We start from the raw sequence: 115,343 nt of genomic DNA on the forward strand, positions 1-115,343 counted from the left end.
AAATGGGTGCAGGTCGAGGATGGCGCCGTCGCCGGATTCGGCACTTGGCCGACCGGTGAGCTGTTCTCGGTGCTTGCTGCGCACTCGATCCTGCGCCATTCGCTGGGCGAGCATCCGGCTCCGGTGGCGGTGGACAGTCCGTTCTTCCGGCAATGGTGCGAACGGGCGCTTGGCGAGGGCGGCGATGTCACTTCGAAACTGTTTGCCATCCGCGCCGCCGGGCTCCTGCAGGACCTGAAGTCGGAGGATGCCGCGGCCTGCCTGTCCGGCCTGCTGATCGGCGGCGAAATCGCTTCGGCCAGGCGCCGTCATGGCGCCGGGGCAGCATCCCGCCGTCATGGCGCCGGGGCAGCATCCGTCGTGCTGATTGCCTCGGGCGCGCTTGCCGTGCTCTACCAGGCAGCACTTGGCCTTGCCGGGCTTGAGGTGCGCGCCGTCGACGCCGACGAAGCCGTGCGCGCCGGCCTCATCGAAGCCGCGCGCGAAAACGGCATGATCGCCAGAACCGGAGCCTTGGCATGACCGAGACCGCAGCCTTTCCAAAACTCAAGCGCGGGCTGGTCGCCATCCTGCGCGGCCTGAAACCGGCTGAAGCCATCGCCATGGGCCAGGCCCTGTTCGACGCCGGCATCGAGGCGATCGAGGTGCCGCTCAACTCGCCGCAGCCATTCTCGTCGATCGCCAGGATTGTCCAGGTGCTGCCGAAAACGGCTCTGGTCGGCGCCGGCACGGTGCTGACGCCGGCCGATGTCGACGGGCTGCACAAGGCCGGCGGGCGGCTGCTGGTCAGCCCCAACATCGATGCCGAGGTGATGGCGCGCGCGATGCATTACGGCATGGTCACCATGCCCGGCGTCTTCACGCCCACCGAGGCCTTCCAGGCGATCCGGCTGGGGGCTTCGGCGTTGAAATTCTTCCCGGCGAGCGTGCTGGGGGCCTCAGGCATTTCCGCGATCCGGGCGGTGCTGCCGGCGCAGACGCTGGTCGGCGCCGTCGGCGGCGTTTCGGAAAAGGACTTTGCCGGCTACAAGGCTGTCGGCGTGACGGTCTTCGGCCTCGGCTCCAGCCTGTTCAAGCCGGGCATGAGCGTCGACGAGGTGGCGGTGCGTGCGCACGCCGCGGTCGCGGCCTGGGACGCAGTGTTCGGAGACGCATGATGAGCGAAGCGATCGTTTCGGTTTTTTCCGATCACGTCTGCCAGCTCGGCGAAGGCCCGAGCTACGATCCTGCCACCGACACGCTGTTCTGGTTCGACATCCTCAATGGCCAATTGCTGGAAAAGCATCTGTCCGGCGGCGCGACCATCGTCCACCAGCTTGGCCAGATGGCCAGCGCCATCGCCATCATCGACGACAAGCACCAGCTGATCGCCACCGAAACCGGCCTTCATGTCCGCGACGTCGCGACCGGCAAGCTGACGCTGCACACGCCCGTCGAGGCCGACAATCCAGTCACCCGCTCGAACGATTCGCGCGTCCATCCCTGCGGCGCCTTGTGGATGGGCACGATGGGCAAGGGCGAGGAAAAGGGTGCCGGCTCCATCTACTGGTTTTTCAAGGGCGAGCTGCGCCGCCTGTTCTCGGACATCACCGTCACCAATTCGATCTGTTTTTCGCAAGATGGCGCGCTCGCCTATTACACCGACACCTCGACCGGGCTGCTGATGCGGGTCGCCTGCGATCCGGCCACCGGCCTGCCTGCCGGCGAGCCGAAGATCTTCGTCGATCACCGCTCGGCCAAGGGCTATATCGACGGTTCGGTGCTCGACCGCGACGGCATCCTGTGGAACGCCTGCTGGGGCGGCAGCGTCGTCGAGGCTTATGGTCCCGACGGCAAGCTTGTCCGCACGGTCGCCATGCCGGTGAACCAGCCCTCCTGCCCGGCCTTCGTCGGCAAGAACGCCGACCGGCTCGCGGTCACCTCCGCCTGGTCGGGCAAGAGCGAGAAGCAGCGGCTGCTGGACCTGCAGGGCGGCATGACCTTCCTGCTCGATATTCCCGTCAACGGCCGTTTCGAGCCGCGCGTTCTGATCGCCTGAGCAAGGCCCGGCGATCGGGCGTTTGATTTCTACTATCACCCAGGCGTCCGGCCCGGGTCGGTTTCGCGAAAGCCGTTTGCGACTGAAGTGCGATGGTGGGCGATCCTACCGCCGGGAAGCGTCCGTCCTATGTCTAGCACCAAGCCCAGGCTGATCCTTGTCCACGAGCCGGAAAAGGCCTGCTTCGACCGCCTCGTCGCCGATGGCCATGCGAGCGAGCGCGCCGCCGAAATCGCTTCCTACCTGGCGCAGTCGACGGACCTTGGCCAGGAATTCGATGCGCTGGACGAGGCCTGCCGGGTGCGCGGCCTGTCCTTCACGCCGGTGGTGCTCGACGATGCCGCGCATGTGCTTGCCGGCGAGGATCCCGCCACGACGCTGGTCTGGACGCTGACCGACGGCATCGCCTATTTCCGTGGGGGCGCCGCCCCCGCTTTGGCGAGGCTGGGCGGGTTCAAGACGATCGGTGCCGACGATGCCCTGTTCGCGCTCTGCCAGGACAAGTTCCGCTCCGGCGCCGTGCTTGGCGCGTTGGGCCTGCCGGTGCCGCAGGCCGGTCTTGCGCGCAATGGCCAATGGCTGGTCGAGCCGCCGGCTTCCGCCGCCGGCTGGTTCGTCAAGCCCAACCGGCTCGGCGCCAAGATCGGCATCTGGCCGGATTCGCGCAGCAGCGATCTCGGCCACGCGCTGGAGCTTAGTCGGCGTGTTTTCGCCGCCTATCGCGACGATGTCGTGGTCCAGCCCTATGTCGCCGGCCGCAACGTGCGCGCCTCCTTCCTTGGGCTGACGCCGGAAGCTGGCGTCGAGGCGCTGGGCATCGCCTTTGTCGATTCAGGCGCCGATTTCCAGACCATGGCCGACAGCCTGGCGCTCTATGGCGAAACCGGCGCGGCGGCGAAGGCGGCGGGGCTCTATGCCGAACCGGAACTCGTTGCCGTTGCCGACGTCCAGCCGGCGGCCGACGCCGGGATCCGTGCGATCGCCGGGCGGCTGATGAGCGGGCTCGGCCTGCGCGACGTGTTTTCCGTCGACCTGCGGGTCGAGGCCGACGACACGCTCCACCTGATCGAATTCGAGGTCTGCCCCGGCCTGCCCTGCTTCGATTTCCGCGCCTATTGCCGGTCGCAATGGGGCCTGGGTCTTGCCGATGCCATGGCCGAAGCCGCTGCCAGCCGGCTGGCCAGTTAGTGTCTCGGCGCATGAGTTTGACGATCGCTTGGATTGACAGATCTCATGCATTGGCGATTGGCAGAAACATCCATCGCTTCGTCATCCACGGGCGGAGCAAAGAGCGAAGCGACGCAGTGCAGACCGAGGATCCATGCCGCGACTTCAAGGCGACACTGCGGTGCAGAATTCTGCTCCGTAGCGCTCACGACTATGGTCCCGGCCTGGATCCCAGGGTCTCCGCGACGGAGCTTTGCTCCTGCTTCGCCCAGGGATGACGAAGTTTAGAGGCTTCGGCCAATATCGAATGTCAGTGATTACACCGCTGAAAAGACCGATGAAAGTCTTGCCGCCGACAGGCCTCTCCTGTGCGGCGCTGGTGGTTTACTCGGGCTCGACCGTCGATTGCCCGATGGGTCGCGCGCCGGCCATGTAGCGGATGTTGTCGAACGGCTCCGGCCGCTTGTCGGCCAGGCTCCACAGCTGCCGGCTGGTGCCCGGCAGATCGCCCAGATAGACGTGCAGGGCTCCGGAGCGGGTGCTGCCTGTATTGGCGACCGAGTGAATGGTGCTGGAAGACATGTGCACCAGCGCCGGCGCTGAAAAGTCCTGCCGCTCGGGCTCATCGACCCGGTCGCCGGCGAGCGGGTAGATGAAGTTGGTCTCGCCACCCCAATAGATGCCGACCAGCGCATCCATCAAATGGTTGTGCGGCGGATACTGCACGCCGGGCGAAAGCGTGATGTGGTAGATCGTCAGCCTGGGGCTCGCGTGCAGCAACAGCTCGTCATCGTCCTCTTCGTGAACGAGCCGGCCGAGTGCGTGGAAGCGCTTGGTGTAGTCGCCGAGCACGGCCTTGACCTGACCGAAGGGATCGGCACCTGCCGCCGCGTTGACGATATCGCTGATGGCGGGGTAGAGAGGAGAGTCGGCGGATAGAGGCATTCTACAGCTCCTGTCTGAGATGCTCAGAAACAATAGCTAAGATGGCCAATTCGAGTCAATGCCGACGCGACGCGAGAAAAGCATGAAGTCGACCAAAGCCAAGCCACCTAAATCGATCGCACCGCCAAGCGGGACAACCGCGCCGTCGACGGCGGATTTGCTGCGCAGCGAGCAGGCCTACGAGCAGTTGAAGAGCGACATCGTCGCTTGCGTCCTGTCGCCCGGCGAAGCGCTGACCGAGAAACAGATCGAGGCCCGCTACGGGATCAAGAAGGCGACGATCCGTTCCGCACTCGCCCGCCTCATGCAGGAAGGTCTGGTCAGGAGCGAGCCGCGCCGGGGCTACGTCATCACCACTCTGACCTTGCGCGACGTCAACGAGATCTTCGACGTCCGAGGCCTCGTCGAACCGGAAGTGTTCAGGGTCGCCACCATGGGGATCACCGGGCGGGGGCTGGACGAGATCCGGCTGGCGGCGAGAAAGGTGCTGAAGCCCGAGACGCTGCGCAGCCCGGTTGCCTTCCTCGCCGCCGACCGCGCCTTTCGCCTGGCGATCGCCGAACTGTCCGGCAATTTGCGGCTGGCGCTGCTGCTCAGCCAAATCCTCGACCAGTCGGAACGAGCGCTCCATCTCGGCTTCAAGTCGCGCGATTTCATGCCGCTGATCATCGAACAGCAGAAGCAGTTGCTGCAGGCTTGCGAGAAGAGCGACGTCCCCGGCATCGTCAAGCTTGCCCGTTCGCACTGCCTTGCCCTCAAGCACCAGCTGATCGGGGCCTTGCTCGGCGGGCCAAAGCTACGGGAAGCGAACCTGCAGGACTTCGTCTGAACGTCAGCTTCTGCTTCGCGACGCCCTCAGGCCCCTTCGACCAGCACGATCTCGCCGTCGGCGACCTTCTGGCGGATGGCGACCGCGCGCTGGTATTCCGGCGAGTGATAACAGTCGTGTGCGGCCGCCAGCGATTCGAACTCTATGATGACGTTGCGAGCGCGGCCCGGCCCTTCGGCAAGCTCATGCGCCCCGCCACGCGCCAGGAATTTCGCCCCGAACCGCTCGAAGGCGGGTTTGGCGGCGGCGACATAGTCCTTGTAGCCTTCGGCGTCACGCACATCGACGCGGGCGATCCAATATCCCTTGGGCATTCGTCTACTCCCTGCTTCTTGTGTCTACGCCGAGCGCATCTCTTCCAGAATGGCTTCCGCCGCCGCCCGCCTGTCGTTTGCCGCGACGATTGGCCTGCCGACGACGAGATGGCTGGAGCCATTGCGGATCGCCTGCGCCGGCGTCACGACGCGCTTCTGATCGCCATGCTCGCTGCCCGCCGGCCGTATTCCCGGCGTCACCACCGCCATGTTGGGCCCGACGATGCGGCGCACCGCTTCAGCCTCTTCGGCCGAGCAGACGACGCCGCCCATGCCGGCATGCAGCGCCTGTTCGGCGCGCCTGAGCACCAATGTGTGCGGGTCGTATTCATAGCCGGCGTCGATCACGTCCTGCTCGTCCATCGAGGTCAGCACGCTGACGGCGAGCAGGCAAAGGTCACTGCCGCGTGCCGCTTCCACTGCCGCCTGCATCGCCTTGGGATAGGCGTGGATGGTCAGCATGGTCATGCCCATCTTGACGATGTTCTCGACACCCTTGGCCACCGTGTGGTCGATGTCGAGCAGCTTCATGTCGAGGAAGACTTTTGCCCCGCCGCTGGCCAGCTCCCTGGCGAAGTCGAGCCCGCCGGCGAAGGCCAGTTGATAGCCGATCTTGTAGAAGGAGACGACGCCGTCCAGCTCACGCACCGCCTGTTCGGCTTCCCTCACCGTCGGCACGTCGAGGCCGACGATCAGTCTTTCCTGAATAGACTTGGGCTGCATGGTCTGAGCCGGCATGGATACGGTCACGCCTCGATCCGGGTGGACAGCAGGCGCGAGGTTTCGATCAGCGTGCGGCATAGATGCTCCATCGATGTGTGCAGTCTTTCGTCACGGAAATGGCCGTCCTCGCCGAAGGCGTCGCCGCCCTCCGGCACCGAGCATTCCGGCGTCACCACCTCCATCTGGCAGCGCACCAATACGGCGCGCAGATGGTTGATGCAGCGGATGCCGGCAAAATGACCGTTGGAGGACGAGCATAGGCCGACAACCTTGCCGGCAAGCGGCCTGACCGGCCGGTTATGGTCCCTGCGTACGCGGCTCACCCAGTCGATCGTGTTCTTGAGCAGCGGCGGGATGGAGCCGTTATATTCCGGCGTGGCGATCAGGAGCCCGTCATGCGCGATGATCAGGCGGCCGAGTTTGACGGCATTTTCGGGAACGCCCTTTTCCTTCTCCAGATCTTCGTCGAGGATCGGCAGGGGATAGTCGCCGAGCGAGATGCGCGTCACTTCGGCGCCCTGCACCGCAAGTTCCTTCTGAGCCACGTCGGCGGTCCTGCCGCTATAGGCGCCGCCGCGCACCGAGCCGGCGAAGACGAGGATTTTCGGGATCACGGCCATTGCTTCGCAAAGGGGGTAGGCAGTGAGGAATAGGCAGTAGGAGATGAGCAATTCCTGACTATTCCCTACTGCCTATTCCCCTATCCTTCCCTTCGGTAAATCCACAGCTGCGTCGGCGGGATGTTGCGGAAGATGAAATCGAAATGCTTGACCGTGTAGTCGCCGCGCCCGGCCGGGATCGGCGACATCGGGCCGTAGGTCAGCTGCACGATCGGGCGGCCCGCCGGGATGCGGTCGAGCAGGCTTTCGATATAGGCGATGCGCTGGGCGACCGGGAAGTTGAGCAACGGCACGCCCGAAACGACGGAATCGAAGATCATCCCGCTCCTCTCGCCAAGCGTGGCGTTGAGGTTGAAGGCGTCACCCTCGATGACGTTGACCCCGGGATAGAGCTGGCGCAAATGGCGCACGAAATCGGTGGAATATTCGACCGCGTAGAGGTTTTCGGGCCGCACGCCCTGGGCGAGGATGGCGCGGGTGATGACGCCGGTGCCTGGGCCGACTTCGAGCACCGGCAGGCCGGACTTGGGATTGACGATCGAGGCCATCTTGCGGGCGGTGATCGAACTGGTCGGAACGATCGAGCCGACTGTCTTCGGCTTGTCGATCCAGCCCTTGAAGAATTTGAGCTCGTCGTCGAACTTTTCGGCCAGCGCCTTCCGCAGTCCGGGACCACGTGTCATGCAAGCTCTCCTCAGCGCTTCCCCCGCAAGCTACTTAACACCTGAGCGGCGCAAGGCAAGGCGCCGCAACACGCATGGCGTGGATAAGATAGCTTTTGTCGCCTATCAACGCTCGCCGAAAGACTCGAAGAAATCCTTCATGCGGGCAAAAAAGCCGCTCGATTGGGGCGAATTGTCTTGCGAGGAGAGTTGTTCGAACTCCTCCAGCAGTTCGCGCTGGCGGCGCGACAGGTTCTGCGGCGTCTCGACCGCGGTCTGGATGTAGAGGTCGCCGACATTGGGCTGGCGCAGCACTGGCATGCCCTTGCCCTTGAGGCGGAACTGGCGTCCGTTCTGGGTGCCTTCCGGCACCTTCACCTTGGTCTGCGTGCCGTCCAGCGTCGTCACTTCGAAGGAACCGCCAAGGGCGGCGGTCGTCATCGAGATCGGCACCTTGCAGTAGAGATCGGCGCCGTCGCGCTGGAAGAACTCGTGCGGCTTCACCGCCAGGAAGATATAGAGGTCGCCGGACGGCCCGCCGCGCAAGCCGGCCTCGCCCTCATTGGCAAGGCGGATACGGGTGCCGTCCTCGATGCCGGCCGGGATGTTGACCGACAGCGACCGTTCTTCGGTGACGCGGCCCTGGCCGGCGCATTTCGGGCACGGATCCTTGATCGTCTGGCCGCGGCCCTGGCATTGCGGGCAAGTGCGTTCGATCGAGAAGAAGCCTTGCGTGGCGCGCACCTTGCCGTGGCCGTTGCACATCGAGCAGGTGACGGGCTGGGTGCCCGGCTTGGCGCCGCTGCCGGAGCATTCCGAACACGAGATCGAGGCCGGCACGCGGATCTGCGCCGTCTTTCCCGCGAAGGCTTCTTCCAGCGAGATTTCCATGTTGTAGCGCAGGTCGGCGCCGCGCTCGCGGCCACCCGACGAGCGGCGCTGGCGGCCGCCCATCATGTCGCCGAAAATGTCTTCGAAGATATCGGCGAAACCGCCGGCGCCAAAGCCTTGCGCCCCGCCATTCATGCCGCCCTGTTCGAAGGCGGCGTGGCCGAAGCGGTCGTAGGCCGCGCGCTTCTGCGGGTCCTTCAGCGTCTCGTAGGCTTCGTTGATTTCCTTGAACTTGTGCTCGCAGGAATGATCGCCTGGATTGCGGTCGGGATGGAACTGCATGGCGAGCTTGCGAAAAGCGCTCTTGAGCTCCTTCTCGTCGGCGCCTTTCTGGACGCCCAGCGTTTCGTAGAAATCAGCTTTCATTTTTTCCCGCAGTCCGGATATTCAACGTCTTGAGGCATATATTGCGTCGTTTGCCGGCACGTTGCCTCGATTTAGGAGCGGTGCTGCCCGGATGCTAGGGCCGGCGTGCGCCTGTCCGGGTTTTTCTGTCATTTTTTCAGCAGGGCCCCGCACTTTTTCAGCGAGGGTTGCAAAAAAGCCCGGCTTGGCGCCGGGCTTTCCGCATTATCTTGCCGTCAGGCGGCTCAGGCCGACTTCTTCTTGTCGTCGTCTTCATCGATTTCCTCGAAATCGGCATCGACCACGTCACTGTCCTTGGCGGCATCCGCCTTGGCGTCGGCTTCCGCGGCTTCTTTCTGCGAGGCCTCGTACATGGCCTGGCCAAGCTTCATCGAAGCCTCGGCGAGCACCTGGCTCTTGGCCTCGATGTCGGCCGCATCGTCGCCCTCGGCAGCGGTCTTCAGTGCCGCGATCGCATCCGATATCGCCGTGCGCTCGGCTTCCGAGACCTTGTCGCCATATTCCTTCAGCGACTTCTCGGAAGAATGCACCAGCGCCTCGGCCTGATTGCGGGCCTCGACCACGGCGCGACGCTTCTTGTCGGCATCGGCATTGGCCTCGGCGTCCTTCACCATCTTCTCGATGTCGGCGTCAGAAAGGCCACCCGAGGCCTGGATGCGGATCTGGTGCTCCTTGCCGGTGCCCTTGTCCTTGGCCGAAACGTTGACGATGCCGTTGGCGTCGATGTCGAAGGTGACCTCGATCTGCGGCACGCCGCGCGGGGCCGGCGGAATGCCGACCAGGTCGAACTGGCCGAGCGGCTTGTTGTCGGCGGCCATTTCACGCTCACCCTGGAAGACGCGGATGGTGACGGCCGACTGCGAATCCTCGGCGGTCGAGAACACCTGGCTCTTCTTGGTCGGGATCGTCGTGTTGCGTTCGATCAGCCGCGTGAACACGCCACCCAGCGTCTCGATGCCGAGCGACAGCGGCGTCACGTCGAGCAAGAGCACGTCCTTGACGTCGCCCTGCAGCACGCCGGCCTGGATGGCGGCGCCCAAGGCGACGACCTCGTCCGGGTTGACGCCCTTGTGCGGCTCCTTGCCGAAGAACTGCTTCACGATCTCCTGGATCTTGGGCATGCGGGTCATGCCGCCGACCAGGACCACTTCGTCGATCTCGCCAGCCTTCAGGCCGGCATCCTTGAGCGCCGCCTTGCAGGGCTCGATGGTGCGCTGGACGAGATCCTCGACCAGGCTTTCGAACTTGGCGCGGGTCAGCTTCAGCGTCAGGTGCTTCGGGCCGGTCGCGTCGGCGGTGATGAAGGGCAGGTTGATTTCGGTCTGCGTTGTCGACGACAGCTCGATCTTGGCCTTTTCAGCCGCTTCCTTGAGGCGCTGCAGGGCAAGCTTGTCGTTCTTCAGGTCGATGCCCTGTTCCTTCTTGAACTCGGCCGCCAGATATTCGACCAGCCGCATGTCGAAGTCCTCGCCGCCGAGGAAGGTGTCGCCGTTGGTCGACTTCACCTCGAACACGCCGTCGCCGATTTCGAGCACCGAAATGTCGAACGTGCCGCCGCCAAGGTCATAGACGGCAATGGTCTTGCCTTCCTTCTTGTCGAGGCCGTAGGCAAGTGCCGCGGCCGTCGGCTCGTTGATGATGCGCAGCACTTCGAGGCCGGCGATCTTGCCGGCGTCCTTGGTGGCCTGGCGCTGGGCGTCGTTGAAATAGGCCGGAACGGTGATGACCGCCTTCTCGACCTTCTCGCCGAGATAGGCTTCCGCCGTTTCCTTCATCTTCTGCAGGATCATGGCCGAGATCTGGCTGGGCGACTGCTTCTTGCCGCCGGCCTCGACCCAGGCATCGCCATTGTCGCCCTTGACGATCTTGTAGGGGACAAGCTTCTTGTCCTTCTCCGTCACCGGATCGTCGTAGCGGCGGCCGATCAGGCGCTTGACCGCGAAGATGGTGTTTTCTGGATTGGTGACCGCCTGGCGCTTGGCCGGCTGGCCGACCAGACGTTCGCCGTCGCCCGAGATGGCGACGATGGAGGGCGTCGTGCGCGCGCCTTCCGCATTCTCGATTACCTTCGGCTCCTTGCCATCCATGATGGCGATGCAGGAGTTGGTGGTGCCGAGATCGATACCGATTACTTTTGCCATTTTTCTAGTCTCTCCGCTAAGCAGGCTCTCAGGACCCGGTAAGGCGTTCCGACGAAAGCCCCTGTTCACAAGAAATTCCGTTCCGGCAACCGGCATTCCGGCGTCGAACGGCTTGGCGCGTATATAAGAACAGGCAGCATCGCGCGCAAGCATTCTGCGCAACGCTTCCACGATCGTCGCAGGCGGAGGCAAAACGATCGCCCTGGCCGGCCGGGAGCGGACACGGGCGCGCTGCCCTGTCGAAGGCCGCCGGGCCGAGGTCGCGCGCCAACCGCCGATCAACCCCGGCCGAGCCGGGCTCCCCGGTTGCCGCGGGGTTCAACCGCGCACGAATTCAATCAGCGCTTCGACCATGCGGTCGTTGAATTCCTGGCGGAATCGGTTCTTCTTCAGCCATTCCGGGTTGGAGCCGACCGTCTTGTTGGCGTCGACGACGATGCCCTTGCCGTCGACAATGAAATAGTCGATCGCGCCGAAATCGAGACGCAGCCGCTCCCTGACCGCCCTCACCTCGGGCGGAACGGCGCCGCCGATCTCATTGCTGATGATCTCCGATCCCTTGCAGAGAACGTCGTTATAGGTCTGCCGCATGTTCACTTCGGCACCGAGAAGGAACATGTAGCGGTGCTTGACGATCGGCAGGTCGAGGCTGTCGAAGGCGAATTTTTCGACCATCAGGCGCTCGTCCCCCCAGGCCTCGGGCGGAACCTGCGCCAAAGTGTCGTAGACGCGGTAGCGGGGGCACAGCCGTTCCTTGTACCCGGGATCGGCGGTTTTGCGGACGAAATGCATCGCCCGCGTCCATCCGTTGCGATACTGCCGCCAGCGCAGTTCGGGCCGGCCCCTGCTGTTGAGAACGGTCTTGACGATGACCGGGCCGGAATGGCCGTCGCCGGCACCGATCCTGAGCGATGAATAGAGCTGCCGGTGGATGGACAGGGCATGGCCGTTGATGGTGCGCGCGTAGCGTCGGGCGATGTCGTGGTAAAGGTGTGGCACATCGGTCAGGTCGATGTGCAGCAGCGCCGCCGGCGCCAGATGCTCCCGCGCCGGACGATCGAGCACGCGCACCGTCATCCCTGCCTGCTCCAGGCGCGGCAGCAGCGACTGGATGGAATACTCCTCTCCCGAACGAAAATTGCCCAGGCTCTCCACATAGACATCGAGATCGGCGACATCGAGACCGGCTCGCATGGCTATGCCGCTACTCGCTGATGTCGACATTCGAGAAGTCGTGATGGTCGAACGGGTCCATGACGTAACCCTGGACCCGTTCGCGCATCGGTATCGACACCACGGAATGGGCAATGACCACCCATGGCGTCTGTTCCCGGAATATCCCCTGTGCCTGCGCATAAAGCTTCATGCGGGCATCGGGGTCGACGATCCCGGCTGCCTGCCGGAGCAGATCGTCGAAGGCAGGAAAACACCAGTTGGCGCGGTTGGTGGCGCCGACACCGGCGCAGCCGAGCGGCACCGAGAGGAAATTGTCGGGGTCGCCATTGTCGCCGGTGAAACCGAACAGCATGGCGCCATCGCGGTCGACCGGTTTGGAGCGGGCAAGATATTCGGCCCATTCATAGGTGACGATATCCACGGTGACGCCGATCCGCGCCAGGTCCGACTGGATCATCTCCGCCATGCGCTGGGCATTGGGATTGTACGGGCGCTGCACCGGCATCGCCCAGACCTTCATGTGCAGATCCTTGATGCCGGCGTCAGTCAATGCCTGCCTGGCGGCATCGGGATCGAAAACAGGATCTGGCGTGGTCTTGTCATAGGCCCAGGAGGTCGGCGGCAGCGGATTGCGCGCGATGTCACCGGTGCCCCGGAAGACGACGTCGACAAGCGCCTTCCTGTCGATTGCCATGTCGATCGCCTTTCTGACCCTTGGATCGTCGAACGGCTTCTGCAACGTGTTGAAGGCGAGGTATCCGGTGTTCAGTCCTTCCTGCTGCATGACCTTGATGCCGGGCGCCGTCTTGATCGCCGCCAGATCGGCGGGATTGGGATAGGGCATGACATCGCACTCGCCGGCACGCAGCTTCTCCAGCCGGACGCTGGCATCGGTGGTGATGGCGAAGATGAGGTCGTCGATCCTCGGCCGGCCGCGCCAATAATCGGGATTGGCCTTGTAGCGGATGACCGCATCCTGCTGGTAGTCGACAAGCTGGAACGGACCCGTGCCGACCGGTTTTGTCGCCAGGTCGAGCGGCCGCTTTTCAGCCAGCAGCCTGTCGGCATATTCCCTGGAAACAACAGAGGCAAAGTCCATCGCCAGATTGGCAAGCATCGGCGCATGAGGCGCCTTGAGCGTCATGACGACGGTGTAGTTGTCGAGCTTGCGCCAACTGGCGACGAGGCGCGGCATGCCCATGCCGTCGAAATAGCCATAGGGGCGGCTGGCATAGTTATGGAACGGGTTCTGCGCGTCTGCCTGGCGCTCGAAGGTGAACAGCACGTCGTCGGCATTGAAATCGCGGCTTGGCGTGAAGCCATCGACGGTATGAAACTTCACGCCGTGCCTGAGGTGGAAGGTGTAGGTGAGGCTGTCGTCCGAGATCTCCCATTTCTCGGCCAGGCCGGGACGCACCTTGGTGGTGCCGGGTTCGAACTCGACAATGCGGTTGTAGAGCGCCGTGGCGGAGGCGTCACGGGTACCGGAAGCGAGAGCCGGGTCGAACGTGTCCGGACTGGCCTCCGTGCAATAGACCAAGGTTTTGGCCATCGAACCATGAACTGGCAACGCGAAAAGTGAAAGCGTCGCCAGGAGCAGAACAGAGCGCTTGCTTGTCATGATGCCCCCCAAGGCGTGCCCAAAGGGCTGCGCGGATGCTATCAGAAGACGGCAGCGCCGGTAAGCCGGCCCGCCGACGATGAACCTTTCCGCTTCCGCCCGCGACTGATGTCCAGGCGCCGCATGGTGCGGCCCGGAAAGGAAGCCCTCCATGACCAGCAACCCCGAGGCTCCGAGGTCCGCGGGAACAACAGGAGCTCGGCGTGACCACCGCCTTCGGGATGGGGTCGATGCGCTGGGCTTCCCGCTGATTCCGTTGACCCAGCGTAAGAGCGGTAGTAACGTAACCGTGAGGAAAGCAGACAATTCGATCAGGGAAAAACGTGCCGGACCACCGCGCCTTGCCCTGATTTGCGCGGCAACGCCGGATGTTTCTCCCGTGGCTAACGGGGGTAGCTTCATGTCTCGCGTCCGCGGCACGCGCGTGTCTTCTTTGACATATTCTCGTGAGGGCCGTTTGCGCCGCGCCGTCCACGCAGGCGGCTTGCTGGCGCTGGCGCTCGGCGCGGGCCTGTGGCTTGGCGGTGCCGCAAAGGCGCAGGAAACCCAGATCATCTATCCCGGTTCGATGGCGGTTACCGGATTTTCCGGCACCATCATTCCGAATTTCGACCCCCCTGATTCCGAAAAAGGGGGCCTGCCGCCCGGCGTCGATCCCGTCGACGAAACCTTCATCGACACCACGCGCGCCACCTTGCGCGTGTTCGACGTTTCGCATCTCGGCGGGCCGGCCTCGGGCCAGCTCGTCTTCACGCCGCCGCCTTTCGAGGTGACATCAGGCCAGATCGGCCAGGTGTTCGGCCTCACCTATGATGACGGCGTGCGCGATGGCGTCCCGTCGGGCATTCCGAACCTCTATGCCGGCGCCAGCTCGCTGCACGGCATCCGCATCGTCACGCCCGATACCGACGAGGACGGCAGGCCGGAGCGGCAGCGCCGCGGCATGGCGGGCGCCACCTTCATGGAGGGCCAGTTCGGCACCGAGAACGGCGGCGGGCCGGGCACCGTCTGGAAGATCGACGGCATCACCGGCCAGGTCGCCAAATTCGCCGACATCGACACCAACAGCGGTCCCGGCATCGGCAATCTCACCTTCGATCCGATCCACCGCCAGTTCTTCGCTTCCGACCTCGACACCGGCCTCGTCCATCGCATCGACGCCGGCGGCAGACTGATCGACACCTTCGACCATGGTGTTGCAGGGCGCCCGGCGCACGGGCTGGCTCCCGCCGCCGACGATGGCGCGGTGATGGACATCCAAGGTGCCGCCTTCGACAGCGAAGATCCCGAAACCTGGGGTTACACGCAGGACGAACGCCGCGTCTGGGCCGTCTCCTATCATGGCGGCCGGCTCTATTACTCGGTTGGAGAAAAGGCAGAAATCTGGTCGGTGGGCATTGCCCGCGACGGCAGCTTCGCCGGCGACCCGCGCTGGGAACTGACGGTCATGGCCGACAAGGACTACGCCGTCACCGACATCGCCTTCGATAACAGCGGCTTCATGTACCTGGCCCAGCGCGGCCCGGTCGAAAACCGATACGATTACAGCCAGTTCGCCGATTCCGGCAAGGGCGAGGTCATCCGTTACTGGCGTGAAAACCCCGACGATCCGGAGACGGAATCGGTCTGGGTGGAAGCGCCGCAGGAATATGCGGTCGGTTTCCCGCAGGCCAACCGGCAATCGGCCGGCGGCCTCGACCTGCAATATGGCTACGACGCCGACGGCAATCTCGACACCTCGGTCTGCACCCAGACGCTGGTCAACACCGGCGACAAATTGCGCGACAATCCGGCTCTTGCCGAGAAACTCGCCGCCGGCGGACCGCTCGCCGTGCACGGCGTGCAGATCACGCCCAAGGAACTGGTCAAGCCGGCCAATGTGCCGCCCTTCGGCTCCTGGTTCGTCGACTTCGACGGCTATTTCGAAGACCCCGAGGTGGAAGGCCATGTCGGCGACGTCGCCGTCTGGCACCCCTGCGAGGGTCGCGCCGGCTATTATGAGGAAATCCCGGGCGGCTACCTGCCCCCCTTCTATCCGCCGGACTTCCCACCGCCCGGCAATCTGCCTCCCTGCCTCGATGTCGAGGACGTGCGGTATTTCTGCACGCCGCGCGGGCTCGAGGCCGATCTCTACCTCCATGACCATGCCGGCTTCGGCGGCGATTCGATCAAGGCCCAATCCAGGACGCCAGGCGTCGGGGTGACATCACTCCAGTCGCACGCGCCGGGCAAGCCGTACACGATCGACATCACCGGCCATTATCCGGGCGACAGAGTGGATGTCGGGCTTTGCTTCTACAGGCAATCCGACAAGGACAAGGGTGGCTACTACCCTTGCTGCAAGATGACCTTGCCGCTCCGTACCCCAGCCGTCAGCTGCGAACGTTGAGGAGGGGAAGATGAACATTCTTGCCCCGTCCTCACCCGCGACCCCTCAAAAAACCGTCATGGAGACGATCATGAAACCCCTGTCACTCGCCAGGCGCGGTGCGCGCTGGCTGATGGCGGCCGGTATCGCGGTCGCCGCCCTGACCCCGCTGCACAGCCTTGCGGAAGACTCCGCCCCGATCACCCCGGAGTTGAGGCTCGACCTCGACAATTCGCGCATCATCAACCCGCGGCCGGACCGGATCGTGCCCTTCTTCACCAAGACGGGCACGCAAAGAGGCTGCGACTATGTCGTCTATTCGCTGAACTTCGGGTTGCGCGGCGATCCGCAGGGCTTTGCCGATCCAGGTCTCGAGGCCAGGCTCAACAAGCTCAGGATCGAGTTCAAGGACCAGCTCCCGCACGGCCTTGCCGTCGTCAATGTCAACGTCTCCGGCGACGGCACGGATTCCTCCGGCGGACCGCTGCCGGGCGCCACGATCAGCAATTCGGCGGGTCCCAACGACACGGCGACGGTTTCCGATTTCCGGTTTTCCGCCTCCGACCTCGACGGCTCGGGCGCGCCGAATGAACGCGTCATCACCTTCAAGATCACCGCCAAGATCGACCATGCGGCGTTTCCCTCGCCGACCATCGTCGACAACCAGGGTCTGATCAAGGTGACCAACGGAACCGGCACCGGGACCATCATCCCGTCGCAGGATCCGGGCAAACCCGACGACGGCGACTATAAGACCGGCGCCAAGACGTCGATCAAGATCGATCTCACCAAATGCAACCCGCCACCGCCACCTCCCGGCAAGGAATGCTTCAAGGTCGAACGCGGCACGGTCGATTGCGTGCCAGGCGGCGGCGCCTTCATCTACCACATGCCGGTAGGCTCGGAGATGGGCGGCAAGTGGGTCCAGGTCTCGACGACCACCCCAGGCATCACCATCATTCCCGATACGCAACTGGTGCCGGCGGGGGGCGGGGTGCTCAACTGGAAGATCGTCGGCGCATCGCCCGGCGACGTCATCCACCTCATCGTCACCGGCATCGAAACCTATGCCGGCCCGAAGGAGGGTTGGGGGCTGTGCTGCACGCAGACCATCGACATCGTCATTCCGCGTGACCAGAAGTGCCCGCCTAGGGATAAGGAGCCGGACCTCAAGGTCGAGAAACGCGCCGACGTGACCCGTTGCACGATGGGCGGCGGCTGCGACTTCACCATCAGGGTCACCAATGTCGGCACCGCGCCCTATAACGGCAAGATCGTGCTCGACGAGGTGACGCTGCCGGCCGGTTCGACGCTGAGTTCAGGGCCCAATCCGCCCTGGGTCTGCGTACCCGGCACCACCCCGATGATTTGCACCCATCCGGTGACCACGCTCAATCCGGGCGCCTCCGTCGATCTCAAGCTCGGCTTCAAGCCGGCTGGAGGCTGGCAAGGCAGCAGCTTGCGCAACTGCGCCACCTACAATTATGGCGCCAGCGGCAAGCCGCTGTTCGGCAGCCAGTCGAACGACCGTGGCTGCGCCTCGATCCCGATCTGCCGCCGTGGCGATCGCGACCGCGACTGCCAGCCGCCGGTGGAGAAGAAGGTCGACCTGATCCTGAAGAAGCGTGCCCGCGTCCCGGTCTGCACGGCCGACGGCATCTGCTACTTCGTGATCGACATCATCAACAACGGCAGCGCCACCTACAATGGACCGCTGACGGTCATCGACAACTACCCAGGCGGCGCGCCGGCCTCCTCGACCTTCGGGCCGAGCCCGCCCTGGACATGCGGACCGAACGGTCCTGGCCAGTTCCGCTGCGACAATGCAGGCATCTCGCTGCCTCCGGGCGCCTCGACGCCGATCGTCGTCAAGGCGGTGATGCCGGCCGGCTACCAGTCGGACACGGTCGAGAACTGCGCGGCGGTAAAGCCCATCCCCGGTGAGGTCGACCTCACCAACAACAGGGCCTGCGCCAAGGAACGCTTCCGTCATCCCAATGGCGGCAAGCCGACCCTGCGCATCACCAAGGTCTGCAATGGCTCGCTCGCCGGTGCCGCGTTCGTCTCTTGCCGCATCACCGTCATCAGCCTTGGCACCGCTGCCCCCACCGGTCCGGTGCGGGTCAACGATGCCGCCATGCTGGTGGCCGGCGGTGCACCCGTCCAGATCCAGACCGTCACTCCAGACGGCGCGGAATGGGCATGCGGACCGGTGCCTGCCAGTGCGCTGTCCTGCAAGATTCCCGGTGCCGTCATGACACCCGGAACCAGCCGCCACTTCGACGTGACGGTCTCGGCGAATGGCGAGTTCGAGAACTGCGCGCGCGGCTCCTACGGGCCGGCGCCCGGCGACGACGTCGTCTATCCGATCGGCCAGGCCTGCGCCAAGGGCGGCGGCTCTTCGACCATCCGCGTCGAAAAGACCGGCGACCGCGAATGCAGGCTCGGCCAGCCCTGCTCGTTCGACATAACCATATCAAATGATGGGACGAGCCCCTTCTCCGGTCCGGTCCGCATCGGTGATGCGATTGGCGTGGAAGGCCTCGGCCGGCTGAACGGTGTCGAGATCACCTCGATCGATCCGCCTTTCGGCTGTTCGCCCGAGCCGGCAACCTTGCCGCTGTCCTGCATCGCCAACCTGTCGCTCGGCGCTGGTGAAAGCCGGTCGCATCATGTCACCGTGGTCATTCCCGACGACGGCCGCCTGGCCAACCTGCAGGGCGACGTCAACGGCCAGAACTGCGTCGGCGTGCTCTCTCCCGACACGCGGGTGCAAGGCGGCGGCGACGTCTTGTCCAAGGATGCGGCCAATGCGCAGGGCGATCGCGGCAAGGCCTATGCGTGCCACCCCTTCATCATCACGCATGAGGTGAAGAAGGAGTGCTCGCCGGGCTTCGTCATGAACGATGCGGGCCGCTGCGTCTGCCCGGAAGGCACCACCTTCCGCAACGGCCAGTGCACCGGCGGCGGCACCAACGTTCTGCCGACGCCACCGCCGCCGAAGCGCTGCGTGCTGCTCGAAGGCCAGATCCGCACCGAGGACGGGCGTTGCGTCTGCCCGCGCGGCACGGCGCTCGAGAACGGAAAATGCGTCAGGACCGACAAGCCCGAGCAGTGCACCATCCGTGGCCAGGTCCACGACGCGGACGGCGACTGTGTCTGCCCGAGAGGAACCGAAGTGCGCAATGGCGCCTGCCGTCCGATCCGGCCGAAGCCCGAGCAGTGCACCATCCGTGGCCAGGTCCACGACGCCAATGGCGACTGCGTCTGCCCGAGAGGAACCGAAGTGCGCAACGGTGCCTGCCGTCCGGTCCGGCCGGAGCCCGAGCAGTGCACCATCCGTGGCCAGGTCCACGACGCCGATGGCGACTGTGTCTGCCCGAGAGGAACCGAAGTGCGCAACGGTGCCTGCCGTCCGATCCGGCCGGAGCCCGAGCAGTGCACCATCCGTGGCCAGGTCCACGACGCCGACGGCAATTGCGTCTGCCCGCGGGGTACCGAGGTGCAAGGCAATGCCTGCCGGCGCAAGCAGCCGCAGTTGGAGCAGTGCGACATCCGCGGCCAGGTCCACAACAAGCGCGGCGAGTGCGTCTGTCCGCGAGGGACTGAGGTGATCGACGGTGCATGCCGCAAGCCCAGGCAACAGACGGAATGCGCTCCGGGCTCGCAGATGATCGATGGCCAATGCCAGCCGATCATCAGGCGGCGCTGCCCGGAAGGCACGATCGGGCGGTATCCGAACTGCCGGCCGATACGCGGGCAGCCGTCGCTGGAGCTCAACCCGGGACTGCTCCTGCAGCAGGTGCTGCCACGGCTTAGGCCGCAGACCGAACAGCAGCAGGATCCGGCTGCAAACAGGATCCTGAAACTCCAGCAGCAATAACCATCTGCTCGATGCCAGACGAAAAACCCGCCGGAGCGATCCGGCGGGTTTTTCGTCACGGCGCCGGGCAGCGGAAATTGGCCGCAACGCCGCAACGCCACCCGAGCCTGTGGAGCCGCCGTGCCGGCACCCTCGACAAGTCGTCCGCCGCGCATTAGGCAGTCGATCCAGGGTGACCGGCATGAAGGCGCCCGGAAAGGCCGCGAGATGAGCAAAAAGACCTTGATCGCACCTTCGGTGCTGGCTTCGGACTTTTCCAAGCTTGGCGACGAGGTCGAGGCCGTCGTGGCTGCCGGCGCCGACTGGATCCATCTCGATGTCATGGATGGCCATTTCGTCCCCAACATCACCTTCGGCCCGCCGGTCATCAAGGCGATCCGCAACCGCACCAAGGCCTTCTTCGACTGCCATCTGATGATCGCGCCGGCCGATCCCTATCTCGCCGCCTTCGCCGAAGCCGGCTGCGATGGCATGACGGTGCACGCCGAGGCCGGGCCGCATCTCGACCGCTCGCTGCAGACCATCAGGAACCTCGGCAAGAAAGCCGGCGTCTCGCTCAACCCGGCGACGCCGGAAAGCGCTGTCGAATACGTGCTCGACCGGCTCGACCTGATCCTGATCATGACCGTCAATCCGGGTTTCGGCGGTCAGGCCTTCATTCCAGGGATCGTCGACAAGGTGAGACGGGTCAAGGCGCTGATCGGCGATCGGCCGATCCGCATCGAGATCGACGGCGGCGTTTCGGCTGAAACCGCCCCCCTGGTCACCGCTGCCGGCGCCGACGTGCTGGTCGCCGGCGCCGCCATCTTCAAGGGCGGCAGCGTCGAGGCCTACCGTGCCAATATCGAGGCGATCCGGACGGCGGCCGACAAGGCCGCCGGCTAAGTACGGCGCGATCATCCGCTTCCAATTGCCAAAGGCCGGCTAAGGATTTGTGCGGATGCCTCTCCGGGTCCGGCACGGCCGAATCAGCCTCGCCAAGGCCGCTTGATAGCGGCGCGTGTTTCGTTGTCTTTGCGCGCGACAGAAAAGATGCTCGCACAAGCACAGAGGAACAGATGATCCTGCGTGCATACAAAACATGTTAAGCTTCCACTGGTTGTAGCGGCGTGAAAATCCGCGCGAGCCGGCGGCGGATCAGCGTATATTTCTTTGTTCTAAGGTACGATAATGCGATCTTCTGCTTGAGCGCCCGAAGGTAGGCGTTATAGGATACATGTACGGAGAGGGACTGTTTCCGGACTCGAATTGCCCAAATTAAGAACTGGGGACAAAGGAGTCGTCTTTTGACCTACGGAGCTGCCAATCTGAACGACGACGGCACAGGATCCAAAAGCACGCTTGCCAGTACGGTATATCATCAGCTGCGCGATGATCTTCTCGGCGGCGCTCTCGAAACTGAAAGCAAGCTGCGGGTCGAGTGGGTTGTTTCCAAGTATGGCGCCGGCGCCTCTCCGGTTCGCGAAGCCCTCAACCGCCTTGCCTCCGAAGGGCTTCTTGGCCGCCACGACCAGCGCGGCTTCTTCATCATGCCGGTCACCGCGATGGAGCTCGAGGAGCTGACGCGCACCCGCTGCTGGCTCGAGGAACGCGCTCTTCGCGAATCCATTGCCCACCGCACCGCCGAATGGGAAGAACAGCTGGTGCTGGCGCTGCATCGCCTGGGGCGCGCGTCACGGCTCTCGCCGCCTGATCTCCCGTCGATCAATCCGGATTGGGAGAAATTGCACCGCACCTTCCATCGGGTGCTGATCTCGGCCTGCCGGTCGCACTGGCTGGTGGGTTTCTGCGACCAGCTTTCCGATCACGCTTATCGCTATCGGCAAATGGCCAGGGACGGCGAAGGCATCCAGCGCGACGATTTCGCCGAACACCGGCTGATCGCCGAATGCGCGCTGGACGGCAATGCCGACGGTGCCGTCCAGGCACTGATCGATCACTACCAGCTGACCGCTTCCATGTGCATGGAGCGCTTCAAGCAGAACGAAACGGCCGCCGCCCCGGCCGAACGCGCCCGACGCTAGCGACGCCTCGATCGTCGGGCTATCGCCGATCATTCCAATCATTCGCGACCGACGTTGCGGGCTGGATCGCCGTTTGCGGTCTTGACGGCACGGCCAGGAAACGCGAACGCTTCGCCGCCGACGCATGCGGCCAGAAGCGTGTGCCCGGCGCCGCCATTGCCGTCACCGCAGGAAGACTTCATGAGCAATCATCTGTTCGATGCGTTCCGGTCCCGGATGCCGGCGCCCGGGCGTCTGTTGATGGAAACCGACGATGGCCGCTCGCTCACCTATGGCGACATGCTGGCGCGGTCGGGACAGCTCGCGCATGCGCTGCTGCAACTGGGTGTCGAGCCCGGCGATCGGGTGGCCGGGCAGGTCGAGAAGAGCCCGGAGGCGGTCCTGCTCTATCTCGCCTGCGTGCGCGCCGGTGCCGTCTTCCTGCCGCTCAACACCGCCTACACGCTGACCGAACTTGGCTATTTCTTCGACGACGCGGCACCTCGGGTCATCGTCTGCGATCCGGCAAGGGCTGCGGATGTCGCTGCGATGGTCGAGCCGTCCAGCGCCGTCGTGGTCACGCTCGACCGCAACGGCCAGGGATCGCTGGCGGACCAGGCATCGCGGCAATCGTCCGACTTCCATGATGTCGAGCGGGGCGGGGACGATCTTGCCGCGATCCTCTACACGTCGGGAACGACCGGCCGCTCGAAAGGCGCCATGCTCAGCCACGAGAATCTGGCCTCGAACGCGCGGGTGCTGGTCGATCAATGGCGCTTCACGACGGACGATGTGCTGATCCACGCGCTGCCGATCTTCCACACCCATGGCCTGTTCGTCGCCACCAACGTCGTCCTGATGGCCGGCGCCTCGATGCTGTTCGAACAGAAATTCGACGCGGGCCGCATCGTCTCGCTGCTGCCGCGCGCAACAGTGCTGATGGGTGTGCCGACCTTCTACGTACGCCTGCTGCAGCAGGATGGCCTAGACCGCGAGGCGACGAAGACAATCCGCCTGTTCGTGTCGGGTTCGGCGCCGCTGCTGGCCGAGACGCACAGGGCCTGGCGCGAGCGCACCAGCCACGCCATCCTCGAACGCTACGGCATGACCGAAACCAACATGAACACGTCGAACCCGTATGAGGGCGAACGGCGCGCCGGCACCGTCGGTTTCCCCTTGCCCGGCGTGTCGCTGCGCATCGCCGATCCCGACAGCGGCAGGACGCTGGCACAAAGCGAGGTCGGCATGATCGAGGTGAAGGGTCCAAACGTGTTCGGCGGCTACTGGCGCATGCCGGAAAAGACCAAGGCGGAATTCCGTGCCGACGGCTTCTTCATCACAGGCGATCTCGGCATGATCGACGCGGACGGCTATGTCCACATTGTCGGCCGGGGCAAGGACCTGATCATTTCAGGCGGCTACAACGTCTATCCGAAGGAACTCGAAAGCGAGATCGATGCGCTCGACGGGGTCTTGGAAAGCGCCGTCATCGGCGTCGCTCATCCGGATTTCGGCGAAGGCGTCACCGCGGTCGTCGTGCGGGCGCCGGCATCGCGGATCACCGGCGCCGAAATCCTCCGCGCCATCGCCGGTCGCGTGGCGAAGTACAAGCATCCGAAGCAGGTGATCTTCGTCGACGAACTGCCGCGCAACACGATGGGCAAGGTCCAGAAGAATCTTCTGCGCGATGCCTACAAGGATCTCTACGCGTCCTGATCAGGCCAGGCCTTTTTGGGAGACATGGGTGAACCGCTCTAACCACGGTTGGAAGCGCCGGAGCCGGAGCCCCACAAGGCACGCTTCAGCAAGCTGCGTTTGCGCTTGCGCGGGACGAGGTCGATATCGCTGACGAGCTTGGCGCCGCCCTCACGCCTTTCCAGGGTGATCTTGCGGCTGTGGAAGGCTTCGAGCTCCGCGCGATGCGCCACGCTGATGATGGTGACATCAGGCAGTTCGCGGATCACCGTCATCATCATCGTGTCCTGGCTCGTCTCGTCGAGCGCCGAGGTCGCTTCATCCAGCACCACGATATCGGGGCGATGCAGCAGCAGGCGCGCGAAGGCGAGGCGCTGCTTTTCGCCACCCGACAACGTCTGGTCCCATGGCGCCTCTTCCTTGATCCTGTCGGTGAGATAGCCGAGCCCCACCTTGTCGAGGGCAGCCTTGATCTGCTTGATCGTCCACTTGTCCGCCGCCGCGGGATAGGCGACCGCGCGGCGAAGCGTGCCGGTGGGGATGTAGGGGCGTTGCGGCAGCATGAACAGGCGCCTGCCGGCGTGGAAATTGACGTTGCCGCCGCCCCATGGCCACAGGCCCGCAACGGCCCGCACCAAGGTGGACTTGCCCGAGCCGGATTCGCCGGCCACCAGCACCCGCTCGCCCGGTTCGATTTCGACCTTCGTTTCCTTGACCACGGAGGAGCCGTCGTCGAGCGTCACGGAGAGATTGTCGAGGCTGAGCATCGCGCCGTCTTCGGTCTCGCCATGCTTGATGCGTCCCAGCTCGTCGCTCTGCTCGGCGCGCTCGAGCCCATCGAGCGACATCATCAGCGAGGCGATGCGGCGTGCGGAGGCGTTCCAGTCGGCAAGACGTGGATAATTGTCGACCAGCCATCCGAAGGCGCCCTGCACGATGGCGAAGGCCGAGGCCGCCTGCATGACCTGGCCGAGCGACATCGAGCCTTCGAGGAATTTTGGCGCGCACAGCAGCACCGGCACGACCGGCGCGAACAGGCTCGAGCCCTGCGAGACCAGTGCCGTGCGCATATGCTGTCCGGTCAGTTGTGCCCATCGCTTCAGCACGCCGGCAAAGGTCCTGTCGATGCCGCTGCGCTCCTCCTCCTCGCCGCCGAGCAAGGCAATGCTCTCGCCGTTTTCGCGCACGCGGGTCAGCACGTAGCGGAACTCGGCTTCCGACTGGTTCTTTTCCTCGGACAGCCGGACGAAATCGCGGCCGATGATGACCATCGAGGTGGAGGTGATCGCGGCATAGATCACGGCCGTGATGACGAGGAAACCGGGCACGGTGAAGGTCGAGCCTCCCAATGTGAAGCTCAAGGCTCCGCCGATCGTCCACAGCACCACGATGAAGGTCGAGGCCGACAGCGTGGCGATGATCACGCCGGAGATGAAATCGACGGGCGACTCGGTGGCGATCCGCAGATCCTCGGTGAGGCGGGCTTCGGGGTTCGAATGGTCGCCCGCGACGAGATTCAACTGATAGTAGCGGCCATTGGTAAGCCAGCGCGCTATGACCGACGTCGTGAGCCAGGATCGCCAGCGGCGCTGCATCGTCATGCGCAGATAGACCTGCGCGATGACAAGGCTCGCGCTTCCGGCAACGAGCGGCAGGAATATGGCGCTGAGCACATAGACGGTGTGGACGTTGCGTTGCTCGATCGCGTCGAAGAACGCGCGGTTCCAGACGTTGATCCCGTATTGGAAGCCGACATTGATGACGATCAGGATCAACAGCCCGATTGTAAGCGGCCAGGCGAGCTTGTCGCCCTGCCGCCCCCAATAGCCGCGCCCGCTGATCCAGAAGCGCCGCAGCAGGTATTTCTTGCGCGCCTGCTCGGCCTCTTCTGGCGTTAGCTGCGGATCGGGTTCGATAGCTTCCGGTGGCGGCCCCGCCTGACCGTCGACCTCCGGCGCCGCGTCGGCGGGCGTTGGCTTTTCTTCGCGCGGCTTCTCTTCGCCAGGGGTCTGGTCACGCGGCCCTTGCGGCCGCGACTTTCCTCGACGCGGCTTAGGATTGCCGCGCGGTCTGATGCCGTCGGCCGGTGTCGATTTGGGTTTCGACTCGGACATACGTTCCGACAACGGACTCAAAATCAAAAGGTTTCATGACCTCTGTTCGGGATGCCAAGCTTCCAACGGCACCGGTCATTCCGGGTACAGCAGCGCGACGACATGATCGGCGATCGCCAGGCTTGCCGTCAGGCCGGGGCTCTCTATGCCGAACAGGTTGACGATCCGGCCGAGGCCATGGTCGGCAGGCCCCTGGATCATGAAGTCGGCCGCCGGCTGGCCGGGACCCGACAGTTTCGGCCTGATGCCGGCATAGGCCGGTTGCAGGGCGTCATCGCCGAGGTCGGGCCAATAGCGGCGGATCGCTTCGTAGAAGACGGCGCTCCGGCCTGGATCGATCGTGTAGTCCACATGGTCGATCCATTCGACATCAGGCCCAAAGCGCGCACTGCCGCCAAGATCGTGTGTCAGGTGGACACCGAGGCCGCCTTCGACCGGAACCGGGTAGATCAGCCGCGAAAACGGCGACCGGCCTGGAAGCGCGAAATAATTTCCGCGTGCCAGCCACTGCCGGGGGATGAGGCTTTGCGGTAACCCCTCGATCCGGCCGGCCATGGCCTGCGCGTCGAGGCCCGCGGCGTTGACGAAGGCGCGGGCCTCCAAAGCGAAGGTCTCGCCATCGGCATCGCGCGTGTCGACACGGATCCCGCCTGCGCCGATCGTCGCGCCGGCCACGCAGGTGAGGAAAGCGAAGGTCGCGCCGGCCGCCTCGGCGTCGCCGCGCAGCGACAGCATCAAGGCATGGCTGTCGATAATGCCGGTCGACGGCGACAGCAGCGCACCTCCGCATGTCAGCGCCGGCTCCAGGCTTTCGGCTTCGCCGCGCGTCAAAAGCTCGAGGTCCTCGACCCCGCAGCGGCGCGCATTGGCCTGGATCGTCCGCAACCCGTCCATCTGCCCTGGCTCGCTGGCGACGATCAGCTTGCCGGTCCGCGCATGGCCGACGCCGTGCTCGGCGCAGTACGCGTAGAGGAGTCGGCTGCCTTCGACGCAGAGCCGGGCCTTGAGGCTGCCCGGCGCATAATGGAGCCCGGCATGGATGACCTCGGAATTGCGCGAACTGGTGACGGTGCCGATCGCATCGGCCTGCTCGATGACCACCACCTCGCGGCCCGACAAGGCAAGCGCCCTGGCGACGGCAAGCCCGACGACGCCTGCTCCGGCGACAACACAGTCGATTGCCTGCATGGGCCCGCTTTCAGGATTATGCGCCGGCTGAAAAAACCTTGTCGCCGCCGATCCAGACGCTTCCTATGCCGAGATCGTCCGACAGCGCAACGATATCCGCCGCCGTGCCGTTGGCAAGGCGGCCAAGCCGGTGCGACTGGCCGATCGCCTGTGCCGGATAGAGCGAGGCCATACGCAAGGCTTCGGAAAGGTCGAGCCCGACGACGCGGTGCATGAACCGGATGGCCGAGATCATGTCGAGGTCGGCGCCGGCCAGCGTCCCGTCGGCAAGCCTAAGGCTCCCGTCCTTGCGGTAGATGGTGCGGCCGTTGAGCGTGAACGAGCTCATGTCGGTGCCGATCGTCGCCATCGCGTCGGTGACCAGCACGATCTTGCCAGGCCCCTGCTTGGCCTCGAGTGCGATCCTGATACTTGCCGGGTGGACGTGAATGCCGTCGGCGATCAGCCCGGCGGACAAGGTGCCGATGTCGATCGCCGTGCCCGCCAGCCCCGGCTCGCGGTTGCCGATCTGGCTCATCGCGTTGAACAGGTGGGTGACCACGCTGGCTCCCGCCTCGGCGAAGGCTTTTGCCGTGGCATAGCCGGTGTCCGAATGGCCGAGGCTGACGATGATGCCGGCCCTGGTCAATGTCGTGACGCGGGCCGGCTCGACGGATTCGGGCGCTATCGTGGTGAGCAGCACCGGCAGCTTGCGCCGCGCCGCGATCAGCATCGACTGGTCGGCGTCCGTCATCGGCCGGATCAGCGCCGGATCATGCGCGCCCTTGCGCGCGATCGACAGATGCGGCCCTTCGAGATGCAGGCCGAGGAAGCCCGGCACCTTCTGCAGCGTCGCTGCTTCGCCTGCGGCAATCGCGGCGGCCGTGATGTCAGGCGTGTCGGTGATCAGCGTCGGCAGCAGCGCGGTCGTGCCGAACGGCGCGTGCGCCCGGCATATGGTCTCGATCGAAGCGACGTCGGGGTGGTCGTTGAGCATGACGCCGCCGCCGCCATTGACCTGGATGTCGACGAAGCCCGGCACCAGCATGCCGCCGCCGGTCTCGACGACGCGGACGTCCGAAGGGATGGCGCCGGTGGCCAAAATAGCCTCGACGAGGCCGTCGCGCACGACGAGCGCCGCGCCTTCATGCCAGTCGTCGCCGTCGAAAATCCGGGCGCCAGTCAGGGCAAAACGATCGCTCATACGGTCTCCGTCACCTTGCGAAGGTTGCGCGGCGTGTCCGGATCGAGGCCGCGATGGCGCGCGAAGGCCTCGACGAACATGTAGAAGGAGACGATCAGCGTCAGCGGGTCGGTCAGCGGGTGACCGGTGGCGACATGCGGCAGGCGCGTGGCGCGGTTGGCAAGCGCGGAGGTGACGAACACCGGCGCGCCCTTGGCCGCCAGGCTGTCGGCGGCTTCGGCGACGGACGGTTCGGACGCATCGCGCGCGGCCAGCGCCAGCACCGGAAAATCCGGACCGATCAGCGCCAGCGGGCCGTGCATGACTTCGGCCGCGCTGTAGGCCTCGGCATGCATGCCGCAGGTCTCCTTGAATTTCAGCGCTGCCTCGTTGGCCATCGCCGCGGACGGTCCACGGCCGAGGATGAACAGCGACTTCTGCTTTTCAATCGTTTCGGCCAGCACGCTCATCCAGTCGCAGGCGATCGCCTTGCCGAAATGTTCGGGCAGACGAGCAAGTGCGGCAAGCAGCGCGGCGTCGCCGGTGGAATGCGCCATCAAGGCGAGGCCGGCGACGGCGGAATTGATGAAGGTCTTGGTCGCCGCGACGCTGCGCTCGGTCCCGGCCAGGATGTCGATCGCATAATCTGAGGCCCGCGCCAGCGGCGAATCGGCGGTGTTGGTAATGGCGACGGTCAGTGCCCCGCCGGCCCGTGCGGTTTCGGCCATGGCGACGATGTCGGGGCTCTTGCCCGACTGCGAGATCGCCAGGCACGCCGATCCGGCAAGCCGGAGTTTGCGGCCATAGATCGAAGCGATGGAAGGGCCGACTGAGGCGACGGCAAGGCCCGCGGTCAGTTCGACGGCATATTTCATGAAGGTGGCGGCATGGTCGGACGAGCCGCGCGCCACGGTGACGACGAAATGCGGGTCGCGTTCCCGGATGCCATGCCCGGCCTCGGAGAGCACGGTGCCGGAGCCGTCGAGCAGGCGGGCGACGGCCTGCGGGATCTCCTCGATCTCGCGCCGCATATGGGTGATTTCAGTCATGGTCGGCCCTCTTCGCTCGGTCCTGTCAGCCGCAGTTCGGCGACGAAGTCGTAGGCGTCGCCCCGGTAGATCGAGCGGGTGAATTCGATCACCTTGCCGCTCGCCAGATAGGAAATACGTTCGATGTGCAGGCCGGCAATGCCCGGCGGCACTTCCAGCAGGCGCGCGTCGCTGTCGCCGAGATTGGCGGCCGAAATGCGCTGCACCGCCCGCACCGGCCGGTTGCCTGTCATCTCCAAGGCGGCGTAGAGCGAGGAGCCTATGGCCGCCGGATCGGGCAGCACGCTGGCCGACAGCGAGGCGCGTTCGATCGCCAGCGGCGTGTCGTTGGCGATGCGCAGGCGCGCCACGCGCGTCACCAGTTCGCTCGACGACAGGCCGAGCACCATCATCTCGTCGGGCGAGGGCGCGTAGAGGCCGCGGTCGAGCCAGGCCGAACGCACCGCCATGCCGCGCCGCGCCATGTCCTCGGTGAACGAGGTCAGTCGCGACAGCGACTGCTCGACGCGCTCCATGCGCGGCGCCACGAAGGTCCCGGAGCCATGGCGCTGCACCAGGATGCCGCCCTTGACCAGGTCCTGCACCGCCTTGCGCACCGTGACCCGCGAAATGTCGGCCTTGGTGGCGATGTCGCGCTCGGAAGGCAGCGCGTCGCCCGGCCCGATCAGGCCGCGGTTGACGGCGTCCTCGATGCTCTTGCGAAGCTGCAGATAGAGCGGCGCGCCGCTCTGCGCCGACTGCTTCAGGGTGGCGAAGATCTGGTCGGCGGCGTCGCTCATCGAGCCGCCTCCTTATGTCCAGCGAAAAGCCGCACCGCCATCTGCACGGCGCCGCCCAGTGCGTCGTCGAGCGGCGGCTTCAGGAGCGCCCGGTAGCGCGCCGACAGGCGCGGCGCGTAAAGCGGCGCCAAGCCGCCGAGCAGGCAGAGCGGCGCCCCTTCGGCGAGATCGAGCGCGCCAAGCGAGGCTTCGACATCGGCGACTACCCTGTCCAGGATCCAGTTGGCGACGCTGTCGCCTTTTTCGGCGTGTTCGAACACCTTGGGCGCAAAACCGCCGAAATCGCCGGGCTTGGCATTGGTGGTGAACTCGACCACGTCCTCCGGATTGTTGCGGAAAACCGCCATCATGCTGTCGGTCAGCGGCGAACCCTCGCGCACGCCGTCATAGGCAAGCAATGTCTGTTCGAGAAGGTCGCGGCCGATGCGCGCGCCGCTGCCCTGGTCGCCGACCTGGAATCCCCAGCCGCCGATGGCGCGCGACTTGCCTTGTCTGCGCGCCATGTAGGCGGTGCCGGTGCCGAGGATCGCCATGGCGCCGTCGCCCGATCCGACGGCACCTTCCAGCGCGATCTCGGCATCGGTCTCGACGCGGCTGACGCTGAATGGCAGGACCGCTTCGAGCTGCTGCCGGTAGGTGCCGACATTGGCGCCGGCAAGCCCGAGAATGGCCGGTGTCTGCGGGATCAACTCCGGGTTCTGCCCGGCGGCGATGAACGCCTGCCGCGCCGCCTCGACGATGTTCGAACGGGCGCCGGTAAGGTCGGTGCGGATGTTGGCGGCGCCGCTTTTGGCACGGCCGAGCACCATGCCGTCCGCATTTGCCAGGGCGGCCCTGCAGCTGGTGCCACCGCCATCGATACCGAGCACGAAATTCACGTGATTTCTCCTCCGGCCGGATAATACCAATAAAATACCAATAGCCAAGGGTTAATTTCCGTTTCAAAAAGATTAAGGCGTATTTTATTGAAAATCCTGGGCATTTCGCCGGCTCAGCGATTTCCGGGCCACGAATTCGTTAATGCTTGTGGACAAGTGGTATTTTTTTGGTATTGTTCTGGTATTGGAGGTACCGGGATGGCCGAAACGCGCACCGAAGCGCTTCACAGGAATGCCGAGGGGCTGGATATCCAGGCCCCGGAAGCCATCCTTGCTTCGCTGGTCGATGCGCAGGTCGAGGCCGCCAAGGCCGTCCGCAACGCCATTCCGTCCATCGCCAAGGCTGCCGAGATCATCGCCGACAGGCTGAATGGCGGCGGCAGGCTAGCCTATGCCGCGGCAGGCAGTTCCGGCCTGATGGCGCTCGCCGATGCGTTGGAATTGCCCGGCACCTTCGGCATCGAACGCGACCGTATCGCCATACTGATCGCCGGCGGCGACAAGGCTTTCCACACGCTGGCCGGTGGGCCCGAGGACGACACGGAGGAGGCCGCCGCGGCGATCGCCAGTGCCGGCATCGGCAAGGGCGACTGCCTGATCGCCGTTTCGGCCAGCGGCACGACACCCTATGCGGTACGCGCCATCGAGGAAGCGGCCCGCCGCGGGGCGGCCACCATCGGCATCGCCAACAACCGGGGTTCGGCCCTGCTCCAGCGGGCTGGAACCGCCATCCTGCTCGAAACGCCACCGGAAGTGATCGCCGGCTCGACGCGCATGGGCGCCGGCACCGCCCAGAAGATCGCGCTCAACATGCTGTCGACCTTGACTGCCGTCCATCTCGGCCACGTGCATGACGGCTACATGGTCAACCTCATGGCCGACAACATCAAGCTGCGCGACCGCGCCGCGCGCATCGTCGCCGCCGTCAGCGGGCGCGGCAGGGACGAAGCCGCCCAACTGCTCGAGAAGAGTGGCGGCGCGGTCAAGACAGCCATTCTGCTCGCCGCCGGCGCCGACAGTGCCGATGCGGCGCGGAAGATACTGGAGGGGACCGGCCAGAAGCTGCGGCCAGCCCTTTCCGCGCTGGAGCATGATCCCGAAAAGTGGAACCCACTTTTCGGAAAAGATCGTGCTCGAACAAAGAAGTAGGGCTTGTTTCATCCCGATTTCCATCGGGGTGAAACGGGCTTGCGAGGGGAGCAAGGGGCCAAAAGCCTCTGTTCTCATCAAAACCGAACCTGAAAAAGGTCAACAGGGAGACTGAGCATGACAACGAAACTACTGACGGCACTGCTTCTGGGCACCAGCATTCTCGGCTCGGCCGGGGTTGCCTACGCCGACGACGTAACCCTCAACATCGAAAGCTGGCGCGGCGACGACCTTGCCATCTGGAAGGACAAGCTGATCCCGGCCTTCGAAGCCAAGAACCCGGGCATCAAGGTGGTGTTCGCACCATCGGCCCCGACCGAATATGACGCCGCGCTCGGCGCCAAGCTCGCCGCCGGCTCGGCGGGCGACCTGATCACCTGCCGCCCGTTCGACAAGTCGCTCGAACTGTTCAAGAAGGGCAACCTCGCCGATCTCTCCTCGCTGCCTGGCATGGAGAATTTCTCGCCGGTGGCCAAGTCGGCCTGGCAGACCGATGACGGCAAGGCGAGCTTCTGCGTGCCGATGGCCTCGGTCATCCACGGCTTCATCTACAACAAGGACGCCTTCGACAAGCTCGGCATCAAGGTGCCGCAGACCCGCGACGAGTTCTTTGCAGCACTCGACAAGATCAAGGCCGACGGCACCTACATCCCGATGGCGATGGGCACCAAGGACCTCTGGGAAGCCGCCACCATGGGCTACCAGAACATCGGCCCCAACTACTGGAAGGGCGAAGATGGCCGTGCGGCGCTGATCAAGGGCGACCAGAAGCTGACCGACAAGGACTGGGTCGCGCCGTATGAGGAACTGGCCAAGTGGAAGCCGTATCTCGGCGACGGTTTCGAGGCGCAGACCTATCCGGACAGCCAGAACCTGTTCACGCTCGGCCGTGCCGCCATCTACCCGGCCGGCTCGTGGGAAATCGGCCTGTTCAACACCCAGGCCCAGTTCAAGATGGGCGCCTTCCCGCCGCCGGTCGAGAAGGCCGGCGACACCTGCTACATCTCGGACCATACCGATATCGGCATGGGCTTGAACGCAGCGTCGAAGAACGCCGATGCGGCCAAGAAATTCTTGTCCTGGGTCGCCTCGCCCGACTTCGCCACCATCTACGCCAACGCGCTGCCGGGCTTCTTCAGCCTGAACTCCGCGCCGGTGAAGATGGAAGACCCGCTGGCGCAGGAATTCGTCTCCTGGCGCGGCAAGTGCAAGTCGACGATCCGCTCGACCTACCAGATCCTGTCGCGCGGCACGCCGAACCTCGAGAACGAGACCTGGGTTGAATCGGCCAACGTCATCAACGGCACCGATACGCCCGAAGCAGCGGCCAAGAAGCTGCAGACAGGCCTCGACAGCTGGTACAAGCCGGCGAAGTAAGAGCTCAGGCAACGGAGCCGGCCGGGCGCAAGCCTGGCCGGTTCCGGATACTCTGCATCCGCAGAGATAGCGATTGTCGGCACCACCTCGTGGCCTTACCCTTGCTGGTCTTGGGAAGGCTAGCTGACCAGTCGCAGGCCTTTGTCCTTGCTGCATCGGGCAAGGATGTTCGGGCCGTGCATCAAGGCATCATCTGGCATCAATATTCGTCTGGAACCGAGAGACGGCGGGGACCGAACTCATGGCCGCAGAAATACGACCGAAAAGACCTGTTCGCTGGCACATCGGCATCTTCCTGGCGCCGGCGGTGCTCGTCTACACGGCGATCATGATCCTGCCGCTCGCCGGCACCTTGCAGCTATCGCTGTTCCGCAACGTCAGCGAGTCCCAGGTCTTCGTCGGACTGGAAAATTTCCGCACCCTGTTCGGCGATCCCAACTGGTCGGTCGGGTTCTGGAACGCGCTCAGGAACAACACCTGGTTCTTCATCATCCACATGCTGGTGCAGAACCCGATCGGCGTCATGCTGGCGGCATTGCTGTCCAGCCCAAGGCTGAGATTTGCCGCCTTCTACCGCACGGCGATCTTCGTGCCGACGATCCTGTCCTTCGTTATCGTCGGCTTCGCCTGGAAGCTGATCCTGTCGCCGCTGTGGGGCGTGGCGCCGCATATGATGGACCTGGTCGGCTTGAAAAGCCTGTTCACGCCCTGGCTCGGCAAGGAACAATATGCGCTGACCGCGCTCAGCCTGATTTCGGTATGGCAGTTCGTCGGCATCCCGATGATGCTGATCTATGCCGCGCTGCTGTCGATCCCCGAAGAGGTGATCGAAGCGGCTGAATGCGATGGCATCACCGGCCTGTCGCAATTCTGGAAGATCAAGCTGCCGCTGATCCTGCCGTCGATCGGCATCATCTCGATCCTCACCTTCGTCGGCAACTTCAACGCCTTCGACCTGATCTACACCGCGCAAGGCGCGCTCGCCGGGCCGAACTATTCGACCGACATCCTTGGCACCTTTCTCTACCGCGCCTTCTTCGGCTTCCAGCTGCAGGTCGGCGATCCCAATATGGGCGCGGCGATCGCCACGATGATGTTCCTGATCATCCTCGGCGGCGTCTGCGTCTACCTCTTCCTCGTCCAGACGCGCCTGCGTCGCTATCAGTTCTGAGGGATGGATATGTCGAGCTTGAACACCCCCCTCTGGCCTGCCGGCCATCTCCCCCGCAAGGGGGGAGATCGGATGTCACGAAGGCTTTCGCCAATCTTCCACGTCGCAGGAGAAGCGCCGAGCCCGAAGCTGCCAATCTCCCCCCTTGCGGGGGAGATGGCCGGCAGGCCAGAGGGGGGTGCCTGGGCGCCGCTCCTCGGCAAAGTAGCTCGTCAGGAGACCTCCCAATGAGCACCGCCACCCGATCACTGCCCCGCACCATCGGCGCTCACGCGATCCTTTTGACCTACACGGCGATCGCGCTGTTTCCGGTGATCCTTGTCATCATGAATTCGTTCAAATCCCGCGCCGGCATTTTTGGCGCGCCTTTGACGCCGCCGACACCAAAAACCTTCGACCTGATCGGCTACACCACCGTCATCGGCCAGGGCGACTTCATCCATTATTTCCAGAACAGCCTCGTCGTCACCGTCGCTTCGCTGTTCTTCGTGCTTTTGTTCGGCGCCATGGCGGCGTTTGCGCTGTCGGAATACCGCTTCCGCGGCAATTCGATGATGGGGCTTTATCTCGCGCTCGGCATCATGATCCCGATCCGGCTCGGCACGGTCGCCATCCTGCAATTGATGGTGGCGAGCGGACTGGTCAACACGCTGACGGCGCTGATCCTGGTCTATACCGCGCAAGGCCTGCCGCTTGCCGTCTTCATCCTTTCGGAATTCATGAAGCAGGTGTCCGACGATTTGAAGAACGCCGGCCGCATCGACGGTCTGTCGGAATACACCATCTTCTTCCGCCTGGTGCTGCCGCTGGTGCGGCCATCGATGGCAACGGTCGCCGTCTTCACCATGATCCCGATCTGGAACGATCTGTGGTTCCCGCTGATCCTGGCGCCGTCGGAAGAGACCAAGACGGTGACCTTGGGCGCGCAGCTCTTCCTCGGCCAGTTCGTCACCAACTGGAACGCCATCCTGGCAGCCCTCTCGCTGGCGATCATGCCGGTGCTCATCCTCTACGTCATCTTCTCGCGGCAGCTGATCCGCGGCATTACGTCCGGAGCCGTCAAGTGAGCGGGGAACTACAATTCTCTGCCGGCGCCATCACCCCACCCGGCGCTTCGCGCCGACCTCCCCGTCAAGGGGAGGTGGAAGGGCGCCGCTTCATTCATGACCGCCCGAGGCCTCAGCTCAGGACAACTTCCTTGGCAGTGGGGAAGTTCACGCCAACGCCCTACCTCCCCTTGATGGGGAGGTCGGCGCGCAGCGCCGGGTGGGGTGACACCCTCTCAGGAAAAATCGGAATGTCTGGAGCAGCTCGGTGAACTCTAAACCACCCCTTCGCGTCGTCGTCGCCGGCCTTGGCAATATGGGCCGCAGCCATGCGCTGGCCTATCATACCAATCCGGGTTTCCAGATCGCGGCCTTGGTCAACCGCTCCGACGTGCCGCTACCGGACGGACTGTCGGGCTACGGCATCAGGCGCTCCTTCGACGATGCTCTGCGAGACGAAAAACCCGATGTCGCCTGCATCGCCACCTATTCCGACAGCCATGCCGACTATGCGGTCAGGGCGTTCGAGGCCGGCTGCCATGTGTTCGTCGAGAAGCCGCTGGCAACGACGGTGGCCGATGCCAAACGCGTCGTCGCGGCCGCCAAGGCCAACGGCCGGAAACTGGTGATCGGCTACATCCTGCGCCATCATCCGTCCTGGATCAGGCTGATCGCCGAGGCGCGCAAGCTCGGCGGCCCTTACGTGTTCCGCATGAACCTCAACCAGCAATCCTCCGGCCATACCTGGGAGACGCACAAGCAGCTGATGCAGACGACCTCGCCGATCGTCGATTGCGGCGTCCACTATCTCGACGTCATGCTGCAGATCACCGACGCCAAGCCGGTCGAGGTGCGCGGCATGGGTGTGCGGCTGACGCAAGAGGTCGCGCCGTCCATGTACAATTACGGCCACCTGCAGGTGCTGTTCGATGACGGTTCGGTCGGCTGGTATGAAGCCGGCTGGGGGCCGATGATTTCCGAGACCGCTTTCTTCGTCAAGGATGTCATCTCGCCCAACGGCTGCGTGTCGATCGTCATGAAGGAAGGCGTGAAGTCCGACGACATCGACACCCACACCAAGACCTCGACCATCCGCCTGCACAGTGCCGCGACCGGCGCTGACGGCAAGTTCGCCAGGCCGGACGAGATGCTGTCGATGGAAGGTGAGCCCGGCCACCAAGATCTCTGCGATCTCGAACAGGCCTTCGTCCTGAAAGCGATCCGCGAGGATCTGGATCTCACCAAACACATGGACGACGCAGTGAAGTCGCTCGCCGTCTGTCTCGCCGCCGACGAGAGCGTGCGCAGCGGAAAGGCGGTGCGATTGTGACAAAGGAATTGTCGTCAGGGGTCGCGCTTTACGAGGCCCCCCTCTGGCCTGCCGGCCATCTCCCCCTCAAGGGGGGAGATCGAATGTCGGTACCGCTTTCGCCAATCGCCAATGCTGCAAGATGGGCGGCAAGGCCAACGCTGCCAATCTCCCCCCTTGAGGGGGAGATGCCCGGCAGGGCAGAGGGGGGTGCTTTGGCGCCCACTCATCAATTTGGAGGATCGCCGTGGGCTCGCTGAAGATCGAGAATGTGAAGAAGGCCTTCGGGCCGGTCGAGGTGCTGAAGGGCATCGACCTCGAAGTGACGGATGGCGAATTCGTCGTCTTCGTCGGCCCATCGGGCTGCGGCAAGTCGACCTTGCTGCGGGTCATCGCCGGACTGGAGGATTCGACCTCGGGCCGCGTGGTGATCGATGGCGCGGATGTTTCCGCCACGCCGCCGGCCAAGCGCGGCATTGCCATGGTGTTCCAGACTTACGCGCTCTACCCGCATCTGACGGTGAAGAACAATATGGGCCTTGGCCTGAAGCAGGCCGGCACGCCGGCGGCCGAGATCGACCGCCGCATCGGCATCGCCTCGTCGATGCTGTCGCTGGAACCCTATCTCGAAAGGCGGCCGGCCGAACTCTCCGGCGGCCAGCGCCAGCGCGTCGCCATCGGCCGCGCCGTGGTGCGCGAGCCCAAGCTGTTCCTGTTCGATGAGCCTCTGTCGAACCTCGACGCGGCGCTGCGCGTCAACACGCGGCTGGAGATCGCCCAGCTGCATCGCCGGCTGAAGGCGACGATGATCTACGTCACCCACGACCAGGTCGAGGCGATGACGCTGGCCGACAAGATCGTCGTGCTCAATGCCGGCAGGATCGAACAGATCGGCGGCCCAATGGAGCTTTACAATTCGCCGGCAAACGAGTTCGTCGCCGGCTTCATCGGCTCGCCGAAGATGAACTTCATCGACGGGGCGAAACTGGGCGAAACCGCCAAGACCATCGGCGTGCGGCCGGAGCATCTGACCGTCGATCCGAAATCGGGCAGCTGGAAGGGCACGGTGGTGCACGCCGAGCATCTCGGCGCCGACACCAACCTCTATCTCGACTGCGAGAAAGCCGGGCTGATCACGGTGCGCATTTTCGGCGTATATGACGCGGAGCCTGGCGCCACGCTTTACGCGACGCCGGAGCCCGGGAAGACATATCGGTTTGGGGCGGATGGGAAGGTGCTGAAGTAGCTTGGCTCGCGCTTTTCCTTCCCCCCCTTGTGGGGGAAGGTGGATCGGCGCGCAGCGCCGAGACGGATGAGGGGTGTTCCAGCGGAGTGAGNCCTTCCCCCCCTTGTGGGGGAAGGTGGATCGGCGCGCAGCGCCGAGACGGATGAGGGGTGTTCCAGCGGAGTGAGGCGATGGCGTTCCCTGGAACACCCCTCATCCGTCGCCTTCGGCGACACCTTCTCCCACAACAAGGGGAGAAGGAAGAAAGCACGTCGCCCTACACGTCCGCCTTGAAGGTCTGCTTCTGCTGGCCGAGCCCCTCGATGCCCAGCTCCACCACGTCACCGGCCTTCAGGAACACCGGCGGCTTCATGCCTAGCCCGACGCCGGGCGGGGTGCCCGTCGAAATAATGTCGCCGGGGTGCAGCGACATGAACTGGCTGAGATAGGCGACGAGGTAGGCGACGCCATAGACCATGGTCTTGGTCGAGCCGTTCTGCATCGTCTTGCCGTTGACGGTCAGCCACATTTTGAGGTTCTGCGGGTCGGCCACTTCGTCCTTGGTCACCAGCCATGGGCCGGTCGGGCCGAACGTGTCGCAGCTCTTGCCCTTGGTCCACTGGCCCTGCCGCTCGGCCTGGAAGGCGCGTTCGGACACGTCATGCGAGACGCAATAGCCGGCGACATAGTCGAGCGCATCGGCTTCGCTGACATATTTCGCGGTTTTGCCGACGACCACGCCGAGTTCTACTTCCCAGTCGGTCTTTTCGGAGCCACGCGGGATCAGCACGTCGTCGTCAGGCCCGACAATGGCCGAGCTTGCCTTCATGAAGATGATCGGCTCTGGCGGCACGGTGGCGCCGGTCTCTGCTGCGTGGTCGGAATAGTTGAGGCCGATGCAGATGAACTTGCCGGTGCCGGCGACGCAGGCGCCGAGCCGGGGTTTGCCCGAAACCGCCGGCAGCGACTTGGCATCGAGCTTGGCCAGCATGTCCAGCGAGGCCGGATGAAGCGTGGTGCCGGCAATGTCGGCGACATGGGCGGAGAGATCGCGGATCGTTCCATCCGCATCGAGCAGGCCGGGACGTTCGCTCCCAACCTCGCCATAGCGCAGCAGTTTCATTTAAACCCTTCTCCTGGTTGCGGCCGCGTGGCCCTTTGCAAACTCTCCGCCGAGGCGACGGCGGACCCTACTGATCGGCCTGCTTCCGGGCAAGCGCGAGAATCGTGCCGGGCAAGCCGGCGCGCCGGATTTTCAGACTTCACGATCTCCCGACAAACGCGTGCAACGATCCCGGTCTTCCGGTTTGCTCCCGATTTCCGAACCTCAGATCGACCAGCCGCCGTCGATATTATAGGCCTGCCCGGACGTGTAGGTGGCACCGGCCAGGTAGACGGCGAGATCGGCGATCTCCTCCGGCGTGCCGAGCCGGCCCATCGGCTGGCGGGCGATGAAGGCGGCCCGCGCCGCTTCGTAGTCGCCTTGCGCATGCATGCGGTCCTGCAGCGACGGGCTCTCGACCGTGCCGGGGCAGATGGCGTTGCAGCGTATGCCCTTGCCGACATAGTCGGCGGCGACCGCCTTGGTCAGGCCGATCACGGCAGCCTTGGTGACGCCATAGGCGAAACGGTTCGGCACGCCCTTGGTGGAGCTGGCCAGCGAGGCCATGTTGATGATCGACCCGTCGCCGCGCTCCAGCATGCCAGGCAGCACGGCGCGGATGGTGCGGATCATGGCGCGCACGTTGAGATTGAAGGCGAAATCGAGATCGCTGTCCTTCATCTCGAGGATCGAGCCGGAATGGACGAAACCGGCGCAGTTGAACAGCACGTCGACGCGGCCGATCTCGGCAAAGGCGGTGTTGACCGCCTCGTCGTTGAGGACGTCCAGCTTGCGGGCCTTGATCCCCGTCGTCTTGGCGAGTTCGGCGAGAAGCGTCTCGTTGATATCGGTGGCGTAGACCGTGGCTCCAGCCTTGGCGAAGGCCAGTGCGCTCGCCTTGCCGATGCCTTGCGCCGCCGCCGTGACGACAACGATCTTGCCTGCCAGATCCGCCATGCTCTTCTCCTCGTCCGCTAGGATCATCCGCCTTTATCGGCAGCCGGCCAAGGCGTCATGTGCCAGTCACGAGCCATCGTGCGGCCTGCGCCGTGTCGGTTCACAGATAAAAATGTTTTTTCTCGTTAAAGAACATAGGCCCGGGCGTCAAGCCCGGACACGATCACCATTGTGGCTGTCCAAAGGCTCAGTCGCCGTAGGGCACCCAGACATTCTTCACCTCGATGGCGCGGCGCAGCAAGGCATCGCCGGCCGCCTCGTCGGACGCCCAGTCCAGGCTGCGGCCATTGCCGCTCCAGACACGCTTGAGGTTGCCGATGGACCAGGCCTCCGCTTTGGCGCAGGTCTCAGCATCGGCGAACACCCAAAGCCCGTCGACGTCGTCATGCTTGGCCAGGACGCCGGCAAGTTCCGCGGTGCGGCCGGTGACGATGTTGATGGCGCCGGCCGGAACGTCGGAATATTCGATCACCTGGTAGAGATCGGTGGCGAGCAGCGGATACTTTTCCGAAGGCACGGCGACCACGGTATTGCCCATGGCCAGCGCCGGCGCGATGAGCGAGATCAGCCCGAGCAGGGGCGCGTTATCAGGCGCGACGATGCCGACGACGCCGACCGGTTCGTGCAGCGCCAGCGTCACGGCACGTGCCGGCGGCTGGTGCACGCGGCCTTCGAACTTGTCGGCGAGGCCGGCATAGAGGAACAGGCGTTCGATCGACTGGTCGACTTCTTCCCGCGCGGCCTTGGGCGTAGCGCCGGTCAGTTCGGTCAGACGAGCCGCGAATTCGCCGGCGCGGCCGGAAAGGTTTTCGGCCAGATAATAGAGCACCTGGGAACGGTTGTAGGCGGTCGCTTCCGGCCATGCCTTGCACGCGCGGGCAGCCGACACGGCATCGCGGATATCCTTGCGGTTGCCAAAACCGACTTCGCCGGCAAGCTTGCCCTTGGCGGTGGCGACGGCCAGCGAATAATTGCCGTCCGGGCGTACCTGTTTGCCGCCGATGAACAGCTTGGCCGTTCGGTCGATGGCCGCGCCGTCGGCCTGCTCGACCGGTTGCGCCGAGATCGTCGCTTGCTTGATGACCGGCCCGAGCGGCAATTTTGCCGCGAGATATTCGAACATGCCCTCGCGCCCACCCTCGCGGCCGAAGCCGCTCTCGCGGTAGCCGCCGAAGCCGCAGGCGGCGTCGAACATACTGGTGCCGTTGACCCAGACGACACCGGCCTTTAGCTGCGGCGCGACATGCAGCGCCAGATTGACGTTCTCGCTCCACACGCTCGCCGCCAGCCCGTAGCGCGTGTTGTTGGCAAGCTCGATCGCTTCCTCGGTGTTGCGGAAGGTCATGGTCGCCAGCACCGGGCCGAACACCTCTTCCTGGGCAAGGATATTAGCCGGCGAAACACCAGTGGCGAGTGTCGGCAGGTGGTAGTAACCCGAGGACGGCAGCGCGGCGTCCGGCTGCCAGCAGACGGCGCCTTGCCTGGCGCCTTCGGCGACCAGTCCCTTGACCCGGTCGAGCTGCGTGGCGTCGACCAGCGGGCCGATATCGGTGTTCTTGTCGAGCGGACTGCCGACGCGCAGCCGGCTCATCCGCGTCTTGACCTTGGCGATCAAGGCCTCGGCGATGCCTTCCTGCACCAGGAGCCGCGAGCCGGCGCAGCAGACCTGGCCCTGGTTGAACCAGATGCCGTCGACCAGGCCTTCGACGGCGCTGTCGAGATCGGCATCCTCGAAAACGATGAAGGCCGACTTGCCGCCAAGCTCCAGCGACAGCTTCTTGCCCGAGCCGGCGGTTGCCTTGCGGATGATCTTGCCGACTTCCGAAGAGCCGGTGAAGGCGATCTTCTGGATGCCGGGGTGGTTGACAATGGCTCCGCCCGCTTCCGGGCCGCCCTGGACGATGTTGACGACGCCCTTCGGCACGCCGGCGCGCTCGCAAATCTCGGCGAACAGGATGCTGGTCAGCGGCGTGAACTCGGCCGGCTTCAGCACCACCGTGCAGCCGGCGGCGAGCGCGGGTGCGATCTTCCAGGCCAGCATCAGCAGCGGAAAGTTCCACGGGATGATCTGGCCGACGACGCCGACGCCCTTGTGGCCGGGGAAATCCTTGTCCAGCGCCTGCGCCCAGCCGGCGTGATGGATGAAGTGGCGGATCGCCAAGGGCACGTCGATGTCGCGGCTTTCGCGGATCGGCTTGCCATTGTCGATTGTCTCAAGCACCGCGAACAGGCGCTGATGCCGCTGCATGGCGCGGCCAATGGCATAAAGTACTTTTGCGCGCTGATAGCCCGAGGATGCCGACCATTTCGGCAGTGCCTTGGTGGCTGCGGCGACGGCCGCGTCGATGTCGGCGGCTCCGGCATCGGAGATCTTGGCCAGCAGCTTGCCGGAAGACGGCTCGCTGGTCTCGAAGGTCTTGCCGCCGCTAGCCGCTTTCCAGGCGCCGTCGATGAACAGCGCCTTGGAAAAATCGCGCGCGGCAAGCCACGCATCGGCCTCGTTGCGCGCTTCCGGCGCCGGTCCGTATTCCATGGCGTGATAGCGTTCGAGAATGTTCATGGATAGCTCCAGATAATTGTCTCAGGAGGCGTTCTTTCGCGCCCCCCTCTGTCCTGCCGGACATCTCCCCCACAAGGGGGGAGATCGGACTTTACGTCTGTCAGCCGCCATTTTGCAGCGTTGGCCATTGGCGAAATCGCCGATGCCAGCCAATCTCCCCACAAGTGGGGGAGATGTCCGGCAGGACAGAGGGGGGCGCCGTAGAACTCCACGTTCAAAAACCCAATCCGATCCTCAAGCCATCGCGTGGCGGTGATTGGCCGAATAATGGCCGGTCAGGTGATGCTCGAGCTGGCGCTCGATGTCGGTCAAAAGGCTCGAAGCGCCGAAGCGGAACAGCTCCGGCTCCAGCCACGGCCGGCCGAGCTCTTCCTTCATCAGCACCAGCCAGTCGAGCGAGGCCTTTGCCGTGGAAATGCCGCCGGCCGGCTTGAAGCCGATGAGATGACCGGTTTCCTCGAAATAGGCCCTGATGGCGCGCACCATGGCCAACCCAACCGGCAGCGTCGCGTTGACGCTTTCCTTGCCGGTCGAGGTCTTGATGAAATCCGCGCCCGCCATCATCGCAACCATCGAGGCCAGCATGACATTGCGCAGCGTGGCGAGGTCGCCGGTGCCGAGAATGACCTTAAGATGCGCATCGCCGCAGGCGGCGCGCATCGAGACGATCTCGTTGTAGAGCTCCCGCCATTTGGCGCCGAACACCAGCCCGCGCGGAATGACGACGTCGATCTCGTCGGCGCCGTCGCGCACCGAGGCCTCGATCTCCTGCAGCCGGGTCGACAGCGGCGCAAGCCCGTGTGGAAAGGCGGTGGAGACGGCGGCGACATGGATGCCGGTGCCGCGCACGGCGTCCACCGCCGTGGCGACGAAAGGATGATAGACGCAGACCGCGGCCGGCCGGATGGGTTCGCCCGCAATGCCGAGCCCCTCGACGATGTCGCGCCGGAACGGGTTGATCGCCTTGGCGCAGAGCCGGCGCACGCGCTCCTCGGTGTCGTTGGAATTCAGCGTCGTCAGATCCATGCAGGCCACCGCGCGCAGCAGCCAGGCCGCCTGATTGTCGGCCTTGATCGAGCGCCGCTTGGTCAGGCTGGCGACGCGCCGTTCCAGCGCCGAACGGTTGACGCTGCGCACCGATTCCATGAAGCCGAGATCGAGCTTCATGCCGGGATTGCGCGCGATACGATGGTCCAGCGGGACGGCGCTATTGGCGGCGGCACGCGCGGGCAGCGGCGTCACCTTGGTGCCAAGATCGGCTTCGCGGATTGTGCTGCTCATCTCCTGCCCTTTCATTCAGCGACGCACGCTTATGTCTTGGTGCGTATTGTCTATCGTCGCCCAAACCGCTCGACTGTTAGGGCGACACGCACGAAGATAGCCCGCGAAGCCATGCTTCACGAGTCCTCAAGCAAGGGATAGCCGAAAAAGGCCGCGAAAGCAGCTAGTTTTTGACCGGAAGGTCAAAACCCGATTCTTGAAGCCTGATTTTTGGCAGAGGCGCGGTCTCAGCCGACGAAGGCGCGCTCGACCACGAATGTCGCCGGATGGCTGAGCGAGCCTTCCTGGAAACCGAGGCTCTCGGCCAGCTCCTTGACGTCCTTGAGCATGTGCATCGAGCCGCAGATCATGATGCGGTCGGTCTCGGGATTGAGCTTTTCGATGCCGAGATCGCTGTAGAACTTGCCCGAGCCGATCAGCGCGGTGATGCGGCCCATGCAGACAGACTCCTCGCGGGTCGTCGAATTGTAGAGCGTGACGCGCCCAGTGGTCAGTTCGCCGATCAGCGGGTCGCTCTCCAGCGCCGCCACAAGTTCCTGGCCATAGGTCAATTCGGCAATGTCGCGGCAGGTGTGGGTCAGGATCAGCTGGTCGAATTTCTCGTAGGTGTCGGGGTCGCGCAGCAGGCTGGCGAAGGGCGCGATGCCGGTGCCGGTCGAAATCATGAACAGCCGCTTGGCCGGCGTCAGCGCGTCGACCACCAGCGTGCCGGTCGACTTCTGGCGCATGATGACGGTGTCGCCCACCTGGATCTTCTGCAGTTCCGAGGTCAGCGGGCCGTCCGGCACCTTGATCGAGAAGAATTCCAGCTCTTCGTCCCAGGCCGGGCTCGCCACCGAATAGGCGCGGTATACCGGCTTCTCGGCATTGGGCAGGCCGATCATGACGAACTCGCCGGAGCGGAAGCGCAGCGACTGCGGACGGGTGATGCGGAACGAGAACAGCCGGTCGGTGTAGTGCTTCACCGAGACGACGGTTTCGGCATAGACATCGGCTGGTATCGGAAACTGCAGCGGGCGGGCGCCGTCGGTGCTGAACGCGGATGTGGTGTTCATCAAATCCAACTTTCTGGCCCAACTCACGGACGCGGGCGCCAAATCTTTTGCTGCGCGCCCGGACCGTTCAGGTCCCGGCGTGCTGCTCGCACACTCCGAGTTGGTAAGCTCTTGTGTCCGGAATTTATTAGTATACAAACGATATTTGCGTCAAGATGGTGCCGCGAAACACCTTTCCAAGCTGTGACCTATCCGTAGTCCCAGCATTTCGGGTTTCGACTATGAAAGAGAATTTTTCGGTGCAGCAGCCGGATTCCCTGGGCAGCGTGGTTGCCGGCATCGACGTCGGCGGAACCTTCACCGACCTGCTTCTGATCGATGGCAAGGACGGCGGCAAGGTGCATATCGCCAAGACGCCGACCACGGTCGACAACCAGGCCTTCGGCGTGGTTTCGGCGCTCGGCGCCACCGGCTTTCCGATCGACGGCATCGACCTCATCGTGCACGGCACGACCACCACCACCAACGCGGTGCTGGAACGCCGGCTGGCCAGGACCGGCATGATCACCACGCGCGGCTTTCGCGACGTGATCGAGCTTGGCCGGCGCACGCGGCCTCAAGCTTATGGCATGACCGGCACCTTCGTCCCGATTATCCCGCGCAATCTCAGGCTCGAAGTGTCGGAGCGCGTCGAAGCGTCGGGCACGGTGCGCACGCCGCTCGACGAGGCCGAGATGCGCGCGGCGGTGAAGGCGCTGATCGACGCCGGCTGCGAATCCCTGGTCATCCATTTCCTGCATTCCTACGCCAACCCTTCGCATGAGCGGCGCGCCGCCGAGATCGCCGCCGAGCTCTGGCCGAACGGCTACATCACCACGGGCCACGCGCTGCTGTCGGAAGCGCGCGAATTCGAGCGCGGCGTCACCGCCTCGGTCAACGCTTCGGTGCAGCCGATCCTCGAGCGCTATGTCGAGCGGCTGCGCAAGGAATTGGCGGACAAGGGCTATGCCCGCGACTTCCTGATCATGAACGGCAATGGCGGCATGATCTCGGCCCGCTTCGTCACACGTGAATCGGCCAAGACCGTGATGTCCGGCCCGGCGTCCGGCGTCATCGCCGCCGCCTATACCGGCAAGCGCGCCGGCTTCGAAAATCTCGTCACCTACGACATGGGCGGCACCTCGACCGACGTGGCCCTTATCCGCAACGCCGAGCCTGCTGTCTCGAACGAGATCGAGATCGAATATGCGATGCCGATTCATGTGCCGATGGTGGCCGTGCACACGGTCGGCGCCGGCGGCGGCTCGATCGCCCGCGTCGATGCGGCCGGCCTGATCCAGATCGGACCGGAAAGTGCCGGCGCCAATCCCGGCCCGATCTGCTACGGCCGCGGCGGCCTGGAGCCGACCATCACCGACGCCAATCTGGTGCTCGGCCGACTGGCGCCGAAGAAGCTGCTGGCGGTCGAGAATCCGGTCACGTCAGAGCGTGTCACCGGCATCTTCGCGGACAGGATCGGCAAGGCCACCGGCCTCTCCGGCGTCGAGGCGGCGGGTGCGGTGCTCAGGCTCGGCAACATGAAGATGGCCGGCGCCATCCGCATGGTGTCGGTGTCGCGCGGCCATGACCCTCGCGATTTCGCGCTGTTCGCCTTCGGTGGCGCCGGGCCGCTGCACGCCACCGCATTGGCGCGTGAACTCGGCCTGCCCAAGGTGCTGGTGCCGGCCCGGCCCGGCATCACCAACGCGCTCGGCTGCGTCGTCGCCGACCTGCGCCACGACTCCGTCAACACCGTCAACCAGCCGGTCGCGATGCTCGATGAAGCCCAGCTCCACCAGGTGTTGGAACGGCACCGAAACGAAGGCGAGGAGCTGATCGGCAAGGAAGCGGTGAAGCCGGAGACGATCCGGGTCACCCACTCCGCCGACATGCAGTTCGTCGGCCAGACCCACATCATCAACGTGCCCCTGCCGTCGTCGTCGGTGACCCGGCAGGAATTGCAGGCACTATTCGAGAAAGCCTACTTTGCCCGCTTCAAGGTCGAGTTGCCGGAGATCCGCGCCAACCTCGTCAACCTCAACACCTCGGTCACCGGTGTGCGGCCGGCGATCGACCTGTCACGGCTGATCGACCCGGCCGGACGGGCAAAAACACTTGACGAGGCGCGGCGCGAAATCCGGCCGGTCTGGTATGCCGGACGCTGGCACGACACGCCGATATACATCCGCGAAAAGCTGCCGCTCGACGCCATCATCGAGGGGCCGGCGATCCTCGAACAGATGGATGCCACCACTGTGCTCGAGCCCGGCGACCGCGCGCGCTCGGACACCGACGGCAACATCATCATCGATATCGGCGAGGCCTGAGATGCCCGACATTGATTTGGCAAAGCTCGACGCCATCACGCTCTCGGTTCTCCAGGCGGCCCTGCAGCAGGTCTGCGATGAGATGGACCTGACATTCTCCCGCGCCGCCTTCTCGCCCGTCATCGCCGAGGCCAATGACCGCTCGGACGGCATCTATTCGGCTGTCGACGGCTCGCTGATCGCGCAGGGATCGCAGGGCCTGCCGGTGTTCGTCGGCGTCATGCAATATTCGACCAGGACAGTGATCGAGATGATCGCCGACGGCCGCTGCCTGGCCCCGGAGCCGGGCGACATCTACATCGTCAACGATCCCTATCTCGGCGGCACGCATCTGATGGATGTGCGCTTCGTCATGCCGGTCTATCGGGGCGGCAAGATCTTCTGCTGGCTGTCCAACACCGGCCATTGGCCCGACATTGGCGGCTCCGTGCCCGGCGGCTTCTCGGCTTCCGCCACTGCCGTCGAACAGGAAGGCCTGCGGCTGCCGCCGGTGAAACTGTTCAAGAAAGGCGCGCTCGATCCGGAAATCTACGCCATCATCTGCTCCAACATCCGCGTCGCCGACCAGCGCATCGGCGATATCAGGGCCCAGGCCGCGGCACTGCTGATCGGCCAGGACAGGCTCAACGGAATCCTGGATCGTTACGGGGACGAAACTGTTGTCGAAGCCATCGCCGAGCTGCGCCGCCGTGCCGCTGAACAGATGCGCGCCAACATAGCGGCCATCCCCGACGGCACCTACCGCTCCAAAGCGTTCGTCGATTCCGACGGGGTGGTCAACGAACCGCTGACCATCGCGCTCGCGGTCGAGAAACAGGGCGATACGCTGACCTTCGATTTCGCCGGCTCGTCAAAGCCGTGCGCCGGGCCGATGAACAGCGTGCTGGCGACGACGTTGTCCTCGGTCTACCTCGCCATGCGTCACATTTTCCCCGACGTGCCGATCAGTGCCGGCGCCTTCGAGCCCCTGATCGTCAAGCGGCCGGAAGGCACCTTCCTCGACGCCAGATATCCGCGCCCCGTGTCGGGCTGCGCGGCCGAAGTGTCGCAGCGCATCGCCGAGGCGGTGTTCGCTGCCATGGTGCAGGCGCTGCCGGACAAGGTGACGGCGGCTCCCGCCGGCTCCAGCGGCAATTTCGCTCTCGGCGGCAACGATCCGGCACGCGGCCGCGACTACGTCATGTACCAGATTTCCGGCGGCGGCTATGGCGGCAATTCAGGCCATGACGGCCTGACCAATGGCTGCTCGACCATCGGCATTTCCAAGTCGCCTCCGGTCGAGATCATGGAGCAGGCCTTTCCGGTGCTCTACCGCCACTATGCCTTGCGTGAAGGCTCGGGCGGCGCCGGCAAGCATCGCGGTGGTTTCGGCCTCGCCTATGAGGTCGAGATCCTGCGCGGCGACGCGCGCGCCTCCTTCGTCATGGACCACGGCCGTTTCGGCCCGCAAGGCGCGCTCGGCGGCAGCGACGGCGAGCCCAACACGGTGACCGTGTTCCGCAACGGCGAGGAGCACGTGCCGCCGCATCTGTCCAAGGAGCAGGACATCCCGCTGAAGGCCGGTGATCGCGTGCGCGTCGGCACGCCGGGCGGCGGCGGCTATGGCGATCCATTCCAGCGCGACGCCGATCAGGTGCGGCGCGATGTGGCGCTGGGATACTATACACCGAAGGAAGCCAGCCAAAAATTCGGCGTGGTGCTGTCGGCGGGCGACCTCGCCGTTGACCAAAAGGCGACGGAAGCACACCGCGCCGGCTAACGCACCACCACTCGCCATGGCGTAGATAGCTCACGGCGCCGTGATCGCCGCAGCAGATGTCGTTTCCGTCTCCGCCGCGCCCATGAAAGCCCGTAGACTTCGCCAGTCAACGGGGATCTGGAACATGCGTCTTTTCAGTCATTTCGTGCTTGCCGCTTCCGTCGCTCTCACCCTCGCCACGGGCGCCGCTTCCGCCCAGGATAACAAACTCAGGATCGGCACCGAGGGCGCCTATCCACCCTTCAACTACGCCAATGCCGACGGCACGCTCGGCGGCTTCGACATCGACCTCGGCAAAGCGCTGTGCGCCGAGATGAAGGCCGAATGCGAATTCACGGTGCAGGATTTCGACGGCTCGATCCCCGCGCTCCAGGCCGGCAAGTTCGACGCCATCATCAACATCACCATCACGCCCGAGCGGGCCGAGAAGGTCGAGTTCACCCACAAATACTACCAGACGCCGCCGGCCATTGCGGTGCCGAAGGATTCGCCCATCGCGGGCACGTCTCCCGAAGATCTGAAAGGCAACGCGCTCGGCGTGCAGACCGCCACCATCCATCAGAAATTCGCCGAGCAGAAATATTCAGGCTCGACCGTCAAGGCCTATCCGACCGGTGACGACGCCCGCACCGACATGGCCAACGGCCGGCTCGACGCGATGATGGATGGCTCGATCATCCTCACCGAATGGCTGAAGAAGCCGGACGGCGCCTGCTGCAAGCTACTCGGCACGCTGACCGCCGATCCGGCCATTCACGGACCCGGCGTCGGCATCGCGTTGCAGAAGGGCAACAAGGAGCTGGCCGACAAGTTCAATGCGGCCATCGACGCGCTGCGCGCCAACGGAAAGTACAAGGAAATCAACGACAAGTACTTTTCCTTCGACGTATACGGCAACTGAAACCGTTTGGAAATCCTACTCTGGCGGCCATCTGAAGGCGTTTTCTGCGCTTCCGGTGCTCACGGACCCGAATGTCCTCTCCGCTCCGGTTCTCGAAACCACCATCATATGACTCGCCAGAGCGAATTTCGAAACGGTCTCTGAATCGAAATGCACAATGGAGACTTTCTTGGCTGAGCGGCGTTCCCCCTTCTACAGCAGCATCGTCGGATTGGGCGCGACCATGGGTCGGGTCGGCGGCGATTTCGTCTCGGCCAAATATTATTCCGGCATCGCCGACGAGCACCTGAACACGCGCGAAAATGTCGGCGTGCAGGATCTCAGCACCATGGGCAAGATGGACATCAAGGGGCCGGACGCCGAGGCGCTGGTCAACCATGTCATCGTCAACGATGCCGCGGCGATGAAGCCGGGCCAGGTGCGCTACTCCACGGTCTGCCGCGAGGATGGCGGCATCCTGGACGACCTCACCGTGTTCCGACTGGGGACCGAGCATTTCATGCTGGTGACCGGCTCGGTCAACCGGTTGAAGATGCTGCCCTGGCTGCTGCACCATGCCGAAGGACGCAAGGCCTATGTCACCGATATCACCGCGGCGGTCGCCTTCCCGACCATCCAGGGCCCGCGCTCACGCGATCTGCTGAAGGCGCTGGTCAGGGATGCCGATCTGGACGGGCTGAAGCGTTGGGCGTTCACCTCGGGGCGCGTCGGCGAGACGAAGGTGCTGATCTCGCGCACCGGTGTCACCGGCGAACTCGGCTTCGAACTCTTCGTGCCGGCCGACGAGGCGGCCTCGGTCTGGGAAAGGCTGATACAGGCCGGGCGGGACTTCGGCCTGAAACCCTATGGTGTGTTGGCGATGTTCACGCTCGGCCTGGAAAAGGCTTACCCGGCGCATGGTATCGACATGGACGAGAGCCGCACACCGTTCCATGTCGGGCTCGGCCGCTGGATCAAGTTCGACAAGGGCGATTTCATCGGCCGCGAGGCCCTGCTCAAGGTCCGAGACAAGGGCCTCGACGAATGCTGGACCGGATTGATCCTCGATGGCGATAAGCCAGCCACGACGGATGCCAGGGTGATGGCCGATGGCGAGGACGCCGGCATCGTCACCTACAGCGATCATGGCTATTCCCTCGGCAAAGTGCTGGCCACGGCGCATCTGCGACTACCCTTCACCGCCATCGGCACCGAACTGAGCGTCGAGATAGAGGGCAAGCCGACGCGCGCGGTGGTGGCGCCGATGCCGTTCTTCGATCCGGAAGGGGCGAGGCTGAGGGGTTAGTCCAACTTGCCACGGAAATCGCTTTGGCCCACCTCCCGAGGTTGTGATACGATTTCGAAATGAAGTCTCCCAGTTCAAGAACCATCCGTTCGGCCAAGACCGGCCAGTTCGTTCTGACGAGCGGGCGCGGCGAGAGAATCAGCGCCGTCGAAGGCATGAAGCTGTCGCCCCGCATGGCTAAGGTACTAAGCCACAGTGCGCGGCACGGACTATCCGGTGATGAGCGGCGTTCGCTCATCAAGGAAGAAATCCGCAAAAAGAAATAGACGTTGGCCTACGTCGCCGAGTTCGATCCGCTCTGTTACCCCGGCACGACGGTGCTCATCAATTTGCTGGACAGTCGTGACCAGACCGAACTCGATGAGGTCGAGCTCGCTCTGTTCTTGACACGCGCTGACGAACCTCTTCCGGCAGGCGAACTGGACTACCCTCATTACCGCAGTCTGCACCGGCATCTGTTCCAGGACGTGTATGCCTGGGCCGGTCAGCCGCGCACCATCCGCATCGGAAAGGGCGGCAGCTGGTTCTGTTATCCCGAGCACATCGCGACTGAGATGGCGCGGGTGTTCGGCGAACTCGGCAATCCCGACCTTTTAGCCGACCTAGACAGCGTCGGCTTTTCCGGGCACGCCGCCCACATCGTCGCGGAGATCAATGCCGTGCATCCGTTTCGCGAAGGCAACGGCCGAACCCAACTTACCTTCCTCGCGATGCTCGCCGAGCACGCGGGGCTGACATTCAATGCCGACATCCTTGAACGGGATCGCGTCATTCAAGCCATGATCGACAGTTTCAGCGGTTCCGAAGCGCCCTTGCAAGCACTGATAGAAGACATCATCGCCTAGTTCGTCAGCCGGTCTCATCCCCGCCGATCCAGCCTCGCCACCAGCCGGTCGCCCGCCCACTGGATGCCGCAGACCAGGATGATCAGCACGATGACCACGGCGATCATCACCGAAGTCTCGAACCGCTGGTAGCCGTAGCGGATGGCGAGGTCGCCGAGGCCGCCGGCACCGATGGCTCCGGCCATCGCCGAGGCGCCGATCAGCGTCACCAAGGTCACCGTGAAACCGGCGACGATGCCGGGCAGGGCTTCCGGCACCAGCACCTCGCGGATGATCGTCCAGCGGTTGCCGCCCATGGCGCGGGCCGCCTCGATCAGGCCATGGTCGACTTCGCGCAGCGACACTTCGGCGATGCGCGCATAGTAGGGCGTGGCCGCGATCGACAGCGGCACGATCGCCGCCCATGTGCCGATCGAGGTGCCGACGATCAGCCGGGTCAGCGGGATCAGCGCCACCAAAAGGATGATGAAGGGCACCGAGCGGAAACCGTTGATGACCGCGCCGAGCACGCGGTTGATCCACAGGCTTTCGGCGATGCCGCCACGTTCGGTGGCGATCAAGGCCAGCCCCAGCGGCAGGCCGAACACCAGCGAGATGAGGCCCGAGGCGGCCGTCATCAGCACCGTCTCCCAGATCGACCGCAGCAGAAGCTCAAACAGGATCGGCGACATGGCCAAGCACCTCCACCCGCGCCTGGCGGGACTTCAGGAATGTGATCACCTCGGCGAGATGCTCTGCATCATTGCCGGGGACGGAAAGGAACAGCGTGCCGACGGGCTGCTGCTGGACATGGTCGATGCCGCCATGGATAAGACGGAACGCACCAGGCACCGTTGCCGCGAGATCGGACAGCAAGGGCCCGCGTGCGGCCTCGCCGGCGACATCGACGCGCAGGATGGTGTCGGCGCCGGCGGACGGCAGCAGCCGCGCTGCGAGTTCGGCCGGCAATTGCGGCCGGATCGCGCCAAGCAGGCTTCTTGTGATGTCTGATTGTGGGTTAGCGAACACCGACCAGACCGGCCCTTCCTCGACGATGCGCCCGGCGTCGATCACCGCCACGCGGTCGGCGATCGAGCGGATCACCTCCATCTCATGGGTGATCAAGAGGATGGTCAGGCCAAGCTGCCGGTTGATGTCTCTGAGCAGCGCGAGAATGGAGCGTGTCGTTTCCGGGTCGAGCGCCGAGGTGGCTTCGTCCGACAACAGCAGCGCCGGCCGCGCGGCAAGCGCCCGGGCGATGCCGACGCGCTGCTTCTGTCCGCCCGACAGCGACGCCGGATAGGCCTTGGCCTTTTCCGACAGGCCGACGAGGTCGAGCAGTTCGGCCGCTCGCGCCAGCCGCTCGGCCTTGGAGCGGCCCTCGATCTTCAGCGGCAGCGCGACATTGTCCTCGACCGTCTTGGCCGACAAAAGGTTGAAATGCTGGAAGATCATGCCGATGCGCCGGCGCAGCGGCTGCAGGTCGCGCTCGCCGAGCCGGCTGATCTCGCGGCCCTCGATGAAGACTTGACCGGAATCGGGCCGCTCCAGCCCGTTCAGGCAGCGGATCAGCGTCGATTTGCCGGCGCCGCTGCGGCCGATGATGCCGAGGATCTCGCCCTTGCGCACCGTCAGCGAGATGCCGTCGAGCGCCGCGGTGGCGCCGAAGCGACGCTTCAGGTCGACAAGACGCACCACGTCTTGCGGCGGTGCGCCAGGCCGATCCATGGCCTCGGTGGTTTCGATAAAATGCTGGTTCATACGCGGATCCTGAAAATGCGATTGCGGCCCGCGCAATGCGCGGACCGCCTTCCTGTCGGAGCTGACAAGTCAGTGTCCGATGGTGTCAATAAGCGCTGAGGCCGGTGCCCTTGTAGACCTTGTCGAACTCGGCTTTCACGGCTTCGTTCTGGTAGGAGGCGACCAGCGCCTTCACCCACGCCTCGTTCTCATTGCCGACCTTGACCGCGATGAAGTTGCGGTACGGGTTGTCGGCGATCGGCTCCTGCGCGATGCGGTTCTCCGGCGTCAGGCCGCTTTTCAGCGCCCAGTCGGTGTTGACCACGGCCGCGTCGAGATCCTCGACCGAGCGGCCGACGATGCCGGCATCGAGCTCCTTGATCTCGACCTTCTTGGCGTTTTCCGCGATGTCGGCGGTGGTGGCGAGAATGCCGGTGCCGTCCTTCAGCTTGATCACGCCCTCGTTCTGCAGCACGCGCAGCGCGCGGCCTTCATTGGACGGGTCGTTCGGCACGCCGATGACCGCGCCTTCTGGCAGGTCGGCGACCGCTTTGTACTTCTTGGAATAAAGGCCGATCGGCCAGACGCCGGTATAGCCGACGCGCACGATATGGTAGCCCTGGGTCTTGATCTGGTTGTCGAGATAGGGCTGGTGCTGGAAGGCGTTGGCGTCGATCTCGCCGCGCTCCAGCGCCTCGTTGGGCTGGGTATAGTCGTTGAACACCACGGTCTCGATGGTGAGGCCCTTTTCGGCGGCCTGGGCGACGACGACGCGCCAGACATCCTCGTCCTCGCCGCTGATGATGCCGACCTTGATCGCCTTCTTGTCTTCGGCGAAGGAGGCATGGGGAGCCATCAGGCTGCCGATCGCCACCGCCGATGCGAACAGCAGAGCAAGGCCATTGCGCCGGTTGAGCGTTGACCAAGGGGAAGCTGGCGAAGTGTTGTTGACGTCGGACATGATTGATCTCTGCGGTTGTGAAGTCATGGCAGCAAGGGCGGATTGCCTAGGCTTGGTCACATCGTCAGAAATTCTATCGATCTTATCAAAGAACGTGTTTCGCCGATCTCGCCGAAGCCGGGAATATTCTCTCAAAAATCCTGAGGTAGCGAGCACAAGGCACCGCCGGCCGGCCGCGACGGAACCCCGATGCGACCTTGGGCGCTTCTGCAGGCGCTCAGATTCTCAAGGAAAGCCGGGGGATCTCAAAGCGCGATCCAGGCGGTCTTCAATTCGAGATATTTCTCCAGCGCATGCAGCGACTTGTCGCGGCCGAAGCCGGATTGCTTGACGCCGCCGAGCGGCACGGTGATGTCGGCGCCGCCATAGGTGTTGACGTGGACGACGCCGGCATTGATGGCGCGCACCATGCGATGCGCGGTGGAAAGATTGGCGGTCCAGACCGCCGAGGCAAGCCCGTAGACGGTCGAATTGGCAAGCCGCACCGCCTCCTCCTCGGTCTCGAAACGCATGACGCCGAGCACCGGTCCGAACACTTCCTCGCGGGCAAGCTGCATGTCCTGTGTCACATTCTCGAAGATCGTCGGCGCCATGTAGCTGCCTCCGGTCTCGGTCAGTATGCGCTCGCCGCCGGTGACCAGCCTTGCGCCTTCTTCGGCGGCCTTAGCGACGAAGCCGAGGTTCTTGTCCAATTGCTCGGCGCTCGACACCGCGCCGACGTCGCTCGCGAGATCGAGCGGATCGCCGACCCTAAGCCGCGTGGTTGCCGAGAGAAGTTCGTCCATGAAACGGTCATAGACTGTCGATTGGACGAGCAGGCGCGAGCCGGCAACGCACACCTGGCCGGAATTGCGGAAGATGCCGTTGGCAGACACCACCGCCGCCTGTTTCAGGTCGGGGGCATCGGCAAAGACGATGTTGGGCGACTTGCCGCCGAGTTCGAGGAAGACACGCTTCAGGTTGGAACGGGCGGAATAGTCGAGCAGCCGCCGGCCGACCGGCCCGGAGCCGGTGAAGGCGATGGCGTCGACATCCATATGCAGGCCGAGCGCTTCGCCGGCAACCGCGCCACGGCCGGTGACGACGTTGAGCACACCGGCGGGCAAGCCGGCCTCGGCGGCCAGTTCCGCCAGCCGTAGCAGCGTCAGCGACGCGATCTCCGGCGGCTTGACCACCACGCAATTGCCGGCGGCGAGCGCCGGCGCGATCTTCCAGGCGCCGATCATCAGCGGGAAATTCCACGGCATGATGACACCGACGACGCCGAGCGGCTCCTTGTGGATCAGCCCCAGCACATTCTCGGCCGTCGGCGCGATCTCGCCATAGACCTTGTCGATCGCCTCGGCGTAATAGCGGATGGTCCCGGCCGCCGACAGCGGTTCGGCCTTGTAGGCCATGCCGATTTCGGTGCCATTGTCGCGCACGCCGAGCACAGCCAGTTCATCGACGTGCTTTTCGACCAGCTCGGCGAGCCTGGTCAGCACTTTCTTGCGAAAGGCGGGTGCCGCGCGCGACCACGAGCCCTTCTCGAATGCCTTGCGCGCCGACCGGACCGCGCGATCGACATCGGCGGTATTGCCGTCGGCGATGCTGGCGAAAGGCCGACCGTCGATCGGCGATATCACGGGCAGCGTCGCGCCGCCTGTCGCCTCGGCCTGCGCGCCATCGATGAACAGGCCGCGTGTGCCGATCTCGACCTTGCGCAGGGTGTCGATGGCATTCTGGGTGATCATTGGGGACCGGCTCCGAAACTGACATGCAATGTGGTGGGCGCCCGGAATTCCCAGCCGCGGAACACGGGCTCCTTGCCGGGCACCAGGCTGAGATCGGGAAAGCGCTCGAGCAGCAGCCTTACCGCGAGGCACATCTGCTCGCGCGGGAAAAACCGGCCGGAACAGAAATGATGGCCGAAGCCGAAGGCGGCGTGGTTGCCTTCGTCGCGGTCGATGTCGAAGCGGTCGGGGTCGGAAAACCGGCTCTCGTCGCGGCTGGCCGAGGAGACAAGTGCCGCCACTGGCGCGCCGGCGGGGATCGTCGCTCCGCCGATCTCGACCGCACGGGTCGTTTCGCGTGTCTGCGTGCCGATCGGCGCCACCCAGCGCAAGCCCTCGTCTACGGCCTTGGGCACGAAGGTCTCGGGATCGCCGAGCACCTTGCGCAACTGGTCGGGGCTCCTCAGCAGGCCGACAAGGATCGAGCCGGCGCCGTGGCCCGGCTCCTGCATGCCGCCGAGCAGGATCACCTTGACGGTCGGCATCAGGAAGTCGATCGGCCGCGTTTTGCCTTCCGGCATGCCGTCATGCAGCATGTGCGACAGCGCCGAATCGTCGGGCTCGCGGACCAGCCTTTCCAGCGTCGGCGTCACCGCATCGCCGACCTCGGCGCCGATCGCGTCGGCGATTTCCTGCCGCTTAGGGTCCTTCTCGAAATTAATGGCGCCCTGGGCAAGGCCATAGAACCAGCGCCGCAGGGTCGGCATGTCGATGTCGGCAAGGCCGAGCGAACGTGCCAGGCTAAGCGTCGACACAGGCTCGAAATAATCGGCCATCAGTTCGGCCGAACCGCGTTCGGCGATCGCATCGAGATAAGGCTCGGCGATCGAGCGCACGAGATCGCCGGCATAGGAGGCGACGGTGCGTGGCCGGTATTTCGGGTCGACGCCCTGGCGAAGGTGCTTGTGGACCTCGCCGTCGCTGGTCAGGATCGTCGGCTTGCCGAAGGAGCGCTCGACCGGCGATACGCCGGCCTTGACGATTGCGGAGAAGATGCCGGGCGACTTCGCCACCAGTTCGACATCCTTCCAGCGGGTGACGAACCAGAGACTGACCGAGGGCACGAAGGCGACCGGCGCGCTGCGCCTGAGTTCGGCATAGATCGGATAGGGATCGGCTTCCAGCGCCCCGACGGTGATGTTTTCGGCAAAGCTCAAGGCCGCCACTCCCTTTGTGGTGGAAGGGGCGGCGTCACGCCGCCCCGCTACGTCTCTCGATCCGGTGTTTCGCTCAATCCTTCAGGGGCAGACCGAGGCTTTCGAAGGCCACCGGATCGCGGCTCTTCAAGGCGCCGGCCAGCAGCAGGCCGACCACCGCGGCGATCAGCACCAGCCCCGGCAGGAACACGCCGAGGAAGCCGCCGGCCCCCGACAGGCTGCCGAAATTGATGACGATCAGATAGATGATGACGACGAAGGCGATGAAGGTCAGCCCAGGCAGGATGGTCGTCTTCACGGCATTTTCCTGCGCCGATGGGTTGGCGCGGAAGTACATGACCACGGCGAGCGAGGCCACCGCCATCATGACGATGACGCCGAGCGTCGCGACATTGGTCAGCCAGGAAAACAGTGCCAGCACCGGATCGAGGCCGAGCACGGCGAACAGACCGACGACGACGGCCGCCAGAACGCTCTGGATCACCGAGGCGACATGCGGGCTCTGGTGTGCCGAATGCGTCACGCCGATCGACTGCGGCAAAAGCTTCTCGCGGCCCGAGACATAGATGTAGCGCGCGACCGCATTGTGGAACGCCAGCACGCCGGCGAACAGGCTCGACACGAACAGGATGCTCATCGCCTGCGACAGCATCGTGCCGGCGTAGCGGTCGGACAGGCCGAACAGGAACGTCGTCGGATCCTGCAAGCCCTGCAGTGCCGGCAGCAATTTGTCGACACCTGCGCCGATCGCCATCAGCCAGGCGGTGACCATGTAGAAGACGCCGATCAACACCACGGAGATATAGGTGGCGCGCGGTATCGTGACCTTGGGATCGCGTGCCTCCTCGGCATAGATCGTCGTTGCCTCGAAGCCGATGAACGCCGCGAAGCAGAACAGGATGGCGATCGCTGGCGCACCGCTGGTGATCTGGCTCCAGCTGAAGGGTGCGGCCGACAGTCCGCTGTCGCCGCCGGTCTTGAGGATGGCGATGTCGAGGATCAGCACCACGGCGTATTCGCAGAGAACCAGCACCGTCAGGATCTTGGCCGATAGGTCGACCTGGCGGTAACCGAGCACGGCGACGAGCGCGATGGCGATGAAGCTCCACACCCACCAAGGCAGGTTGATGCCCCAGCCGGCGAACAGTCCGGCGGTAGCGGCACCCAAAAGACCCATGACGCCGATCTGCATGGCGTTGTAGGACAGGATCGCGATCAGCGCCGTGGCGCCGCCGGCGAGGCCGCCGAGCCCGCGCGCGGCGTAGGCATAAAAGGCGCCGGCATTGCCGACATGCCGCGACATGGCGACGTAGCCGACCGCGAACAACAACAGCAGCACCGTGACGATGAGGTAGGTGCCGGCAAAGCCGGCGCCATTGCCCATCAGCATGCCGAGCGGCGTGCCGCCGGCCACCGCCGTGAGCGGAGCCGCCGCCGAAATCACCATGAAGGTGATGGCGCCGACGCCGAGACTGTTCTTGCGCAGCCTGTTGGCCGGCGCCTGTTCCAAAACTGCTGTCATTGGTCCCTCCTGTTTGCAAACCAGGTTGTCGGTTTGCTGGCCGCATGGCCTGTCCCATATCGCTCTGGCGGTTTGGTTCATTATTTGAACCCTTATTTTGAATATAGACTTGCAAACAAACCGGCTTCCTGTCAAGTTAATTCACACGTTAAATGATTGCCTCTGAATGGATGGCAATGCCGGGAGGTAAATTTGGGTACGGTTGGAAAAGCGATCTCGCTTCTGGAGCTGTTCACCGTGGCGGAGCCCGAACTCGGCCTGTCCGACCTCGCGCGCCGGTCGGGCTTCGACAAGGCGACGACGCGGCGGCTGCTGGTTGCGCTGACCGCCCATGGCTTCGTCGAGCAGGATGGCGGTACGCGGCACTACCGCCTCGGCGCCGGTCTGTCACGGCTGGCGCGCATCCGCGAGGCCCGCTTCCCCTTCCTGCAGACGGCGGTGCCGCTGGTGCGGGATCTGGCAAGTGCCACGGCCGAGACGGTGCATCTGTCGGAATTCGGCATCGACAGGCTGGTCACCGTGCATGTCGAGCATCCCACGCGGGCAAACCGGGTCAACGTCGATATTGGCCAGCTCCTGCCGCTGCATTCGACCGCCTCCGGCATCGTCTATCTGGCCTTCGCCCGGGAGGAGACCGTCAAGGCATGCCTGGCGTGTCGCCTCGAGGCGTTCACCGCGCATACGTTGATCGAGCCGGCCGCCATCTCCCGCTCCCTGGATGAGGCGCGCGGGCGCGGCTATTCGATCTGCGACCAGGGCCTGGAAGAAGGCGTCATATCAGTCGCGGCGGCAATCCTGTCGGCGGACGGCTTCGCGCTCGGCACCATCGCGGTGGCCGCGCCGAAGGCCAGGACGACGGCAGCCGATATCGCGGAACGCGGAATTGCGGCCGTCGCCGCGGCACGGGAGATTTCGATGCGTCTCAATGGCGAGAATCTGCAAACCCTGAGGAGGCAGGCCTAATGCCCGTGGATCCCGCGCCCCGCATCCTGGTCATCGGCACCGGCGACACCAAGGCCGATGAACTGCTGTTCATGAAAGCCTGCATCGAGGCATCGGGCGGCTGGGCCGTCATGATGGACGTCAGCGTGCTCGGCGATCCGCCCTACAGCCCCGATCACGACAAGCATGCCGTGGCCCGCGCTGTCGATGTGACGATCGAGGAGATCGTTTCCAGCGGTGACGAAAACACCGCCATGACGCTGATGGCCGGCGGCGCGGTGCAACTGGTGCGCCAACTCCACCAGCGCGGCGAGATCGACGCCTTCGTCGCCATCGGCGGTTCGATGGGCACCGATCTGGCGCTCGACGTCGCGCTCAGCCTGCCACTCGGCGTGCCCAAATTCGTCGTCTCGACCATCGCCTATTCGCACCTGATCCCGCCCGAGCGCGTCGCGCCCGACCTGATGATGATCCTCTGGGCAGGAGGGCTCTACGGCCTCAACAACATCAGCAAGCTGGTCCTGTCGCAGGCCTGCGGCGCGGTCGTCGGCGCGGCCCGGATCGTGCTTGCGTCACGCGCGTCGGCGCCGGCTCTCGGGCCGACCATCGGCATGACCTCGCTCGGCGGCAGCTGCCTGCGCTACATGAAGACGCTGAAGCCGGCGCTGGAACGGCGCGGCTATGACGTCGCCGTCTTCCACACCACCGGAATGGGCGGCAGAGCCTTCGAATCGATTGCCGGCCAGGATCATTTCTGCGCGGTGTTCGACTTCAGCCTGCAGGAAATCACCAACCATCTTGCCGGCTCCGTCGTCAGCTCCGGCGCCGACCGGTTGGAAAACGCCGGCGCCCGTGGCATCCCCCAGGTCGTGGCACCGGGCGCCGTGGATATGGTCGATCTGCCGACCTGGCAGGATTTGCCGGCTAAATTTTCGCAGCGTCCGTTTCACGCCCATAACAGGCTGATTGCCTCTGTCACCGTCGATGCCGATGATCGCCGCCAGGTCGCCAGGACCATCGCCGCCAAGCTCGGCGCGTCGAAGGGCCGCTCCGCCTTCATCCTGCCTTCGGGCGGCATACAGGAATGGGACATGCAGGGCGAGCCGCTTTACGAGCCGCAAGCGCTTGCCGCCTTCGTCGACGAAATGCGCAAGGCTATTCCTCCCGGGGTCGAGTTCCACGAGATCGACGCCCACATCAACAGCGACGCCTTCGTCGGCAAGGCGCTCGAGATCTTCGACCGCTGGGTCGAGGAAGGCATTGTCCCGCGCGGTGCCCCTGCCAAGGGAGTGGCCGCGTGAGCGCTGTCCCGGCCCAGGCGCTTGTCCTTGATTTCGGCGGCGTCGTCACGCGAACGCTGTTCGAAACCCATGCGTTGACCGAGCAGGCGCTCGGCCTGAAGCCCGGAACGCTGCAATGGCGCGGGCCGTTCGATCCGGCCAGTGACCCGCTGTGGCGTGCGATGCAGGCCGACGAGATCAGCGAGCGCGATTATTGGCGCACCCGCACCAGCGAGGTCGGCCGGCTCGTCGGCGAGGACTGGCAGGCGATGGAAACTTTCGTCCAGCGCGCCCGCGGCGCCGAGCCGGAAAAGGTGGTACGGCCCGAGGCCGACAGCGCCATCCGCGCCGTCCATGCGGCCGGCTTTCGCCTGGCGATCCTGTCCAACGAACTCGACCTGTTCTATGGCGCCGGCTTCCGTCAAAGACTGCCGCTGCTCGGCCTGTTCGATGTGATCGTAGACGCCACCCATACCGGCATCCTCAAGCCCGACACGCGCGCCTATGCCTTCGTCACCGAGGCGCTCGGCCTGCCCGCCGGCGCCTGCGTGTTCGTCGACGACCAGCAGCGCAATATCGATGGCGGCCGTGCCGCCGGCATGCGCACGGTTCATTTCGACGTTGCCCGGCCGGCATTTTCCTACGCCGAGGCACTCGGCCATTTCGACCTCGTCCCCGCCGTCTGAGAACCATTTTCGGAGCCTGTCATGCGCGACATCAATTTCCTCACCGAGACAAACGCCAAGCCGATCTGGCATCCGATGGCACACCCGGCCGAGATGCGGGCCAACCCGCCAAAGGTGATCATGAAGGGTGAGGGCGTCACCGTGACGGACATCGACGGCAACAGCGTGCTCGATGCCGTCGGCGGCCTGTGGAACGTCAACCTCGGCTACAGCTGCGATCCCATCAAGAAGGCGATCGCCGACCAGCTCGGCGCGCTGCCCTACTATTCGGGCTTTCGCGGCACCTCGACCGGACCGTCGATCGAGCTCGCCTACGAACTCTCTGAATGGTTCGCGCCGGAAGGCATGGTGCGGACCTTCTTCACCTCGGGCGGTTCGGATTCGGTCGAGACGGCGCTGCGGCTCGCCCGGCAATACTGGAAGATCCGCGGCCAGGGCGACCGGACGAAATTCCTTGCGCTGAAGAAGGGCTATCACGGCACGCATTTCGGTGCCGCCTCGGTCAACGGCAACGCCAATTTCCGCCGCAACTACGAGCCGCTGCTGCCCGGCGTCTTCCACATTCCCGCACCCTGGACCTTCCGCAACCCCTTCGACGAGACCGATCCGGCAAGGCTGGCGAAACTATGCGCCAAGGCGCTGGAAGACGAGATCGCTTTCCAGGGTGGCGACACCATCGCCGCTTTCATCATGGAGCCGGTGCTCGGCGCCGGCGGCGTCATCGTTCCGCATGAAAGCTTCATGCCGCTGGTGCGCGAGATCTGCGACCGCCACGAAATCCTGCTGATCGCCGACGAGGTGGTCACCGGCTTCGGCCGCACCGGCGCCTGGGCGGGCTCGCGGCTCTCGGGCGTGAAGCCGGATTTCATGACCATCGCCAAGGCGATCACCTCGGGCTATTTCCCGCTCGGTGCCACGCTGATAGGTGGCAAGGTCGCCGATGTCTTCGAGGCCGACAAGACCAGCTTCGGGGCGATCGGCCACGGCTACACCTATTCCGGCCACCCGGTCGGCTGTGCCGCGGGACTGGCGGCGCTTGCCGAAACCAAACGGCTTCGCCTGAACGACAACGCCGCCGCGCGCGGTGGCGAACTTGCGGCCGTGCTCGAAGGCCTGAAGGCGAAGCACGAGATCGTTGGCGATGTCAGGTACAAGGGCTTGATGGCGGCGGTCGAGCTGGTCTCGGATCGCGCGACGAAAAAGCCATCCGACAAGAAGGCCATGGCCGTGGTCTCGGAGGCGGCCTATGAGGCCGGCGTCATGCTGCGCGTGTCCGGCAACAACATCATCCTGTCGCCGCCGCTGATCATCAGCGCCGCCGACGTCGCCAAAATCGGCGAGGCAATCGACGCAGGCCTGTCGAAGCTCTGACGGACAATTGCATACAACGAGGCTTTGGGACCGACAGATGACTCAATCGCAGAAGAAGATCACCGAGGAAACCTTGGTTGGCCGGCGCGGCCGCCTGCTCGGCGCCAAGTCGCAATTGTTCTACGACGAGCCCGTGCACCTCGTGCGCGGCGAAGGCGTCTGGCTCTACGACGCCGACGGCCGCAAATATCTCGATGCCTACAACAATGTCGCCCATGTCGGCCACTGCCACCCGCATGTGGTCGAGGCGCTGTCCCGGCAGGCGAGCCTGCTCAACACCCACACGCGCTATCTGCACACCGCCATCCTCGATTATGTCGAGCGGTTGACGGCGACGTTCGATGCAAGCCTTTCCACCGCCATCCTGACCTGCACCGGCAGCGAGGCGAACGACATCGCGCTGCGCATGGCGCAGGCGGCATCGGGCCAGATGGGCATCATTGCCACCGACGCCACCTATCACGGCAACACCACGGCGGTTTCGCAGCTCTCGACCCGCATGCCGCCGGTCGGCGGCCGCGCTCCGTACGTCAGGCTGGTGCCGGCACCCGACAGCTATCGCCATCCCGATACGATGGCCGACGGCAAGGCCTTTGGCGAAGCGGTGCGCGAGGCCATTGCCTCGCTGGCGAAGGACGGCATTGGCCTGTCCGGAATGATCCTGTGTCCGCTGCTCGCCAATGAAGGCTTCCCGACACTGCCCAGCGGCTTCTTCGACGACGCCGTGGCAGCGGTGCGCGACGCCGGCGGGCTGCTCATCGCCGACGAAGTGCAGCCCGGCTTCGGCCGCACCGGCAGCCATTTCTGGGGCCATCAGCGGGCCGGCTTCACCCCCGACATCGTCACCATGGGCAAGCCGATGGGCAACGGCCATCCGGTCGCCGCCGTCGTCGCCACCGGGGACCTACTGGCGACCTTCCGCAATGCCTTCCGTTACTTCAACACCTTTGGCGGTAACCCGGTTTCCTGCGCCGTGGCTAGCGCGGTGCTCGATGTCATCGAGCAGGAGAACCTCGTCGGCAATGCGCGCGACGTCGGCGCCCATGCACTCGGGCTGCTGCGCCCGCTGGCCGACCGCCACGAATGCATTGGCGAGGTCAGGGGCGCGGGCTTGTTCTTCGGCGCCGAGCTGGTTCATGACCGCGAGACCCGCGAGCCTGCGCCTGACATTGCCGGGCGTGTCATCAACGCGATGCGCCATCGCGGCGTGTTGATGGGCAAGACCGGCATTCATGGCAACGTGCTGAAGATACGCCCGCCAATGCCGTTTTCGCGCGACAATGCCGATCTCTTGATTGGAGCCCTGGACGAAGTGCTTGAAGAAGTCGGCGGGGTTACGGCGTGAGCGCTGTTTTCGCGCAATCGGAGCCCGAGACGGAAGCGGATGTCACCGAGCTTGCCAGGCGTGCGCTCGAACATTGGGGCGTTCGCGATGGTGAACCGGAACTGCTGAAATACCGCGAGAATGCGGTCTTCCGCATTCGCTTGCCCGATGGCCAGCCGGCCGCCATGCGCATCCATAGGCCGGGCTATCACTCGGATGCCGCGCTGTCTTCGGAATTGCAGTGGATGGGCTTCCTGCAATCGGCCGGGGTCGCCACACCGTCCCCGGTGCCGGCGTTGAACGGCGATCTGTTCGTGCCGGTCGGCACCGGCACAGCGGCGCCGCGTCAGGTCGATTGTCTGAGCTGGCTGGAAGGCCGCGCTGTCGGCGCGCGCGGCGTGCCGCTCGGCTATGCGCCCGAACAGGCAAGGCAGGTATTCACGGCCATCGGGCGAACCATCGCCCGCATGCACAATGCCGCCGCCGGCTGGGCGACGCCGCCGGGCTTTGCCCGTCATGCCTGGGATTTCGACGGCTTTTTCGGTGCGACCCCCATATGGGGCCGTTTCGAAACCTGCCCGTTTCTCGACGATACCAGCCGCGAACTGGTGTTCCGTGCGCACGAGAAGGCGGTCGCGGCGCTATCGCGGCATGAGCGCAGCGCGCGCAATTTCGGCCTGATCCATGCCGATCTGGTGCGCGAGAACGTTCTGCTCGACGGCGACGCCATCCAGATCATCGACTTCGACGATTGCGGCCATGGCTGGCACGTCTACGATCTTGCCGTGGCACTCTACCAGAACCGCCACGAAGCGATCTATCCGCTGATCGAGGCGTCGCTGCTCGACGGCTACCGCCAGGAGCGAGACCTGACGCCGGAGGACATCGCGTCCTTGCCGCTGTTTTCGGCACTGCGGGCCTTCGCTTTCCTCGGCTGGGTGCAGAGCCGCGTCGAGGGTGACGTCAACAGGAATGCCGGCATGCGCATCTCGGCCATCGCCGCCGACGTGGTGGCGGCTTACCTGCGGGGCATGTGAGGGCTGCTGGCGACTGCGGCGTCAGCTCTTCGCGAAATGGATGCTGACCGTTCCCGAACTGCCGAAATCGGCAACGATGGTGTCGCCGGGCCGCGCTTCGACCGGCCGCACGAAGGATCCTGACAGCACCACTTCGCCAGCCGCGATCGACATGCCGTAGCGGGCGAGCCGGTCCGCCAGCCAGGCGATGCCCATCGCCGGATGGTTGAGCACGCCGGCGCCAAGCCCGGTCTCCTCGACCTCGGCATTGCGCGAGACGATGGCGCCGATCCAACGCATGTCGGCTTCATCGGGCCGCTGCGGCCTGCCGCCCATGACGATGCCGGCATTGGCGGCGTTATCGGAAATCGTGTCGAAGAAGGTGCGTACCTTGTTGGTCTCGGCGTTGATGCGTTCGATGCGGGTGTCGAGGATTTCGAGCGCCGGCGTGATGTAGTCGGTGGCGTTGAGTACGTCGAAGAGGGTCACGCCGGGCCCCTTCAGCGGCGCCTTCATGACGAAGGCGATCTCGGCCTCGACGCGCGGCTGGATGAAACGGCCGGCCGGGACCGTCGCGCCGTCGCTGAAGAACATGTCGTCGAACAGCACGCCCGAATCCGGGATGTCGATCGCCAGCGCATACTGCATCGCCTTGGAGGTCAGTCCGATCTTCCAGCCCCTCGGCTTCAGCCCGGCGCCGATCTTGCGTGCCACCAGCGCCGCCTGGACGCGGTAGGCGTCCTCCATGGTCGCTTGCGGGTAATCGAGGCTGAGCAGCCGGATCTGCCGGCGCGACCGCTCAGCCTCGAACAGCCGCGCCGCGGCGTCTTCGACTTGCTCGGGGGTCATATGCTTGCCTCGTCGACGACACCGTTGCGAAGCAGACCGATGCCCTCGGCCTCGACCTCGATCACATCGCCCGGCTTCAGCCAGATCGGCGGATCGAAACGGGCGCCGGCGCCGGTCGGCGTGCCGGTGACGATGATATCGCCCGGCACCAGCGTGGTGAAGGTCGAGATGTAGTTGATGATCTTGCGGAAGGGAAAGATCATCCGGCTGGTGCGGTCCTGCTGGCGGATCTCGCCATTGACGCGGGTGGAGAGCTCAATATCGGCGATCTGCGCCTCATCCGTGAACGGCACCAGCCACGGGCCGATCGAGCCGCTGCGGTCGAAATTTTTGCCTTGCGTGACGTTGAACTTGGCATGCCGCACCCAGTCGCGGATGGTGCCTTCGTTGCACAGCGACAGCGCCGCAATGTGGCCGAGCGCATCGGTCTCGGCGATGCGCCGACCGCCCTTGCCGATCACGATGACGATCTCGCCCTCATAGTCGAGTTGCAAAGAGTCCGGCGGCCGCACCAGCGGCGCGTTATGGCCGACGAAGGAGCGCGGAAAGCGGATGAACAGCGAGGGATTCGACGGCGCCACCTGGCCGTCCTTGTACTCCTCGTTGCGGTCCGGATAATTGACGCCGACGCAGATGATCTTCTCCGGCGAGGGGATCGGGATGTCGTAGGCGATGGCGTCGAGCGGGAAATCGGCGGCGAACGCCTCGGCCTCTTCCCCCAGCCGCCGCAAGGCGCCGGCCTCGATCACTTCGCGCAATGTCGGCCACTGGGCGTAGCGGACCGACAGGTCGACGACGCCCTTGCCGGTGACCGCGCCATAGCGCGTCTTGCCGCCGGCGGTGAAGGTGGCGAGCCGGGGCGGGGTCATGCTGCGGCTCCGGTGGTGGCGATGGATGTCTGCAGGGACAGAGTTCTACGGCGTCCCCCTCTGTCCTGCCGGACATCTCCCCCTCTTGGGGGGAGATTGGATTTTGTCTCTGCTTTCGCCAACTTCCAGCGTTGCGAGAAGATCGCGGGCCGGAAGGCCAGCCAATCTCCCCCCTTGAGGGGGAGATGTCCGGCAGGACAGAGGGGGGCGCCGTAGAACGCTGACATCTCTAAAATCCCATCACGGCGCAATGATCGGCGACGCCGTCAGATCCGGCTGGCGTGCCGCCGCGCCGGCGAAGGTGCTACCCTCCTCGAACCAGCTTTTCGGCGCCGGTGCGCCCCACAGCGTCTGGCGCTGCGGATCCTTGAGGTCCCACTTGATTGGCTCAAGATCCGGATCGACCGTCTGGTAGTCCGAGCAGTAGATCTCGATGCGGTGGTTGTCCGGGTCGCGGACATAGAGGAAAAACGCATTGGAAATGCCGTGCCGGCCGGGGCCGCGTTCGATGTTCGGCAGATAACCGGTCGTCGCCATGAGGTCCAGCAGGTCGATGATGTTGAGCGGCGTCGGCACCCAGAAGGCGACATGATGCAGGCGCGGGCCGATGCCATTGGTGAAGGCGATGTCGTGGACGCCGCCCTTGCGGTGCGTCCAGGCCGCCCACAGCTTCCCGGTTGCCGCATCCTCGGTGTATTCGGTGACCCGGAAGCCGAGCTCGTTGTAGAAGGCGACGGACTCGTCGACATTGGGCGAGAAGCAGTTGAAGTGGTCGATGCGCAGCGGCTTGACGCCTTTGTAGAGCGCATATTTCTGGTGGATCGGCGGCAGCCTTTCCATCTGGGCATAGAACTCCAGCGGAATGCCGTGCGGGTCGCGGGTGCGGAAGGTGCGTGACTGGTAGGGCCGCTCGACCCATTCCACCGGCAAGCCCTTGCCCTTGAAGAAATGCACCGCTCTGTCGAGATCCTCGTCCGAAAAAACCTTGAAGCCGAGATCGCGCGCTTCCGGCGTCGTCGCCTTGCGCAGCACGATGCAATGATGGCCACGTTCCTCCATGGCGCGCAGGTAGATGGCGCCCGATGTCTCGTCGGTGACCTGCAGGCCGAGCGTGTCGACATAGAACGCGCGCGATCTGGCGAGGTCAGTGACGGCCAGCTCGACATGGCTGAGGCGCACGATGTTGAAGGCGGGATAGAGGTTGGGCTTGGGCAAGGGCATCTGATTTCCTCCGTCAGCCGCCGAGTTTCTGGATTGCGTGCGCTGAAGTGGCGAAGGCGATGTTCTTCGTCTCCATGTAGAAATCGAAGGAATGGTCGCCGCCGTCGCGGCCGATGCCGGAGTTCTTGACGCCGCCGAACGGCGTCGGCAGATGCCGCACATTCTCCGAATTGACCCAGATCATGCCGGCGTCCAGCGCATCGGTGAAACGGAAGGCGCGGGTCACGTCCGAGGTCCAGAGATAGCCGGTCAGGCCGTACTGCGTGTCGTTGGCCAGTGCCAGCGCTTCCGCTTCGTCCTTGAAGGCGATGGCGGCCAGCACCGGCCCGAAAATCTCCTCCTGGGCGATGCGCATTGTGTTGGTGGCGCCGACAAACAGTGTCGGGCTGACATAGCATCCGCCGCCCGGGCCGGCGAACTTGCCGCCGCCGGCGGCGACCACCGCGCCCTCCGATTTGCCGATCGCGATATAGGACAGCACCTTTTCCTCATGCACCGGATGGATCAGCGGTCCGACAACGGTCTTGGGGTCTAGCGGATGGCCTATTGTGATGCGCTTTGCCTTTTCCGCCACCAGATCGGTGAACTTGTCGTAGACCGAGGCTTCGACCAGCAGCCGCGATGACGAGGTGCAGCGCTCGCCGTTGAGCGAGTAGATCATGAACACCGCCGCATCTGCCGCACGTTCGAGGTCGGCGTCGGCGAACACGATCACCGGGTTCTTGCCGCCAAGTTCGAAATGCACGCGCTTCAGCGTGTCGGCGCCCTGTTTCATGATCATCGAGCCGGTGCGGCTTTCGCCGACGAAGCCGATCGCCTTGATGTCGGGATGCTCGGTCAGCGCCTTGCCGGCATGCTCGCCGAGGCCATTGACCAGGTTCCACACACCCTTCGGCAAGCCTGCCTCCTCGGCGATCTCGACCAGCAGCCGTGCGGTCAGCGGCGAAAACTCAGCCGGCTTATGAACCACCGTACAGCCGGCCGCCAACGCGGGCGCGATCTTCCAGGTCGACAGCATGAACGGCGTGTTCCACGGCGTGATAACGCCGACCGGGCCGATCGGCACGCGCGTGGTGATGTTGACCTGGCCTGTCGTCCGCAGCGTCTCGCCGTCACGCGCTTCCGGCGCACGATCGGCGAAGAAACGGAAGTTCTCCGCGCCGCGCAACGCCGCCTTGGCCATGAATTTCAGCGCCTGGCCGGTATCCATGCATTCGACGAAGGCGATTTCCTCGGCCCGTGCCTCGATGGCGTCGGCGATTTTATGCAGCAGCTTCTTGCGCGCTTCGCCGGGCATGGCGGCCCAGGCCGGGAACGCCGCCTTAGCCGCCTTGGCGGCGCGGTCGATATCGGCGGCGCCCCCGCGTGCGACCTTGGCCAGCGGCTTCAAATCGACCGGCGACATGGTTTCGAAGGTCGAGCCGTCGGCGGCCGGCACCGCCTCGCCGCCGATCTGGTTCAGCACGCCGTCGCGCTTGAAGCGGGCCAGATAGGCCTCGGCCTTTTTCAGATTGCCTTCGAGATCGGACATATCAGCTTCCGTCACTTGCCGCGCAGCCGCGGGTGGATTGCGTTTTTCTTCCAGCTCAGCACTGGGTCGATTTCCCTGATCTCCAGCGACAAGGCGAAATGCGGCGTCTCGAACAGCGCTGCCAGATATTCGCTTACGGCCGCGAAGATGGCTTCTCCTGTCCGTTTCTTGTCCTCGGCGCTGCGGCCGGTGCCGATGCGAAACGACATGTCGAGGAAGGCGTTTTCCGGCTGCCTGTCGGCAATCGCATAGGCGTCGGCGCGAAAGGCCCGCACCCTCACGGCGCCGGTCTCGAACAGCCCGGTGTCCAGCACCGCGCGCAATACCAGCGCGCATAATTCGCCCATATCGACCTTGGCAGCGAGATTGGCCGAATACTCGATGGAGAAGTGAGGCACCGCGTCTCGCTCCCTGGAACATTGCTTTGTTATAATTAACGCGTTAATTACATGCGATCCCACCGAAGTCAAGTCTTGCATCGGGCTTGGCACGACGATACGGGATGACGGTGACGGGCACTGAGGGCCAGCGCTGCTGGGCAAAGCCCGCCACCAATCGCGAGCCAGCGTTGGAGAGAATTTCACTTGCTGCCGGAAAATACTCGTCGCTCCCTGCCGATGGCATTGCTTCACGCCCGTGAAGTGGTGATGGCGCGGTTTCGTCCCATGCTTGCCGCCCATGACGTCACCGAACAGCAATGGCGCGTGCTGCGCGTGCTGAGCGAAGCCGGCCCGGTCGAGGCGACGGAGCTTGCCGACCGCGCGTCGGTGCTGCCGCCCAGCCTGACACGCATCATCAAGGCGCTCGAGGGACGCAAATTCATCACCCGCAACAAGGCCGAAGGCGACGGCCGCCGCGTCGTCCTGACAATCGCCCCGGCGGGTTCCGCCCTGATCGATGCCCTGTCGCCCGAACGCCGCGTCATCTATGACGACATCGAACGCCGCTTTGGCCATGAGCGGCTGGAGCAGCTGCTCGATCTCCTGGAAACCCTGATCGACGGCGAGAGCTGATCTCTGACGGGTCGCCACAGAAGTTTTAACGGTTTGTTGGCGCCGCAACCTTGGAAATTGGCTGCAGTGCCCCTCACTTCGTCATCCTCGGGTCTTCGCGACGGAGCTTCGCTCCTGCTTCGCCCGTGGATGACGACGTTTGGAAGGCTTCGCCTCCATTCCCCGTCAGCGCCATCAATTGTCCTCACCCGCCAAAGCTCCCCAACCGCGTCGGCTGCGTATAATTCCGATCAACGTAGAGCAGCGCCGAGCCGCCGCTGCCGTGCCTGACATCGATGACGCGGCCGATCATCACATTGTGCGTGCCGACGATATGCACGTCCTCGATCTCGCAATCGAAATTGACGATCGCGTCCGACAGCGCCGGCGTGCCCGACGTCAGCGTCTGCCAGCGCGCCGCCGAATAGCGCGCTTCCATGTCCTTGGTCGCGCCGGCAAACTTTCCCGCCAGATGCATATGGTCATGCGTCAGCACGTTCACGCAGAAGCGCCGGTTGGCGAGGAACATGGCGGCCTGCGCCGAACGTCCGTTCATGCACACCAGCAGCGTCGGCGGCTCGTCGGAGACGCTGCACATGGCGGTGGCCGTGAAGCCGCCGCGCCCCGCCGGGCCATCGGTGGTGACGATGTTGACCGGCGCGCAGACCCTTGCCATGGCGTCGCGGAAATCGGCTTTCGAAATCTGCGTGGCCATCGGCGTTCACCCGGCCGAGGCGGGAAGCGGATTGAGCCAGGTATCGCCCGTCCAGCCGTTCTCGTCATAGTCGGCCATGCAGGTGTCGACCAGTTCCTCCATCGCCTTCAGCCGGCCGCCGCGTTCGGCGCCCTTCAGCACCTGCAGCCGCACCTCTTCCGGCGCACCGGCATAGTTCAACTCATAGAGCGCGTGGCGGCCGCCGAATTCGGTGCCGGTCGCGTCCCACAGCAGCTTCATGATCTTGATGCGCTCGACATGGCCCATGTCATTGGAGCCGCGCACATATTGCGCCAGATATTTGTCGATCTCGGGATTCTTGAAGTCGCGCACCGACGACGGCAGGTAGATCAGCCCGGACGCGATCACCCGGCGCACGGTGTCGATGACGCGCGGATAAGCTTCCGACATGAAGGTGCGGTAGGCCAATGCGGCTTCCAGATTGGGCAGCACCGCGCCATTCGCCCACGGGATCGGATTGTAGGCCATGGCGTTGGAAAAGCTCCAGAACATGTGCCGGAGCGCGATAACCTCGCCCAGTGCCGCCTGGTTGCCGCGGAACGCATCGCCGCCGGTGGCGCGCAGCGCCTTGGCCAGCAGGCCGGCGAGGAAGTCGAGCTTGACGGCAAAGCGCGTGCAGCCCTGGAAGCAGTAGCCGTGCATGAAGCCCGACGCCGGATGGAACGACAGGATCTTCTGCGCGTCACGCAGCACCAGAACGTCCTCCCAGGGGATGAAGACATTGTCGAGCACCAGGATCGCGTCGTTCTCGTCGAAGCGCGACGACAGCGGATAGTCGAACGGTGACGCCACCGTGTTGGCCGTCTGCTCATAGGAGACGCGGCAGAACATCTTTATCCCCGGCGCGTTCATCGGCACGATGAACATCACCGACAGCGACGGATCCTCGGTGACCGTCGCTGAGCTTTGCGCCAGGAAATTGTAATGTGTCAGCGCCGAGGACGTTGCCACCACCTTGGCGCCGGAGACGTAGATGCCGGCATCGGTCTCCTTGGTGATGTGGACGAAAACGTCCTTCACCTGCTCCGCCGGCTTGTGGCGGTCGATCGGTGGGTTGACGATGGCATGGTTCATGAACAGCACGGCTTCCTGGGCTCTGCTGTGCCAGGCGAGCGCATTGTTCTTGAACGGTCCGTACCAGTCGGCATTGGCGCCGAGCGTGTTCATCAGCGCCGCCTTGTAGTCTGGCGTGCGTCCCATCCAGCCATAGGACATGCGCGACCACTCGGCGATCGCTGTCTGTTGGGCGACGAGTTCGCCTGAGGATTTGGCGACACGGAAATATTTGTGGGTGTAGCCGCCCGATCCGGTGTCGGTGGCCGAAGTCAGAGTCTCGCGCCGCCTAGAGTCATGCAACGCGTCGTAGAGGCGTGCCAGCGACCGCGCCGAATTGCGCATCGCCGGATGCGTGGTGACGTCGGGGATGCGTTCGCCGTTGATATAGACCTCGCGGCCGTCGCGCAGGCTCTCAAGATATTCGGCGCCCGTGAACGGGCGCGCTCTGTCGGCACGGAAATCTTCTGACCGCATGATGTTCCTCCACTTGGTTCGCGATCCTAGCGTCGGGCCCGAGGATCGGCTATGGACGGAACGGCAAAACCGATTGGACTTTTTCCGGCGTCATGAGCCAGAACTCCATCCCCGATTTCTTCGTCTATGGCGAGCCCGTCCGGCCGCTCGATGTCGGTTTCCTGCATGTCGAGACAGTGCTTGCACGCAGCAACATCCACCTCGGCCAGGTCGCTGCGCACAAGCATCCGCAGATGGGCCAGATCACCTACTGGACCAGCGGCTCCGGCACCTATCGCATCGAGGACCAATCCTGGGACTTTTCGGCGCCTGCCGTCAGCTTTGTGCCGAGTAATGTCGTGCATGGCTTCTCGATCGGCCCCGGCACCGACGCGACAGTCGTTTCCGTCGCCGACGATGCGCTCGCGGCGATAGAAGCGCACAGCCTGCTGCCGCTGGACAGGCCGGTCTTCGCCGACGGCCTGCCGCAGCACGCCGCCTGGAAACGGCTGGCGGCGGTGCTGGACATGATTGCCGCCGAATACACCGAAGCGCAGGCCGGCAACGACAAGACCTTGCCGTCGCTGATCGCCGTCGCCCTCTCCCACATCGCGCGTCTCGGCCCCGAGGTGATGGACGCCACAGGCTCTTCTGAAGCCTTGCTTGCGCAGGGTTTGCGCCGTCTCATCGACGCGCATTTCCGTGACGACTGGCCGGTTGGCCGCTACGTCGAAGCGCTGGCCACGACGCCGCATCTTCTCGACAAGGCCAGCCGCGCGGTGCTGGGCAGCGGCGTCAAGCGCGTCGTCGGCGAGCGGCGGCTGCTGGAGGCCAAGCGGCTGCTCCTGTTCACCGTCCGCACCGTCGAGGACATCGCCTACGAGATCGGCTTCGACGATCCGGCCTACTTCTCACGCTTCTTCCGCGAACGGGTCGGCGAAGCACCCGCCGCTTGGCGCCGCAGGCAGTTGCAAGGGCATTGATTTGGTGCGGCGCCACGTCTCGTGACGCGCAAACCTTGATGTTGTCGGCCACTTTTTCGTGAAGCTGCACTGGTTGATCCGCTCGCCTGCTTGCCTAGGTAAAGAGCGCGGCCGGGCGCTACGCAATCCCCAACAGGGCAAATCCGACAAATCGGTATGACATTTTCCTGTATTAGAAAGCTTGTCCTTCCTGTTCTTGTCGTCGGCGTCCAGTCCTCCTGCGTCATACCCGACGATACATCGCGCATCGCCAAGGTTGACCCCACGACGGCGGCGGCTCGCAAGGAGATGGTGGGCCTCAGCGAAGCCGATGTTCGAATGTGCGCGGGCTTTCCGACCGCCACCGCGGACGCAGGCGGGTCTGGCCAGATCTGGACCTACAAGCGCGTCGTTCAGCGCGGCAATCTCAGCATTGTCGTCCCAACCCTGGCGCTAGGTGCGATCCCGACGGTCGGCGGCTCCGTCAATGTCGCTCCCGGCGGCTATTGCGACACGCAAATACGCATGGTCGACGGCCGCGTCGCCGAAGTCGCCTATGCCGGCGACAACAATTTGCCGAACAGTCGCGACGCGCTCTGTGTCAGCACGGTGGACGCCTGTGTGTCCTATGCCCGCCAACACAGTCAAAGAGCGACAGCCAGGTAGCCGTCACGGCTGATCGGCGAGCCGTGGCGTTGCGTGTCGCGCCGGTAAGGGCTTGACTGACCCGCCGGACGGAATTCGCTAAGGCGAAATACCGGCCCTGATCGCCGGGCGGCAAACATGCCTCGTATGCCTCGCCCTTCCGGGTGCAGGCGGCGGGGCATTGTCATTTCTGGGGTCCTGTTTCGTCGCCGGTCAATTCTTGATGAGGCCCTCATAAGGCGGCGTATTCAGTATGTAGGCCACCTCGGTCCGGTTCCGGGCGCGAAGTTTTTTCATGATGTTGCGAACATGCACCTTGACCGTGCTCTCGCACATGTTGAGTTCGTAGGCGATGACCTTGTTCGCTTTCCCGCGACGCAGTGCTTCTATGACCGAAATCTGGCGCGACGTGAAAAGATTGTCTTCTTGCGCCTGCGATTTGGTGGCCTGGTGGCCATCCCTGGCGTTTTGCGCCGATTGGAAAAGCACACTCGGCGGGATGAAAATTCCCCCTGCCGCGACGAGATGAATCGCCTTGGCTGCGATTTGCAGGCTGACGCTCGTTGGAACATAGCCGCATGCGCCATTGTCGATCGCTTTGTGAACATCGTCGAAATTTTCGATATCGGCGAGGATGATGGTGCTCACCCAGGGTCTCGTCGCCTTGAGGTGGGCGATCCGGGCGAGATGGTGGTCTGCCTCGGAGTTTGACCACACGGCGCACATCAGCACAGTCGAGATCCTTTGGGTCTCCTCCATGTCTGCCGCGTCGAAGGTTTCGATGCTCGAGAAATGCTGGAAACGAAATGCCGGTTCGATTTCCGCGAGGCCTCTTGCCAGGCAGTCGCACATCAGCGATCGATCATCGATAATCGCGATCTCGATCTCCGCCGCAACGAAGGCGGGTGGGCTGTCGGGATCGATATCAAAAGCACACAGGCTTGCCTGGGCCGCCTCAAATGTTTGAATTGCTGTCATAGCTGCTCCTCTTGCCCCCTCGCTCGCATCTGGGGCGTGGCTACTGCTCCACGGTTCTCAACTCCCCTCAGTAATCCGTGGATTCGAGCCATATGTATGTGAAGAACAGCACATGACGAGCGAAGCCGATCGGCAACGCCCCCATGGCCGACCGGAGCTCGGGCAACTCGGCACGACCGGTGTCCCGCCAGGCGGTTCACACCGTTGTGTTCAATCCTGGCTCGCTCACGGCTGGCATAATGCCGCCGAAGTGCGCCGCTTCGGACGTGAAATCGGCAACCGCCCCTTGCCGAGCATTCCCATCTTGCTCATGTTCATTATTGCTTTGAAGATGATCGATCGTAGGGGGCGGCCGGATTCATCGAATGGGAGGAAGAACCATGAAGGCATGTTATTTCGTTTCTGCCGCGTTTCTCGCCGCATCCGCGATCCCCGCCTCGGCCGCCGAAATTTCCGATGGCAAGGTCAAGATCGGCATCCTCAACGACCAGTCCGGCGTCTATGCCGATTTCGGCGGCAAGTGGTCGGTCGAGGCCGCCAAGATGGCGGTCGAGGATTTCGGCGGCAAGGTGCAGGGCGCGCCGATCGAGATCATCAGCGCCGATCACCAGAACAAGCCGGACATCGCCTCCAACATCGCGCGGCAGTGGTACGACACCGAACAGGTCGATGCCATCATGGAGCTGACGACCTCCTCGGTCGCGCTCGCCGTCCAGGGCATTTCCAAGGAAAAGAAGAAGATCGACATCGTCACCGGCGCGGCGACCACCGAACTCACCGGCAAGCAGTGCTCGCCCTACGGTTTCCATTGGGCCTACGACACCCATTCGCAGGCGGTGGGAACCGGCGGCTCTCTGGTGCAGCAGGGTGGCGACAGCTGGTTCTTCGTCACCGTCGATTATGCCTTCGGCTATTCGCTCAAGGAGCAGACCGCCAAGTTCGTCGAAGCCCATGGCGGCAAGGTGTTGGGCGAAGTGCGCTATCCCCTGGGGGCGACCGACCATTCATCCTTCCTGCTCCAGGCGCAGTCCTCGGGCGCCAAGGTGATCGGGCTGGCGAATGCCGGCCTCGACACCTCCAATTCCATCAAGCAGGCGGCCGAATTCGGCATCGTCCAGGGCGGCCAGCGCCTTGCGGCCCTTCTGTTCACGCTGGCCGAGGTGCATGGGCTGGGCCTCCAGGCGGCGCAAGGCGTCGTGCTGACCGAGGGCTACTACTGGGATCGCGACGACAAGAGCCGCGCGTTCGGGCAGCGTTTCTTCAAGCGCACCAACCGCATGCCGAACATGATCCAGGCCGCGACCTATTCGGCGGTGACGCAGTATCTAAAGGCGATCGACAAGGCCGGCACCGACGAGACCGAGGCCGTCGCCAAGCAATTGCATTCGCTGCCGGTGGACGACGCCGTGATGACCAATGGCAAGGTGCAGGCGGACGGCAACATGGTCCATGACATGTATCTCTACCAGGTCAAGGCGCCCAGCGAGAGCAGCAAGGACTGGGACTATTACAAATACCTCGCCACCATCCCCGGCAAGGAGGCCTTCCTGAGCGAGAAGGAAAGCGGCTGTCCAACGGCGGCCCAGTGATCGGCGCGGCCATGGCGCCGCCCGACCCCAACGGAAACGAGCCGCTTGTCGTGCTGTCCGCCCGCGGGTTGCGGCGTGATTTCGCCGGCTTCGTCGCCGTCAAGAACGTCGATCTCGATGTCCGCCATGGCAACATCCACGCCCTGATCGGACCCAACGGCGCCGGCAAGACCACCGTTTTCAACCTGCTGACCAAGTTCCTGGCGCCGACCAGCGGCAGGATCGAACTGCTCGGCCACGACATCACCCGCACCTCGCCGGCGAGAGTGGCGCGGATGGGGCTGGTGCGCTCGTTCCAGATATCGGCGATCTTTCCGCACCTCAGCGTGCTCGACAATGTGCGCGTCGCGCTGCAGCGACCGGGTGGGCTTGGCGTCCAGTTCTGGCGCTCGCTGGCGGCACTCGACCGGTTGACGCCGCGTGCGATGGAGCTGTTGCGCTCCGTCGGTCTCGACGATGCCAGGAACAGGCTGGCCGGCGATCTCTCCTATGGCAGGAAACGCGTGCTCGAGATCGCCACGACGCTGGCGCTCGATCCGAAAGTGCTGCTGCTGGACGAGCCGATGGCCGGCATGGGGCATGAAGACGTGGCCACGGTTTCCGACCTCATCCGTTCGGTGGCGCGCGACCGCGCTGTGCTGATGGTCGAGCACAATCTGACGGTCGTGGCCGATCTCTGCGACTGGATAACCGTCATGCAGCGCGGCGAGGTGCTTGCGGCCGGCGACTACGCCACCGTCAGCCGCGACGAGCGAGTGAAGGTCGCCTATATGGGCACCGCCGATGACTAGTGCCGCCCCCCTGCTTACGGTCCGCGGTCTCAACGCCTGGTATGGCGAGGGCCATGCGCTGCACGGCGTCGATCTGGAAGTATTTGCCGGCGAGACGGTCACGCTGCTCGGCCGCAACGGCGTCGGCAAGACGACGACGCTGCGCGCCATCATGGGGCTGATCCGCAAGCGAACCGGCAAGGTCGTTTTCGACGGCGCGGACCTGATGCGGCTGCCGCTCCACAAGACCGCGCATCAGGGCATCGGCTTCGTGCCGGAGGAGCGTGGCATCTTCGCCACGCTGACGGTCGACGAGAACCTGGTGCTGCCGCCGGTCGTTGCCAAGGGCGGCATGAGCGTCGAGGAGATATTCGATCTCTTCCCCAATCTGAAGGAGCGGCGCAACAGCCCCGGCACGCGGCTGTCGGGCGGCGAACAGCAGATGCTGGCGATCGCGCGCATGCTGCGAACCGGTGTGAAGATGCTGCTGCTCGACGAGCCGACCGAGGGCCTTGCTCCCGTCATCGTGCAGCGCATCGGCGAGCTGCTGGCGACGCTGAAAAAACGCGGCATGACGATCCTGCTGGTCGAGCAGAATTTCCGCTTCGCCAGCCGTGTCGCCGATCGTTTCTACCTGATGGAGCACGGCAAGGTCGTCGCCGGGTTCCCGACCGGCGAGCTGGCGGACCGCATGAGCCTGCTCCACGACGTTCTGGGTGTATGAGGACGCCATGACGATGATCTTCGGAATTCCCGTCCAGGCATTCCTCGGCCAATTGCTGGTCGGGCTGATCAACGGCTCCTTCTATGCCATGCTGAGCCTGGGGCTGGCTGTCATTTTCGGCCTGCTGCGCGTCATCAATTTCGCCCATGGCGCCCAGTACATGCTGGGCGCCTTCGTCGGCTATCTGCTGCTCGCCTATCTCGGCATCGGCTACTGGCCGGCGCTGGTCCTTGCACCGCTGATCGTCGGCGTCTTCGGCGTCGTCGTCGAGCGCCTGGCGCTGTCGCGGCTTTACGACACCGATCCGCTCTACGGCCTGCTCTTCACCTTCGGCCTCGCGCTCGTGCTCGAAGGCATATTCCGCTACTATTACGGCGTGTCGGGAAATGCTTACGCCGTGCCGCCACTGCTTTCGGGAGGCACCAATCTCGGCTTCATGTTCCTGCCCAACTATCGCGGCTGGGTCGTCGTCGCCTCGCTGATCGTCTGTTTCGGAACCTGGGCGCTGATCGAGAAGACCAGGCTCGGTTCCTACCTGCGCGCGGCAACCGAGAATCCCCGCCTCGTCCAGGCCTTCGGCGTCAACGTGCCGCTGCTGCTGACCCTGACCTACGGCCTCGGCTCCGCCCTTGCCGGGCTTGCCGGAATTCTGGCAGCGCCGATCTATCAGGTGAGCCCGCTGATGGGGTCGGATCTCATCATCGTCGTCTTCGCTGTGGTCGTGGTCGGCGGCATGGGATCGATCCTCGGCGCGATCGTCACCGGCTACATGCTTGGTCTTGCCGAAGGGCTGACCAAGGTCTTCTACCCCGAGGCCTCCAACCTCGTGGTCTTCGTCATCATGGCGATCGTGCTTCTGGTTCGGCCGGCCGGCCTGTTCGGAAAGGACGCCTGACATGCGGAAGGGACATCCGAGATGGCCGAACTGACGCTTCGCGAGACATCGGCCGGAAAAACCCCGGCATGGGTCGAATGGACGCTGGTCGGGCTCGGCATACTGGGGCTGCTGGCGGCGCCCTTCCTCGTCTACCCGGTCTTCCTGATGAAGATGCTCTGCTTCGCGCTGTTTGCCTGCGCGTTCAATCTGCTGCTCGGCTACACCGGCCTGCTGTCGTTCGGCCACGCCACCTTCTTTGGCGGCGCCGCCTACTTCACCGCCCACGCCGTCAAGGTCTGGGGCTGGCCGCCGGAGGCGGGTATCCTGCTTGGCATGGCTGGCGCGGCGCTGCTTGGCCTCGTCATGGGGTTCTTCGCCATTCGAAGGCAAGGCATCTATTTCGCCATGATCACGCTGGCGCTGTCGCAGATGTTTTTCTTCTTCTGCGTGCAGGCGCCCTTCACCCAAGGCGAGGACGGCATTCAGGGCGTGCCGCGCGGCATGCTGCTCGGCGTCCTCGACCTGAACGTCTCGCTGAATATGTACTACTTCGTGCTGGCGGTATTCCTGGTCGGCGTCTTCGCCGTCTGGCGCATCGTCAATTCGCCCTTCGGCATGATCCTGCGCTCGATCCGCGAAAACGAGGGCCGCGCCATTTCGCTGGGCTATTCCGTCGCCAAATACAAGCTCGCCGCCTTCGTCATGTCTGCGGCGCTGGCCGGGCTGGCGGGCTCCCTCAAGGCCATCGTCTTCCAGTTCGCCACGCTTACCGACGTCACTTGGCAGATGTCGGGCGAGGTGATCCTGATGACGCTTCTGGGCGGCATCGGCACCATGGTTGGGCCGGTCATCGGCGCCAGCTTGGTGGTCGGACTGGAAAACACGCTTGCCACCTCCGGCTTCCCGGTGACCATCGCCACCGGGCTGATCTTCATGGTCTGCGTGCTGATTTTTCGGCGCGGTATTGTGGGAGAGGTCTATGCGCGGGTGCTAGGGCGGGCGGAGAAAGGTTGATGGGCACCAGATCGACCGCGCGCGATTGACGCGATTGAGCGGTCCACGCAGCCGTGCTCGCCACGACACATCCGTCGGTTCAGCGTCGAAAAGACGCTTGGTCTCCTCAGAACTTAATTTACCAAGTTCGTCGTCTTATGGGCGATTGCTGATAAATCAACCGCCCGTAAACCAACACTTCCTCATATGCGTATCAGTCGAGGGGGTGGTAATGGTCATCAATAAGTTCTGGCGGTCGGAAAGCGGCAATTTCGCGCTGCTGTTTGCGTTGGCTGCGCCAGCAATCCTGGCGGCCGTCGGTTTTGCAGCAGACGTATCCAGCGTCATGCGAGCCAAGGTCAACCTGCAGAACTCTTTGGACGCTGCGACCCTATCCTCGTCGCACCTGTCGGACAACGAAGCGGCCCGCAGACTTGCATTTGACGGTTATTTTCAGGCCAACGTCGCAAATCACCCGGAACTCACCAACGCGAAATTGACCCTGTCGGTCGACAAGGGTTTCAACTACGTCAAGACCCAGGCCATCGCTTCCGCGGACGTGAACCTCTATTTTGCTTTCCTGTTCGGCGACAACCAGCACATCGAAGTCGATGCCGGGGGTGTGGAAGCGACGAACAACCTCGAAGTCGTGCTCGTGCTGGACAACACGGGCTCGATGGCCGGTGCCAAAATCAAGGCTCTCAGGGACGCTACCAAGGTACTTCTCGATAATCTGGATGGAGCAAAGTCACCCGATCGGAAGGTGACCGCGGCGATTGTGCCCTTCGTCACCGCTGTCAACGTAAATGGCGATAAATTTGACCCTTCATGGATAGACATGGCAGGCAAATCGCCGAACAACGGCGCGAACTTTCCTCTGCTGCCAGATGGCAAGCGCGTAAACCACATGGACCTGTTCAGGGACCTGGCACAGGGAACCGGTTGGGAAGGGACGGGATGGAAGGGCTGCGTCGAGGCGCGACCCGGAAGCGCTGCCATTTCCGACGTAGCGCCGGACCAAGCTGACGCCAACACCTTGTTCGTGCCCTATTTCGCCCCTGATGACCCCGGTGACGCAACCAGTCCATCCGCGAGCTATGGCAACGACGCCAAGGTCTATAACAACTCCTATCTTTCCGATGACGTTCAGGACGGCACGGACACGAAGGGAACAGACAAAAAGATCGCCAAGTATGAAAACCCCAAGGCGAAAAAGATCAACGACAGATATGCGCCTCTGACAGTCGGCCCCAACCGAGCCTGCCCGACTCCGGTCGTGCCGTTGACCGCTGACTTGGACAAGTTGCGGACGGCTGCTGCCCAGATGCAAGAGTGGAACGGATCCGGCACGAATGTCTCCGAGGGGCTCTCTTGGGGCATGCGGGTGCTTTCACCGGCGCCGCCGTACACCGACGGCGCGCCCTGGAAGACTCCGAATACGAGCAAAATCGTCGTTCTGCTTACCGACGGCGAGAATGTCGTTTACGGCGCGAGCGCCGAACCGGAAAAGTCGGACTACACGTCCTATGGCTATCTTTCGTCTGGCCGGTTCGGGACGAGTAACCAGACAGACGCCGCACGCTCCGTGGATCGATGGACGCTCGACGTTTGCGATAAATTGAAGGCGCAGCAGGTTCAGATCTACACCATTACCCTGCAATCCGACACGGCCGCGAACCGGACACTTTACGGCAAATGCGCGACAAATCCGGCTGACTACTATGCTGTCAACGATCCCAGCAAATTGCCGAATGTGTTCCAAACCATCGCTGGAAAGTTCACGACACTCCAGCTGGTTGATTAGTCCACCCCAAGGAAGGGCGTTGCGATTGCGGGACAAAGGGCAATTGCCGCTCAAGGCTAACACAGTGTAGTGGTGGGACAGAACTGGTCCCCACAAAACATGCCCGCCCTCTCGGTCGTTCTTCCAGCCTACAACGAGCAAAGTAACCTCGCCGACGCCGTCGACGAGGTTCTGAAGCACGTGGCGTCGGTCGTGCCCGATCTGGAAATCATCGTCGTCAACGACGGGAGCACCGATCAGACCCAGACGATCCTGGCAGCTTTGGCGTCTCGGCACCCGGAGGTGGTTGCTGTGCACCAAGCCAACGCCGGTCATGGCCAAGCCCTGAGTAATGGCGTGAGAAAGGCAACCGGAGGCTACCTTCTCCTGCTCGACAGCGATCGACAGGTGTCGCTGGAGGATTTCGCAGCACACTGGCGGATGATGGCGGATTGCGACGTGCTCCTTGGATGCCGATGGAAGCGAGCAGATCCACTGCATCGCATGATCGTATCGAACTCGTTGCGGTTGCTGCTGGCTGCCAAGTTCGGATTGGCTGCGAAGGATGCGAATGCCCCTTATAAGCTTCTCGGACGTCAGGTTTGGCACGAGGCTTTCGATAGGATGCGCACCGGATCTGTCATTCCGTCGGCATTGTTGGCCGCTCGTGCGCTGCAGCGAACTGATCTTCGTGTCCTGCAAGTGAGTGTAGCGTACCGCGACCGTCCCCATGGCCCGTCCTCGTTGAACTTGAGGCGCCTCGCGAGCCTCTGTGCCAAAGCCGTCGCTGACATTTTCTTTTTCCGAACCAGCTCACGCGGCCATGCTTGATCCAGCGAGCTTGGAATCCCTTGTCGCGATGTGGCTCGCCATTTTGGTCACCGGTTTACTCGCAGTGCCGATTACAGGGCGACTTTTTCCCGGCGAGACCGCAACGCACTACTTCACGGGCAAGATCCTCGGTTGGTTGATCTGCACGTACATGGCCTGGCTCCTCAGCGCCTTCAAGCTGATCTCGTTTGAGCGCTCCGGCGTCGTTGTCGGCCTGGCTTCCTTGGCGGCAATTTCCGCTCTCTGTTCCCTTGGAAGCAAGACGATGCCAAGGCGCGACATCCTGCGATGGGAAATGGTTTTCTTTCTCGTTTACTTTGCCGGCGTCACGCTGCGTGCAGAGAATCCCGATATCAGGAACCTCGAAAAGTTCATGGACTTCGGCTTCGTCAACGCCGCATTGCGAGCCGACTATATGCCTCCGCCCGACCCATGGTGGGCGGGCGAGCCGATCAATTACTACTACTTCGGCCATGTCGCGGCAGCCTGGCTGACAAAACTTTCCGGGGTACCATCCGACCACGGCTACAACCTCATGATCGGCGTGCTTTTCGCCTTCACTGCAATCATGGCGTTTTGCATCGTTCGGGACGGGCTGCGGCCGGCCAAGCCGGCAATCTCCATGGCACTAGCTGTTTCCGCGGCAGCGCTTGTCACGCTTGGGGGAAATTTCCACAGCGTTCTTTATGGTCCACTCCGCGGGCTCTCCCCGACGACACTAGGCAGGGAATTTCGCTTCCCCGATTCGACGCGTTATGTGGGTTTCGACCCTCCAACGACCGATAAGGTGTTTACGGAAATGCCCGCCTACGGTTTTACCGTGGGGGACCTGCATGCGCATTTGCTGAACCTGCCTGCCGGCTTGCTTATCCTCTTGATACTTTTTCGCCTTGTCGGGCGGCGCCTCGCTGACCGGTCCTCTGCAGGTGCCAGTCCAGCCGAGATATTGGCTCTCGGTTTCCTGTTCGCAGTCAGCGCCATGACAAATAGTTGGGACGCGGTCTCATATGGCATGCTGATGGGGCTCGCTGGTTTGTTCATATGGCTGCAGCCGAGCCAGGTCGACGCAAAAAGTTTGACCTGGTTGGTGTTGCGAGGCGTCGCGGTGATTGCCATTGCTTGCCTATTGGCAAGTCCCTTCCTCGCTGCCTTCAAGCCGTTCGCCTCCAACCTTAGGCTCGCCAAAGCACATACACCGATTTGGCAACTCGCAATCGTCTACGGCCACGTGGCCGTCCCCTGCCTGGTACTTCTGACCGGGCTATTCCTTTGGGCGCGCGATGATGCGGCTTGGAAAAGTGCCGCAATGTTGGCCGCCCTGGCGTTGCTGCTGGTCGCCTTGCCTGAGCTGGTCTACGTCGAGGACATCTACGGCGGCGAATATGTTCGCGCAAACACGATGTTCAAGTTCAGCTTCGCCGCCCAACCAGTGGCGATGTTGGCAAGCGTGCTTTTGATCGGACTTCTGCTGAGCAGGGGTGGCCTCAAGACGGGGGCCTCGGCAGCGGTCCTGGCCATTCCGCTATTCGCGACACTGTCCTACTTCTGGGCTACCCATGCTGGCATCGGCAAGGCTCTAGCCTCAAACGCGCTGACATTGGACGGCCTTGGCTCCATAGATCGAGATCGTGCCGCCGATCGGCCATTGCTGGATTGGCTGAGAGCTCAGGGAGCCGGTCAGCGGATCCTGCTTGTTGAAGCTTCGGGCGATAGCTACACCGACGCTGGCAGGCTCTCGGCTATGAGTGGTGTGCCCACTGTAATGGGTTGGCAAAATCACGAATGGCTCTGGCGCGGCGACTATGGTGCGACGGTCATTCGAGCCGAGGACGTTGCAAGCTTCTATTCGTCGAAAACGCCCGCCAATGCCTGCAGAATCTTGACAAAATACGGTATCACTCACATCGCCATCGGCACGGTGGAACGGGAGAAATATGCAGCATTAGATGGAAGGCTCTTCCGAGGGCTGGGAACTGTCATTGTTAATAGCGGACCTTCGATCCTGGTTCGTTTCGACGCATCAACCTGCCCAAATGGGAAGTCGACGGACAGGATGGACTGAGAATTAATGGTACATTGCGATAGGATGGGGCGGTGCTATCATCGCCGACAATTGGGGACGCCACGTGAAACGCACCTACGCCCGGCCCACGCTAGCTAAGTCACATATCTTGCCGCACCATTTGGCGGCGGCAACTGCTTTGTCACGTTCCCATGGAACGCCGCCTCCAAGCCTGACTCCGACACCAACGTCAACTCCGACACCAACGCCAACACCAACTGCAACACCGACACCAACGCCAACACCGACACCGACACCGACACCGACACCAACACCAACTCCAACTCCAACTCCAACTCCAACGCCGACGCCAACTCCGACACCAACGCCGACGCCAACACCGACACCGACACCGACGCCCACGCCAACGCCGACACCAACGCCGCCACCATAAGTCGCGGCTCGATCTATCGCCTGGCCAGCTGTCTCATCACTAGCTTTGATCGACGTTCGCAGTCTCAACAGTGGAGGTCGGCTTTGAGTTCAAGACGTGGTGGCTAATGCCATCACCGAAGCGGCCACCGTGCATCATCGTCAGACCGTCGCGCCAATGCTCAACTAGCCAAGCCATCACCCATAACACCCGCGCTCCACCGCCAGCCGCCGCACCAGCGCCAGCACCGCGTCGATGGTCGGTGTCGGCTCGTTGGTTAGCCGGCCAAGCTCTTGCACCGCGCTCACCAGCGCGTCGATCTCCATCGGGCGGCGGCGCTCCAGATCCTGCAGCATCGAGGTTTTGTGCTCGCCGACATCGCCCGCACCCTTGATGCGGCGGTCGACCCCGATCGGAAAGCGTACGCCGAGGCTTTCGCCGATCGTTTGCGCTTCCAGCATCATGGCGCGGGCAAGCGTGCGGGTGCCCTCGTCGGCGACGATCGCGGCCAGCGTGCTGCCGGTCAGCGCCGAGATCGGGTTGAAGGAGAGGTTGCCCCACAGCTTCACCCAGATTTCACTACGGATGTCCTCGCGCACCGGCGCCTGCAGCCCGGCCTTGACCATTTCCTCGGCCAGCAGCATCACCCGTTCGCTGCGCTCGCCGGAGGGCTCGCCGAGCGAGAAGCGCTTGCCCTCCACATGGCGGATGAGACCGGGCGCGTCGACCTCGACGGCAGGATAGACGACCGCGCCGATGACGCGCTGCGGCCCGATCCGCTGCCAGATCGCACCGCCGGGATCGACCGCGTTCAGCCTGGTGCCCTCGAGCGGCCCCCTCACCCCATGGAAGTACCACCATGGCACGCCGTTCTGCATGGTGACGACCGATGTTTCCGGCCCAAGCAGCGGCGCGATCTGGTCCAGGGCAGGGGTCAGCGAATGGGCCTTCAAGGCCAGCACCACAGTATCCTGCACGCCGAGCTCTTCGGCCTTGGCGGCGGCCCGGACAGGCGCTAGCGTTTCTTGGCCATCCTCGATCAGGCGCAGGCCATCTGCCTTGATCGCTTCGAGATGGGCGCCGCGCGCGACGATCGACAGATCGGTGCGGCCGGCGATCGCCAGCTTGGCGGCGAGATAGCCGCCGATCGCGCCGGCGCCGAAGATGGTGATCTTCATCGTCAAAGCCCGAGCTTGGCGGCGAGGCCGATGCGCTGCAGCTTGCCGGTCGCGCCCTTGGGGATCTCGTCCAGGATCACGACCTTGCGCGGCACCTTGAAGTCGGCGAGCCGTGTCGCGGCATAGGTGCGGATATCGTTTTCGGTGGCGCTCGTGCCTTCGCGCAGCACGACCGCGGCCGCCACTTCCTCGCCCAGTCTGTCATGCGGCATGGCGAAGGTGACCACCTGCGCCACCGCCGGATGATCCATCAGCACGTCATCGACCTCAAGCGGCGAGATTTTCTCGCCGCCGCGGTTGATGATCTCTTTGAGCCGGCCGGTGACCCTGAGATAACCGTCTCCATCGAGCACGCCCTGGTCGCCGGTGTGAAACCAGCCATGCGCGAAGGCCGTGGCATTGGCGTCTGGGTTCTTCTCATAGCCCGCCGTCACATTGGGTCCGCGAATGACGATCTCGCCGGTCTCGCCGGCTTTGAGCAACTGTCCGTCCAGCGCCATCACCGCTACTTCCGGACCGGCGCCGGCGCCGACGCTGCCTGGCTTGCGCAGGCCCAGCGGCAGCCGGTTCGATGTCATCTGGTGCGCGGCCTCGGTCATCCCGTAGGATTCGATCACCGGGCAGCCGAAGGTCGCTTCCAGTTCGGCCATCACTTGCGCCGGCAGCGATGCCGAGGACGAGCGGATGAAGCGCAGGCGCGCACCCGCCAGCGCCTCGGCATTGCGTGCCGCCCGGGCCAGGATCGCCTGGTGCATGGTCGGCACCGCCGTGTACCAGCTTGGCCGCGCCTCGCCCAGCCACTGGAAGAAGCGCAGCGCATTGAAGCCCGGCGTGCAGTAGATGCTGCCGCCCGATGCCAGCGACGACAGCACGGCCGCGATCAGCCCGTGGATGTGGAACAGCGGCATGATGTTGAGGCAGCGGTCATCGGCCGTCAGGCCAAGCGTCGCCCCGATATGGGCTGCCGAGGCGGCGATGTTGGCATGGCTGAGCGGCACCAGTTTTGGACGCGATGTCGTGCCCGACGTGTGCAGCAGAAGCGCGATGTCGCCATCCCCCGCCATGTCAGGCGTCGCCTGCGGACCGATAGCCGCGCCCTCGATGGTGAAACTCCCGGCAGCCGGCGAAACGACAAGCCTGAGCACGCCGATGCCGAGCCGCTCGGCCACAGCAACCGCCGGGCCGGTTTCGTTCTCCGCAACAAGGATCGCCTTGGCGCCGATGTCGGTGAGATAAAAATCGAACTCGTCTGCGCGATAGGCAGGATTGAGCGGCGCCGTCGAGGCGGTAGTGGCCACCGCGACGAAGGCTGTGGCCATCTCCGGCCCGTTAGGCAGCACGATCGCCACCCGGTCGCCGCGCCCGATGCCGAGCGCATGCAGCCGCTCGGCTGTGGCCTTGATCAGGCTGCGCAGCTCGCCATGGGTGAGCGTCGCCCTGTCCGGCGCCAGGATTGCCGGAGCATCATCGGTGCCGGCGACGAGGCGGCGGGAAAGGGTTTTTGAATTCGTGCTCATGGTCACCGACTATGTTTCAAACGACTGGTGATGGAAGCCCAACGGACGTTGGCGCCGCCCCTCATTGCCCTGCCGGGCATTTCTCCCCGTATAGTGACGGGGAGAAAGGGCTGGCCGCAACGCCGGTCTTTCTTTTCAACGTTGGCAATTGGCGAAACCATCGACGACAGCGCCCCTCTCCCGTCACTATACGCGGAGAGGATGCCGGCAGGCAGGCAGCGCCAACTGTTGGAATGTGATTCTCCACCTCAATATCCAAGCGCCATCCCGTCCTTGCGCGGATCGGAGGCGCCGGTGAGCGTGCCCTTCTCCCAGTCGATCAGCACCGCTTGCCCGCCGCCGAGCGGGTGGTGCGGCTCGGCTACGCGATGGCCGCGCTTGCGCAGGCCTTCGAGCGCCTCGGCCGGAACGTTGCGTTCAGCCTCCACCATGCCGTCATTATAGAACACCCTTGGCGCGTCGAGCGCCTGCTGCGGGTCCATGCCGAAATCGATCATGTTGGTCAAAAGATGCACATGCCCGAATGGCTGGTAGCCGCCGCCCATGACGCCGAACGGCATCACCACGCGGCCGTTCCTGGTCGCCATGCCGGGCATGATCGTGTGCATCGGCCGCTTGCCGGGCGCAATGGCGTTCGGATGCGCAGGGTCGAGGCGGAAGCTCGAGCCACGGTTCTGCAGCACGACCCCGCTCTTCGGACCGACGACGCCGCTGCCGAAGGAATAATAGGTCGAGTTGATGAAGGAGACCGCGTTGCGGTCGCGGTCGACGATCGAGATGTAGACCGTGTCGCTGCCCGGCAGGTCCAGGCGCGGCAGATGCGTCATGGCGCGGTCCCTGTGGATCTCGGCGCGCAGCCGGTCGGCATAGGCGGCGGAAAGGAGCTGTTTTGTGGGCACATGAACCTGGTCTTGGTCGCCGAGGTAACGGTCGCGATCCTGGTATGCCAGGCGCCCGGCCTCGATCTCCAGATGCAGCCGCTCGGCGCCGTTTGGATCGAGTCCGCCGAGCTTGAAGCCCGACAGCACGTTCAGCATCAAAAGCGCCGTCAGCCCCTGATTGTTCGGGGGCATCTGGTGGATGTCGTAGCCGCCATAGGTGGCGCTGACCGGCGCCACATAGTCCCCTTTGGTCGCGGCGAAATCCTCGTGCGAATGCAGCCCGCCCAGTTCGTTGAGCCGGCGCACCATGTCGTCGGCGACCGCCCCTTCGTAGAAGCCGGCGCGGCCCTGCTTGGCGATTGTCCGCAAGGTGGCGGCGAGTTCCGGCTGGCGGTGGATGTCGCCGGCCCTCGGCGCCTTGCCGCCCGGCAGGAAGATGCGCGCGGCATGCTCGTCGGCCGACAGGTCGGTCTCCGGCTCGGCCCAGTCGAAGGCGACGCGGTCATGCACGACATAGCCGTTCTCGGCATAGTGGATGGCCGGCGCCAGCGCCTCGGCCAGGCTTTTGCGGCCATGGTCTTGCAGGAGCCGGCTCCAGGCATCGACAGCGCCCGGTACGGTCACCGCGTGCGGTCCCTGCTTCGGAAGCTCGTCGAAGCCCTTGTCGAGATACCAGTCGACGGTGGCGCCCGCAGGTGCGCGGCCCGAACCGTTGAAGGCCAGCACGTCGCCTTGTCCCTTCGGGCAGTAGAGCACAAAGCAATCGCCGCCAATGCCGGTCGACTGCGGCTCGACCACGCCCTGCACGGCGGCGGCGCAAACGGCGGCGTCCATGGCATTGCCGCCGGCGCGCAGCATGTCGATCGCGGCAAGGGTCGCAAGCGGATGCGATGTCGCGGCAATCGCTTGGCTGGCACGAACCGGCGAGCGGCCGGGAAACTGGAAATCACGCATTCTGTCTTTGTATCCCCTGGTCTGATGGATGCGACGCTGCCGCCATGACGTAACACGACACCGCAACGGATCGCTTCGGCTTCTCGACACTGCGCATTTCGCCAATTCTCCTCGTTACGCCAGACGCGTATCAGGCTCGGACCCGATAAGGCGTGAGCCAGGTTTCCAGCGCGTTCAGTGCCGAGATGATCGTGAAATTGATGGTCAGATAGATCGCGCCCGCGGCCACGAAAACCTCTACGGCGCGATAGGTCTGCGAAATAAGCCCCTGGGCGATGCCCGTCACTTCCATCAGGGTGACGATCGATGCAAGCGACGTACCCTTCACCATGAGGATGATCTCGTTGCTGTAGCTCGGTATGGCTTGGCGCAGCGCCAAAGGCAGAACGACGAGACGCAGGGTCTGGAGCCGTGTCATGCCGAAGGCAGAGGCCGCCTCGACAAGGCCGCGCGGCACACCCTGTATCGCACCCCGCAGGATTTCGCTGCCATAGGCGGCGGTATTGAGACTGAGCGCGATGATGGCGCACCAATAGGGCTCGCGAAACAGCCACCAGAGCCCAACGGCCTGAAGAGTGGGGCGGAACTGGCCGAGGCCGTAATAGATGAGGAATATCTGGACGAGCAATGGCGTGCCGCGAAAGACGGCAACGAAGGAGCGTATGGGCCAGACCAGCATCCGATGGTTTCCCTGCTGCGCCAGTGCGAGCAACAGGGCCAAGGCAAAGCCTATTCCGATCGACAGCCCCGCAAGTTGCAAGGTCAACGGCAAGCCGGAGAGAAGGGTGGGAATGATCTCTACAAAGAAGGCGAAGTCGATCATGCGTGGACCATGCCTCGCCACGCCCGTGCCTCGCCGTAGCGGAAGACCGATCCGGTCACGGCAGCGATGAGGAAATACAGCGTCGCGGCTGCTACATAGAAGACGAAGGGCTCCCGCATCGATCCCGCGCCGATCTGAGATTGCCTCATCAATTCCACCAAGCCGATCACGGATATCAAGGCCGAATCCTTGAGCACGAGCTGCCAGACATTTCCGAGACCCGGCAGGGCGTGCCGCATCAGTTGAGGCACGATGACGAGACGCAGCGATTGGAACCGGGACAGGCCGAGCGCCTTGCTGGCCTCGAACTGGCCGAGATCGACGGCGAGATACGCTCCGCGATAGACCTCGGCTTGATAGGCGCCCGAAATGATGCCGATCGCCAGGACGCCGGTCGCAAATGTCGGCAGCCCGACGAAGCCCGCGCTGCCGAAGAATTTGCCGATCTCAGTCAATGCTATGCTGCCGCCGTAGTAAAGCAGGTAGATCGTCAACAGATCGGGGACACCCCTGAACACCGTGCCATAGCCCTTGGCGACCCATGACGGCAAAGCTCTCGTGGAGAGCCGGCCTCCTGCTGCAACCGCGCCGAAGAGAGCGCCGAGCAGGAAACCGAGGACTGACAGCGCAAATGTCACGCCGGCTGCCAGCAGCAAGGCTCCGCCCCAGCCGCCCTTGCCCAGGGAAAGGATATGGAGTGTGTCCGTCATGTGAAACCTGATCGTTCAGCACGGCATCCGGCCGATCGGTTGATACCAACCGGCCGGACAGAATACATGTGGCTACTTGACCGGCGTCACGTCCGTTTTCACCCATTTTTCCGAGATGCGTTTAATGGTCCCGTCGGCAATGGCGGCGCTGATCGCGTCGTTCAGCATTTCCTTGAGCTTGGCGTCCTCCTTCCTGAGTCCCGCACCCGTTCCGGCGCCGAACAAGCCGCCGACAAAGCCCGGCCCTGCAACCGTGAAGCCCGAGAATTCGGGTTTTGCGAGCGTCGCGGCGAGCGCTGTCTTCTGAGCGAATATTGCATCGATGCGGCCTGCGGCCAGATCGAGATCGTGCTGCTCGGTCGTCTTGTACTCGCGGATCTCCACCGTGTCGCCGAAGTATTTCTTGACGAATTCGAGCATGGCCGTGGCCGCCTGGACACCGACCACCTTGCCCTTCAGCAGGGGCTTCAACTTGTCGACCGCGGCCTGGGAAGCAGCCTCATCGTCCAGTTTGAATTTCTCGGTCGAAGCGCCGAGCTTCCCCAGATCGCTGTCCTTGGCGGCTGCGAACCCGCCCGGGTCGATCGCATAGGGCTGGGTGAAGTCGATGGTATCGAGGCGTTTCGGCGTGATGAACATGCTGGCCATGATCACATCGAACTTGCCGACCTTCAGCGAAGGAATAAGTCCGTCCCAGTCCTGAGCGATGATGGTGCATTTGACCTTCATCCGCTCGCAAAGATTGTTGGCAAGTTCGATCTCCAGTCCGTCGAGCTTGCCGTCCGCGTTGGTGAAGTTCCATGGAGCGTAGGCACCCTCCGTGGCGATGGTTATGGCCTTGGGCGCGTCCTCGGCCAATGCGGTGTGCATGAAGCCGAACATGCTGAGTGCGGCCGCAACTGCGGCCAAACGACAAACTTTCATGTGGTTCCCCTATTTTGATAGGCTGATCGAGCTGTTCCTACGTCCGGCCGCATTGCCGGTTCGAGGCCATTCCTGTCCGGCCGGCGTTCGTCACCGGCTCGGTGTCACGAACTCGGCCAGCATCGGTGCTGTGCTGAGAATGTGATCCTGCATCACCTTTTCCGCTTGAAGTTCGTCGCCTGAACGCAAGGCCGCGATCACGGCGGCATGCTCCTCGCGCGCAGAATGCGGCTTGTCACAGTCGTCGAACCAGATGCGCATGTAGGGCTCTATCACCACATGCAGCGCCGCTATCTGGTGGATAAGCTTGGGCCTCCGGCTTAGCGCACAGATACGGCCATGGAATTCCTGGTGGCGGACCACCCAGTCGCTGCTGCCGCTCTGGCCCGCGCGTTCCATGCGCTCGAGCAGGCGTTCGAGTTCCTCGAACTCCTCCTCATCGATCCGGGGCATCGCCAGCCTTACGGCCAGTCCCTCCAGAACCGAGCGAATTTCGAAAATCTCGTAAAGCTCATCGACCGTCAGGCCTGCGACCACGCATCCACGATTGGGCCGCAGAACCACCAGCCCGTCGGAGGCCAGGCGCCGAAAGGCTTCCCGCACCGGCATTCGACTCATGCCGATCTCGGCGGCAATCTCCTCCGGAATAAGCCTGTCGCCCGGTTTGTAGCGGCCGAAGCGAAGGGCTCTCTGGACGTGCCTGTACGCCTCTTCCTCCGCAGTGGCGGGCATCTGTGGCTCTGCCGAAAAGGCTGCTGGCATGGGGGGGCACCTAAAAAGTATTTTTGTATCCACGTATCATCAAATCCGCATTTTATTGCATCGTCAATACCCCGGGGACGACGTTCAGAAGCCGATAACGGTGCAGTGCACCACCGGCACGATCTATTTCGGCGAGTCTTTGGGATGGTGATTGCCGAAATCAGCGGCAATGCCATGCTGCACGGCATGCTGTGCGACATCGACAAGTGTCAGCACTATGGCTGAACAGAGCTCTTGTGGCATTCCGAGATCGTCGAGGCGATCTGCGCCGGCGACGCCGGCAGCGCCTGCAGGCTGTCCCGCTCCATGCCCGAGGCTCGCGCGACAACGTGCTGCGTCCTGAGCGGCCGGTCGCCCTGAAACATCCGATCGCCGGATTGGCGATCTGCTGTTGTTGCCTGGCTGTCTATCTCAGGCCGATGCCGTTGGACGGCTTCAGCCCTTGCGTTCCTGCAAGCTGTTGCCGCCGTCGACCACCAGCAGGACGCCGTTGACATAGCTGGCGCCTTCGGAGGCCAGGAACGCGACCACCGCGGCGACCTCATCGGGCCTTCCGGCCCGCGCCGGCGGCGTTTGCAGAGCCGCCATCCGCTCCATCTCGCTCGACGCGCCGGTTTCGACCCAGCCGGGAGCCACGGCATTGACCGTGATGCCGCTTCTGGCCACTTCGAGCGCCAGCGTGCGCGTGAGGCCAACCATGCCGGCCTTGGCGGCGGAATAGGCAGATGTGCCCTCGAACGACACCAGCGGTCCGGTGACCGACGCCACATTGACGATGCGCCCATGGCCGGCTTCGACCATCGCCGGCAGAAATGCGCGGGTGACCAGGAACGCCGTCTTCAGGCTGACGTCGATGCCTCGGTCCCAGTCCGCTTCGGTCATGGCGAGAAACGCTTTGTCGACCGACGGCGATGTCAAGGAGCCCATGCCGGCATTGTTGACCAGGATGTCGACCGCGCCGGCGGCTGCCCGCAGCCGCTCGACCTCCGCTGCGCTGGTGAGGTCGGCGACCGCCGCATTGGCATCGATGCCCTCGGCGCGGAGCTCCGCCGCGCGATCGAGCACGCGTGCACTGGCGCCGGTCAAGAACACGGCATGGCCCGCATTGCCGAGCTGCCGGGCAATGGCAAAGCCGATGCCGTCGGCGGCTCCGGCGCCGGTGATTAAAGCGCGCTTGATGCTGGTGGACGTCATGGCTCAATCAGCTCCGCTGGGTTTCGTCGCGCACAGCCGGACAGCGGTGGTCGCGATCGCCGAACCATATAGTCCATGGAAAAAGATTTGACGCCCCGAGCGGTGAGCATCAAGCCAACTCTCATTTCTTCTGCCGGAATTTCGAATGGCAAGCCGAACAATCCTGCAGGATGAGATGCAATAGATGTTCCGCCGGCAGCTTGGCCGGATCGGCCTGCGCGGTGTCTGGCCGCTTGCCGAGCAGGCTGCCGCCATCCATCGGCAGACCCGCTCCCATCCGCATGTCATCACTGATTTCGGCCGGGGCTTTGTCGGCCTTGGCGGCGAGTGCCGAGGCGAGCTTGCCGATATGGCGGGCAAGCGCTTCGAACTCCGGCCTCGCCTGGTCGATCTCCACCCTGGCGCCAGACGGCGCGCCCAGCGTGCCGGCCGGGAATTCAGCGAGTAGGGCAGGGCTGGTGTGGGCGCTGAGCGCATCGGCCGCCGCCTTGAACCTGCCGGCATCATACTCACGCTTGCCGTCGAACATCTCGGCGATGGTTCTTGCCGCCGCCGCCATCGCCTTCATGGAGGTTTGGCGGGCGGCCACGGTCGCATTGCTCGAGGCCGGCGCCATGGATGAGCAGAGAACCATCCAGCCGGCAAGCGCCAGCGTCGCCGCTCCGGGCGCTATGCCGGCCCTCATGCCCGCACGTCGAGCACGCCCATCATGCCGAGTTGCTCGTGCTCCAGGATGTGGCAGTGATACATGCGCCGGCCGGGCTGCTCCTGGCGCAACAGAAGCCGCACCGTCTCGCCACGCGCCACGTTGACGGTGTCCTTCCACGCAACGAAAGGTGGCTTGGAGACCTTGCCGTCGCGCTCCTGCTCGACCACCTGGAACTGCGTGCCGTGGACATGGAACGGATGGTCCATGTCGGCCTGGTTGACGATTTCCCACAGCTCCGTCTCTCCGGCTTTTGCGACGATGTCGATACGCGCCATGTCGAAGGCCTTGCCGTTGATCAGGAAGCCCATCTCCATGCCGGTTGCGTTCATCGCCATGATTTCGGCGAAGACGAGACGCCGGCTGACAGCAGGGGCGGAGAGCGGAGCGATCGGCCGCAATCGCGTGGGCAGCGGCGGCATCGCTGCTCCCGGCGTTTCCGAGACATCGACCGTCAGCAGCGTCAGACCAGCATCGGCCGGGCGGCCTGCGCCCATCCAGCCGCGATCATAGTCCAGCGTGCCCAGGGTAGCGGAACCGGACCTGTCGAAGGCGACGACGAGCTCGATCCGCTCGCCCGGGCTGAGCAGGATCTCGTCCGCCGCCACCGGCGTCTCGATGAGCCCGCCATCCGTTCCCACGATTGTCATCGCCGCGCCTTCGAAGGCGAGCTTCAGGAAGCGCGCATTGGTGGCGTTGTAGAAGCGCAGCCGCCGCCTGTCGCCCTTTGCAACGGCAAGCCTCGGGTTCCTCTGGCCATTGACCAGCACCTGGTCGCCGACGCGGCCGTTCATCAGGTCGGTCATGGTGTTGCCGGGAATCGAGCCGTCGGCGGCCAGCCGCAGATCGGTCAACATCAGCACCATGTCGCCATATTCGGCCGGAACAGGGTCGGCTTTCGATTTGACCACGAAGGCGCCGGCCAGGCCGCGATAGACCTGTTCGGCCGTCCTGCCGTGCGGATGGGGGTGATACCAGTAGGAGCCGGCGCTGCCTTCCGGCAGGTCGAAGGCGTAGACGCGATCGGCGCCCGCCGCAACCGGGTCCATCGGATTGCCGTCCTGGTCGGCCGGCACCGGCATGCCGTGCCAGTGGATAGTGCTTGCCTCGCTGTCGATCCGGTTGGCGAAGATGATCTCGACCCGGTCGCCCTCGAAGGCCTCGATCAGCGGCCCCGGGCTCGACCCGTTATAAGCAAGAATGGGCGTTTCCAGCCCCTCGGCGAAGCGCGCGACGGCAGCCTCCGCCGTCAGCTTCGCCTTGAACATGCTGGGCCGGGCGGCCTCGTTTGCAAGCAACGGCAGCGCACGCAACGCCTCACCCTCTGGCAGCATGATGGCGCCTTGCGTCATGGCGTCCATATCGTGGCCGCTCATCTCCATGCCGGGCATGGTGGACATGTCATCCATTTTCATCTGCGCGAGCGCGCGCGGGCTCGCCAGGACCGTTGCCAGACCTGCCGCCAGAAAACCGCGTCGATGCATTTTTCGCTCCTCTATGTCGAGGCAAAGGGCCTCACCATACGACTTGCCGACGCTAAACGTTCCAGTGGCGGGAAGGTCAAGCGGGATCGACGGTTCGGCGTTGGAATTTGCAGCCGAGGGATCGCAATGGCTTCGGCCGCGTTCATCCCAACGACTGATACAACCTGCCGTTTCATCGACAAGCGCGAGAATCCCGACCATGCTCATCCAACCGATCGACTATTTTCTTGTCGCCTGGTTCACGCTCGCCCTGGCCTCGACCCTCTATGTCGGCTTCGACCAGTACCGCAACAATCCCGAGCCGGTGGTGATGAAATGGGGCTTCATCCTGGTGACGCTCTATATGGGTCCGCTCGGCCTGCTGCTTTATGTGCTGGCCGACAAGGAGCCGCGACCCGGCGAGCACGAGGCCTTCACCCGCACGCTTTGGAAGCAGGGTGTCGGCTCGACCATCCATTGCGTCGCCGGCGATGCGACCGGCATCATTCTGGCCGCCGTCATCACGGCGGCACTCGGCCTGCCGATGTGGCTCGATCTCATCGTCGAATATCTCGCCGGCTTTGCCTTCGGCCTGTTCATCTTCCAGTCGCTGTTCATGAAGTCGATGATGGGTGGCAGCTATTGGGAGAATGTGAGGAAGAGCTTCCTGCCGGAATTCATCTCGATGAATTTCATGATGGCCGGCATGGCACCGGTCATGAGCTTCCTCATGATGGGCCGTGACATGCGCGCCATGGAGCCGACGGAGCTGCTGTTTTGGGGCGTGATGTCGATCGGCGTCATCGCCGGCTTCGCGCTTGCCTATCCCGCCAATGTCTGGCTGGTCGCGCGCGGCCTGAAGCATGGCCTGATGACCGAGCGCTCAAATCAGGGCGCGGCTGGCGGGCACGAGCATCACCAGAAGGGACACAAATCGGCTTCCGGCAAGGACAGCGCCGGCCATGGCATGCGCTCGGACGCCACCACTCCGCAGATTGCCGCGCTCGGCGTGGTGTCGGCGATTGCGTTGGCGCTTGGCATGGCCGCGCCGGCGAACTGGCTGAACCTGACATTATCGGCCCGCGATGTCGGCGGTGTGATCATGCCGCAAGGCATGATCATGGATCGCGACACGCCGGCGGACGCCATGCGCGATATGGCGGCGACCTCGCCGCGGCTCGTCACCGCCTCCTACGGCCTGGCGGCAAAAGGCGACCAGGATCTGCCGTTCCGCATGGAAAACGGCGTCAAAGTGTTCGAACTCAGGCCATCGGTGGTGCGCTGGCAGATCCTGCCGGACGTTGCGGTCGACGCCTATGCCTATAACGGTCAGATCCCGGGGCCGCGCATCCATATTCGCCAGGGTGACCGCGTCCGCATCAACCTCACCAACGGCCTGCCGGAGGAAACCACGGTGCATTGGCACGGGCTGATCCTGCCCAACCAGATGGACGGGCCGGCCGAGATCACGCAAAAGCCGATCGAGCCCGGACAGACCTATTCCTACGAGTTCACGGCCACCCAGCATGGCACCTACTTCTACCATCCGCATGCCAAGCCCGACCGGACCCAGGCGCTCGGCCTTTATGGCGCGCTGATCATCGATCCCGCCAACCCCGCCGACGAAGTGGCGGCGGACCACGACTATGTCGTCGAGCTCCAAGAGTGGCTGGTGCGGGAGGGGCTGACCTATCCGTCGATGCCGATGGATGGCGGCATGCCCAATTTCTTCACCATCAACGGCAAGGCGTACCCTGCGACCGACACGATCCGCATGAAGGTCGGCGAGACGCTCAAGGTGCGTTTCATCGGCACCAACAACGGCTTCATCCACCCCATGCACATCCATGGCGGGCCGTTCGAGGTGGTCGCCCGCGACGGCGAGACTATCCCTGCCGCCGCACGCTTCCTTGCCGACACCATCAATGTCGGGCCTGGCCAGCGCTATGACGTGGTCTGGAAGGCACAGCGCCCCGGCAAGTGGCTGATCCATTGCCATATCCCGCACCACACGACGAACAACAATGTCGAGGACAAGGGCGGCGGCGGACTGATGACTGTCATCGAGGTAGGCTGACGGGGGCTAACCGCAAGTCACAGATCGCTTCACCGATGCCGCGATTTTTGGCGCCGCTCGAAAGGACCCGATGGGCCAGTCGTAGCCGCGTCGTCATATCGCTCAGCGCGGCCCGTTGAGATGCGCAGACGATAGTCGAGGAGAGAGGGGCCGCCCTCTCTCCCCAAGTTCCTACGGACGAACGCGGATAACCGTCTTTCCCGCACGCCGCTCGGTCGAGTTGAAGGTGGCGACGGCGTCATCCAGGCTCGAGACCTTGCCGATATTCGTCCGCAGTCGTCCGTTCCGGATGCGCTGAACGATCTCCCAAAGCTGGCCGCGATCAGCCTCGACGACGAAGTCAACCGTCAGGCCATCTGCAGGTCGAATATCCGTCGGTCCGACGACCGTCACAAGCGTTCCTCCGGCCCGGATCAGGGCTGCGGACCGCTTCTGGATATCGCCGCCGATGACGTCGAACACCAGATCGACGCCGCCAACCTCCTCTAGTTTGTCGTTGTCGAGATCGACGAATTCATTCGCGCCGAAGTCGAGCGCCTTCTGGCGGTCGGCGGCGCGTCCGGTGCCGATGACATGGGCTCCGGCCTCCCTTGCAAGCTGCGTCACCATCGAACCGACGGCACCGGCCGCGCCGTGCGCGAGCACGCTTTGCCCCGCCTGAAGGCGGCCATGTTGGAACAGCCCCTGCCACGCGGTCAGGCCGGAGATCGGCAGGCTCGCACCCACCGTGAAGTCGACGTCGCCGGGCAGCGGCGCGAGATTGCGTGCCTCCATGGCGACATACTCGGCGAGCGTGCCGTCGCGATGCCAGTCGGCGAGGCCGAACACTCGCTGACCGATTGACAGTCCCGTGGTGCCGTAGCCGAGCGCAGTGACCACACCGGCTAGCTCATGGCCGAGGATCGATGGCGTCCGGTCACGGAAGGCTCGATCGGCCCAGGTCGAAGGCCACTCCAGTTCGGTGTTGACGAATCCCGCCGCATGAACCTCAACCACGACATCGTTTATTGCCGCCTGCGGCTCGGGCCGCTGCACCAGCTTCATGCCGGCCGTTCCTGCAGCCTGATCCGTTGCTACGATCGCTTTCATGGGAATTGTCTCCTCAGTGATTTGTTGGTTCGGGGTAATTTATCGCTCTGGTTCCGGCCAGCCTACCGGTGATGATGAAGGTCACGGCCGCGTCGGTGATCGCGGACTGATTCCAGGCGATCGGACGCAGCCGTGCCTTGGCTTCCGGCGAGCGTACGTCGACGAAGCGCCAGTTCTGCAGGTGGAAGGATGTCGGCGCGGACGTGCCGATGCGCACCAGATCGCGGATTTGAACGGTCAGCATTGCAGTGGGGTCGTAGTACTTCGCGGCACTGCGGCTCAGGATGTTTCGATGACGACGTTCGTCGCGAAAGTGTTTTCGCTCTTCCCGGTCTCCCGGAAGATTTCGGCGGCTACACGGGTCGCTGGTCCGGTGGTGGCGCGGCTGATGCAGTTCATTGGATGGCTCCCTTATCAAGTGATTGCGGAGCCTAATCTACGGGGGCGAGTGAGAATTTCGAGACTGAATTAGCTCAGTATGATGCGCAAAAGGATCATGATGGGCTTTTCAGATCCCAGGTCGCGCGTCTTGCTCGCCATTGTGCGCCAGTCGCCGCCATTCCCCCGGTGTCATCCCCATCCTCTCGGCAAACACACGCCGAAATGCCGAAACGGATTGATACCCGACCGTCTCGGCCACGGCCTCGGTGCTGATCGCTGGCTTCTTCAACTCGTTGGCGGCCAGACTCATGCGGAGATCGGTCAACAAATCGAGGGCGGAGCAACCTAGCCTGTCCCGAAAGTGCCTCATGAATGTGGCCCGCGACATGCCGCACATGCCCGCTAAATCAGGCAGTTTCCAAGACCGCGCTGGGTCAGCGAACATCGCCGCAATTGCTGGTGCCAACCGCGGATGACTGGCCAGGGCCAACAAGCCTTCGGGCGCTTTCTCGGCTTCGCTCGCCGAGCGCAGTACCAAGGTGAATAGGGCCGAAGAAAGTGCGTCGAGAATAGCCCGTCCTCCCGCTCTGTCACCGGCGGACTCCATTCGCATCAGCCTCACCAGGCTGGCCAGTTGGTTGGAAGCGGAGCCGATGCTCTCGTCCCCATGGCCGTCCATAGAACGCGTCACAAGATTCGTGGGCAGGTAGTTACGGATCAATCGATCATGGGGTGGCGCGACGAAAAACCGCCCACACAGCAGATCGAGTTGCTCACCCTGGCCATCGTTCTCGCTCAACATCCATCCGGCAGAGCCTACGCTTTCGTGTGGACGGATGGGCGTTTGGCCGCTGCCGTCATGCAGCACATGCGCCGCACCGTGCGGCAGCAGAACGATGTCTCCGCTCAGCAGCTCCCTTGCCGTTCTCGTCTCCGGATCCTCTAAAATGGCCCGGCCCTTGACGATGACGTGGTAAGGGATCTCGTTCGCCGCTGCCCGGCCCCAGGTAACACGCCACGGCGCACCGTAGGCGCAGCGGACCTCGAGCTGGCCGGTAACGGTGATCATTTGCAAGAGATGGCTGAGCCAGTCCACTTCAGACATTGGACCTCGAAAACCGGAAATGGTGAAACATCTTATCGCAATTGTGCATCGGTTCTACTTGTCGACCACGTTTCCAAACCTGGCTTTCATACCGGGCCTAGATCGTGAGCGAGCCACCGAGCGCCCCATGATCGGAACAAGGGGCCTGTATCCCGTCGCGCAAAACCGCTTCAGATTGCCGATTTGAAACGGCGCAATTTGGTTAAGCCTGGAGATAAATGGCGCGCCCGAAGAGATTCGAACTCCTGACCCCCAGATTCGTAGTCTGGTGCTCTATCCAGCTGAGCTACGGGCGCGCATCAGGCCGTGTTTTCAACGACCCAGCGATCCGATCCTGAGGACCGGCCGCGAATGTGTGCAGTTCCCTAGCGACTGAATTTGCGAAAAGCAAGTCGATCCGGCAAAAGTTTTGTCGCAGGCATGTCATCTGGCGATGGCGGCTCGGATCCCGACGCTCGAGGCAGCCGCGAAGTCGGTGCGATTCCGGGCTGGACGGAAAGTCTCGGGGAAGATCAGGGAAAGGATCGGGCTCGAAAGGCAAGCGCCCCCGGGGAAGGCAGTGCGGAAGACCTCAGGCCGGGCGACGCAGGCTGCCGCGGGCCTGGTCGAGCCGCACCGGCTGGTCGGGGATGGTGACCGAGAATGTCGTGCGGCCGCCGATCGACTCCACCAGTTCCACCGTGCCGCCATGCGCCCGGATCAGTTCGTGCGCGATGGCCAGGCCAAGCCCGGTGCCGCCGCTGCGCGCCGAGCCGCGGAACGCCGCGAACAGGTTCTCGCGCGCCTTCGCCGGCAGGCCGGGACCGGTGTCGGTGACGACGATGCGGCTGACGCTGCCCATGCGTTCGGCCGAGACCGCCAGCCGGCGCACCACCGCGCTCTCGGTGTCCGCCGCCATCGCCTGCACCGAATTGCGGCAAAGATTGGTGAGCACCCGGAACAACTGGTCGGAATCGGCGTCCACTTCGAACGCCGCCTCGACGGCGTTGATGAACTCGATGCCTTGTCCGATGTCGAGCAGGCCGTGCACGTCCTCGACCAACTGGTACAGCCGCACCCGGCGGCGCGAAGGCGGCGGCTCTTGCGTGCGGCCATAGGCCAGCACGCCTTCGGAATAGGAGACGGCACGGTCGAGCGCGCGCAAAAGCTTCGGCGCGAAGGCCTGCACGGTTGGGTCCCTGACCTGGCGCAGGCGGTCCGACATCAACTGCGCCGAAGCCAGGATGTTGCGCATGTCATGGTTGATCTTCGATACGGCAAGGCCTAGGTCGGCAAGGTGCTTCTGCTCGGAGAGCATCTTTTGCAGCCGCTCCTGCATCTGCGACAGTTCGCGTTCGGCAACGCCGATCTCATCGGCGCGGGCGGCGGGGCGGATGATGCGCCCGGGATCGTCCGGAGCCTCGGAGAAGGACAGCATCGAGCGCGTCATGGTGCGGATCGGCCCGATCATGATCAGGTCGATGGCGGCGTAGACCAGCATGGCCGTGAACAGCGAGATCAGCAGCGAGACGAAGGCGACATTACGCGAATATCTCAGCATCGCATGGCGCAGGCTGTAGTCCGGCATGATCAGCTCGAATTCCTTGTCGCTGTCGCCGACCGGCCCGAAAACGCGAAGCATCCGGTCGCCGCCGAAGAACAGCGTGTCCAGCGCGCCGGTCATACCCTTGACCATGCCGACGCTGGCGAGGTCGATGTGCTCGTCCACCTGCGGCGGCATGTCGGCGACCACCAGGAGCCGCGAGACGCCGCCATCGCGCACCGCGATCGCCTTGGCGCCGATCGCCATCAGAACGTCGTTCTGGGCCGTGCGCGACAGCGAGGTCGACTCGCCCTGCACCAGCACGATCGAGACGGCGGCGGCCGTACTCAGCCGCTCCTTGAGCCAGCTCAGCCGGTAGCTGGCGATCCAGGGCAGGAAGATGAGCACTTCGGCCAGCAGCACGAAAACGATGGTCAAAAGCAGCAGTTTCGTGGACAGGCCGCGCGACAAAGGCACCGTGCGGACGCCGGCTGGCGCTGTTCCGGTCCCTTCTCCCGCTTGCGTGGCTTCGCTCATGTAACCCTGTCTTCACAATCACTTGATCAGCCAAGATTAGGCGATCAAGGCTTTTTTGCCAATTTATCCTTTGGCCGGAACATTAAATTGCCGTCATAAAACCTACGTCCTTGGCGCGACGACCCCGGATTGACTTCCAAAACCCTTCTTTCTATAAGCCCGCTCACGCTCGGGCCATTCGTCCCGGCGCGGTTTCGATCGCGCCAAAGCCGGCCCGGCAAAGCTCCTGTTACAGAGTGACAGAATCAAGAAGGGCCGCACCCCGCGGTATTAAAACAAATGAAGCGTACCTACCAACCGTCTAAACTCGTCCGCAAACGTCGGCACGGCTTCCGTGCCCGCATGGCCACCAAGGGTGGTCGTGGCGTTGTCGCAGCTCGCCGCAACCGCGGCCGCAAGCGGCTCAGCGCCTAAGCGAGACGAGATCGTTGCCCGCAACCGGCAAGCCAGTGGGGGTCAATCCCAAGCGGCTTCTGAAACGCGCGGAATTCCTGGCCGTCCGCCGTGGTGAAAAGCGCCGCGGGCGGTTTTTCCTCGTCGAGGTCCTCGACCGCGGCGACGGCGGCGTGCCGCGTGTCGGCTTCACCGTCACCAAGAAGGTCGGCAACGCCGTTGTGCGCAACCGCGTCAGGCGGCGGCTGAAAGAAGCCGTCCGCGTCCATGCCGCAGATGACATGATGCCCGGCAATGACTATGTCATCGTCGGGCGCGACGATGCACTGCGCGCCCCGTTCGGCCAGTTGAAGGCCGAACTCTCCCGCCGATTTCGCGGAACACGATAGGCCAAGGGCTCTCGATGGAAAACAACCGGAACTTCTTCATCACCATCGCGCTGTCGGTGCTGATCCTGACTTTGTGGCAGGTTTTCTACATGAACCCGCGCGTCGAGCAGCAGCGCGAGGCCGCCAAGATCGAGCAACAGCGCGTCGAGGAGCAGAAGAAGGCGGCCGAGGCCGCCAATCCAGGCGCTGCGACACCAGCGCCGGCCCCAGGCACCATTCCCAACGCGCCCGGCGGCGACGCCGTCACCGCGGCCGGCCGCGATCAGGCGCTGGCCGCTTCGAAGCGCGTCAAGATCGACACGCCGAGCCTCGAGGGCTCGATCAACCTGACCGGCGCGCGCCTCGACGACCTCAAGCTCAAGCACTACACCGAGACCGTCGACAAGAATTCACCCGAGATCGAACTGCTCAACCCGCAGGCGCTGCCGACCGGCTATTTCGCCGAGATCGGCTTCGTCGGTAACGACAAGACCGGCGCGGTGCCGGGTGCCGACACGGTGTGGAGCGTGGAAGGCAATCCGACGCTGAGCCCGTCGACGCCGGTGACGCTTACCTACACCAACGACAAGGGCCTGACCTTCAAGCGCGTCTTCTCGGTCGACGCCAACTACATGTTCACGGTCACGGACACGGTGCAGAATTCCGGCACCAGCGCGGTATCGCTGTTCAACTATGGCCGCGTCACGCGCTACGACAAGCCGGCCGTCGCCAGCACCTATGTGCTGCATGAAGGCCTGATCGGTGTTACCGGCACCGAGGGCCTTGCCGAATACAAATACGCCAAGATCGAATCCGAAAAGCAGGTCACTCCGGGCAAGTCGACCGATGGCTGGCTCGGCATCACCGACAAATACTGGGCCGTCACCCTGGTGCCGACCGAGAAGCAGCCGTTCCAGCCGCGCTATGCCTTTTTCGAGGATGGCCGGCACCGCTACCAGTCCGACTTCCTCACCGATGCGATCAATGTCGATGCCGGCCAGTCCGCGACCGTCGAGACGGAGATCTTCGCCGGCGCCAAGGAAGTGGCCAAGATCAACGCCTACGAGGCGGACCGTCACATTCGCCAGTTCAACCTGGTGATCGACTGGGGCTGGTTCTATTTCATCACCAAGCCGATGTTCTGGCTGATCGACACGCTCTACAAATTCTTCGGCAATTTCGGCCTGGCGATCCTCGCCACCACGATCATCGTCAAGGCGCTGTTCTTCCCGCTCGCCAACAAATCCTATGCGTCGATGGCGAACATGAAGAAGGTGCAACCCAAGATGCTCGAGATCCGCGAGAAATACGCGGACGACAAGATGAAACAGCAGCAGGCGATGATGGAGCTGTACAAGACCGAGAAGATCAATCCGCTCGCCGGCTGCTGGCCGGTGGCGCTGCAGATCCCGGTCTTCTTCTCGCTCTACAAGGTGCTCTACATCACCATCGAGATGCGCCACGCGCCGTTCTTCGGCTGGATCCAGGATCTGGCCGCGCCCGATCCGACCTCGATCTTCAACCTGTTCGGGCTCGTTCCGATCACGCTGCCGCACATGCTGATGATCGGCGTCTGGCCGCTGATCATGGGCGTCACCATGTTCCTGCAGATGCGCATGAACCCAACGCCGCCGGATCCGACGCAGGCCGCGATCTTCACCTGGATGCCTGTCATCTTCACCTTCATGATGGCGGGTTTCCCGGCGGGTCTCGTCATCTACTGGGCCTGGAACAACACGCTGTCGATCCTCCAGCAGGGCCTGATCATGAAACGCCAGGGCGCCAAGATCGAGCTGTGGGACAATCTGGTCGCGCTGTTCCGGAAGAAACCGTCACCGGCGGAGTAGCCGGCCTCCAAAAAAGCCGAAGAGAAGATCTCTCTTCTCGAAAAGCCCGGTTCGCCCGGGCTTTTTCTTTGGGCAAATATCTGTTCACGTTCCCGTGATCGGCGAAACTGCAAGCGGTCGCGGGGCGTGACTGCGTGTGCATTTCCAAAGGCTATCAATTCCGATCAGCCCTCACCCGGAGGAAGACCACATGCGCTTGCCGTCATTCAGGATCATCGCCCTTTCCGCACTCGTCGCTGGCGCGGCAATTGCCGCCCCGGCCTATGCCAAGAACCCGACAGTCGGCGGCGCGCCGATGTACGCCACCAAGAACATCGTCGAGAACGCCGTCAACTCGAAGGACCACACGACGCTGGTCGCCGCCGTCAAAGCGGCTGGCCTTGTCGAAACGCTGCAGGGCGCCGGCCCGTTCACCGTCTTCGCGCCCACCAACGAAGCCTTCGCCGCGCTGCCGGCCGGCACCGTCGAAACGCTGCTCAAGCCCGAGAGCAAGGACCAGCTCACCAAGGTGCTGACCGCGCATGTCGTGGCCGGCAAGATCTCCGGCAAGGACATGATGGCCAAGGCCAAGGCGATGGGCGGCAAATATGAGATGAAGACCGTCTCCGGCGACACGCTCACCGCCGAGGTCAGGAAGGGCAAGCTCTACATCATCGACGAGTCCGGCGGCGAGGCCAAGGTGACGATCGCCGACGTCAACCAGTCGAACGGCGTCATTGATGTCGTCAACAAGGTGCTGTTGCCGAAGTAACGGCCCTGGCGAAGGGGATCAGGCAGGTCCGTGGGGCTTTCTCGGGCCTGCCGTCTCCACCTCGTGACGAGCTCCATATTTCCTGGGAAGCCGTATCGGCAATGGACCGGAGTCCAGCAGTCCCACGCAGGGCTCCGGTTTCTTTTGGTCTCATGTGATCGCACGGGTCCGGAGTTCCGGACCGCCTGCGAGAATCATTCCATGACGGCGCTGTGGTCGACCTTGGCCGGTGTCGCGGGCTTGCGCAGCAGGAGAACCAGCGGGATGGCGGCAAGCGACAGGATCATCATCAGCTTGAAGTCGTTCATATAGCTGATGATCGTCGCCTGCAGCGTCACCACGCCGTCGAGCGCCGCGCGGCCGGCCGCGCTGTAGGGGTTCATCGCCTGGAAGATCGCCGGATTGCCGAACGCCTGGTTGAAAGGCGTCACATAGGTGGCGATGTTGGCGTGGTTGATCTGCACGTTCTGCGTCAAGAGCGCGGTGACCACCGATATGCCGACGCTGGAACCGATGTTGCGCGACAAATTGTACAAGCCCGTGCCCTCCGCGCGCCGCTCGGGCGCCAGCGTGGCGAAGGTGATGGTGGTCAGCGGCACGAACAGGAAGCCAAGCCCGGCGCCCTGGACGAAACCGGTGCTGACGATCGTCCATTGCGAGACGTCGGGGGTCCAGCCGGTCATGTCGTACATCGCCCAGGCGGTGATCAGCAGGCCGATCAGCAGCAGCCAGCGTGTATCGACCTTGCCGATCAGCTTGCCGACCAGGAACATGCACGCCATGGTGCCGAGGCCACGCGGCCCCATGACGATGCCGGCCGTCACCACCGGATAGCCCATCAGCGTCTGCAGATAGGGCGTCATCAGCGCTAGCGAGGCCAGGTAGGTGATGCCGATGATGAAGATGAAGATCATGCCGACGGCGAAATTCCTGTCGAGGAACAGCCTCGGGTTCACGAAGGTGTTTTTGGCGGTGAAGGTGTGGACGAGGAAGATGTAGAAGGCCGACGCGCAGATCAGCGCCTCGACGATGATCTCGGATGACGAGAACCAGTTGAGCTGCTCGCCGCGGTCGAGAAACATCTGCAGCGCGGCGATGGTTATGCTGAGCATGCCGAAGCCCAGCCAGTCCAGCCTGGTCTTGATGTCCAGCTTGGTTTCCTGGACGAACATCGACACGCCGGCGAAAGCCAGCGCACCGATCGGCACGTTGATGTAGAACACCCAGCGCCAGGAAACATTCTCGGTCAGCCAGCCGCCGATGACCGGCCCCAGCACCGGTCCGACCATCACCGAGACTCCGAAGAGCGCCATCGCCGAGCCGCGCTCCTCGACGCTGTAGATGTCGAGCAGAATGCTCTGCGACAGCGGCACCAGCGCCGCGCCGAACAGGCCTTGCAGCAGGCGGAAGCCGACGATCTGCGGCAGCGACTGCGCGAAGCCGCACAGCACGGAGGCGACCACGAAGCCGGTGATCGAGGTCAAAAGGATGCGTTTGCGGCCGAAGCGGTTGGCAAGGTAGCCCGACGGCGGCGTCATCACGGCGGCCGCCACGATGTAGGAGGTCAGCACCCAGTTGATCTGGTCGGCACTCGCCGAAACGCTGCCCTGGATATAGGGCAGCGCGACGTTGGCGATGGTCGTGTCCAGCGCCTGCATGATGACGGCCAGGATCACGCAGGCGGTGATGGCGCCGCGATTGGCGACCACCGCTGTGCCACCCGTCGCGGACGCGCTGGTCATGACTTTTGTCCGAACCGGCCGATGAGGTCGGTCACGAAGTCCGGCAGCCCGCGCGCATGGCCGGTGTCGATGCCGACCACGACGCTCATACCGCCGCGCAGCGGCGGCTTGCCCTGGGGATCGTCCACCGTCACGCGCATCGGGATGCGCTGCACGACCTTGACCCAGTTGCCGGTGGTGTTCTGCGCCGGCAGCAGCGAGAAGCTCGACGACGAGGCGGGGCTGATCGAGGCCACCGTGCCGTGCCACACGGCGCCCGGATAGGTGTCGACGCTGATCGTCGCCGTCTGTCCCGGCCGCACATAGGTCAGCTCGGTCTCCTTCGGCTCCGCCTCGATCCACAGGTCAGTTTGCGAAATCAGGCTGAAGGCCGGCTGCGAAGCCGGCAGGTACTTGCCGACCTGCAGCGCGTCGACATTGGTGACGATGCCGTCGAACGGCGCCTTGACGATGGAATCGGCAAGGTTGCGCTGGGCGTCGTCCACGCCCGACTGGGCCTGCAGGTAGAAGGGGTTCTTCTCCACGGGCTGGTTGGCGTCGCCGCCAAGCTGGGCAAGCGTCGCCTGTGCCTGCGCCTTGGCGACAGCCACCTTCTGGCGGGCGGCGACGAGGTCGTGCTGGGCGCTGTCGAAACTCGCCTTGGAGGCGGTCGAGGTCTTGAGCAGGTCTTGCTGGCGCTGGAAGGCGGACTCGTAATAGGGAATGTCGGCCTGCGCCTGTTCGATTTGCGACAGCGATTGCTGGCAGCTGGCCTGCAGGGTCAGCACCTGGTTGCGCACGGTCCCGAGCTGGGCCTGGGCGGCGGCGAGAGCGGTCTCGAAGGAGGCTGGCCTCAGGCGGAACAGCACCTGCCCTTTTTTCACCGCCTCATTCTCGTGGACGTTTATGTCTTGCACCGTGCCGGAAACGTCGGTGGACACGCCGAGCGACTGGGCCTGGATGTAGGCGTTATCGGTCGTCATCACCTGGCCGCCGGTGACGTAGTAATAGCCGCCGACGACCAGCGCGACGGGAAGCAGGCCAAACAGGATCGGCCGCGTCAGGCCGCGCTTGGGCTTCGTCGGGGCCGGTGGGGCCACGGCGGCGGGCGCTTGCCGGGGTTGCGGCTCCTTGGCTGGAGCCTCGAGGGTTGCCGGTTCCGGGGCCACGGGCGCTTCCAACTCGTCATTCTCGATGACGACACTGGCTCGCCTCTGCTCGCGCTCGCTGTCCAGCTGGATGATCTGGTCGCGTGAGCGATCGGTGGAGGGCTCGCCTTCGGCAGGCTTCCTGGGTGCGGTCGATTCAGCCATGTGTTTTTCAGCCATGTATTTTCTCCCGGTCGACGGCAGGCTGGGTGCAAGCCGCGAGCAGATTGGGTTTGATCAAGCTTAGGGTTTGCAGCAGTTGCTGCTGTGCATCCGACGAAAGCCCGTCGAAGGCCTCGTCGCGCGTCTTCTGGCCATTGGCGCGGATGATCTCGAGCAGCGGATGGGCCAGAGGGGTCAGATAAAGCAGCCATGCCCGGCGGTCGGCGGGGTTCGGCCGCCGCTCGATGAAACCGCGCGCCTCCATCTTGTCGAGCAGCCTGGCAAGCGTGATCGGCACGATCTGGATGAGGTCGGCGAGCTTGTTCTCGTGAATGCCTTCATGCAGCGACAGATAAGCCAGCACCTGCCATCGCGCCCGGGTCAGCCCCGACATCCGCGAACGCTGCTCGAACCGCTTTCGAAGCAGGCGCGCAACATCGTGCAGCACGAAGCTGATATTGGGCGAGATTGGCATGGGGAGGAATTCGGGTCTGCGAGCAACTTTTCGTGAGCATGCTTATTATCACCATGCACATAATCCTGCTGGACCCGATGCACAAGACGGGTTAAGCCGCGAAAAGGAAAAATTGCATGGGCCACGACAGCGAGGAGGCGCTTGGCGGTGGGAATTTGCCGGCAAGGATTTGACGAATGAATTGGATCAAGATCGCGGCTGTCGCGGGCCTCCTGGTGTGCCCCGGCATCGCGGTTGCAAAGGAAGCGGTGAGCTGCGGCGGCGCCGCCATGCTGGGCGGCGCGCAGTTGAATTGCAGCCACGTCGAACCCAAGGCACCGCCGCAATTCTGCACGTTTAGCTGGGCTCTCTACACGATGGCGGGCGATCAGAAAGTCGTCGAAGGTACGTTTCTGCTGCCGCCGGGAGCATCGAATATCACCGTCTATCAGGGCAGCGGTTTCGACAGCGCGCTGTCCAATCCGATCGTGATTTGCCGCGGCAACAAATGAGCTCCATGACAAGGAAAGCTCGCTCTCGGCCCATTGATGCTATAGGGCGGATCACGTTATTTTGACCAGGCGCACCCCGCAGTCCGGATGCGCCGACCAATCACTTCCTCGACGGATATCGACATGGACGGACCCAACCCCGGCATCAAGCACCCGATCCCGATGCATACGCGCGTCGGCTTCCTGAAGCCGCTGGTGAGTGCGCCGAACATCGAGATCGGCGACTTCACCTACTATGACGACCCTGAGGGGCCGGACAAATTCGCCGACAAATGCGTGCTGCACCACTATCCTTTCATTGGCGACAAGCTGATCATCGGCAAGTTCTGCGCCATTGCCGAAGGCGCGCGCTTCATCATGAACGGCGCCAACCATGCCATGTCCGGCTTTTCGACCTATCCGTTCAACATCTTCGGCCATGGCTGGGAAAACGGTTTTGATCCGGCGACATGGTCGAAGGAAGTGCGCGGCGACACCGTGGTCGGCAGCGATGTCTGGATCGGCATGGAGGCGGTGATCCTGCCCGGCGTGCAAGTCGGCCATGGCGCCATCATTGCGGCGAAGTCCGTGGTGACGCACGATGTCCCGCCCTACGCCATCGTCGCCGGCAACGCGGCCAAGGTGGTGAAGATGCGGTTCGACGACAGGACGATCCGGCGGCTGCTGGCGGTGGCATGGTGGGACTGGCCGGTCGACAAGATCGGCCGCAACCTCGATGCCATCAGGGGCGCCGATATTTCTCTTCTGGAGGCAGCAGCTTGAACGCTTTGAACAGCACCACGATCGGCACCGACCTTTTCACGCGCGGCTGGATCTTCATCCGCGGCGTGCCGGCCATGAAGTTCCTGCCGCCGGAAGGGCCGCCGGAAATCGCCTTTGCCGGCCGATCCAACGTCGGCAAGTCGTCGCTGATCAACGCTCTGGTGAACCAGAAGGGACTGGCCCGCACCTCCAACACGCCGGGCCGCACGCAGGAGCTCAACTATTTCGTGCCGGATGGATTTTCGGGCGAGGGCGCCGACCTGCCGCCGCTGGCGCTGGTCGACATGCCGGGCTACGGCTACGCCACCGCGCCCAAGGAGAAGGTCGACGAGTGGACGAAGCTGGTCTTCGACTATCTCAAGGGCCGCGTCACGCTGAAGCGCGTCTATGTGCTGATCGACGCCCGCCACGGCATCAAGGCCAAGGACGACGAAGTGCTGTCGCTGCTCGACAAGGCGGCGGTGTCCTATCAGATCGTTCTGACCAAGACCGACAAGATCAAGATCGCTGGCGTGCCGCGGCTGATCGAGGAGACGCTGGCCAAGATCAAGAAGCGGCCGGCGGCGTTTCCGTTCGTCCTGGCGACATCATCGGAAAAGGGTGAGGGTCTCGAGGAATTGCAGGCCGCCATCGTGCTTGCCGCCAATGGCGGGTGACGCGGTTTCCCGTCAGGACTTTGCCTCGAGGGCAATCATCTGGTGGCGTTCTTCCTCGGCCAGGCTTGCGGTGCCGTAGGCTTTCAGGAACATATCGACGCCTGACCGGACGATGTGCTCGATCTCCTCCTGGCTCGGCGCCTTGACACGGTAGGCGAAGATGCACTGCCGGAAAAGACCGGCAAGGCAAAGATCGGTGAACTGATAGGCGGCAAGGTCGACATCGTCGATGCGCAGCAGGCCACGCTCGATGGCGGCGTTCAAGAAGGTCACCATCCTGTCATGGCCGCGTTTGGGGCCGCGCTCGTAAAAGCGCGCGCCCATGTCGGGTATCCTGTCGGAGGCGCCGATCACGGTGCGCTGCGCCTGGATGACCCTGGCCGAGGTGATCTTCATCGACAGCACCTTGCCGAACTTCACCAGCGTCTGGCGCAGGTCGTCGGAACGATCGAGCAGGTCGTACATGTTCTTGAATATGCTGCCGCGCTCTTCCTCGATCAGCGCCTCGAACAGCTCTTCCTTGTTGGCGAAGTAGACATAGATGGTGCCCTTCGACACGCCGGCCTCGCGCGTGATGTCGTTCATCGAGGCAGCCTCGAAGCCCTTGTCGATGAAGACACGGCGGGCGCCGTCGATGATCTGGCTGCGCTTGACCGGATCCTGTCCGGCGGCGGGGCGGCCGCGGCGCAGGCTGTCCAGCAGATCCTCGCATTTGTCGTTTTCGGCGTCGGGCGTTGTCTCGGCCATAAAAGTCACACCTCGAAAATAATTCGAACCAACCGGTTCGATTGCCCCTTGATATGGTCCTCTTTACGCGCTATGTCAACGTCCATCGAACCGAACGGTTCAGTCTATTATAATCTTTCCTAGAGAGATGTCATGTCCTCAAACGCGCCATCCACCGCCGAAGTCCGTCCGTTCCCCAGCGCCAAGGTTGCGCCGGCGACGGAAGCACCGGAAATTCCTGTCCAGCCGGCCGCCGCGCCGCCGCCGGCGGAAGCCCCCGCAAAGAAGAAGCGTTCGGTGCGCTCCTTCCTGCTGCCGATCATCGGCGTTGCCCTGCTCGGCGCCGGCGCCTGGTATGGCTATGACTATTGGACGACCGGCCGTTTCATGATCTCGACCGACGACGCTTACGTCCAGGCCGACATGGCGTTCGTCTCGCCCAAGATTTCCGGCTATGTCGATCAGGTCAAGGTGAGCGAGAACCAGCTGGTCAAGGCCGGCGACCCGCTGCTGACGATCGATGACGGCGACTACAAAATAGCAGTCGCCCAGGCCGACGCGCAGATCGCCACGTTGTCGAAGACGCTCGACCGTATCGACGCGCAGACCAAGGCCGCGCAGGCTTCCCTGCAGCAGGCGCAGGCGCAGAAGGTCGCCGATCAGGCCGCGGCTGGCAATGCCGCCCGTGCCCAGCAGCGCGCCGCGCAGCTGGTCAAGACGCATGTCGGCACGCAGGCACAGCTGGACGATGCCCAGACCGCGCTCGACCAGGCCAATGCCGCTCTGGTCGGCGCCGACGCGCAGATCGCCGCGGCACAGGCCAATATCGGTGTGCTCGAGGCGCAGCGCGCCGAGTCGGCGAGCACGCTCGCCTCCTTGCAGCTCAGCCGCGACAAGGCCGCGCGCGACCTTTCTTTCACCGTGCTCAAGGCTCCGTATGACGGCGTCGTCGGCAACCGGTCGGTCGAGCAGGGCGACCTCGTCAGCCCGGGCCAGAAGCTCGCCGTCGTCGTGCCGCTGGACAAGCTTTACATCGTCGCCAACTTCAAGGAGACCCAGCTTGCCCGCCTGGTTCCCGGCGAAAAGGTCAACATCTCGGTCGACGCCATCGACGGCCAGCCCATCCAGGGAACCGTTTCGTCGCTCGCTCCGGCTTCAGGCGCGGTCTTCTCGCTGTTGCCGCCGGAAAATGCCACCGGCAACTTCACCAAGGTGGTGCAGCGCGTCCCGGTCCGCATCGACGTCCCGGCCGATGCCCTCAGGACCGGCAAGTTGCGCGCTGGCTTGAGCGTTGTCGTCGACGTCGACAGCCGCACCGCACCTGCCGCGCGCACCAACTAAGCGCTTTTCGGAGGGCGGCTCGGGGGCTGATTAAGCACTGAGCCGCCCGGCCTGCCTCAAGGAGGCCCATGCAATGGCAACCGCAACAATCACCGCAGGATCGCCGCCGGCACGGCCGGCCGTCCCTGACACTATTTCCACACGCCGCATCATTGCCTTCCTGGCGATGGTGTTCGGCATGTTCATGGCCATCCTGGACATCCAGATCGTCTCCGCCTCACTTTCCGAGATCCAGGCGGGCTTGAGCGCCAGTTCCGATGAGATTCCGTGGGTGCAGACGGCCTATCTGATCGCCGAGGTGGTCATGATCCCGCTGTCGGGCTTCCTCAGCCGCATGCTGTCGACGCGCGTGCTGTTCACCATCGCGGCAGCCGGCTTCACCGCCGCCAGCGCGCTCGCCGCGACCGCCACCAACATCGACCAGATGATCGTCTACCGCGCCGTGCAGGGTTTCATCGGCGGCGGCATGATCCCGAGTGTCTTCGCCGCAGCCTTCACCATCTTCCCGCCCTCGCGCCGCGCCATCGTCTCGCCGATGATCGGCCTGGTGGCGACGCTGGCGCCGACCATCGGCCCGACCGTCGGCGGCTACATCAGCCATGCCTTTTCATGGCACTGGCTGTTCCTGGTCAATGTCGTGCCAGGCATTCTGGTGGCGACCGCGGCCTGGTCGCTTATCGACTTCGACAAGCCCA

At 63.9% G+C, this 115,343-nt stretch carries 103 protein-coding genes, 1 tRNA gene and 1 pseudogene (2 of these 105 only partly in view); 49 read left to right on the plus strand and 56 right to left on the minus strand.

Going from position 1 to position 115,343, the window contains the following annotated elements:
* From X741_RS154090 to X741_RS154075, 4 genes are all read left to right on the plus strand, one after another.
* Positions 1 to 522 carry the 3' portion of a 2-dehydro-3-deoxygalactonokinase gene (locus X741_RS154090; protein WP_023777727.1) on the plus strand. Its footprint begins 465 nt before the window's first position, so only the last 522 of its 987 coding nucleotides appear in the window; its start codon lies off the left edge, out of view; its stop codon occupies positions 520 to 522.
* Positions 519 to 1,157, plus strand: coding sequence for a 2-dehydro-3-deoxy-6-phosphogalactonate aldolase (locus X741_RS154085; protein ID WP_023765359.1), 639 nt, complete (start codon positions 519 to 521; stop codon positions 1,155 to 1,157). The genes X741_RS154090 and X741_RS154085 overlap by 4 nt, the downstream gene beginning before the upstream one ends.
* Positions 1,157 to 2,038 carry an SMP-30/gluconolactonase/LRE family protein gene (locus X741_RS154080; protein ID WP_023777728.1) on the plus strand — a complete coding sequence of 294 codons (882 nt, stop codon included), beginning with the start codon at positions 1,157 to 1,159 and terminating at the stop codon, positions 2,036 to 2,038. The genes X741_RS154085 and X741_RS154080 overlap by 1 nt, the downstream gene beginning before the upstream one ends.
* Before the next feature lie 129 nt (positions 2,039 to 2,167).
* Entirely contained in the window at positions 2,168 to 3,226 is a 1,059-nt protein-coding gene (locus X741_RS154075; RefSeq protein ID WP_023777729.1) for a hypothetical protein, read from the plus strand.
* Between the two features lie 363 nt (positions 3,227 to 3,589).
* Here X741_RS154075 and X741_RS154070 read toward each other — a convergent pair whose 3' ends face one another.
* Positions 3,590 to 4,150 carry an autotransporter gene (locus tag X741_RS154070; RefSeq protein ID WP_023777730.1) on the minus strand — a complete coding sequence of 187 codons (561 nt, stop codon included), beginning with the start codon at positions 4,148 to 4,150 and terminating at the stop codon, positions 3,590 to 3,592.
* Positions 4,151 to 4,232: 82 nt separating this feature from the next.
* On the opposite strand from X741_RS154070, the gene X741_RS154065 reads away from it, so the two are divergent.
* Positions 4,233 to 4,979: a GntR family transcriptional regulator gene (locus X741_RS154065; protein ID WP_023777731.1), complete on the plus strand. Its 747-nt coding sequence runs from the start codon at positions 4,233 to 4,235 to the stop codon at positions 4,977 to 4,979.
* A gap of 26 nt (positions 4,980 to 5,005) precedes the next feature.
* Here the strand turns inward: X741_RS154065 and X741_RS154060 are convergent, their stop codons facing one another.
* The 8 genes from X741_RS154060 to X741_RS154025 form a co-directional block, all read right to left on the minus strand.
* Positions 5,006 to 5,293, minus strand: coding sequence for a DUF1330 domain-containing protein (locus X741_RS154060; RefSeq protein WP_013891978.1), 288 nt, complete (start codon positions 5,291 to 5,293; stop codon positions 5,006 to 5,008).
* 24 nt (positions 5,294 to 5,317) lie between these two features.
* Entirely contained in the window at positions 5,318 to 6,031 is a 714-nt protein-coding gene (pyrF, locus tag X741_RS154055; RefSeq protein WP_023765364.1) for an orotidine-5'-phosphate decarboxylase, read from the minus strand.
* An 8-nt stretch (positions 6,032 to 6,039) separates the two neighbouring features.
* Positions 6,040 to 6,636 carry an NADPH-dependent FMN reductase gene (locus tag X741_RS154050; RefSeq protein ID WP_023777732.1) on the minus strand — a complete coding sequence of 199 codons (597 nt, stop codon included), beginning with the start codon at positions 6,634 to 6,636 and terminating at the stop codon, positions 6,040 to 6,042.
* An 80-nt stretch (positions 6,637 to 6,716) separates the two neighbouring features.
* Positions 6,717 to 7,319 (minus strand): phospholipid N-methyltransferase PmtA, encoded by a 603-nt coding sequence (pmtA, locus tag X741_RS154045; protein WP_013891975.1) that lies wholly within the window; start codon positions 7,317 to 7,319, stop codon positions 6,717 to 6,719.
* 105 nt (positions 7,320 to 7,424) lie between these two features.
* Positions 7,425 to 8,555: a molecular chaperone DnaJ gene (gene dnaJ, locus X741_RS154040; protein WP_023765366.1), complete on the minus strand. Its 1,131-nt coding sequence runs from the start codon at positions 8,553 to 8,555 to the stop codon at positions 7,425 to 7,427.
* A 224-nt stretch (positions 8,556 to 8,779) separates the two neighbouring features.
* Complete coding sequence (dnaK, locus tag X741_RS154035; RefSeq protein WP_013891973.1) at positions 8,780 to 10,696, minus strand: molecular chaperone DnaK; 1,917 nt, start codon at positions 10,694 to 10,696, stop codon at positions 8,780 to 8,782.
* A 318-nt stretch (positions 10,697 to 11,014) separates the two neighbouring features.
* Entirely contained in the window at positions 11,015 to 11,920 is a 906-nt protein-coding gene (locus X741_RS154030; protein ID WP_156937877.1) for a hypothetical protein, read from the minus strand.
* Complete coding sequence (locus X741_RS154025; RefSeq protein ID WP_023777734.1) at positions 11,901 to 13,493, minus strand: ABC transporter substrate-binding protein; 1,593 nt, start codon at positions 13,491 to 13,493, stop codon at positions 11,901 to 11,903. The genes X741_RS154030 and X741_RS154025 overlap by 20 nt, the downstream gene beginning before the upstream one ends.
* A 400-nt stretch (positions 13,494 to 13,893) precedes the next feature.
* Between X741_RS154025 and X741_RS154020 the strand changes: the two genes are divergently transcribed.
* From X741_RS154020 to X741_RS154005, 4 genes are all read left to right on the plus strand, one after another.
* Positions 13,894 to 15,882, plus strand: a complete 1,989-nt coding sequence (locus X741_RS154020) for a hypothetical protein (protein ID WP_023777735.1) — start codon at positions 13,894 to 13,896, stop codon at positions 15,880 to 15,882.
* Positions 15,883 to 15,892: 10 nt separating this feature from the next.
* Complete coding sequence (locus X741_RS154015) at positions 15,893 to 19,744, plus strand: DUF11 domain-containing protein (protein WP_023777736.1); 3,852 nt, start codon at positions 15,893 to 15,895, stop codon at positions 19,742 to 19,744.
* Between the two features lie 207 nt (positions 19,745 to 19,951).
* Positions 19,952 to 20,629 (plus strand): ribulose-phosphate 3-epimerase, encoded by a 678-nt coding sequence (gene rpe, locus X741_RS154010; protein WP_023777737.1) that lies wholly within the window; start codon positions 19,952 to 19,954, stop codon positions 20,627 to 20,629.
* 401 nt (positions 20,630 to 21,030) lie between these two features.
* On the plus strand, positions 21,031 to 21,768 hold the full coding sequence (locus X741_RS154005; protein ID WP_023765373.1) for a GntR family transcriptional regulator: 738 nt from the start codon (positions 21,031 to 21,033) through the stop codon (positions 21,766 to 21,768).
* 38 nt (positions 21,769 to 21,806) lie between these two features.
* On the opposite strand, the gene X741_RS1000000169710 is transcribed toward X741_RS154005, so the two are convergent.
* The gene (locus tag X741_RS1000000169710; protein ID WP_023765374.1) at positions 21,807 to 21,950 is read right to left on the minus strand and encodes a hypothetical protein; all 144 of its coding nucleotides are present in this window, start codon (positions 21,948 to 21,950) and stop codon (positions 21,807 to 21,809) included.
* On the opposite strand from X741_RS1000000169710, the gene X741_RS154000 reads away from it, so the two are divergent.
* The gene (locus tag X741_RS154000; RefSeq protein WP_023777738.1) at positions 21,949 to 23,463 is read left to right on the plus strand and encodes a malonyl-CoA synthase; all 1,515 of its coding nucleotides are present in this window, start codon (positions 21,949 to 21,951) and stop codon (positions 23,461 to 23,463) included. The two genes, X741_RS1000000169710 and X741_RS154000, sit on opposite strands and share 2 nt — an antisense overlap.
* Before the next feature lie 38 nt (positions 23,464 to 23,501).
* Here X741_RS154000 and X741_RS153995 read toward each other — a convergent pair whose 3' ends face one another.
* The 6 genes from X741_RS153995 to X741_RS153970 all read right to left on the minus strand — a co-directional run bounded on the left by X741_RS153995 (position 23,502) and on the right by X741_RS153970 (position 30,612).
* Positions 23,502 to 25,556: an ABC transporter ATP-binding protein/permease gene (locus X741_RS153995; protein ID WP_023777739.1), complete on the minus strand. Its 2,055-nt coding sequence runs from the start codon at positions 25,554 to 25,556 to the stop codon at positions 23,502 to 23,504.
* 75 nt (positions 25,557 to 25,631) lie between these two features.
* Entirely contained in the window at positions 25,632 to 26,744 is a 1,113-nt protein-coding gene (locus X741_RS153990; protein ID WP_023777740.1) for an NAD(P)/FAD-dependent oxidoreductase, read from the minus strand.
* A gap of 16 nt (positions 26,745 to 26,760) precedes the next feature.
* Positions 26,761 to 27,927 carry an N-acetylglucosamine-6-phosphate deacetylase gene (gene nagA / locus X741_RS153985; RefSeq protein ID WP_023777741.1) on the minus strand — a complete coding sequence of 389 codons (1,167 nt, stop codon included), beginning with the start codon at positions 27,925 to 27,927 and terminating at the stop codon, positions 26,761 to 26,763.
* Complete coding sequence (locus tag X741_RS153980) at positions 27,924 to 28,955, minus strand: SIS domain-containing protein (RefSeq protein WP_023777742.1); 1,032 nt, start codon at positions 28,953 to 28,955, stop codon at positions 27,924 to 27,926. Before X741_RS153980 ends, nagA begins: the two co-directional genes overlap by 4 nt.
* A complete protein-coding gene (locus tag X741_RS153975; protein WP_023777743.1) occupies positions 28,952 to 29,734 on the minus strand; it encodes a GntR family transcriptional regulator in 783 nt (260 codons plus the stop codon). Before X741_RS153975 ends, X741_RS153980 begins: the two co-directional genes overlap by 4 nt.
* A complete protein-coding gene (locus X741_RS153970; RefSeq protein ID WP_023777744.1) occupies positions 29,731 to 30,612 on the minus strand; it encodes an N-acetylglucosamine kinase in 882 nt (293 codons plus the stop codon). Before X741_RS153970 ends, X741_RS153975 begins: the two co-directional genes overlap by 4 nt.
* Positions 30,613 to 30,810: 198 nt before the next feature.
* Here X741_RS153970 and X741_RS153965 point away from each other — a divergent pair, with 198 nt between their 5' ends.
* From X741_RS153965 to X741_RS153940, 6 genes are all read left to right on the plus strand, one after another.
* Entirely contained in the window at positions 30,811 to 31,761 is a 951-nt protein-coding gene (locus X741_RS153965) for an N-acetylmuramic acid 6-phosphate etherase (protein ID WP_023777745.1), read from the plus strand.
* Positions 31,762 to 31,878: 117 nt separating this feature from the next.
* Positions 31,879 to 33,138, plus strand: coding sequence for an ABC transporter substrate-binding protein (locus X741_RS153960; protein WP_023777746.1), 1,260 nt, complete (start codon positions 31,879 to 31,881; stop codon positions 33,136 to 33,138).
* 241 nt (positions 33,139 to 33,379) lie between these two features.
* Positions 33,380 to 34,309: a sugar ABC transporter permease gene (locus X741_RS153955; protein ID WP_013891957.1), complete on the plus strand. Its 930-nt coding sequence runs from the start codon at positions 33,380 to 33,382 to the stop codon at positions 34,307 to 34,309.
* A gap of 227 nt (positions 34,310 to 34,536) precedes the next feature.
* Positions 34,537 to 35,376: a carbohydrate ABC transporter permease gene (locus tag X741_RS153950; RefSeq protein WP_023765384.1), complete on the plus strand. Its 840-nt coding sequence runs from the start codon at positions 34,537 to 34,539 to the stop codon at positions 35,374 to 35,376.
* Positions 35,377 to 35,623: 247 nt separating this feature from the next.
* On the plus strand, positions 35,624 to 36,685 hold the full coding sequence (locus X741_RS153945; protein ID WP_023777747.1) for a Gfo/Idh/MocA family oxidoreductase: 1,062 nt from the start codon (positions 35,624 to 35,626) through the stop codon (positions 36,683 to 36,685).
* A 226-nt stretch (positions 36,686 to 36,911) separates the two neighbouring features.
* Complete coding sequence (locus tag X741_RS153940; RefSeq protein WP_023777748.1) at positions 36,912 to 37,910, plus strand: ABC transporter ATP-binding protein; 999 nt, start codon at positions 36,912 to 36,914, stop codon at positions 37,908 to 37,910.
* A 256-nt stretch (positions 37,911 to 38,166) separates the two neighbouring features.
* Here X741_RS153940 and X741_RS153935 read toward each other — a convergent pair whose 3' ends face one another.
* From X741_RS153935 to X741_RS153915, 5 genes are all read right to left on the minus strand, one after another.
* Complete coding sequence (locus X741_RS153935) at positions 38,167 to 39,012, minus strand: fumarylacetoacetate hydrolase family protein (protein WP_023777749.1); 846 nt, start codon at positions 39,010 to 39,012, stop codon at positions 38,167 to 38,169.
* A 204-nt stretch (positions 39,013 to 39,216) separates the two neighbouring features.
* The gene (locus X741_RS153930; RefSeq protein ID WP_023777750.1) at positions 39,217 to 39,948 is read right to left on the minus strand and encodes an SDR family oxidoreductase; all 732 of its coding nucleotides are present in this window, start codon (positions 39,946 to 39,948) and stop codon (positions 39,217 to 39,219) included.
* Positions 39,949 to 40,135: 187 nt separating this feature from the next.
* Positions 40,136 to 42,508, minus strand: a complete 2,373-nt coding sequence (locus X741_RS153925; RefSeq protein ID WP_023777751.1) for an aldehyde dehydrogenase family protein — start codon at positions 42,506 to 42,508, stop codon at positions 40,136 to 40,138.
* 234 nt (positions 42,509 to 42,742) lie between these two features.
* Positions 42,743 to 43,789, minus strand: a complete 1,047-nt coding sequence (gene deoC / locus X741_RS153920) for a deoxyribose-phosphate aldolase (RefSeq protein WP_031250011.1) — start codon at positions 43,787 to 43,789, stop codon at positions 42,743 to 42,745.
* 227 nt (positions 43,790 to 44,016) lie between these two features.
* Positions 44,017 to 44,844, minus strand: coding sequence for a ferredoxin--NADP reductase (locus X741_RS153915; RefSeq protein ID WP_023777753.1), 828 nt, complete (start codon positions 44,842 to 44,844; stop codon positions 44,017 to 44,019).
* A gap of 221 nt (positions 44,845 to 45,065) precedes the next feature.
* Here X741_RS153915 and X741_RS153910 point away from each other — a divergent pair, with 221 nt between their 5' ends.
* The 6 genes from X741_RS153910 to X741_RS153890 all read left to right on the plus strand — a co-directional run bounded on the left by X741_RS153910 (position 45,066) and on the right by X741_RS153890 (position 51,940).
* Entirely contained in the window at positions 45,066 to 47,150 is a 2,085-nt protein-coding gene (locus tag X741_RS153910; RefSeq protein WP_023777754.1) for a hydantoinase/oxoprolinase family protein, read from the plus strand.
* A 1-nt stretch (position 47,151) separates the two neighbouring features.
* A complete protein-coding gene (locus X741_RS153905; RefSeq protein WP_031250013.1) occupies positions 47,152 to 48,909 on the plus strand; it encodes a hydantoinase B/oxoprolinase family protein in 1,758 nt (585 codons plus the stop codon).
* A gap of 124 nt (positions 48,910 to 49,033) precedes the next feature.
* Positions 49,034 to 49,810 carry an ABC transporter substrate-binding protein gene (locus X741_RS153900; RefSeq protein WP_023777756.1) on the plus strand — a complete coding sequence of 259 codons (777 nt, stop codon included), beginning with the start codon at positions 49,034 to 49,036 and terminating at the stop codon, positions 49,808 to 49,810.
* A gap of 169 nt (positions 49,811 to 49,979) precedes the next feature.
* On the plus strand, positions 49,980 to 51,095 hold the full coding sequence (locus X741_RS153895; RefSeq protein WP_023777757.1) for an aminomethyltransferase family protein: 1,116 nt from the start codon (positions 49,980 to 49,982) through the stop codon (positions 51,093 to 51,095).
* 59 nt (positions 51,096 to 51,154) lie between these two features.
* Positions 51,155 to 51,361 (plus strand): hypothetical protein, encoded by a 207-nt coding sequence (locus X741_RS1000000169715; protein ID WP_023777758.1) that lies wholly within the window; start codon positions 51,155 to 51,157, stop codon positions 51,359 to 51,361.
* 3 nt (positions 51,362 to 51,364) lie between these two features.
* Positions 51,365 to 51,940, plus strand: coding sequence for a Fic family protein (locus X741_RS153890; RefSeq protein WP_023777759.1), 576 nt, complete (start codon positions 51,365 to 51,367; stop codon positions 51,938 to 51,940).
* Between the two features lie 14 nt (positions 51,941 to 51,954).
* Here X741_RS153890 and X741_RS153885 read toward each other — a convergent pair whose 3' ends face one another.
* From X741_RS153885 to X741_RS153860, 6 genes are all read right to left on the minus strand, one after another.
* Entirely contained in the window at positions 51,955 to 52,611 is a 657-nt protein-coding gene (locus X741_RS153885; protein ID WP_023777760.1) for a methionine ABC transporter permease, read from the minus strand.
* Positions 52,592 to 53,680 carry a methionine ABC transporter ATP-binding protein gene (locus X741_RS153880; protein ID WP_023777761.1) on the minus strand — a complete coding sequence of 363 codons (1,089 nt, stop codon included), beginning with the start codon at positions 53,678 to 53,680 and terminating at the stop codon, positions 52,592 to 52,594. The genes X741_RS153885 and X741_RS153880 overlap by 20 nt, the downstream gene beginning before the upstream one ends.
* An 85-nt stretch (positions 53,681 to 53,765) precedes the next feature.
* Positions 53,766 to 54,620 (minus strand): MetQ/NlpA family lipoprotein, encoded by an 855-nt coding sequence (locus X741_RS153875; RefSeq protein WP_023777762.1) that lies wholly within the window; start codon positions 54,618 to 54,620, stop codon positions 53,766 to 53,768.
* Positions 54,621 to 54,865: 245 nt separating this feature from the next.
* Positions 54,866 to 56,353 carry an aldehyde dehydrogenase gene (locus X741_RS153870; RefSeq protein WP_023777763.1) on the minus strand — a complete coding sequence of 496 codons (1,488 nt, stop codon included), beginning with the start codon at positions 56,351 to 56,353 and terminating at the stop codon, positions 54,866 to 54,868.
* On the minus strand, positions 56,350 to 57,549 hold the full coding sequence (locus X741_RS153865) for a cytochrome P450 (protein WP_023777764.1): 1,200 nt from the start codon (positions 57,547 to 57,549) through the stop codon (positions 56,350 to 56,352). The genes X741_RS153870 and X741_RS153865 overlap by 4 nt, the downstream gene beginning before the upstream one ends.
* Before the next feature lie 73 nt (positions 57,550 to 57,622).
* Positions 57,623 to 59,071: an APC family permease gene (locus X741_RS153860; RefSeq protein ID WP_023777765.1), complete on the minus strand. Its 1,449-nt coding sequence runs from the start codon at positions 59,069 to 59,071 to the stop codon at positions 57,623 to 57,625.
* A gap of 192 nt (positions 59,072 to 59,263) precedes the next feature.
* On the opposite strand from X741_RS153860, the gene X741_RS153855 reads away from it, so the two are divergent.
* From X741_RS153855 to X741_RS153830, 6 genes are read left to right on the plus strand one after another with little or no spacing between them, the layout of a single operon-like run.
* Positions 59,264 to 60,034 (plus strand): IclR family transcriptional regulator, encoded by a 771-nt coding sequence (locus X741_RS153855; RefSeq protein WP_023777766.1) that lies wholly within the window; start codon positions 59,264 to 59,266, stop codon positions 60,032 to 60,034.
* On the plus strand, positions 60,034 to 61,314 hold the full coding sequence (locus tag X741_RS153850) for a Tm-1-like ATP-binding domain-containing protein (RefSeq protein ID WP_023777767.1): 1,281 nt from the start codon (positions 60,034 to 60,036) through the stop codon (positions 61,312 to 61,314). The genes X741_RS153855 and X741_RS153850 overlap by 1 nt, the downstream gene beginning before the upstream one ends.
* Positions 61,311 to 61,979 (plus strand): HAD-IA family hydrolase, encoded by a 669-nt coding sequence (locus tag X741_RS153845; protein WP_023777768.1) that lies wholly within the window; start codon positions 61,311 to 61,313, stop codon positions 61,977 to 61,979. The genes X741_RS153850 and X741_RS153845 overlap by 4 nt, the downstream gene beginning before the upstream one ends.
* A 21-nt stretch (positions 61,980 to 62,000) precedes the next feature.
* A complete protein-coding gene (locus X741_RS153840) occupies positions 62,001 to 63,350 on the plus strand; it encodes an aminotransferase class III-fold pyridoxal phosphate-dependent enzyme (RefSeq protein WP_023777769.1) in 1,350 nt (449 codons plus the stop codon).
* Positions 63,351 to 63,387: 37 nt separating this feature from the next.
* Positions 63,388 to 64,695 carry an aminotransferase class III-fold pyridoxal phosphate-dependent enzyme gene (locus X741_RS153835; RefSeq protein ID WP_023777770.1) on the plus strand — a complete coding sequence of 436 codons (1,308 nt, stop codon included), beginning with the start codon at positions 63,388 to 63,390 and terminating at the stop codon, positions 64,693 to 64,695.
* A complete protein-coding gene (locus X741_RS153830) occupies positions 64,692 to 65,711 on the plus strand; it encodes a phosphotransferase (RefSeq protein ID WP_023777771.1) in 1,020 nt (339 codons plus the stop codon). Before X741_RS153835 ends, X741_RS153830 begins: the two co-directional genes overlap by 4 nt.
* Before the next feature lie 21 nt (positions 65,712 to 65,732).
* Here X741_RS153830 and hpaH read toward each other — a convergent pair whose 3' ends face one another.
* From hpaH to X741_RS153805, 5 genes are all read right to left on the minus strand, one after another.
* Positions 65,733 to 66,539 carry a 2-oxo-hept-4-ene-1,7-dioate hydratase gene (hpaH, locus tag X741_RS153825; RefSeq protein WP_023777772.1) on the minus strand — a complete coding sequence of 269 codons (807 nt, stop codon included), beginning with the start codon at positions 66,537 to 66,539 and terminating at the stop codon, positions 65,733 to 65,735.
* On the minus strand, positions 66,536 to 67,408 hold the full coding sequence (locus X741_RS153820; RefSeq protein ID WP_023777773.1) for a fumarylacetoacetate hydrolase family protein: 873 nt from the start codon (positions 67,406 to 67,408) through the stop codon (positions 66,536 to 66,538). The genes hpaH and X741_RS153820 overlap by 4 nt, the downstream gene beginning before the upstream one ends.
* A 240-nt stretch (positions 67,409 to 67,648) precedes the next feature.
* Positions 67,649 to 68,629 (minus strand): 3,4-dihydroxyphenylacetate 2,3-dioxygenase, encoded by a 981-nt coding sequence (gene hpaD / locus X741_RS153815; RefSeq protein ID WP_023765411.1) that lies wholly within the window; start codon positions 68,627 to 68,629, stop codon positions 67,649 to 67,651.
* Between the two features lie 13 nt (positions 68,630 to 68,642).
* Complete coding sequence (hpaE, locus tag X741_RS153810) at positions 68,643 to 70,160, minus strand: 5-carboxymethyl-2-hydroxymuconate semialdehyde dehydrogenase (protein ID WP_023777774.1); 1,518 nt, start codon at positions 70,158 to 70,160, stop codon at positions 68,643 to 68,645.
* 11 nt (positions 70,161 to 70,171) lie between these two features.
* Positions 70,172 to 70,558: a 5-carboxymethyl-2-hydroxymuconate Delta-isomerase gene (locus X741_RS153805; RefSeq protein ID WP_023765413.1), complete on the minus strand. Its 387-nt coding sequence runs from the start codon at positions 70,556 to 70,558 to the stop codon at positions 70,172 to 70,174.
* Positions 70,559 to 70,777: 219 nt separating this feature from the next.
* Between X741_RS153805 and hpaR the strand changes: the two genes are divergently transcribed.
* Positions 70,778 to 71,173: a homoprotocatechuate degradation operon regulator HpaR gene (gene hpaR, locus X741_RS153800; RefSeq protein WP_224728766.1), complete on the plus strand. Its 396-nt coding sequence runs from the start codon at positions 70,778 to 70,780 to the stop codon at positions 71,171 to 71,173.
* A 184-nt stretch (positions 71,174 to 71,357) separates the two neighbouring features.
* On the opposite strand, the gene X741_RS153795 is transcribed toward hpaR, so the two are convergent.
* On the minus strand, positions 71,358 to 71,867 hold the full coding sequence (locus X741_RS153795; RefSeq protein ID WP_013891926.1) for a flavin reductase: 510 nt from the start codon (positions 71,865 to 71,867) through the stop codon (positions 71,358 to 71,360).
* A gap of 6 nt (positions 71,868 to 71,873) precedes the next feature.
* Complete coding sequence (locus tag X741_RS153790) at positions 71,874 to 73,418, minus strand: 4-hydroxyphenylacetate 3-hydroxylase N-terminal domain-containing protein (RefSeq protein ID WP_023777775.1); 1,545 nt, start codon at positions 73,416 to 73,418, stop codon at positions 71,874 to 71,876.
* Between the two features lie 92 nt (positions 73,419 to 73,510).
* Here X741_RS153790 and X741_RS153785 point away from each other — a divergent pair, with 92 nt between their 5' ends.
* A complete protein-coding gene (locus X741_RS153785; RefSeq protein WP_023777776.1) occupies positions 73,511 to 74,380 on the plus strand; it encodes a helix-turn-helix domain-containing protein in 870 nt (289 codons plus the stop codon).
* 156 nt (positions 74,381 to 74,536) lie between these two features.
* Positions 74,537 to 75,025 (plus strand): hypothetical protein, encoded by a 489-nt coding sequence (locus X741_RS153780; protein ID WP_023777777.1) that lies wholly within the window; start codon positions 74,537 to 74,539, stop codon positions 75,023 to 75,025.
* Positions 75,026 to 75,217: 192 nt separating this feature from the next.
* Here the strand turns inward: X741_RS153780 and X741_RS153775 are convergent, their stop codons facing one another.
* A complete protein-coding gene (locus X741_RS153775) occupies positions 75,218 to 75,982 on the minus strand; it encodes a response regulator transcription factor (RefSeq protein WP_051410447.1) in 765 nt (254 codons plus the stop codon).
* 380 nt (positions 75,983 to 76,362) lie between these two features.
* Between X741_RS153775 and X741_RS153770 the strand changes: the two genes are divergently transcribed.
* The 8 genes from X741_RS153770 to X741_RS153735 all read left to right on the plus strand — a co-directional run bounded on the left by X741_RS153770 (position 76,363) and on the right by X741_RS153735 (position 85,611).
* Entirely contained in the window at positions 76,363 to 77,571 is a 1,209-nt protein-coding gene (locus X741_RS153770; protein ID WP_023777779.1) for an ABC transporter substrate-binding protein, read from the plus strand.
* A gap of 11 nt (positions 77,572 to 77,582) precedes the next feature.
* Entirely contained in the window at positions 77,583 to 78,362 is a 780-nt protein-coding gene (locus X741_RS153765; RefSeq protein ID WP_031250018.1) for an ABC transporter ATP-binding protein, read from the plus strand.
* Positions 78,355 to 79,065, plus strand: a complete 711-nt coding sequence (locus X741_RS153760; protein WP_023777781.1) for an ABC transporter ATP-binding protein — start codon at positions 78,355 to 78,357, stop codon at positions 79,063 to 79,065. Before X741_RS153765 ends, X741_RS153760 begins: the two co-directional genes overlap by 8 nt.
* A 7-nt stretch (positions 79,066 to 79,072) precedes the next feature.
* Entirely contained in the window at positions 79,073 to 79,960 is an 888-nt protein-coding gene (locus X741_RS153755) for a branched-chain amino acid ABC transporter permease (RefSeq protein ID WP_023777782.1), read from the plus strand.
* Between the two features lie 21 nt (positions 79,961 to 79,981).
* Positions 79,982 to 80,956 carry a branched-chain amino acid ABC transporter permease gene (locus X741_RS153750; RefSeq protein ID WP_023777783.1) on the plus strand — a complete coding sequence of 325 codons (975 nt, stop codon included), beginning with the start codon at positions 79,982 to 79,984 and terminating at the stop codon, positions 80,954 to 80,956.
* 211 nt (positions 80,957 to 81,167) lie between these two features.
* Complete coding sequence (locus X741_RS153745; protein ID WP_023777784.1) at positions 81,168 to 82,739, plus strand: pilus assembly protein; 1,572 nt, start codon at positions 81,168 to 81,170, stop codon at positions 82,737 to 82,739.
* A gap of 72 nt (positions 82,740 to 82,811) precedes the next feature.
* Positions 82,812 to 83,549: a glycosyltransferase family 2 protein gene (locus X741_RS153740; protein WP_156937879.1), complete on the plus strand. Its 738-nt coding sequence runs from the start codon at positions 82,812 to 82,814 to the stop codon at positions 83,547 to 83,549.
* Positions 83,550 to 83,559: 10 nt separating this feature from the next.
* On the plus strand, positions 83,560 to 85,611 hold the full coding sequence (locus X741_RS153735; protein WP_198023956.1) for a DUF2298 domain-containing protein: 2,052 nt from the start codon (positions 83,560 to 83,562) through the stop codon (positions 85,609 to 85,611).
* A 95-nt stretch (positions 85,612 to 85,706) separates the two neighbouring features.
* Here the strand turns inward: X741_RS153735 and X741_RS1000000170335 are convergent, their stop codons facing one another.
* The 12 genes from X741_RS1000000170335 to X741_RS153680 all read right to left on the minus strand — a co-directional run bounded on the left by X741_RS1000000170335 (position 85,707) and on the right by X741_RS153680 (position 97,117).
* Entirely contained in the window at positions 85,707 to 86,003 is a 297-nt protein-coding gene (locus X741_RS1000000170335; RefSeq protein WP_023777787.1) for a hypothetical protein, read from the minus strand.
* Between the two features lie 178 nt (positions 86,004 to 86,181).
* A complete protein-coding gene (locus tag X741_RS153725; protein WP_023777788.1) occupies positions 86,182 to 87,162 on the minus strand; it encodes a 2-dehydropantoate 2-reductase in 981 nt (326 codons plus the stop codon).
* Positions 87,163 to 87,164: 2 nt separating this feature from the next.
* Entirely contained in the window at positions 87,165 to 88,679 is a 1,515-nt protein-coding gene (locus X741_RS153720) for an acyl--CoA ligase (RefSeq protein ID WP_023777789.1), read from the minus strand.
* A 248-nt stretch (positions 88,680 to 88,927) separates the two neighbouring features.
* A complete protein-coding gene (gene ggt / locus X741_RS153715) occupies positions 88,928 to 90,514 on the minus strand; it encodes a gamma-glutamyltransferase (RefSeq protein ID WP_023777790.1) in 1,587 nt (528 codons plus the stop codon).
* Between the two features lie 130 nt (positions 90,515 to 90,644).
* Positions 90,645 to 91,337, minus strand: coding sequence for an ABC transporter permease (locus tag X741_RS153710; protein ID WP_023777791.1), 693 nt, complete (start codon positions 91,335 to 91,337; stop codon positions 90,645 to 90,647).
* Positions 91,334 to 92,047, minus strand: a complete 714-nt coding sequence (locus X741_RS153705) for an ABC transporter permease subunit (protein ID WP_013891901.1) — start codon at positions 92,045 to 92,047, stop codon at positions 91,334 to 91,336. The genes X741_RS153710 and X741_RS153705 overlap by 4 nt, the downstream gene beginning before the upstream one ends.
* Positions 92,048 to 92,119: 72 nt before the next feature.
* Complete coding sequence (locus tag X741_RS153700; RefSeq protein ID WP_023777792.1) at positions 92,120 to 92,971, minus strand: transporter substrate-binding domain-containing protein; 852 nt, start codon at positions 92,969 to 92,971, stop codon at positions 92,120 to 92,122.
* 90 nt (positions 92,972 to 93,061) lie between these two features.
* On the minus strand, positions 93,062 to 93,733 hold the full coding sequence (locus X741_RS153695) for a GntR family transcriptional regulator (protein WP_023777793.1): 672 nt from the start codon (positions 93,731 to 93,733) through the stop codon (positions 93,062 to 93,064).
* A 215-nt stretch (positions 93,734 to 93,948) separates the two neighbouring features.
* On the minus strand, positions 93,949 to 94,098 hold the full coding sequence (locus tag X741_RS1000000170340) for a hypothetical protein (RefSeq protein WP_023777794.1): 150 nt from the start codon (positions 94,096 to 94,098) through the stop codon (positions 93,949 to 93,951).
* Positions 94,099 to 94,168: 70 nt separating this feature from the next.
* A complete protein-coding gene (locus tag X741_RS153690; RefSeq protein WP_023777795.1) occupies positions 94,169 to 94,927 on the minus strand; it encodes an SDR family NAD(P)-dependent oxidoreductase in 759 nt (252 codons plus the stop codon).
* Between the two features lie 121 nt (positions 94,928 to 95,048).
* Positions 95,049 to 95,612, minus strand: coding sequence for a cytochrome c (locus tag X741_RS153685; protein ID WP_023777796.1), 564 nt, complete (start codon positions 95,610 to 95,612; stop codon positions 95,049 to 95,051).
* On the minus strand, positions 95,609 to 97,117 hold the full coding sequence (locus X741_RS153680; protein WP_023777797.1) for a multicopper oxidase family protein: 1,509 nt from the start codon (positions 97,115 to 97,117) through the stop codon (positions 95,609 to 95,611). The genes X741_RS153685 and X741_RS153680 overlap by 4 nt, the downstream gene beginning before the upstream one ends.
* Positions 97,118 to 97,316: 199 nt before the next feature.
* Between X741_RS153680 and X741_RS153675 the strand changes: the two genes are divergently transcribed.
* A complete protein-coding gene (locus X741_RS153675; RefSeq protein WP_023777798.1) occupies positions 97,317 to 99,173 on the plus strand; it encodes a DUF4396 domain-containing protein in 1,857 nt (618 codons plus the stop codon).
* A gap of 171 nt (positions 99,174 to 99,344) precedes the next feature.
* Here X741_RS153675 and X741_RS153670 read toward each other — a convergent pair whose 3' ends face one another.
* From X741_RS153670 to X741_RS153655, 5 genes and pseudogenes are all read right to left on the minus strand, one after another.
* On the minus strand, positions 99,345 to 100,262 hold the full coding sequence (locus tag X741_RS153670; RefSeq protein ID WP_023765436.1) for an NADP-dependent oxidoreductase: 918 nt from the start codon (positions 100,260 to 100,262) through the stop codon (positions 99,345 to 99,347).
* Between the two features lie 55 nt (positions 100,263 to 100,317).
* Positions 100,318 to 100,661 (minus strand): annotated as a pseudogene (locus X741_RS01000000166500) (nitroreductase family protein); the annotation flags it as partial.
* A 109-nt stretch (positions 100,662 to 100,770) separates the two neighbouring features.
* Positions 100,771 to 101,748, minus strand: a complete 978-nt coding sequence (locus X741_RS153665) for an AraC family transcriptional regulator (protein WP_023777799.1) — start codon at positions 101,746 to 101,748, stop codon at positions 100,771 to 100,773.
* 219 nt (positions 101,749 to 101,967) lie between these two features.
* Positions 101,968 to 102,044 (minus strand) — tRNA-Arg (locus X741_RS153660).
* A gap of 275 nt (positions 102,045 to 102,319) precedes the next feature.
* Complete coding sequence (locus X741_RS153655; protein WP_023777800.1) at positions 102,320 to 103,807, minus strand: HAMP domain-containing sensor histidine kinase; 1,488 nt, start codon at positions 103,805 to 103,807, stop codon at positions 102,320 to 102,322.
* 279 nt (positions 103,808 to 104,086) lie between these two features.
* On the opposite strand from X741_RS153655, the gene rpmH reads away from it, so the two are divergent.
* From rpmH to X741_RS153640, 4 genes are all read left to right on the plus strand, one after another.
* A complete protein-coding gene (rpmH, locus tag X741_RS1000000168280; RefSeq protein ID WP_008833937.1) occupies positions 104,087 to 104,221 on the plus strand; it encodes a 50S ribosomal protein L34 in 135 nt (44 codons plus the stop codon).
* 14 nt (positions 104,222 to 104,235) lie between these two features.
* Positions 104,236 to 104,589: a ribonuclease P protein component gene (gene rnpA, locus X741_RS153650; RefSeq protein ID WP_023777801.1), complete on the plus strand. Its 354-nt coding sequence runs from the start codon at positions 104,236 to 104,238 to the stop codon at positions 104,587 to 104,589.
* A gap of 14 nt (positions 104,590 to 104,603) precedes the next feature.
* Complete coding sequence (gene yidC / locus X741_RS153645) at positions 104,604 to 106,415, plus strand: membrane protein insertase YidC (protein WP_023777802.1); 1,812 nt, start codon at positions 104,604 to 104,606, stop codon at positions 106,413 to 106,415.
* Between the two features lie 190 nt (positions 106,416 to 106,605).
* Complete coding sequence (locus tag X741_RS153640) at positions 106,606 to 107,166, plus strand: fasciclin domain-containing protein (RefSeq protein ID WP_023777803.1); 561 nt, start codon at positions 106,606 to 106,608, stop codon at positions 107,164 to 107,166.
* Positions 107,167 to 107,360: 194 nt separating this feature from the next.
* On the opposite strand, the gene X741_RS153635 is transcribed toward X741_RS153640, so the two are convergent.
* From X741_RS153635 to X741_RS153625, 3 genes are read right to left on the minus strand one after another with little or no spacing between them, the layout of a single operon-like run.
* Positions 107,361 to 108,908 carry a DHA2 family efflux MFS transporter permease subunit gene (locus X741_RS153635; RefSeq protein ID WP_023777804.1) on the minus strand — a complete coding sequence of 516 codons (1,548 nt, stop codon included), beginning with the start codon at positions 108,906 to 108,908 and terminating at the stop codon, positions 107,361 to 107,363.
* Positions 108,905 to 110,200, minus strand: coding sequence for an HlyD family secretion protein (locus tag X741_RS153630; RefSeq protein WP_023777805.1), 1,296 nt, complete (start codon positions 110,198 to 110,200; stop codon positions 108,905 to 108,907). Before X741_RS153630 ends, X741_RS153635 begins: the two co-directional genes overlap by 4 nt.
* 7 nt (positions 110,201 to 110,207) lie before the next feature.
* The gene (locus X741_RS153625; protein ID WP_023777806.1) at positions 110,208 to 110,672 is read right to left on the minus strand and encodes a MarR family transcriptional regulator; all 465 of its coding nucleotides are present in this window, start codon (positions 110,670 to 110,672) and stop codon (positions 110,208 to 110,210) included.
* A 176-nt stretch (positions 110,673 to 110,848) separates the two neighbouring features.
* On the opposite strand from X741_RS153625, the gene X741_RS153620 reads away from it, so the two are divergent.
* From X741_RS153620 to yihA, 3 genes are all read left to right on the plus strand, one after another.
* Positions 110,849 to 111,163, plus strand: a complete 315-nt coding sequence (locus X741_RS153620) for a hypothetical protein (RefSeq protein WP_023777807.1) — start codon at positions 110,849 to 110,851, stop codon at positions 111,161 to 111,163.
* A 123-nt stretch (positions 111,164 to 111,286) separates the two neighbouring features.
* Positions 111,287 to 111,925: a CatB-related O-acetyltransferase gene (locus tag X741_RS153615; RefSeq protein WP_023777808.1), complete on the plus strand. Its 639-nt coding sequence runs from the start codon at positions 111,287 to 111,289 to the stop codon at positions 111,923 to 111,925.
* Positions 111,922 to 112,581, plus strand: coding sequence for a ribosome biogenesis GTP-binding protein YihA/YsxC (yihA, locus tag X741_RS153610; protein WP_032927830.1), 660 nt, complete (start codon positions 111,922 to 111,924; stop codon positions 112,579 to 112,581). The genes X741_RS153615 and yihA overlap by 4 nt, the downstream gene beginning before the upstream one ends.
* Before the next feature lie 12 nt (positions 112,582 to 112,593).
* Here the strand turns inward: yihA and X741_RS153605 are convergent, their stop codons facing one another.
* Positions 112,594 to 113,328: a TetR/AcrR family transcriptional regulator gene (locus tag X741_RS153605; protein WP_023765445.1), complete on the minus strand. Its 735-nt coding sequence runs from the start codon at positions 113,326 to 113,328 to the stop codon at positions 112,594 to 112,596.
* 132 nt (positions 113,329 to 113,460) lie between these two features.
* Between X741_RS153605 and X741_RS153600 the strand changes: the two genes are divergently transcribed.
* Together X741_RS153600 and X741_RS153595 are read left to right on the plus strand one after the other, a co-directional pair.
* Complete coding sequence (locus X741_RS153600; RefSeq protein WP_023777810.1) at positions 113,461 to 114,648, plus strand: HlyD family secretion protein; 1,188 nt, start codon at positions 113,461 to 113,463, stop codon at positions 114,646 to 114,648.
* 73 nt (positions 114,649 to 114,721) lie between these two features.
* Positions 114,722 to 115,343 carry the beginning of a DHA2 family efflux MFS transporter permease subunit gene (locus tag X741_RS153595; protein WP_023777811.1) on the plus strand. 974 nt of this gene lie beyond the right edge of the window, so only the first 622 of its 1,596 coding nucleotides appear in the window; it begins with the start codon at positions 114,722 to 114,724; the stop codon falls past the right edge of the window.

It is taken from the genome of Mesorhizobium sp. LNHC221B00, assembly GCF_000502935.1.
GTDB classification, from domain to species: Bacteria; Pseudomonadota; Alphaproteobacteria; order Rhizobiales; family Rhizobiaceae; genus Mesorhizobium; species Mesorhizobium opportunistum.

Coding starts and splice junctions, on each gene's coding strand:
- X741_RS1000000169715 (WP_023777758.1), top strand. CDS start 51,155: ATGAAGTCTCCCAGTTCAAGAACCATCCGTTCGGCCAAGACCGGCCAG.
- X741_RS153690 (WP_023777795.1), bottom strand. CDS start 94,927: ATGACGTCCACCAGCATCAAGCGCGCTTTAATCACCGGCGCCGGAGCC.
- X741_RS153615 (WP_023777808.1), top strand. CDS start 111,287: ATGGACGGACCCAACCCCGGCATCAAGCACCCGATCCCGATGCATACG.
- X741_RS153860 (WP_023777765.1), bottom strand. CDS start 59,071: ATGACAGCAGTTTTGGAACAGGCGCCGGCCAACAGGCTGCGCAAGAAC.
- X741_RS153795 (WP_013891926.1), bottom strand. CDS start 71,867: ATGGCCACGCAGATTTCGAAAGCCGATTTCCGCGACGCCATGGCAAGG.
- X741_RS154030 (WP_156937877.1), bottom strand. CDS start 11,920: ATGTCGACATCAGCGAGTAGCGGCATAGCCATGCGAGCCGGTCTCGAT.
- X741_RS154025 (WP_023777734.1), bottom strand. CDS start 13,493: ATGACAAGCAAGCGCTCTGTTCTGCTCCTGGCGACGCTTTCACTTTTC.
- X741_RS153950 (WP_023765384.1), top strand. CDS start 34,537: ATGAGCACCGCCACCCGATCACTGCCCCGCACCATCGGCGCTCACGCG.
- X741_RS153620 (WP_023777807.1), top strand. CDS start 110,849: ATGAATTGGATCAAGATCGCGGCTGTCGCGGGCCTCCTGGTGTGCCCC.
- X741_RS153960 (WP_023777746.1), top strand. CDS start 31,879: ATGACAACGAAACTACTGACGGCACTGCTTCTGGGCACCAGCATTCTC.
- X741_RS153670 (WP_023765436.1), bottom strand. CDS start 100,262: ATGAAAGCGATCGTAGCAACGGATCAGGCTGCAGGAACGGCCGGCATG.
- X741_RS154080 (WP_023777728.1), top strand. CDS start 1,157: ATGAGCGAAGCGATCGTTTCGGTTTTTTCCGATCACGTCTGCCAGCTC.
- hpaE (WP_023777774.1), bottom strand. CDS start 70,160: ATGTCCGATCTCGAAGGCAATCTGAAAAAGGCCGAGGCCTATCTGGCC.
- X741_RS153640 (WP_023777803.1), top strand. CDS start 106,606: ATGCGCTTGCCGTCATTCAGGATCATCGCCCTTTCCGCACTCGTCGCT.
- hpaH (WP_023777772.1), bottom strand. CDS start 66,539: ATGACCCCCGAGCAAGTCGAAGACGCCGCGGCGCGGCTGTTCGAGGCT.
- X741_RS153600 (WP_023777810.1), top strand. CDS start 113,461: ATGTCCTCAAACGCGCCATCCACCGCCGAAGTCCGTCCGTTCCCCAGC.
- X741_RS154060 (WP_013891978.1), bottom strand. CDS start 5,293: ATGCCCAAGGGATATTGGATCGCCCGCGTCGATGTGCGTGACGCCGAA.
- X741_RS153630 (WP_023777805.1), bottom strand. CDS start 110,200: ATGGCTGAATCGACCGCACCCAGGAAGCCTGCCGAAGGCGAGCCCTCC.
- X741_RS153680 (WP_023777797.1), bottom strand. CDS start 97,117: ATGCATCGACGCGGTTTTCTGGCGGCAGGTCTGGCAACGGTCCTGGCG.
- X741_RS154000 (WP_023777738.1), top strand. CDS start 21,949: ATGAGCAATCATCTGTTCGATGCGTTCCGGTCCCGGATGCCGGCGCCC.
- X741_RS1000000169710 (WP_023765374.1), bottom strand. CDS start 21,950: ATGAAGTCTTCCTGCGGTGACGGCAATGGCGGCGCCGGGCACACGCTT.
- X741_RS153870 (WP_023777763.1), bottom strand. CDS start 56,353: ATGATCACCCAGAATGCCATCGACACCCTGCGCAAGGTCGAGATCGGC.
- X741_RS153910 (WP_023777754.1), top strand. CDS start 45,066: ATGAAAGAGAATTTTTCGGTGCAGCAGCCGGATTCCCTGGGCAGCGTG.
- X741_RS153980 (WP_023777742.1), bottom strand. CDS start 28,955: ATGACTGAAATCACCCATATGCGGCGCGAGATCGAGGAGATCCCGCAG.
- ggt (WP_023777790.1), bottom strand. CDS start 90,514: ATGCGTGATTTCCAGTTTCCCGGCCGCTCGCCGGTTCGTGCCAGCCAA.
- X741_RS153955 (WP_013891957.1), top strand. CDS start 33,380: ATGGCCGCAGAAATACGACCGAAAAGACCTGTTCGCTGGCACATCGGC.
- X741_RS1000000170335 (WP_023777787.1), bottom strand. CDS start 86,003: ATGGTGGCGGCGTTGGTGTCGGCGTTGGCGTGGGCGTCGGTGTCGGTG.
- X741_RS153745 (WP_023777784.1), top strand. CDS start 81,168: ATGGTCATCAATAAGTTCTGGCGGTCGGAAAGCGGCAATTTCGCGCTG.
- X741_RS153925 (WP_023777751.1), bottom strand. CDS start 42,508: ATGAACATTCTCGAACGCTATCACGCCATGGAATACGGACCGGCGCCG.
- pyrF (WP_023765364.1), bottom strand. CDS start 6,031: ATGCCGGCTCAGACCATGCAGCCCAAGTCTATTCAGGAAAGACTGATC.
- X741_RS153765 (WP_031250018.1), top strand. CDS start 77,583: ATGGCGCCGCCCGACCCCAACGGAAACGAGCCGCTTGTCGTGCTGTCC.
- X741_RS153750 (WP_023777783.1), top strand. CDS start 79,982: ATGGCCGAACTGACGCTTCGCGAGACATCGGCCGGAAAAACCCCGGCA.
- nagA (WP_023777741.1), bottom strand. CDS start 27,927: ATGAGCGATCGTTTTGCCCTGACTGGCGCCCGGATTTTCGACGGCGAC.
- X741_RS153655 (WP_023777800.1), bottom strand. CDS start 103,807: ATGAGCGAAGCCACGCAAGCGGGAGAAGGGACCGGAACAGCGCCAGCC.
- X741_RS153900 (WP_023777756.1), top strand. CDS start 49,034: ATGCGTCTTTTCAGTCATTTCGTGCTTGCCGCTTCCGTCGCTCTCACC.
- X741_RS153635 (WP_023777804.1), bottom strand. CDS start 108,908: ATGACCAGCGCGTCCGCGACGGGTGGCACAGCGGTGGTCGCCAATCGC.
- X741_RS153840 (WP_023777769.1), top strand. CDS start 62,001: ATGCGCGACATCAATTTCCTCACCGAGACAAACGCCAAGCCGATCTGG.
- X741_RS153990 (WP_023777740.1), bottom strand. CDS start 26,744: ATGCAGGCAATCGACTGTGTTGTCGCCGGAGCAGGCGTCGTCGGGCTT.
- X741_RS153775 (WP_051410447.1), bottom strand. CDS start 75,982: ATGACAGCAATTCAAACATTTGAGGCGGCCCAGGCAAGCCTGTGTGCT.
- X741_RS153995 (WP_023777739.1), bottom strand. CDS start 25,556: ATGTCCGAGTCGAAACCCAAATCGACACCGGCCGACGGCATCAGACCG.
- dnaK (WP_013891973.1), bottom strand. CDS start 10,696: ATGGCAAAAGTAATCGGTATCGATCTCGGCACCACCAACTCCTGCATC.
- rpmH (WP_008833937.1), top strand. CDS start 104,087: ATGAAGCGTACCTACCAACCGTCTAAACTCGTCCGCAAACGTCGGCAC.
- dnaJ (WP_023765366.1), bottom strand. CDS start 8,555: ATGAAAGCTGATTTCTACGAAACGCTGGGCGTCCAGAAAGGCGCCGAC.
- X741_RS153850 (WP_023777767.1), top strand. CDS start 60,034: ATGCCCGTGGATCCCGCGCCCCGCATCCTGGTCATCGGCACCGGCGAC.
- pmtA (WP_013891975.1), bottom strand. CDS start 7,319: ATGACACGTGGTCCCGGACTGCGGAAGGCGCTGGCCGAAAAGTTCGAC.
- X741_RS153835 (WP_023777770.1), top strand. CDS start 63,388: ATGACTCAATCGCAGAAGAAGATCACCGAGGAAACCTTGGTTGGCCGG.
- X741_RS153885 (WP_023777760.1), bottom strand. CDS start 52,611: ATGTCGCCGATCCTGTTTGAGCTTCTGCTGCGGTCGATCTGGGAGACG.
- X741_RS154050 (WP_023777732.1), bottom strand. CDS start 6,636: ATGGCCGTGATCCCGAAAATCCTCGTCTTCGCCGGCTCGGTGCGCGGC.
- X741_RS153965 (WP_023777745.1), top strand. CDS start 30,811: ATGGCCGAAACGCGCACCGAAGCGCTTCACAGGAATGCCGAGGGGCTG.
- X741_RS154020 (WP_023777735.1), top strand. CDS start 13,894: ATGTCTCGCGTCCGCGGCACGCGCGTGTCTTCTTTGACATATTCTCGT.
- X741_RS153880 (WP_023777761.1), bottom strand. CDS start 53,680: ATGAACCAGCATTTTATCGAAACCACCGAGGCCATGGATCGGCCTGGC.
- X741_RS154070 (WP_023777730.1), bottom strand. CDS start 4,150: ATGCCTCTATCCGCCGACTCTCCTCTCTACCCCGCCATCAGCGATATC.
- X741_RS153675 (WP_023777798.1), top strand. CDS start 97,317: ATGCTCATCCAACCGATCGACTATTTTCTTGTCGCCTGGTTCACGCTC.
- X741_RS154065 (WP_023777731.1), top strand. CDS start 4,233: ATGAAGTCGACCAAAGCCAAGCCACCTAAATCGATCGCACCGCCAAGC.
- X741_RS153720 (WP_023777789.1), bottom strand. CDS start 88,679: ATGAGCACGAATTCAAAAACCCTTTCCCGCCGCCTCGTCGCCGGCACC.
- X741_RS153755 (WP_023777782.1), top strand. CDS start 79,073: ATGACGATGATCTTCGGAATTCCCGTCCAGGCATTCCTCGGCCAATTG.
- X741_RS154075 (WP_023777729.1), top strand. CDS start 2,168: ATGTCTAGCACCAAGCCCAGGCTGATCCTTGTCCACGAGCCGGAAAAG.
- X741_RS153685 (WP_023777796.1), bottom strand. CDS start 95,612: ATGAGGGCCGGCATAGCGCCCGGAGCGGCGACGCTGGCGCTTGCCGGC.
- deoC (WP_031250011.1), bottom strand. CDS start 43,789: ATGAGCAGCACAATCCGCGAAGCCGATCTTGGCACCAAGGTGACGCCG.
- X741_RS153700 (WP_023777792.1), bottom strand. CDS start 92,971: ATGAAAGTTTGTCGTTTGGCCGCAGTTGCGGCCGCACTCAGCATGTTC.
- hpaR (WP_224728766.1), top strand. CDS start 70,778: ATGGCATTGCTTCACGCCCGTGAAGTGGTGATGGCGCGGTTTCGTCCC.
- X741_RS153930 (WP_023777750.1), bottom strand. CDS start 39,948: ATGGCGGATCTGGCAGGCAAGATCGTTGTCGTCACGGCGGCGGCGCAA.
- X741_RS153760 (WP_023777781.1), top strand. CDS start 78,355: ATGACTAGTGCCGCCCCCCTGCTTACGGTCCGCGGTCTCAACGCCTGG.
- X741_RS1000000170340 (WP_023777794.1), bottom strand. CDS start 94,098: ATGTTTCAGGGCGACCGGCCGCTCAGGACGCAGCACGTTGTCGCGCGA.
- X741_RS153705 (WP_013891901.1), bottom strand. CDS start 92,047: ATGACGGACACACTCCATATCCTTTCCCTGGGCAAGGGCGGCTGGGGC.
- X741_RS153665 (WP_023777799.1), bottom strand. CDS start 101,748: ATGTCTGAAGTGGACTGGCTCAGCCATCTCTTGCAAATGATCACCGTT.
- X741_RS153625 (WP_023777806.1), bottom strand. CDS start 110,672: ATGCCAATCTCGCCCAATATCAGCTTCGTGCTGCACGATGTTGCGCGC.
- X741_RS153820 (WP_023777773.1), bottom strand. CDS start 67,408: ATGACCCCGCCCCGGCTCGCCACCTTCACCGCCGGCGGCAAGACGCGC.
- X741_RS153695 (WP_023777793.1), bottom strand. CDS start 93,733: ATGCCAGCAGCCTTTTCGGCAGAGCCACAGATGCCCGCCACTGCGGAG.
- X741_RS153725 (WP_023777788.1), bottom strand. CDS start 87,162: ATGAAGATCACCATCTTCGGCGCCGGCGCGATCGGCGGCTATCTCGCC.
- X741_RS153875 (WP_023777762.1), bottom strand. CDS start 54,620: ATGTCCGACGTCAACAACACTTCGCCAGCTTCCCCTTGGTCAACGCTC.
- X741_RS153905 (WP_031250013.1), top strand. CDS start 47,152: ATGCCCGACATTGATTTGGCAAAGCTCGACGCCATCACGCTCTCGGTT.
- yidC (WP_023777802.1), top strand. CDS start 104,604: ATGGAAAACAACCGGAACTTCTTCATCACCATCGCGCTGTCGGTGCTG.
- X741_RS154085 (WP_023765359.1), top strand. CDS start 519: ATGACCGAGACCGCAGCCTTTCCAAAACTCAAGCGCGGGCTGGTCGCC.
- X741_RS153790 (WP_023777775.1), bottom strand. CDS start 73,418: ATGCGGTCAGAAGATTTCCGTGCCGACAGAGCGCGCCCGTTCACGGGC.
- rpe (WP_023777737.1), top strand. CDS start 19,952: ATGAGCAAAAAGACCTTGATCGCACCTTCGGTGCTGGCTTCGGACTTT.
- X741_RS153710 (WP_023777791.1), bottom strand. CDS start 91,337: ATGATCGACTTCGCCTTCTTTGTAGAGATCATTCCCACCCTTCTCTCC.
- hpaD (WP_023765411.1), bottom strand. CDS start 68,629: ATGCCCTTGCCCAAGCCCAACCTCTATCCCGCCTTCAACATCGTGCGC.
- X741_RS153780 (WP_023777777.1), top strand. CDS start 74,537: ATGACATTTTCCTGTATTAGAAAGCTTGTCCTTCCTGTTCTTGTCGTC.
- X741_RS154015 (WP_023777736.1), top strand. CDS start 15,893: ATGAACATTCTTGCCCCGTCCTCACCCGCGACCCCTCAAAAAACCGTC.
- X741_RS153975 (WP_023777743.1), bottom strand. CDS start 29,734: ATGAGCGACGCCGCCGACCAGATCTTCGCCACCCTGAAGCAGTCGGCG.
- X741_RS153785 (WP_023777776.1), top strand. CDS start 73,511: ATGAGCCAGAACTCCATCCCCGATTTCTTCGTCTATGGCGAGCCCGTC.
- X741_RS153605 (WP_023765445.1), bottom strand. CDS start 113,328: ATGGCCGAGACAACGCCCGACGCCGAAAACGACAAATGCGAGGATCTG.
- X741_RS153915 (WP_023777753.1), bottom strand. CDS start 44,844: ATGAACACCACATCCGCGTTCAGCACCGACGGCGCCCGCCCGCTGCAG.
- X741_RS153770 (WP_023777779.1), top strand. CDS start 76,363: ATGAAGGCATGTTATTTCGTTTCTGCCGCGTTTCTCGCCGCATCCGCG.
- X741_RS153935 (WP_023777749.1), bottom strand. CDS start 39,012: ATGAAACTGCTGCGCTATGGCGAGGTTGGGAGCGAACGTCCCGGCCTG.